The sequence below is a fragment of the Pseudomonas sp. 11/12A genome, from assembly GCF_000800055.1.
Lineage (GTDB): Bacteria > Pseudomonadota > Gammaproteobacteria > Pseudomonadales > Pseudomonadaceae > Aquipseudomonas > Aquipseudomonas mohnii.
This window is the reverse complement of sequence record NZ_JUGV01000001.1, coordinates 1,818,898-1,934,240: the sequence shown is the minus strand read 5'-3', so window position 1 is coordinate 1,934,240 and position 115,343 is coordinate 1,818,898. Positions and strand designations below refer to the sequence as shown.

Annotated in this window: 91 protein-coding genes, 1 tRNA gene and 1 pseudogene (1 of these 93 running past the window's edge); 33 read left to right on the top strand and 60 right to left on the bottom strand. The window is 60.9% G+C overall.

Features of this window, described 5'->3' with window-relative positions; translation table 11 throughout:
- Positions 1 to 227: 227 nt before the first annotated feature.
- The 11 genes from dmpG to GQ39_RS08930 all read right to left on the bottom strand — a co-directional run bounded on the left by dmpG (position 228) and on the right by GQ39_RS08930 (position 12,988).
- Complete coding sequence (dmpG, locus tag GQ39_RS08980) at positions 228 to 1,238, bottom strand: 4-hydroxy-2-oxovalerate aldolase (RefSeq protein ID WP_047528997.1); 1,011 nt, start codon at positions 1,236 to 1,238, stop codon at positions 228 to 230.
- A 10-nt stretch (positions 1,239 to 1,248) separates the two neighbouring features.
- Positions 1,249 to 2,187, bottom strand: a complete 939-nt coding sequence (locus GQ39_RS08975; protein WP_047528995.1) for an acetaldehyde dehydrogenase (acetylating) — start codon at positions 2,185 to 2,187, stop codon at positions 1,249 to 1,251.
- A gap of 13 nt (positions 2,188 to 2,200) precedes the next feature.
- Positions 2,201 to 2,989 carry a 2-oxopent-4-enoate hydratase gene (gene dmpE, locus GQ39_RS08970; protein ID WP_047528994.1) on the bottom strand — a complete coding sequence of 263 codons (789 nt, stop codon included), beginning with the start codon at positions 2,987 to 2,989 and terminating at the stop codon, positions 2,201 to 2,203.
- Positions 2,990 to 3,015: 26 nt separating this feature from the next.
- The gene (locus GQ39_RS08965; RefSeq protein WP_052193521.1) at positions 3,016 to 3,471 is read right to left on the bottom strand and encodes a GlcG/HbpS family heme-binding protein; all 456 of its coding nucleotides are present in this window, start codon (positions 3,469 to 3,471) and stop codon (positions 3,016 to 3,018) included.
- On the bottom strand, positions 3,468 to 5,888 hold the full coding sequence (locus tag GQ39_RS08960) for an efflux RND transporter permease subunit (protein ID WP_047528992.1): 2,421 nt from the start codon (positions 5,886 to 5,888) through the stop codon (positions 3,468 to 3,470). The genes GQ39_RS08965 and GQ39_RS08960 overlap by 4 nt, the downstream gene beginning before the upstream one ends.
- A gap of 30 nt (positions 5,889 to 5,918) precedes the next feature.
- Positions 5,919 to 6,983 (bottom strand): WD40/YVTN/BNR-like repeat-containing protein, encoded by a 1,065-nt coding sequence (locus GQ39_RS08955; protein ID WP_047528990.1) that lies wholly within the window; start codon positions 6,981 to 6,983, stop codon positions 5,919 to 5,921.
- 58 nt (positions 6,984 to 7,041) lie between these two features.
- Positions 7,042 to 8,409: a DUF1329 domain-containing protein gene (locus GQ39_RS08950; RefSeq protein WP_047528989.1), complete on the bottom strand. Its 1,368-nt coding sequence runs from the start codon at positions 8,407 to 8,409 to the stop codon at positions 7,042 to 7,044.
- Between the two features lie 10 nt (positions 8,410 to 8,419).
- Positions 8,420 to 10,096: a DUF1302 domain-containing protein gene (locus GQ39_RS08945; protein ID WP_047528987.1), complete on the bottom strand. Its 1,677-nt coding sequence runs from the start codon at positions 10,094 to 10,096 to the stop codon at positions 8,420 to 8,422.
- A gap of 108 nt (positions 10,097 to 10,204) precedes the next feature.
- Positions 10,205 to 11,425 (bottom strand): acyl-CoA dehydrogenase family protein, encoded by a 1,221-nt coding sequence (locus tag GQ39_RS08940; protein ID WP_047528985.1) that lies wholly within the window; start codon positions 11,423 to 11,425, stop codon positions 10,205 to 10,207.
- A gap of 54 nt (positions 11,426 to 11,479) precedes the next feature.
- Complete coding sequence (locus GQ39_RS08935) at positions 11,480 to 12,016, bottom strand: flavin reductase family protein (RefSeq protein WP_047538648.1); 537 nt, start codon at positions 12,014 to 12,016, stop codon at positions 11,480 to 11,482.
- Positions 12,017 to 12,097: 81 nt separating this feature from the next.
- Positions 12,098 to 12,988, bottom strand: a complete 891-nt coding sequence (locus GQ39_RS08930; protein WP_047528983.1) for a VOC family protein — start codon at positions 12,986 to 12,988, stop codon at positions 12,098 to 12,100.
- A gap of 395 nt (positions 12,989 to 13,383) precedes the next feature.
- On the opposite strand from GQ39_RS08930, the gene GQ39_RS08925 reads away from it, so the two are divergent.
- Positions 13,384 to 15,240, top strand: coding sequence for a sigma-54-dependent Fis family transcriptional regulator (locus GQ39_RS08925; RefSeq protein ID WP_052193520.1), 1,857 nt, complete (start codon positions 13,384 to 13,386; stop codon positions 15,238 to 15,240).
- An 89-nt stretch (positions 15,241 to 15,329) separates the two neighbouring features.
- Here GQ39_RS08925 and GQ39_RS08920 read toward each other — a convergent pair whose 3' ends face one another.
- From GQ39_RS08920 to GQ39_RS08910, 3 genes are read right to left on the bottom strand one after another with little or no spacing between them, the layout of a single operon-like run.
- Entirely contained in the window at positions 15,330 to 15,905 is a 576-nt protein-coding gene (locus GQ39_RS08920) for a cysteine hydrolase family protein (RefSeq protein ID WP_047528981.1), read from the bottom strand.
- Between the two features lie 22 nt (positions 15,906 to 15,927).
- On the bottom strand, positions 15,928 to 16,659 hold the full coding sequence (locus GQ39_RS08915; protein WP_047528979.1) for an SDR family NAD(P)-dependent oxidoreductase: 732 nt from the start codon (positions 16,657 to 16,659) through the stop codon (positions 15,928 to 15,930).
- Positions 16,656 to 18,110, bottom strand: a complete 1,455-nt coding sequence (locus GQ39_RS08910; RefSeq protein ID WP_047528977.1) for an FAD-dependent oxidoreductase — start codon at positions 18,108 to 18,110, stop codon at positions 16,656 to 16,658. Before GQ39_RS08910 ends, GQ39_RS08915 begins: the two co-directional genes overlap by 4 nt.
- A gap of 97 nt (positions 18,111 to 18,207) precedes the next feature.
- Between GQ39_RS08910 and GQ39_RS08905 the strand changes: the two genes are divergently transcribed.
- Positions 18,208 to 19,158: a LysR family transcriptional regulator gene (locus GQ39_RS08905; protein ID WP_047528975.1), complete on the top strand. Its 951-nt coding sequence runs from the start codon at positions 18,208 to 18,210 to the stop codon at positions 19,156 to 19,158.
- Positions 19,159 to 19,233: 75 nt separating this feature from the next.
- Here the strand turns inward: GQ39_RS08905 and GQ39_RS08900 are convergent, their stop codons facing one another.
- From GQ39_RS08900 to GQ39_RS08880, 5 genes are all read right to left on the bottom strand, one after another.
- Complete coding sequence (locus tag GQ39_RS08900) at positions 19,234 to 20,208, bottom strand: electron transfer flavoprotein subunit alpha/FixB family protein (RefSeq protein WP_047528973.1); 975 nt, start codon at positions 20,206 to 20,208, stop codon at positions 19,234 to 19,236.
- Positions 20,205 to 20,993, bottom strand: a complete 789-nt coding sequence (locus tag GQ39_RS08895; RefSeq protein ID WP_047528971.1) for an electron transfer flavoprotein subunit beta/FixA family protein — start codon at positions 20,991 to 20,993, stop codon at positions 20,205 to 20,207. The genes GQ39_RS08900 and GQ39_RS08895 overlap by 4 nt, the downstream gene beginning before the upstream one ends.
- Positions 20,994 to 20,995: 2 nt before the next feature.
- The gene (locus GQ39_RS08890) at positions 20,996 to 22,375 is read right to left on the bottom strand and encodes an FAD-dependent oxidoreductase (RefSeq protein ID WP_047528969.1); all 1,380 of its coding nucleotides are present in this window, start codon (positions 22,373 to 22,375) and stop codon (positions 20,996 to 20,998) included.
- Complete coding sequence (locus tag GQ39_RS08885; protein ID WP_052193518.1) at positions 22,372 to 23,196, bottom strand: aspartate/glutamate racemase family protein; 825 nt, start codon at positions 23,194 to 23,196, stop codon at positions 22,372 to 22,374. Before GQ39_RS08885 ends, GQ39_RS08890 begins: the two co-directional genes overlap by 4 nt.
- Before the next feature lie 201 nt (positions 23,197 to 23,397).
- Positions 23,398 to 24,336, bottom strand: coding sequence for a LysR family transcriptional regulator (locus GQ39_RS08880; protein ID WP_047528967.1), 939 nt, complete (start codon positions 24,334 to 24,336; stop codon positions 23,398 to 23,400).
- A gap of 119 nt (positions 24,337 to 24,455) precedes the next feature.
- Between GQ39_RS08880 and GQ39_RS08875 the strand changes: the two genes are divergently transcribed.
- A complete protein-coding gene (locus GQ39_RS08875; protein ID WP_047528965.1) occupies positions 24,456 to 24,683 on the top strand; it encodes a DUF2790 domain-containing protein in 228 nt (75 codons plus the stop codon).
- A 21-nt stretch (positions 24,684 to 24,704) separates the two neighbouring features.
- Here GQ39_RS08875 and GQ39_RS33760 read toward each other — a convergent pair.
- The 4 genes and pseudogenes from GQ39_RS33760 to GQ39_RS08855 form a co-directional block, all read right to left on the bottom strand.
- Positions 24,705 to 25,106 (bottom strand): annotated as a pseudogene (locus tag GQ39_RS33760) (methyl-accepting chemotaxis protein); the annotation flags it as partial.
- Positions 25,107 to 25,591: 485 nt separating this feature from the next.
- A complete protein-coding gene (locus GQ39_RS08865) occupies positions 25,592 to 26,860 on the bottom strand; it encodes an OprD family porin (RefSeq protein WP_047528963.1) in 1,269 nt (422 codons plus the stop codon).
- Between the two features lie 50 nt (positions 26,861 to 26,910).
- A complete protein-coding gene (locus GQ39_RS08860; RefSeq protein ID WP_047528961.1) occupies positions 26,911 to 28,119 on the bottom strand; it encodes a benzoate/H(+) symporter BenE family transporter in 1,209 nt (402 codons plus the stop codon).
- A gap of 19 nt (positions 28,120 to 28,138) precedes the next feature.
- Entirely contained in the window at positions 28,139 to 29,482 is a 1,344-nt protein-coding gene (locus GQ39_RS08855; RefSeq protein ID WP_047528959.1) for an aromatic acid/H+ symport family MFS transporter, read from the bottom strand.
- A 477-nt stretch (positions 29,483 to 29,959) separates the two neighbouring features.
- Here GQ39_RS08855 and GQ39_RS08850 point away from each other — a divergent pair, with 477 nt between their 5' ends.
- Positions 29,960 to 30,385: a potassium channel family protein gene (locus GQ39_RS08850; protein WP_047528958.1), complete on the top strand. Its 426-nt coding sequence runs from the start codon at positions 29,960 to 29,962 to the stop codon at positions 30,383 to 30,385.
- A 52-nt stretch (positions 30,386 to 30,437) separates the two neighbouring features.
- On the opposite strand, the gene GQ39_RS08845 is transcribed toward GQ39_RS08850, so the two are convergent.
- Positions 30,438 to 32,813, bottom strand: coding sequence for a phosphoketolase family protein (locus GQ39_RS08845; RefSeq protein ID WP_047528956.1), 2,376 nt, complete (start codon positions 32,811 to 32,813; stop codon positions 30,438 to 30,440).
- 424 nt (positions 32,814 to 33,237) lie between these two features.
- Between GQ39_RS08845 and fnr the strand changes: the two genes are divergently transcribed.
- Both fnr and GQ39_RS08835 read left to right on the top strand, forming a co-directional pair.
- Positions 33,238 to 33,981 carry a fumarate/nitrate reduction transcriptional regulator Fnr gene (gene fnr / locus GQ39_RS08840; RefSeq protein WP_047528954.1) on the top strand — a complete coding sequence of 248 codons (744 nt, stop codon included), beginning with the start codon at positions 33,238 to 33,240 and terminating at the stop codon, positions 33,979 to 33,981.
- Positions 33,982 to 34,005: 24 nt separating this feature from the next.
- The gene (locus GQ39_RS08835) at positions 34,006 to 34,989 is read left to right on the top strand and encodes a zinc-dependent alcohol dehydrogenase family protein (RefSeq protein WP_047528953.1); all 984 of its coding nucleotides are present in this window, start codon (positions 34,006 to 34,008) and stop codon (positions 34,987 to 34,989) included.
- Here GQ39_RS08835 and GQ39_RS08830 read toward each other — a convergent pair.
- The gene (locus GQ39_RS08830) at positions 34,979 to 35,890 is read right to left on the bottom strand and encodes a universal stress protein (protein ID WP_047528951.1); all 912 of its coding nucleotides are present in this window, start codon (positions 35,888 to 35,890) and stop codon (positions 34,979 to 34,981) included. The genes GQ39_RS08835 and GQ39_RS08830 overlap by 11 nt on opposite strands.
- 224 nt (positions 35,891 to 36,114) lie before the next feature.
- Between GQ39_RS08830 and GQ39_RS08825 the strand changes: the two genes are divergently transcribed.
- Positions 36,115 to 36,678, top strand: coding sequence for a GNAT family N-acetyltransferase (locus GQ39_RS08825; protein WP_047528949.1), 564 nt, complete (start codon positions 36,115 to 36,117; stop codon positions 36,676 to 36,678).
- A 115-nt stretch (positions 36,679 to 36,793) separates the two neighbouring features.
- Here the strand turns inward: GQ39_RS08825 and GQ39_RS08820 are convergent, their stop codons facing one another.
- Positions 36,794 to 37,036 carry a hypothetical protein gene (locus tag GQ39_RS08820; protein WP_047528947.1) on the bottom strand — a complete coding sequence of 81 codons (243 nt, stop codon included), beginning with the start codon at positions 37,034 to 37,036 and terminating at the stop codon, positions 36,794 to 36,796.
- A 431-nt stretch (positions 37,037 to 37,467) separates the two neighbouring features.
- Here GQ39_RS08820 and GQ39_RS08810 point away from each other — a divergent pair, with 431 nt between their 5' ends.
- The 4 genes from GQ39_RS08810 (at position 37,468) to GQ39_RS08795 (ending at position 42,615) form a co-directional block, all read left to right on the top strand.
- Positions 37,468 to 38,397, top strand: a complete 930-nt coding sequence (locus GQ39_RS08810; RefSeq protein ID WP_047528942.1) for a universal stress protein — start codon at positions 37,468 to 37,470, stop codon at positions 38,395 to 38,397.
- Positions 38,398 to 38,728: 331 nt separating this feature from the next.
- Positions 38,729 to 40,075 carry a putrescine-ornithine antiporter gene (potE, locus tag GQ39_RS08805; RefSeq protein ID WP_047528941.1) on the top strand — a complete coding sequence of 449 codons (1,347 nt, stop codon included), beginning with the start codon at positions 38,729 to 38,731 and terminating at the stop codon, positions 40,073 to 40,075.
- Between the two features lie 41 nt (positions 40,076 to 40,116).
- A complete protein-coding gene (locus GQ39_RS08800; RefSeq protein ID WP_047528939.1) occupies positions 40,117 to 41,022 on the top strand; it encodes an amino acid ABC transporter substrate-binding protein in 906 nt (301 codons plus the stop codon).
- Positions 41,023 to 41,442: 420 nt separating this feature from the next.
- Complete coding sequence (locus tag GQ39_RS08795; protein ID WP_047538637.1) at positions 41,443 to 42,615, top strand: DUF2252 domain-containing protein; 1,173 nt, start codon at positions 41,443 to 41,445, stop codon at positions 42,613 to 42,615.
- 55 nt (positions 42,616 to 42,670) lie between these two features.
- On the opposite strand, the gene GQ39_RS08790 is transcribed toward GQ39_RS08795, so the two are convergent.
- The 5 genes from GQ39_RS08790 to GQ39_RS08770 form a co-directional block, all read right to left on the bottom strand.
- A complete protein-coding gene (locus GQ39_RS08790) occupies positions 42,671 to 43,015 on the bottom strand; it encodes a cupin domain-containing protein (protein WP_047538635.1) in 345 nt (114 codons plus the stop codon).
- 136 nt (positions 43,016 to 43,151) lie between these two features.
- A complete protein-coding gene (locus tag GQ39_RS08785) occupies positions 43,152 to 43,538 on the bottom strand; it encodes a VOC family protein (RefSeq protein WP_047528937.1) in 387 nt (128 codons plus the stop codon).
- Positions 43,539 to 43,584: 46 nt separating this feature from the next.
- Positions 43,585 to 44,709 (bottom strand): S-(hydroxymethyl)glutathione dehydrogenase/class III alcohol dehydrogenase, encoded by a 1,125-nt coding sequence (locus GQ39_RS08780; protein ID WP_047528935.1) that lies wholly within the window; start codon positions 44,707 to 44,709, stop codon positions 43,585 to 43,587.
- A 112-nt stretch (positions 44,710 to 44,821) separates the two neighbouring features.
- Positions 44,822 to 45,790 (bottom strand): glycine betaine ABC transporter substrate-binding protein, encoded by a 969-nt coding sequence (locus GQ39_RS08775; RefSeq protein ID WP_047528933.1) that lies wholly within the window; start codon positions 45,788 to 45,790, stop codon positions 44,822 to 44,824.
- 153 nt (positions 45,791 to 45,943) lie between these two features.
- Positions 45,944 to 46,783 (bottom strand): HalD/BesD family halogenase, encoded by an 840-nt coding sequence (locus GQ39_RS08770; RefSeq protein ID WP_047538634.1) that lies wholly within the window; start codon positions 46,781 to 46,783, stop codon positions 45,944 to 45,946.
- Between the two features lie 139 nt (positions 46,784 to 46,922).
- Between GQ39_RS08770 and GQ39_RS08765 the strand changes: the two genes are divergently transcribed.
- The 5 genes from GQ39_RS08765 (at position 46,923) to GQ39_RS08745 (ending at position 54,452) form a co-directional block, all read left to right on the top strand.
- A complete protein-coding gene (locus tag GQ39_RS08765; RefSeq protein ID WP_236693088.1) occupies positions 46,923 to 47,807 on the top strand; it encodes a LysR family transcriptional regulator in 885 nt (294 codons plus the stop codon).
- Positions 47,808 to 47,956: 149 nt separating this feature from the next.
- Positions 47,957 to 48,397 carry a tryptophan-rich sensory protein TspO gene (gene tspO / locus GQ39_RS08760; protein ID WP_047528929.1) on the top strand — a complete coding sequence of 147 codons (441 nt, stop codon included), beginning with the start codon at positions 47,957 to 47,959 and terminating at the stop codon, positions 48,395 to 48,397.
- Between the two features lie 205 nt (positions 48,398 to 48,602).
- Positions 48,603 to 49,808, top strand: coding sequence for an efflux RND transporter periplasmic adaptor subunit (locus GQ39_RS08755; RefSeq protein WP_236693087.1), 1,206 nt, complete (start codon positions 48,603 to 48,605; stop codon positions 49,806 to 49,808).
- On the top strand, positions 49,805 to 53,014 hold the full coding sequence (locus GQ39_RS08750; RefSeq protein ID WP_047528927.1) for an efflux RND transporter permease subunit: 3,210 nt from the start codon (positions 49,805 to 49,807) through the stop codon (positions 53,012 to 53,014). Before GQ39_RS08755 ends, GQ39_RS08750 begins: the two co-directional genes overlap by 4 nt.
- A 1-nt stretch (position 53,015) precedes the next feature.
- Positions 53,016 to 54,452: an efflux transporter outer membrane subunit gene (locus tag GQ39_RS08745; protein WP_047528925.1), complete on the top strand. Its 1,437-nt coding sequence runs from the start codon at positions 53,016 to 53,018 to the stop codon at positions 54,450 to 54,452.
- Between the two features lie 39 nt (positions 54,453 to 54,491).
- Here the strand turns inward: GQ39_RS08745 and GQ39_RS08740 are convergent, their stop codons facing one another.
- From GQ39_RS08740 to GQ39_RS08730, 3 genes are all read right to left on the bottom strand, one after another.
- Positions 54,492 to 56,276, bottom strand: coding sequence for a SulP family inorganic anion transporter (locus GQ39_RS08740; protein WP_047528923.1), 1,785 nt, complete (start codon positions 56,274 to 56,276; stop codon positions 54,492 to 54,494).
- Between the two features lie 48 nt (positions 56,277 to 56,324).
- Positions 56,325 to 57,146 carry a polyphosphate kinase 2 gene (gene ppk2 / locus GQ39_RS08735; protein ID WP_047528921.1) on the bottom strand — a complete coding sequence of 274 codons (822 nt, stop codon included), beginning with the start codon at positions 57,144 to 57,146 and terminating at the stop codon, positions 56,325 to 56,327.
- Between the two features lie 88 nt (positions 57,147 to 57,234).
- Positions 57,235 to 57,897, bottom strand: a complete 663-nt coding sequence (locus GQ39_RS08730) for a hypothetical protein (RefSeq protein WP_047528920.1) — start codon at positions 57,895 to 57,897, stop codon at positions 57,235 to 57,237.
- Positions 57,898 to 58,216: 319 nt separating this feature from the next.
- Between GQ39_RS08730 and GQ39_RS08725 the strand changes: the two genes are divergently transcribed.
- Positions 58,217 to 59,929 carry a cation:proton antiporter gene (locus GQ39_RS08725; protein ID WP_047528919.1) on the top strand — a complete coding sequence of 571 codons (1,713 nt, stop codon included), beginning with the start codon at positions 58,217 to 58,219 and terminating at the stop codon, positions 59,927 to 59,929.
- 7 nt (positions 59,930 to 59,936) lie between these two features.
- Here the strand turns inward: GQ39_RS08725 and arcD (GQ39_RS08720) are convergent, their stop codons facing one another.
- Positions 59,937 to 61,364 (bottom strand): arginine-ornithine antiporter, encoded by a 1,428-nt coding sequence (arcD, locus tag GQ39_RS08720; protein ID WP_047528918.1) that lies wholly within the window; start codon positions 61,362 to 61,364, stop codon positions 59,937 to 59,939.
- A gap of 464 nt (positions 61,365 to 61,828) precedes the next feature.
- On the opposite strand from arcD (GQ39_RS08720), the gene arcD (GQ39_RS08715) reads away from it, so the two are divergent.
- The 5 genes from arcD (GQ39_RS08715) to GQ39_RS08695 all read left to right on the top strand — a co-directional run bounded on the left by arcD (GQ39_RS08715) (position 61,829) and on the right by GQ39_RS08695 (position 67,217).
- The gene (arcD, locus tag GQ39_RS08715; protein ID WP_047528916.1) at positions 61,829 to 63,256 is read left to right on the top strand and encodes an arginine-ornithine antiporter; all 1,428 of its coding nucleotides are present in this window, start codon (positions 61,829 to 61,831) and stop codon (positions 63,254 to 63,256) included.
- A gap of 34 nt (positions 63,257 to 63,290) precedes the next feature.
- Positions 63,291 to 64,547 (top strand): arginine deiminase, encoded by a 1,257-nt coding sequence (arcA, locus tag GQ39_RS08710; protein WP_047528914.1) that lies wholly within the window; start codon positions 63,291 to 63,293, stop codon positions 64,545 to 64,547.
- 175 nt (positions 64,548 to 64,722) lie between these two features.
- Entirely contained in the window at positions 64,723 to 65,733 is a 1,011-nt protein-coding gene (locus tag GQ39_RS08705; RefSeq protein WP_047528912.1) for an ornithine carbamoyltransferase, read from the top strand.
- Positions 65,734 to 65,859: 126 nt separating this feature from the next.
- Complete coding sequence (gene arcC, locus GQ39_RS08700) at positions 65,860 to 66,789, top strand: carbamate kinase (RefSeq protein WP_047528910.1); 930 nt, start codon at positions 65,860 to 65,862, stop codon at positions 66,787 to 66,789.
- 65 nt (positions 66,790 to 66,854) lie between these two features.
- On the top strand, positions 66,855 to 67,217 hold the full coding sequence (locus tag GQ39_RS08695; protein ID WP_047528908.1) for a DUF5064 family protein: 363 nt from the start codon (positions 66,855 to 66,857) through the stop codon (positions 67,215 to 67,217).
- 140 nt (positions 67,218 to 67,357) lie between these two features.
- Here GQ39_RS08695 and GQ39_RS08690 read toward each other — a convergent pair whose 3' ends face one another.
- The 7 genes from GQ39_RS08690 to GQ39_RS08660 all read right to left on the bottom strand — a co-directional run bounded on the left by GQ39_RS08690 (position 67,358) and on the right by GQ39_RS08660 (position 78,660).
- Positions 67,358 to 68,995 carry a fatty acid--CoA ligase gene (locus GQ39_RS08690; protein ID WP_047538630.1) on the bottom strand — a complete coding sequence of 546 codons (1,638 nt, stop codon included), beginning with the start codon at positions 68,993 to 68,995 and terminating at the stop codon, positions 67,358 to 67,360.
- A 51-nt stretch (positions 68,996 to 69,046) separates the two neighbouring features.
- Entirely contained in the window at positions 69,047 to 70,825 is a 1,779-nt protein-coding gene (locus tag GQ39_RS08685) for an acyl-CoA dehydrogenase C-terminal domain-containing protein (protein ID WP_047528906.1), read from the bottom strand.
- 63 nt (positions 70,826 to 70,888) lie between these two features.
- The gene (locus tag GQ39_RS08680) at positions 70,889 to 73,378 is read right to left on the bottom strand and encodes an efflux RND transporter permease subunit (RefSeq protein WP_047528904.1); all 2,490 of its coding nucleotides are present in this window, start codon (positions 73,376 to 73,378) and stop codon (positions 70,889 to 70,891) included.
- A 31-nt stretch (positions 73,379 to 73,409) separates the two neighbouring features.
- A complete protein-coding gene (locus GQ39_RS08675) occupies positions 73,410 to 74,483 on the bottom strand; it encodes a WD40/YVTN/BNR-like repeat-containing protein (RefSeq protein WP_047528902.1) in 1,074 nt (357 codons plus the stop codon).
- A gap of 65 nt (positions 74,484 to 74,548) precedes the next feature.
- Entirely contained in the window at positions 74,549 to 75,907 is a 1,359-nt protein-coding gene (locus tag GQ39_RS08670) for a DUF1329 domain-containing protein (RefSeq protein WP_047528900.1), read from the bottom strand.
- Positions 75,908 to 75,946: 39 nt separating this feature from the next.
- Positions 75,947 to 77,962 (bottom strand): DUF1302 domain-containing protein, encoded by a 2,016-nt coding sequence (locus GQ39_RS08665; protein ID WP_047528899.1) that lies wholly within the window; start codon positions 77,960 to 77,962, stop codon positions 75,947 to 75,949.
- 131 nt (positions 77,963 to 78,093) lie between these two features.
- The gene (locus GQ39_RS08660) at positions 78,094 to 78,660 is read right to left on the bottom strand and encodes an RBBP9/YdeN family alpha/beta hydrolase (protein WP_047528898.1); all 567 of its coding nucleotides are present in this window, start codon (positions 78,658 to 78,660) and stop codon (positions 78,094 to 78,096) included.
- Between the two features lie 257 nt (positions 78,661 to 78,917).
- Here GQ39_RS08660 and GQ39_RS08655 point away from each other — a divergent pair, with 257 nt between their 5' ends.
- Positions 78,918 to 79,970: an AraC family transcriptional regulator gene (locus tag GQ39_RS08655; protein WP_047528896.1), complete on the top strand. Its 1,053-nt coding sequence runs from the start codon at positions 78,918 to 78,920 to the stop codon at positions 79,968 to 79,970.
- 166 nt (positions 79,971 to 80,136) lie between these two features.
- Here the strand turns inward: GQ39_RS08655 and GQ39_RS08650 are convergent, their stop codons facing one another.
- The 7 genes from GQ39_RS08650 to GQ39_RS08620 form a co-directional block, all read right to left on the bottom strand.
- Positions 80,137 to 81,147 carry a YeiH family protein gene (locus GQ39_RS08650; protein ID WP_047528894.1) on the bottom strand — a complete coding sequence of 337 codons (1,011 nt, stop codon included), beginning with the start codon at positions 81,145 to 81,147 and terminating at the stop codon, positions 80,137 to 80,139.
- A complete protein-coding gene (locus GQ39_RS08645; RefSeq protein ID WP_047528893.1) occupies positions 81,144 to 81,467 on the bottom strand; it encodes a Rieske (2Fe-2S) protein in 324 nt (107 codons plus the stop codon). The genes GQ39_RS08650 and GQ39_RS08645 overlap by 4 nt, the downstream gene beginning before the upstream one ends.
- Positions 81,464 to 82,126 carry a DsbA family oxidoreductase gene (locus tag GQ39_RS08640; RefSeq protein ID WP_047528891.1) on the bottom strand — a complete coding sequence of 221 codons (663 nt, stop codon included), beginning with the start codon at positions 82,124 to 82,126 and terminating at the stop codon, positions 81,464 to 81,466. The genes GQ39_RS08645 and GQ39_RS08640 overlap by 4 nt, the downstream gene beginning before the upstream one ends.
- Positions 82,123 to 83,445, bottom strand: coding sequence for an MFS transporter (locus tag GQ39_RS08635; protein ID WP_047528890.1), 1,323 nt, complete (start codon positions 83,443 to 83,445; stop codon positions 82,123 to 82,125). The genes GQ39_RS08640 and GQ39_RS08635 overlap by 4 nt, the downstream gene beginning before the upstream one ends.
- A 91-nt stretch (positions 83,446 to 83,536) precedes the next feature.
- Positions 83,537 to 84,589, bottom strand: a complete 1,053-nt coding sequence (locus GQ39_RS08630) for a 3-keto-5-aminohexanoate cleavage protein (protein ID WP_047528888.1) — start codon at positions 84,587 to 84,589, stop codon at positions 83,537 to 83,539.
- A gap of 87 nt (positions 84,590 to 84,676) precedes the next feature.
- Positions 84,677 to 85,525 carry a TauD/TfdA dioxygenase family protein gene (locus GQ39_RS08625; protein ID WP_047528886.1) on the bottom strand — a complete coding sequence of 283 codons (849 nt, stop codon included), beginning with the start codon at positions 85,523 to 85,525 and terminating at the stop codon, positions 84,677 to 84,679.
- A gap of 14 nt (positions 85,526 to 85,539) precedes the next feature.
- Positions 85,540 to 86,520, bottom strand: a complete 981-nt coding sequence (locus tag GQ39_RS08620) for a quinone oxidoreductase family protein (RefSeq protein WP_047528884.1) — start codon at positions 86,518 to 86,520, stop codon at positions 85,540 to 85,542.
- A gap of 247 nt (positions 86,521 to 86,767) precedes the next feature.
- Between GQ39_RS08620 and pdxR the strand changes: the two genes are divergently transcribed.
- From pdxR to GQ39_RS08605, 3 genes are all read left to right on the top strand, one after another.
- Positions 86,768 to 88,276, top strand: coding sequence for a MocR-like pyridoxine biosynthesis transcription factor PdxR (pdxR, locus tag GQ39_RS08615; protein WP_047528882.1), 1,509 nt, complete (start codon positions 86,768 to 86,770; stop codon positions 88,274 to 88,276).
- Positions 88,277 to 88,388: 112 nt separating this feature from the next.
- Positions 88,389 to 89,459: a sugar phosphate isomerase/epimerase family protein gene (locus tag GQ39_RS08610; protein ID WP_047528881.1), complete on the top strand. Its 1,071-nt coding sequence runs from the start codon at positions 88,389 to 88,391 to the stop codon at positions 89,457 to 89,459.
- A 39-nt stretch (positions 89,460 to 89,498) separates the two neighbouring features.
- Positions 89,499 to 90,764 carry an MFS transporter gene (locus tag GQ39_RS08605; protein WP_047528880.1) on the top strand — a complete coding sequence of 422 codons (1,266 nt, stop codon included), beginning with the start codon at positions 89,499 to 89,501 and terminating at the stop codon, positions 90,762 to 90,764.
- A 73-nt stretch (positions 90,765 to 90,837) separates the two neighbouring features.
- On the opposite strand, the gene GQ39_RS08600 is transcribed toward GQ39_RS08605, so the two are convergent.
- The 4 genes from GQ39_RS08600 to GQ39_RS08585 form a co-directional block, all read right to left on the bottom strand.
- Entirely contained in the window at positions 90,838 to 92,448 is a 1,611-nt protein-coding gene (locus tag GQ39_RS08600) for a mechanosensitive ion channel family protein (RefSeq protein ID WP_047528879.1), read from the bottom strand.
- Positions 92,449 to 92,471: 23 nt separating this feature from the next.
- Positions 92,472 to 93,566, bottom strand: a complete 1,095-nt coding sequence (locus GQ39_RS08595) for an AI-2E family transporter (RefSeq protein ID WP_047528877.1) — start codon at positions 93,564 to 93,566, stop codon at positions 92,472 to 92,474.
- A gap of 78 nt (positions 93,567 to 93,644) precedes the next feature.
- Positions 93,645 to 94,271, bottom strand: a complete 627-nt coding sequence (locus GQ39_RS08590) for a response regulator transcription factor (RefSeq protein WP_047528875.1) — start codon at positions 94,269 to 94,271, stop codon at positions 93,645 to 93,647.
- A 4-nt stretch (positions 94,272 to 94,275) separates the two neighbouring features.
- Entirely contained in the window at positions 94,276 to 96,552 is a 2,277-nt protein-coding gene (locus GQ39_RS08585) for a PAS domain-containing sensor histidine kinase (protein WP_047528873.1), read from the bottom strand.
- A 229-nt stretch (positions 96,553 to 96,781) separates the two neighbouring features.
- Here GQ39_RS08585 and GQ39_RS08580 point away from each other — a divergent pair, with 229 nt between their 5' ends.
- From GQ39_RS08580 to GQ39_RS08555, 6 genes are all read left to right on the top strand, one after another.
- Entirely contained in the window at positions 96,782 to 98,404 is a 1,623-nt protein-coding gene (locus GQ39_RS08580; RefSeq protein WP_047528872.1) for an acyl-CoA synthetase, read from the top strand.
- A 125-nt stretch (positions 98,405 to 98,529) separates the two neighbouring features.
- On the top strand, positions 98,530 to 98,856 hold the full coding sequence (locus GQ39_RS08575; RefSeq protein WP_052193517.1) for a DUF485 domain-containing protein: 327 nt from the start codon (positions 98,530 to 98,532) through the stop codon (positions 98,854 to 98,856).
- A complete protein-coding gene (locus GQ39_RS08570; RefSeq protein ID WP_047528870.1) occupies positions 98,856 to 100,526 on the top strand; it encodes a cation acetate symporter in 1,671 nt (556 codons plus the stop codon). The genes GQ39_RS08575 and GQ39_RS08570 overlap by 1 nt, the downstream gene beginning before the upstream one ends.
- Before the next feature lie 68 nt (positions 100,527 to 100,594).
- Positions 100,595 to 102,367, top strand: coding sequence for an acyl-CoA dehydrogenase C-terminal domain-containing protein (locus GQ39_RS08565; protein WP_047528868.1), 1,773 nt, complete (start codon positions 100,595 to 100,597; stop codon positions 102,365 to 102,367).
- Positions 102,368 to 102,495: 128 nt separating this feature from the next.
- A complete protein-coding gene (locus tag GQ39_RS08560; protein WP_047528866.1) occupies positions 102,496 to 103,764 on the top strand; it encodes an OprD family porin in 1,269 nt (422 codons plus the stop codon).
- 193 nt (positions 103,765 to 103,957) lie between these two features.
- Positions 103,958 to 105,235, top strand: coding sequence for an OprD family porin (locus GQ39_RS08555; protein WP_236693141.1), 1,278 nt, complete (start codon positions 103,958 to 103,960; stop codon positions 105,233 to 105,235).
- Positions 105,236 to 105,243: 8 nt separating this feature from the next.
- Here GQ39_RS08555 and GQ39_RS08550 read toward each other — a convergent pair.
- The 7 genes from GQ39_RS08550 to fdnG all read right to left on the bottom strand — a co-directional run bounded on the left by GQ39_RS08550 (position 105,244) and on the right by fdnG (position 114,307).
- Positions 105,244 to 105,339 (bottom strand) — tRNA-Sec (locus tag GQ39_RS08550).
- A gap of 11 nt (positions 105,340 to 105,350) precedes the next feature.
- Positions 105,351 to 107,252: a selenocysteine-specific translation elongation factor gene (gene selB / locus GQ39_RS08545; protein ID WP_047528864.1), complete on the bottom strand. Its 1,902-nt coding sequence runs from the start codon at positions 107,250 to 107,252 to the stop codon at positions 105,351 to 105,353.
- Complete coding sequence (selA, locus tag GQ39_RS08540) at positions 107,249 to 108,679, bottom strand: L-seryl-tRNA(Sec) selenium transferase (protein WP_047528862.1); 1,431 nt, start codon at positions 108,677 to 108,679, stop codon at positions 107,249 to 107,251. Before selA ends, selB begins: the two co-directional genes overlap by 4 nt.
- A gap of 45 nt (positions 108,680 to 108,724) precedes the next feature.
- Entirely contained in the window at positions 108,725 to 109,651 is a 927-nt protein-coding gene (fdhE, locus tag GQ39_RS08535) for a formate dehydrogenase accessory protein FdhE (protein WP_047528860.1), read from the bottom strand.
- Between the two features lie 4 nt (positions 109,652 to 109,655).
- Positions 109,656 to 110,309 (bottom strand): formate dehydrogenase subunit gamma, encoded by a 654-nt coding sequence (locus GQ39_RS08530; protein ID WP_047528858.1) that lies wholly within the window; start codon positions 110,307 to 110,309, stop codon positions 109,656 to 109,658.
- Positions 110,306 to 111,241, bottom strand: coding sequence for a formate dehydrogenase subunit beta (gene fdxH, locus GQ39_RS08525; RefSeq protein WP_047528856.1), 936 nt, complete (start codon positions 111,239 to 111,241; stop codon positions 110,306 to 110,308). Before fdxH ends, GQ39_RS08530 begins: the two co-directional genes overlap by 4 nt.
- A complete protein-coding gene (gene fdnG, locus GQ39_RS08520; RefSeq protein WP_152613981.1) occupies positions 111,242 to 114,307 on the bottom strand; it encodes a formate dehydrogenase-N subunit alpha in 3,066 nt (1,021 codons plus the stop codon).
- A gap of 301 nt (positions 114,308 to 114,608) precedes the next feature.
- Between fdnG and GQ39_RS08510 the strand changes: the two genes are divergently transcribed.
- A protein-coding gene (locus GQ39_RS08510; RefSeq protein WP_047528849.1) for a MalY/PatB family protein crosses the window boundary here: on the top strand, positions 114,609 to 115,343 show its 5' portion. 420 nt of this gene lie beyond the right edge of the window; only the first 735 of its 1,155 coding nucleotides appear in the window; the start codon lies at positions 114,609 to 114,611; its stop codon lies beyond the right edge, outside the window.

The window sequence follows — 115,343 nt, the reverse complement described above, 5'->3', positions numbered from 1 at the left end:
TAAAGCACTGTCCGGTGGGTTCGCCTCGCGAACGCATTCAGAAGTTTTTGAAGGTTCATGAAAATCGACATGAAAAACATGAATCCGCCGAACTCGCTGTTGTGATCTCAATCAGGAGTGAACCCTGTGGGAGCGAGCCTGCTCGCGATGGCTATGGCTCAGTCAACGAGGAGGTTGAAGGTCATGGCCCTATCGCGAGCAGGCTCGCTCCTAAAGTTTTTGAGGTGCTAACGCTTGAGCAGATCCAGCGCCACGTCGACGATCATGTCCTCCTGGCCACCGACCATCCGGCGCTTGCCCAGCTCGACGAGGATGTCGAGGGTCTTGAGGCCGTACTTCGCCGCAGCGATTTCGGCGTGGCGCAGGAAGCTCGAATAGACCCCGGCATAACCCAGGGCCAGGGTTTCGCGGTCGACCCGCACCGGCCGATCCTGCAACGGGCGCACGATGTCGTCCGCCGCGTCCATCAGCGTGTACAGGTCGGTGCCGTGGTTCCAGCCCAGGCGCTCGGCGGCGGCGATGAACACTTCCAGCGGCGCATTGCCGGCACCCGCCCCCATGCCGGCAAGACTGGCGTCGATGCGGTCGCAACCTTCCTCGACGGCCGTGATCGAGTTGGCCACGCCGAGCGACAGGTTGTGGTGCGCGTGCATGCCGGTTTCGGTTTCCGGTTTGAGCACGGCTTTAAAGGCACGGAAGCGATCACGGATGTCCTGCATGTTCATCGCGCCACCGGAGTCGGCCATGTACACGCAGGTCGCGCCGTAGCTTTCCATCAACTTGGCCTGGGCGGCGAGCTGCTCGGCCGGGATCATGTGGCTCATCATCAGGAAACCGACGGTGTCCATGCCCAGCTCGCGGGCGTATTCGATGTGCTGTTTCGACACGTCGGCTTCGGTGCAATGGGTGGCGATGCGCACCACTCGGGCTCCAGCGTTGTAGGCCGCCTTCAGGTCATGCACCGTGCCGATGCCAGGCAGCAGCAACGTCGTGATTTTCGCGTGACTGATCACATCGGCCGCCGCTTCGATCCATTCCAGATCGGTGTGCGCGGCGAAGCCATAGTTGAAGCTCGACCCTTGCAGGCCATCGCCGTGGGCGACTTCGATCGAGTCGACTTTCGCCTTGTCCAGGGCGCGCGCAATGTCCTGCACGTTTTGCAGGGAATACTGATGACGCACCGCATGGCTGCCGTCGCGCAGGGTCACGTCGGAGATGTAGATTTTCTTACCGTTCATGTCGCTCTCCTCAGGCCTGTTGCATCGACTGCGCCATACGCTCGGCGGTGGCCAAGGCAGCGGAGGTCATGATGTCGAGATTACCGGCGTAGGCCGGCAGGTAATGGGCGGCGCCTTCGACTTCGAGGAACACCGAGGTCTTCAGGCCGGAGAATGTTCCGAGGCCGGGGATGTTCAACGGTGCGTCGTCGGGAATCACGTCGAACTGCACTTTTTGCTTGAGGCGATAACCCGGCACGTAGGCCTGCACGGCGGCCGCCATTTCGACGATGGACGCTTCGACCAGTGCCTGATCCGCTGCTTCGGACAACACGAACACCGTGTCGCGCATGATCAGCGGCGGCTCGGCCGGGTTCATCACGATGATCGCCTTGCCCTTGGCCGCGCCGCCGATGACTTCGATGGCCTTGGAGGTGGTCTCGGTGAATTCGTCGATGTTGGCGCGGGTGCCGGGACCGGCGGATTTGCTGGCGATCGAGGCGACGATTTCGGCGTAATGCACCTTGGCCACCCGCGACACCGCCGCGACCATCGGGATGGTCGCCTGGCCGCCACAGGTGACCATGTTGACGTTGAGCTGATCCAGATTCTGCTCCAGATTGACCACCGGCACGCAGTACGGGCCGATGGCGGCGGGCGTCAGGTCAATCAGGCGAATGCCGGGGTTGATCGAGCGCAGGAAGGCGTCGTTCTTCACGTGGGCACCGGCCGACGTGGCATCGAAGACGAAGTCGATGTCCTTGAACACGTCCATGCGGGTCAGGCCTTCGACGCCTTCGTGGGTGGTGGCCACGCCCATGCGCTGGGCGCGGGCCAAACCGTCGGAGGCCGGGTCGATGCCGACCATCACCGCCATTTCCAGGTGCTTGGCGTTACGCAGGATCTTGATCATCAGGTCGGTGCCGATGTTGCCGGAGCCGATGATGGCGACTTTGAGTTTCTTGTTCATGATCGTGTAAACCTCAATCAAAACGTACTGAACAGCTGCCAATTCCCGCGATGCTGACCCGCAGGTTGTCTCCCGCCACCACCGGCACCATCGCCGACAAGGCACCCGAAAGAATCACTTCACCGGCCTTGAGGCTCATCCCTAAACGGCCCAGCGTATTGGCGAGCCAGGCCACGGCGATCGCCGGTGAACCCATGGTCGCGGCGCCTGCCCCAGTGCCGACAATCCGGCCGTTTTTCTCCAGCACCATGCCCGTGGTGTAAAGGTCCAGATCCCGTGGGCTGACCAGCCGATCGCTGAGCACAAACACACCGCACGAGGCGTTGTCCGCCACGGTGTCCTGGATCTTGATTTTCCAGTCGCGAATGCGCGAATCGACAATTTCGAAACACGCCATCACGCCTTCAGTGGCGCGCAATACGTCGGCCACCGTGATGCCCGGTCCGGTCAAGTCGTGCTTGAGCACAAAGGCGATTTCGCCTTCGGCTTTGGGCTGGATCAGCCCGGCCATGGCCACGCTAGCGCCCGGATTGACAACCATGGCGTCGGTCAATTGACCGAAATCCGGCTGACGCACGCCGAGCATGTCCATCACCGCTTGACTGGTCACACCGATTTTCTTGCCAACGATTCGCTCACCGCCGGCCAGGCGGCGGCTAATGAGGTGTTGCTGGATCTGATACGCCTGCTCGAGGGTCAACTCAGGATGGCTTTCGGTCAAAGGCGCGATGGCCTGTGCCTCGATCAAAGCGTTGAACAACTGGTCACCCAGGTGCTGCGGATTGAGTGTTGATGGGTTCATGGAACGACTCCTGACAGTAGGCAAAATTATCGGCGCAGGTGTTGGGTAATGGCGTCGTAGCCGGCCATCGCACATTCGCAATCCTGGTCTTCACTGGCGCCGGAGACACCGATTGCACCGACCAGGCGGTCGCCCAGTTGCAGCGGCAAGGCTCCGCCCATGGGCACCAGCCGCGGCCGCAGAATCAAACATTGGCGGACATGCTCGGGGGCATCACGCAAGCGCTTGCCGACATCGGCCGTGGGCAAGGCGAAAGAAACCGCGGTCAGGGCCTTGTCCTGGGCCAGATCGATGGTGTGCAACGGCGCCCCGGCGCTTCGACCGAACGCAAGCAGGTGCCCGCCAGCGTCCAGTACCGCAACGCTGACTCGCCAGCCATGTTTGCCGGCATACAGCAGGGCCGTATCCAGCGCCAACCGGGCAGCCGCCATGCTTAACGGGTCGGCCAACTGGGTATCGGCAAACGAAGTGTCCAGACTCATACGCAGATTTCCTTGAGAGAGGTTGCCGGCTGCGCGATCGGTTTCGCCGGATGGAGCAGGTAGCACGCCAACGCCGGTACCAGGACCAGTGCCACCAGCATGTTGCACAGGAACATGAAGGTCAGCAGCACACCCATGTCCGCCTGGAACTTGATCGGTGAGAAGACCCAGGTGACGACCCCCAGGGACAGCGTCAGACCGGTGAAGACCACCACCCGCCCGGTGAACATCAGCGCCTGCCGATAAGCCATCGCCAGGCTCTCGCCACGGCGTAACCAGAAGAGCGTGACGCTAAGGATGTACAACGCGTAGTCCACGCCGATCCCTACGCCCAATGCCACCACCGGCAAGGTCGCGACCTTCAGCCCCATGTCCAGCTGGACCATCAGCGCCTCGGCCAGCAATGACGTGAGGATCAACGGGAGCACCGCGCAGAGCACCGCGCGCCATGAGCGGAAGGCAATGAAGCACAACAGCGTCACCGCCAGATACACCCCCAGCAGCATTCGCGTGTTGGCGCTTTTCACCACAATGTTGGTCGCGCTTTCGATCCCGGCATTGCCGGCGGCCATCAGAAACGTGGTCTGCTCGTCGTTGTATTTTTCAGCGAAGGCGGCGCTGGCCTTGACCACGGAGTCGAGGGTGTCGGCCTTGTGATCCTTGAGGTAGGCATAGATCGACAGCAAGCTGCAGGTGCCATTGAACAGCTCGCGCGGTGAACGCATGGCGGCGGCGTTGATCATCGATTGGTTGGGCGGCAACTCATCCCATTTGAAGTTGCCTTCGTTCATCCCGACGTTGATCTTGCGCGACAACCCGGCGATGGATTTGGTGGTTTCAACGCCGGGCAGTTCGCGCAGGCGCCATTCCAGCTCTTCGACCTTGCGCAAGGTCGAGTAGTCGACGCATCGGCCGGCCGGGGTTTCGACCATGATGACGAACACGTCACTGCTGGCCTGGTAATGCTCAATGATGAACCGGTTATCAAGGTTGTAGCGCGAATCGGCGCGCAGCTCTGGCGCCCCCGGATCGAGGTCGCCAACCTTCAAATCCTTGCCCATCCACAATGCGCCGAGCCCGACGGCTACCGCCACAGCGATCGCCACGCCTGCCGAACGCCGATGGGTGAAATGCCCGAACAGACGCACCAGGAGTTGCGGCGCCTGTCCTGCGACCGGGGTCTCATGCTTGAGACTGCGGGCGGCCGCGCGCGGTGAGACACCGGTGAACGAGAGCATGATCGGCAACAAGGCGAGGTTGGTGAACACCAGGATGCCTACACCCAGACTGGCGATCAGCGCCAACTCCTTGATCACCGGCACATCGACGATGGACAGCACCGCAAACCCCACAACGTCGGCCAGCAGCGCGGTCATCCCTGCGGCAAACAAACGGCGGAAGGTGTAGCGTGCCGCGATCAGCTTATGAGTGCCGCGCCCGACATCCTGCATGATGCCATTCATCTTCTGCGCACCATGGCTCACGCCAATGGCGTAGACCAGAAATGGCACCAGAATCGAGTACGGATTCAGTTCATAACCCAGCAGCGGCAACAGACCGATCAGCCAGATCACACCGATTAGCGTGCAGCTCTGCACCACCAGGGTACTGCGCACGCAACGGGTGAATTGATAGAGGATCGCGCTGGTGATCAACACCGCCGTGGCAAAGAACGCCAGCACCGCATACAGGCCATCGATCAGGTCGCCCATGACTTTTGCGAAACCGATGATGTGGATGTCCACACCCCGTTGTTGATAGGTGTCGCGCAACGTTTCCAGGCTGTCGGAAAGTTGCTTGTAGTCCAGCGCCTGACCGGTTTTCGGGTCTATTTCCAACAGTGGCAAGTAGATGATGCTCGAACGCAGGTCGCCCGCCACCAGTTGGCCGATTTCTCCGGAGCGCTCGACGTTGGCGCGCAACTCCTCCAGGCTTCGGTCGTCGCCGTCAAAGCCGTCGGGAACCACAGGCCCACCGTCGAACCCTTCTTCGGTCACCCCTTGCCAGCGGGTCGCCGGGGTCCAGAGCGAACGCATGAAGGCTCGGTCGACACCGTTGAGCAGGTACAACTCGTCGTTGAGCTGGCGCAGGGTTTCCATGTAACGGGCATTGAAAATATCGCCCTCATCACGCATCGCCACTGCCACCCGTAACGCATTGCCGGTGCCTTTGAGGTCGCGGGCATGCTCCAGATAGTTGAGCGTAAAGGGATGGTGCGCGGGGATGGTTTTCAAGTAGCTGGCATTGAGCCTGACCTGGCTGGCGGCAACGGCCAGCAACACCGTGACCATCAGGCAGAAGCCGACCACCAGGAACCGGTGATTGAACAGCACGCGTTCCAGGCGATTGCCTGAATACTTGTCGAAGTCCGACAGGGAGGCGATAGCGGTAAAGCCATCTGAATTGCTGATAGCCATTGTCAGTTTCCTTTTTCTATACCGCCCGACTCAGCGCAACGCGCTCGGCGGGAAACGAGTGATGCCCTGGGTACCGACAGCCAGGCTGCCGCCATCGGGCAAGGCCAACAGCGCGATCAGCGGGAAGCGTTGCTCAGGCGCCACCGGCCGAAAGCTGCGACCGTCGTCATGACTGAGCCAGCCTTGCCCCGACTCATCCGCCAACAGCAGCGAGCCGTCGCGCAATTGAGTCGCCGCCGTCAGGCTCTTGCTCGATGCCACGGCCACCGACTGCCAACTGGCGCCCTGATCGCTGGAGCGGAACACATGCCCGCGCAGACCAAACGCAAGCAGGCTGTTGTTACGCGTGGCCAATAGGCCAAAAAAGCTGCCGTCATAAGGGCTGGCGAAACGCTTGAATCCTTGCAGGTCATGGTCGACGCGCATCAGAGCGCCCTGCTCCCCGGCCAGATAAATCCGCCCACCCAAAGCTTGCACCGCGTTGAGGTGTTGTGACTCGCTGCCGTTGAGTAACGCCAGCGCAGGCTGCCAGCTCTGACCAGCGTTTTGTGTGCTGAAGGCCAAGCCGTAAGCCCCCAGGGCCAACACGCGTCCATCGCCCTGGCACTGCACGGCCAGAAACGGTTTGTCGGCGCCTTCGACCACCAGGCGGCGCGCTTCATCAATCTGCCCGGGGTCCTGGCGCACCTGCAAAATCGCTTGGGCGGCTTGCTCACCCTGCAGTTGCCGCGCCCAGTGAGCGCCACCATCGCGGGTGGCGAGGATCACCCCGCGATGGCCGACAGCCCAACCATTGAGGGCATCGGTAAAGCAAAGCCCGGTCAGGCTGACCGAGACCGGAACACTGGCTTGCTGCCAGTGCTGGCCTTGATCATCGGAGTAAAGAATGGCGCCCCGCATGCCGGCGACGACCAGTCGCTCGCCGGCCATCGCCGCGGCATTGAGTGAGGAATGGCTGGCCAGCGTTGAGAGTGGCGCGTTCTGTTCCAGCGTGTCGGCCACCTTCCGGCTACCGGTGCTGTTGGCAGCTGATGCCAGCTCACCAATCACGCCCAGGAGTAGCAGGCACGCCAACGCATATTTGTGTGTATTCACCGCATACCTCCGGTCAGACAGGCGAGCCCCGCCGAGAAGCCAGGGCTCGCTAAGAACATCAGCGTGCGCTCATCTTGGTCAGCGACTCGGGCGAGAAGAAGCTTTCACGACGACGGTCGGTGATCGCGTATTGCTCGTTACCCGCATCCCCCAGCGCGCAGTTGTACATCCAGGCCTTGGTACGATGGTCATGGAAGAAACCGGTGCAGTAGTTCACAGTCGCCGGGATGTCCGGAGCCACGAACGGCGTCGTCATGGACGTACGCCACAACGTGCCTTCGGCGTCCCAGCCGTCGATGATCGCGTTACCCCAGTTGTCTTCGTCGTAGTAGAACTTGCGCTTGGGCACCGCATGACGTTTGCCCGCCTTGAGGGTCGCCTCGACCACCCAGACCCGGTGCAATTCCCAGCGCATGTAGTCCGGGTTGACATGACGCTGTGCCATGACTTTCTCATCGGCGTTGGCCAACAGTTGGTTGCTGTTGTACGGAATGAGCATTTCCTTCTTGCCGATCAGCTTCCAGTCATACCGCTCAGGCGAGCCGGACCCGCCAAAGTTTTCATCGACGAAGTTGACGCCGGAGGCCACGGGGTTAGGCGTGTCGAAGTTGATGCTCGGGGCGCGACGTACCCGGCGTTGACCCGACAGGTACTGCCACAACGTTCGACCCTGCACGTAGTCCGTCACGTTGTGAACCATCAACGCCTCACCCGCACGGAAGGCCGGAGCGTATGTCAGCTGGATGGCCATCATGTAGTTGATGCCCGAAGACTCCGCCGAACCCTCCTTGAAGTAGTAGGGATACTGGGCTTCGTCTTCGGCTGCCGTGGCCAACACTCGCTGGCCGTCGGCAGTGGTGGTCCAGACCTTGTACTTGCTGTGGGTCGACTCGCCACGCCACAGCAGTTGGTGGTTCCACTGCACTTCTATACCGGACTTGGGGATCGGGAACGGCACACCGCCGTAAGCCCCGTGAACCACCAGACCGTCACTGTCGAGCGTGGCGTTGGTCGCGTTTTTCAGGGTGTTGTCGTACACCCACTGCGGAGCCGATGCGGTGCGACGTGTCGGGAACACGTCGATACGGAAAGTCTGCGGATTGTCCTTGAACAGCTGGATCACGCCGTCGCTGAGCTTGTCCTGATACTTGGCCAGGTTGGCGGCGGTGATGGTGTACAACGGCTTGTCCTGAGCGAACGGGTCGAATGTTCGATGGCCCTGTTGAAAGCCCGCCGGCACCGTAGAGTAGCCACCGGTCCAGGCTGGAATGCTGCCATCCGCATTGCCGGCACGCTCGGCGCCCATCGGCGTCAGTGTGCTTTTCAGTGCCTGGGCGTCCACCGCGCTGACAGCTGCACAGGCAGTCATGGCAGACAGGGAGAGCGTGAAACAGGTCAACAACTGAGCGATTTTATTGTTATGCATTGTTCAATCCTCAGAACGTGTGGGAGACGCTGAAGGACACGAAATCCCGATCAGCATTCGTCTGTTTGTAGGTTTTGATGCCGTTGATGTTGATAGGCGCTGAAGCACCGTAATAGCCGTTGTAAGCCAGGGTGAAGGTGACCGACTTCAGGTAGTCCGCCGTCAGGCCGATGTTGTAATCGCCGCCTTTGGCCTGGCTGAAACCGCCGACCGCTGATGAGCGCCCGTCTATGCCGTAGCTAAAACCCATTGGCACGGAGAGGTCGACGCCGTTCATGACCTGGAAGTAGGTCGGGGTAAAAGCGACACGAATAGCCGTGGCATCGCGCGTGGCATTGGGGTCAAGGTTGTCGAGATTCTTCTGGACACTCAGGGTGCGGTTCCAGGCCAATTCTCCCAGCAGGCTGGCGGTATCCCAGAACGCACTGGTCGGCATGATGTAAATCATGTTGACCTGGGCGTGGGCGGTGCGGCCCACGGCATAGAGCGGGTTGCCGTCGTTATCGCCGTTGCCCGCCAGGTCGGTCATGGTCAGGCTGACCAGCGGTGCGTTATCGCGCACCGAGGTTTCAAACCCGATGTTGACGTCACCAAAGCCGCGATTGGCGCTGAAGCCATAGGCGCGGATGTCCTCGGGAAACACCAGCATGTATTCACCGATCTGGTCCGGGCGCCCGCCCGCACCGATACCCGGACGCAGTTGGGTCTGGAAGCTCTTGTCGTGGTAGTTGATGGCGTACAGGCCGAAATCGGTGTCCAGGGCCTCGGAGCGGTAGCGCAACTGCACGCCCCACTGACCGCTGTCACGCGCTTCGATGTCTTTACCACGATAGAAGGAAGCCGCTGGTACGCCGTCCGGCAGACGCCCCACGACGATCCTTTCACCGCCTTCGTCGAGCAGGTCGGCCGGGCTGAAATAGCTGCCGGCCCCCGGAATGCGGGTACGTTCCCACTCGAACTGGTAGTAACCGCCGACCGAGATCGTTGGAGTGATCTGCAATTGGGTGGAAAACTGTTTGACCGGTAGCGCAAGCTCCTTGAACTGAGAGTTGGGAACAGTCAGCGCACGCACCGCATCGATCGGTTGCTGGCCTGCGGCGATGCCGTTGTTTCCGTAAAACAGGCTTTCGCCATAGATCAACGAGTGCTGACCAAGGCGCGACACGCCCCACATTTCATCGCCGATGTCATAGTTGGCGTAGACAAACGCATCGCGAAACTCCGCGTCTCGCCCGTGCAGGTCGCGGGTATCCTTGGTGAACTGGTCGTAACGCACGCTGTAGGAGTTGACTGTACCCGGTGAGGCGTTGTCGTTGCCCTTGTTGTACACATCGTCATACCAGGCCGCGCCGGTGACGCGCGCGCCGACCTTCTGGTAAGAGACGTCAAACTCCGAGAACAGGTCCAGGCGATTGGAGATAAGGCCTTTGTTGAAATTTCGGTCGCCATCATCCAGGTTCGCATCCGCGACCAATTTGTCTTGCCGGTCCTTGACGCGCCAGGCGCTGGAGTATTTGACGTTGGTATCCAGGCGAACCTTCAGGTCGGGACTGCCGGTGTCAAACTCCATCGCGTAGGCGCTGGATAACACTGAACAGCCGAGCAAGGTCGCCGTCAGGCGAGTAAGCCGTAGGCGCTGCTCAACCGCCCGCTGGGTGCCGGGCACTTGTTTTTGATGTTTAGACATGCAAAGACCTCTGCGACAGTAAGCCGTTTTTTGTTTTTATGAGTGACCGCCGAATGAGCGGAAGTCGGGTCCCGCCGGGAGGAGCACGCCCCCTCCCGGTCCAGCGACTCAATCGTTGAGCGATACGGGCTCCAGACCGAACAGCATCGGTGGCAACTGTTGCCCCAACAGATAAGCCCCGAGCATGCCCGCCGTGTCATCCGCGTTCTGGGTTATGTGGTTGGCCGCGGCGATGACGTCGCGCAGGATTCGCTGGAGTGGATTGCTCAGGTAAATGCCACGGGCCGATGTGGCCTTGAACAGCAGCATCACCGCCTCTTCGCAATCGCGACCGACACGGGCGATGTCGAGCATGTAATGCACGCGGTCAGAGACCGGCACCAGTTCGCGCCGCTCGACATAGGCGCTGCTCTCGGCAAGCATTTGCAGCAGCCGCGCACGGGCAGAACGCACCCGAACCACCGCGTTACCCAGGCGATCCTTCACATACGGGCTCAGTGCCGCGCCCGCGCCGTCGGTGGTGTTGGTGCGCACACTCATCTGGCGCACATACTCATCGATCCCACCCTGGGCGATGCCCACGATCAGCGCCGAAACGGCACCGAAGAAGATCTGGTTGAACGGATACAGGTAGTTCGCCGGACGCTCGCTGTAGGTGTACTGAATCAGGCTGTGGGCGCGGTGATGGGGAACGAACGCATGCTTGATCACCAGGCTCTTGCTGCCGGTGCCCGCCAGGCCGAAGGTGTGCCAGTCGTCTTCGATCACCCATGCGGAGCTGGGCACCAGCATCGACAGGCGATCAATCACCTGACCGCTGGCATCACGCCGCAGGCCTCCGAGGAACGCCCATTGGCCGTGATCGCAACCGCTGGAGGTTTTCCAGGTGCCGCTGATATTGAAGCCGCCTTCGACTTCCTCAACCTTGCCGAACGGCGGGTAAGACGAGGCAGTGATCACCGCGTTGTCTTCGCCCCAGGCATCCAGGCAAGCCTGTTCTGGCAAGGAGCCGTATTCCCACTGGTGGATGCCCAGGATCATCATGTTCCAGGCACTGCTGCCGCAGCCACGACCCAACTCCATCAGGACTTTGTAGAACACCGCGGGATTCATCTCCCAGCCGCCATATTGGCTGGGTTGGAGGATCTTGAAGAAACCGGCGTCAACGAACGCCGCGATGGTCTCTTTGGACACCATGCGGTTCTGTTCCACCGAATCGGCTTTTTCCATCAGCATCGGGATCAACCCGCGCGCGCGCTCCAGCAATTGCGCTTCGCTCGGAATCGCTTGGGTATCCACAGGCTCGGTTGGCGTGACGAAGTTGTTCATAGGTCTGTGATCTCTTGTTTATTGTTGTATTTGCGTGTCGCAAGTGGTCAGGTTTCACTTGAGCGCAGCGAACCTGCTGTTGAAGTACACCAAGGGGCCGTCCTGCTCCTGTTGCCCCCGGACGCCGACCACTTCTCCGATGAACATGTCGTGAGTACTGGCCGGAATCACTTGTTCCAGCCGGCACTCGAAACTCACCAGTGCGTCTTCGAGCAACGGCACGCCGGTGACCCCCGACTCCCAGCAGCCTTCGGCAAAACGCGCTTCGCCGCTGACGCCCTCGACCATCCCGGCAAAGCGCTTGGCGATGAACTCCTGGTCATGGGCCAGCACATTGATGCTGAACGCGCCGGACCGTTGAATCACTTCATGGGCGCGAACATTGCGGTTCACGCAGATCAGCAGGCGCGGCGGGTCGGCAGTGATCGAACACACCGCCGTGGCGGTCAGCCCGGCTCTTTCGCTGTCACTGCCGCTGGCGATCACGACGCAGGCACCCGCCAGATGGCGCATGCCTTTACAGAAGTCAGCGGTAGCGACTGTGGGCGCAATCACCGATGGCGTACCGCTCGATTGAATGGCGTTTAACATCTGGAAAACCTCGCTGTTGCGCAGGCACGGATGGCCTTGAATGCTGTTCACTGCACGGTCAGGCCGGCAGCTCGCTGCTGGTCAGAGAACGATGTTGCGTTTGTGACCCCAGTCGCTCATCTTGCTGAACGCCTTGACTTCCCAATGCCGGTCGTCGATGACCACCCCGCCCCAACCCATTTCGAAGTTGAAACCCGAAGGGGTCTGGGCATAGAAAGAAAAGGTCTTGTCGTTCGGGTGATGACCCAACTCAAGAATGATCGGGACACCCGCCTTGACGCAGCGGTCGTAGGCCATGCCAACGTCGTCCATGTTCTGGACCTGCACCATGAAATGGTTCAGCACCTTCGGCGCGGGGGCCTGAGCGGTGGCAATGGAGTGATGGCGGCCTGTGGCGGTGTGAAAGAAGGTGGCGTCGACCACCATGCCAGGCTGTACTTCCTCGCGGATGTAATCGCTGACTCGCAGCTTCAGCACATCGGTGTAGAACTTCACCGTCTGCGGGCCGTTCTTGGCAAACGGCAGGATGTGGCCAATGCCCAGTTCGCCGGTGACGAAACCACCTTTGAGCACTGTCGAATGGAACACATCATTGAGGCCCGCTTCGGCGTGACCGAAGAAAAACTCGTGGGTGAAGCCGTTCGGGTCCTGGCAGCTGTAAGCCTTTTCGACCCGACGACGTTGCAACAGCTCCCTGGAGAGCGGCTCAATCTGGACGCCTTTGTCGCGCAATTCGGCGACATAGCTTTCCAGCTCCTGTTCCGAGCGCAGTTGCCAGCCAGCCACCAGAATGTCGTCAATCGGATTCTTTTCCAGGAAGAATCGCTGGGCGTATTCGTCCATGCGCAGGGTCAGACCCTGCTCATCGCGGCTGGCGACTTGCATGCCGATAATGTCTGTGGCGAGCCACTGCCATTTATCGAGATCGCTTACACCAAATCCTGCATAGGCCAACGAGTGAATTTCTGCCACTTGCCTGTACCTCTTGTTGTTTTTGTCGTGCTGCCCTGGCGGGGAGTTCCCGTTGATGAGCAGTGGTGACAGGACAAGAGCAAGCGCTGTGCCAGACGTTGAAATTCATTCAAACCAATTAAATACTCCTTTATATTCAATGCATTAAAGATGGCTCTCCGAGTTTCAAGCTCATCAAGTGCTGTGCGAGCGAACCCTTCGGGCAATACGAAAATTCAGAATGTTATGAATTTCATGTAAGGATTTTCGTGATTTGCCCTGGTTCAAAGAAAAACCTTGCGAGAACCCCAGTAAGCGATACCGTAGCAACCATCTCTAGCATCAGCGCCGGCGGCTATTGGCGAGCGCCTGGCATCGAGTTTGCCTTCAATAAATAAAAAACATGGGCTCATCAGATGACAACTTCCCCGATCGATGACACCGAGGCGCCACGCCAATCACGCAGCCGACACGGCATCAACATCATCACTGACCTGCGCTTTCCGGACATGCAGGACCTGGTTGATCGACTCTATTTCAACCCCAAGGAAGGTTTGATCTGGCTGGGCGATAAACGCATGATGCTGATGCACGTCGAATCCTTTGGGGCGTTGCGTCAGGAACTGCTGGAAAGCAACGGCGTGGAATTTACCCGTGGTCTTTTGACTCGGGTCGGTTACCTGACAGGCCAACGTGATGCTGACCTGGCGATCCAGGCCCGTGGCACGGGCAATGAACTGGATATCTGCGCCGCAGGCGGCCAGTTGCATGCCCTGTCGGGGATCGTCGAAGTCGAACCGGTGTGCATCGAGTTCGATCAGGCCAAGGGCTACAAGTACGGTGAATTCACCTGGAAACGCTCAGTCGAGAGTGATGTGCATATCGCCGCCAACGGCGTCAGCACTGACCCCATTTGCTGGATGGAAGTCGGCTACAGCTCGGGCTTCATGAGCCGCCTGATGGGGCGCCACTTGCTGGCCCGGGAAATGGAGTGTCAAGGCTGTGGGCATAGCCGCTGCAGGGTTATCGTCAAGCCGGTCGAGGACTGGGATAACACTGAAGACGATCTCAAGTATTTTCAGCCAAGGGTCACCGATCATCGCCGAGCGCAGCCGACCAGACCGGTCAAGGCCACCACCCTGCCCACCCCCTCGCCCTTCGGCCTGGAGGACAGCGGGACCGCGCAAACCGATTTCGACCGCCCGGTGGGCAGTTCCTCCGCCTACCACATCGCCATGCACAAGATCCTGCGGGTGGCAGGCACCAACGCGACGGTATTGTTGCTGGGCGAGAGTGGCGTGGGTAAAACCATGTTCGCCCACGAGCTGCACCGCAACAGCCTGCGCGCCAACACACCATTCGTTGAAATCAACTGCGCGGCGATCCCCGAGCAGTTGATCGAGTCAGAGTTGTTTGGTGTGCAGCGTGGCGCTTATTCAGGGGCGACCGATCCCCGCCCCGGGCGTTTTGAAATTGCCGATGGCGGTACGATTTTCCTCGATGAAGTCGCCACCTTGAGCATGACGGCCCAAGGCAAACTGCTGCGCGTACTGCAAAGCGGTCACCTGGAGCGCCTGGGCAGTAACAAAACGATCAAGGTCGATGTCCGGGTGATCGCGGCCACCAACGAAGATTTGGCCAGCGCGGTCAAGGCCGGGCGCTTTCGCAGCGACCTGTTCTATCGCCTGAATGTGTTCCCGATCACCATCGCCCCGCTGCGCGAGCGCAAGGATGACCTGCCGCTGCTGCTCGACAGCGTCATGCGTCGGCTGAGTACCCGGCATGGTCGGCAACTGGCCGGTGTGACGCCACGTGCCCTGCAAGTGATTCTGGACTATCACTGGCCAGGCAATATTCGTGAATTCGAAAACGTCATCGAACGCGCAATCATCCTCGCCGATGACGGCGACTTGCTGGATATCCGCCATCTTTCGGGGCTGGACGCCCTGGGTGGGCAGCTCGAGCGCATCGGCACAGTGAGTTGGGATACCGGTCCGGCCATCGGCATTCGCATGCCTGACGTCGTCCCTCCCAGCGTAGGAGCAGCCCAGCAGGGCAATGCCAGTCACGATCAGTTGCTGGCCCTGGTAAAGCGCACGCTACAGCGAGGCCCTGTGCGCCTGAGCGAAATCGAAGAGGTGTACATCGAAGTGGCTATGCAACTGAGTGACAAAAACATCTCTCGTGCAGCCACCCTGTTGGGATTGAGCCGGGCGCAGCTCGACTATCGACTGAAGAAGATGTCGCTGGACGAGTCCAGTGTTTCCCCGTGAATGACCAGCACCGGGATGATCGCCCGGTGTCGGGATGTTCACTCGACAAAACGCCCCGGCCGAGGCCAGGGCGTGATCAATCGGAAAACTCAGTTGAATGCATTGGCGGAATCAATGCTGGTACAAAAGCGGGCGATGCTGGCCATGGAGTTTTCATGCTCCTGCGCTGATGGCGAAGCGCAGCAATCTTCCAGCACCACCACATCAAAGTCACGGTCATGAGCATCGCGCACCGTGGCCTGAACCACGGCCTGGGTACTCACGCCGCTGCAGTAAATGCGCTCGATGCCTTGACCGCGCAACAGTACTTCAAGGCTTGTGGCGTAGAACGGCGAAACCCGGTGTTTGACGATGTCCCATTCGCCAGCCAACGGCGCCAGGTCATCATGCACCGCACCGCCCCAGGCATCCTTTTTCAGAATGCCGTTTTTAGCGATCGCGCCGAATACCTGCGAGTTGGGGTTGGCTTCGCGATGATCATCGGAAAACGCCACCCGCACATAGGCTACGGCAATGCCTTTGGCTCGCGCCTTGGCGATCGCCGCCGCCGTGCGGGCTATCACTTCGCGGCTACGCACCTGCTCGCCCAGCGGGCCTTTGCCACTGGCACCGTCGGGGTGAACCAGATCGTTTTGCATGTCCAACACCAGATAAATGCTTTTCATTTTTTGTTTCCCTTGGCTTGAATCAGTCGCACCACAGTGCACCGTTGATGTCGAGGATTTCCCCGCTGATAAATCCGGCTTTGTCCGACAGCATGAAGCTGACGGCCGCCGCCACTTCGTCGGCGCGGCCCATGCGCCCCAGGGGGATCAGGGCCCGCAAATTCTCGGGAAAGGCAGTGGTCATTTCCGTGGCGATGGGGCCGGGCGCCACCGCGTTGACCCGCACGCCGGCACTCGCCAGCTCCTTGGCCAGGAACAGGGTCATGCTGTGCACCGCCGCTTTCGACATGCCGTAGGCAACGCCGCCGGCTCGCGTCTGTTCGCTGGAATCCAGCCATGGACGGGCATTGCCTCCGTTCTTGCCGACCACCGAGCCGATGTTGACGATGCTGCCCCGCTTGCGCTCAGCCATGAGCTGGCCAATCAACTGACAAGGAATTAACGTGCCCTGTACGTTGACCCGCATCACTCGTTCAAACTCGCTGACTTTGAGTTCCAGCGCACTGCCGGTGGACAAGACGCCCGCGACATTGACCAGTGCGGTGATGGGGCCCATGTGATCCTCGATGTCCTCGACCACATCGCGCACGGCGATGCGCGAGGCCACGTCGCAGGAATAGAAGCGCATGTTCGGGCCGAGCATCCGCGGCTCAGCCAGGTCCAGCGCCGCTACCCGCCAGCCTTCACTTTCCAGCAGCTTGCACACGGCACTGCCAATGGCGCCACCGGCGCCAGTCACCACCGCGACGTTCATTGCACACCCCGCTGCTGCGCTGCGGCCTGACCGGCAAGACGGCCGAACACCAGCCCCTTGAGTACGGAAGTGCCGCCCGCGTAGTTGCCAAAGTACAAGCCCACGGTTTCACCGGCTGCGTAAAGGTTGCCGATCGGCTGGCCCTCCGCGTTGATCACCTGCGCTCGCTCGTCGACCTTGAGGCCACCGAAGGTGAAGACGTTGGCAGAGATGATCGGGTAGGCAAAATACGGTCCCGCATCCAATGGCAGGGCCCAGTTGCTTTTGGGTGGCTCAAGACCGACCGTGGCCACGCCATCGAGCTGCAAGGGTTGGTAATCGCCGGGACGGCAGGCGTCGTTGTAGCGGTTCACGGTGTCTTGCAAAGTGTTCGCGCAGATACCCAGCTTAGCGGCCAACTCGACCAGGCTTGCGCCTTCTATCGCGGCCTGATCAGTGCGGATTGCCAGGCGGTAATTAGGTACGTCCTTGACCTTCTGATCGAGAATCACCCAGGCAATGCCTTCATCCTGCTGGTAAATCTGCCGCGTCACGCGCTCGTACCAGGCATCGACCGTTCCCGGTGCTTCGTCCGTGAAGCGTCGCCCCTGCTTGTTGACCAGCACGCCATAAGGGAAGACAAAGATCGACGGCTCGGAAATGCCCGAGCGCGGGTCCACCGGCTCTGCGTGATAACTGCCGTATTCACCGCTAGGCGCCGCCCCCATGTCCAGCGCCATCTGGATGCCTTCGCCGCGGTTGTAATAGGCCCCCTTGCACACCGGGCGCAGATACACCGATCGTGGCCCGAGGTAGCGGCCAAGCATTTCGGTGTTTCCTTCAAAACCACCACTGGCCAATACCACCGCACCGTGGAAAACCAGATCGCCGTGCTGGCGTGACAGCGCCCGGATGCCAGTGACCGTGGCGAAGCCTTCAGTCAACAACTGGCGCCCGGAAGTTTCATAGAAAAACTCCGCCCCCAGGGCCTCGGCCTTGGTCGCCAGGGCTTCGACAATGGCTTCACCACCCCCCACCGGCAACAGGCGCGGCTGGGTGCTGGTTAAAAACTGAGTGGGCAGGAAGTCAAACTTCACCCCATTGCCCTTCAACCACTCGATGGTGCCCGGTACTTGTTCGGCAAAGGTACTGATCACCGAGGCATCGACCGAGCCCAACGCGCGAGTCTGTGCCGACCAGTCGGCACGATCGGCGAGAGTTTCAGCGACAAAATCAGGGTCCTGGTAATACCCGGAATGCTCGGCCAGGAATGTATCGAAATCATCGGTCACCTGCGTATGGCTCTTCATTCGCAGGTAAGCTTCGGTAAAGCGACTCTGCCCGCCGCGTTCTTCCCGGCTGGCCCGTTCCAGAACCGCCACGCGCAAGCCACGTTCGGCCCCCGCCACCGCTGCCGACAAACCGGCGACACCGCAGCCCAGCACAATCAGATCGAAATTCAACTCAGCCATAGGTAGTTCCTCACTTGGTGGCTGGTACTATAGAAATCGCTGCCCCAGGGTTCGAGCGTGACGCGGCTAATGGGCTATTAGAAAAAGGTGAAAACCGATGGACAGACTCTGGGCAATGCAGGTGTTCGTGCGGGTAGTGGAATGCGGCAGTTTCAGCCGCGCCGCCGAATCGCTGGATATCGCCAATGCCACCGTGACCTCCAGTGTGCGTAACCTGGAGAACTACCTGGGGGTGACGTTGTTGTCGCGCAATACCCGCTCGTTGCGCCTGACCGATGACGGCGAAGGTTACTTCGAGCAGTGCAATCAGGTACTGCAGCAAATTGCCGACATGGAAGCCCAGGTCAGGCAAAAGAAAGGCGAGATCAGCGGACAGTTGTGCATCGAGTCACCGGCTGCCTTCGCCCGCGCCCTGCTATGCCCGGCATTGCCGGCCTTTACTGCGCAACACCCCGGATTGTCCGTGGCGCTGCGCCAGACCGACCACGCCGAGGACCTGATCGCCACCGGCACCGACGTGGCCATTCGCATCGATTCTGTCAATGACGCCGACCTGGTCGCCCGCCCCCTGTATCAGGCGCACTACGTGGCCTGCGCCGCACCCGGCCTGCTCAAGCGCATCGGCACGCCACAGCAACCGCAGGCGCTGTTGCCACAGCATTGCCTGGGCATTTTTGGCGCCGGTCGCTATATCGTGTCGGACTGGACGTTTGCCCGCGAGGGCGAGCATCACCAACTGACCCCGCGGGGCGAACTGCACTTCAACAGTACCGACGCACTAATCCAGGCCGCCCTGGCCGAGCAAGGCGTCATTTACGTGCTGGACGTGTTCGTCAACGGGCTGATCCGCAGCGGAGAGCTGGTGGAGTTATTCCCCGACTGGAGCACCGGCAGCCGCAACTTCTACACCGTAACCCCCAAGTCGCGCTTTGTTGCGCCGCGTACACGCGCCTTCATCGAGTTCATTCTGGCTACGCTGGACGCTCAACGCCGTCCCCCTTCCGGTGCCAGCATTGCCGTTCGCCAGGGGCGTCGCGGGTTGATCTGAGACACGGGCGACGACGAAAAAAAAATGCCAGCCCACTGGGTGGCTGGCATTTTTGTTCAACGCTTGCAGCGGGCTCTATCCGGGCAGCGACTGACCCAGACCGTCAAGCAACGCCGGCAGCAACGTCTCCCAAGGGGCGACGATGCCCAGGCTGGCGACCTTGAAAATGTCCGCCTCCGGGTCCTGGTTGACTGCCACGATGCAGCTGTCGAGGCTGACCCCGGCCAGATGCTGCAACGTGCCGGAGATGCCCACCGCCACATAGATCTGCGGGCTGACAAACTTGCCTGAAACACCCACTTGCCGCAGCACCGGCACCATGCCCGCATCCACGGCCGGCAAACTGCCGCCCAGGGTGCCGCCCAGGCTTAACGCCAACGCCTCGAGCAAGGCAAAGCCTTGTTCATTCACCCCGCGTCCACCAGACACCACCAGCCTGGCGCCCTCCAGGGGCGGCAGGCGCTGTCCGCTTTCGCGTTTGTCCAGACTCAATGCCTTTGGCAGGCTGCCATGCAGTTCGAGGTTGAACAGTTCCGCCGAGGACTCGGCCTCGAGCTTCGGCCGGCCAGCGCGCAGACAGGCGAACGCCGGTCCGCTGGCCGCCCGAAGCGCCAGGCGCATGCGCCCGCCCCAGGCCGCGCGCTCGGCCAGCACCGCGTCATCCTCAAGCCGCAGTGCGACACAACGGCCCAGCGCCTGCCCATCCAGATAGTCTGCCAACAATGCCGCCAGCTCCTCACCCTGAGGACCGGGCGGCAGCAACACCAGAGGCACTTCACTGCCCAGACGGGGAATCGCCCGCAGCGCTTCGGCCACCGCGGCCACCAGGACCTGAGGCTCGTCACATTCGCCCAATGCCGCGTGCACGGCCTGATAAACCAATTGAGCACCTGCCCTTGTCGCCAATTGCGCGTGCTCGGCACTCGGCTGGCTACTGACCAGCACCACCGCAAAAGCCTCTCCGGCACCGACCTGCTGCGCCGCACCGAGTGCAGCTTCCAGTGCCTCCGCCCCCCAGGCTTGAGGAATAACCGCTAGCAGTCTGCTCATGAATTGACCCCTTGTTCTTTTAGCCAACCGATCAGCGCCGCGGCCTGCTCGGTTACGTCGCCGCTCAATAGCCGGCACTGCCCGCCTCGCGCAATCAGCGGCGCAGTCTCCAGCTGCGACAACGACAGCCCCGCACGCGTCGGCGCCGATGCCGTGACCTGGGTGAACGTCATCCGCTTGGCCTGCATGACATTTTTCAACAACGGGTGGCGCAGCTTGTTGCGTCGATCATTGGTCACACTCGCCAACAAGGGCTGATCGACCTTCAGCCATTCTTCGCAGGTACCACGTTCGCGCATCAGCCACAGCTGCGCGTCCTGCCATTGGCCAAACTGAGCCATTGCCAGTTGCGGTCGACCCAGCCGACGCGCCAGCAGTACGGCAATACTGCCTTCGTCCAGGTCGCCCAACTCACGCCCCAGCAGCACCAAATCATGCGCAAGATAATCGCGCTTGATCAGCCCGGCGATCTGCGTCGCTGTCTGTCGGGCATCCCATGGCTGGCAGGGTTCAAGCTGCAGGCATCGCAATGAATCAGGGCAGAACGCCGCGACACTGCGCAACAGGTTTTCACTGTTGCAGCCGTCGAGCAGCAACACGTCTATCTGTGTGTCAGGCCGGGCATCGCGCAGTTTGAGCGCCACCTCCAAAGCAGCCTCGTCGAACGGGCCGAGCAGGCGTCGGGGGGATCCTTGCTCCTGGATCAACGACTCGCTATTCAAACTGACGGGATGTAACGGGAAACGGATATCTGCCACACCCGCCAGCAGGACCAGAATTTTCATATTCAGCCCTCACTCGCATTGCCCAGACTGGCACCGGCCAGGCGCCCGAATACCGCCGCCTTGCCCAGGGCCGAACCGGTCATGTAGGCAGCGCCGTGGAAGCCGCCGATCATCTCGCCCGCCGCCAGCAGCCCGGTGATCGGTTCGCCGAAAACATCGAGCACGTGCAAATCCCTGTCGACGATCACACCGCAGTAGGTGCCGAAAACCGCCGCCGTTGATGGGTAGGCATAAAAGGGGGGACGCTCAATGGTGCGCAGTTGACCGTGATGATGCACCAGGTGTTGACGACCGAACGCCGGTGTTTGCCCCTGGCGCACGGCATCGTTGTAGGCAGCGACTTCGGCGAGTAACACGTCCTCGGGCACTTCGATCAGACGCGCCAGTTGTTGCAATGTCTGCGCCTCGACGAACAGCCCCTCTTCCAGGCGCCGGGTGAAGTCCAGGATTCGCACCTGATTGTCACCGCTGAGCAGGATGTCCTGATCCAGGATCTGATAGCCCACACCATAGCTCTGTTGCATCACGGCATCGCCGAGCAACTTGTAGGACTGTGATTCGTCGACAAATCGCCGACCTTCCTGGTTCACCGCGATGGCGCCCTTGTAAACCGCCAGGCAAGCGTGGTGGTTGTGCTCATCCATGGGGTGCTTGCCGAAGGTGCCCTTGATGTACGGCAGGTCACGCACGTCCGCGCCCAAGGCCCAGGCCATGCGCAGGCCGTCGCCTTCATTGCCTTCGCCACCGATGAACACCGCATTGTCGTACTGCGGGACAAAGCGGTGAATCAACGCCCGGTCCTGAACAAATCCGCCGCTGGCCAGCAGCACCGCTCTACGAGCCATGACGTCGACCACTTCGCCGTTACGCTCGACACTCGCCCCCCACACCCGGCCACCGTCCCCACGCAACAAACGGCGGGCACGGCTGTGCAGCCAGACCTCGACCTGTTGCGTTGCCAGCGCCGCCTGTTGCAGTTGCCGCACCATGTCGGCCGGGTCCACATTGTGCACCCGTGGTACCGACTGCCCGGAGGCGGCCTCGATGACATCGGTGAACACCACGCCGTTGTCCTTGAGCCACTGGTAGGTCTGCAGTTGGTGATCGGTGTACAGCTTGACCAGTGCCTCGTCGCATTCGCCCTTGCCCACCTCGACGAGGTCGTCGAACAGCAATTGCGACGAATCTTCAATACCGTGCGCACGCTGCAGGTCGGTGCCGGCGAACGCCAGGCAACCACCACTCATGGCCGATGAACCACCGGTTTGGGCGGTCTTTTCCAGCACGATCACCTGCAAGCCCGCCTGGGCTGCAGCCAGGGCCGCGCTGAAACCCGCCAGCCCGCCGCCGATCACCAGCAAATCACATTCATAACGATTCATGCCTGATCTCCTGCTTGAATAAACGAGCCCAAGCCATAGAAGTCGAAGATTTCCCGAACCCGCTCAGGCTCGGGTTGGGCTGAGAAATATCCACGATTGCAAGTGCGCGTGCCGTTGGCGCGCCGCAAGTCCACCATGCTTTCCGCCTGTTTGACCCAGGCACCGAGCGAATCGAGCACTGGCACACCGTCCACCTCGTTAATGCCGTGGGTGGCCAGCAGTACGTTCAGCGGGGCTTCGCCGGGAATGATCACTTCAGCGCCACTGGCGATCAGGCCGCGCGCCGCGCTGCGAAAACGTTCGATCAGTTCAGCGGGATCGGTGAAGCCTGCCAGCACATCGGCAAAGCGAAAGCCGACATGCCGCACCTCCGTCAACCGCCCGGCGAGACCATGGCGCGCAGCGTTTTCAGTGACCTGCTCAGCCAACTCGTCAATGAACACCAGAACCCCGAACGTTCGCCCGAGCATGCACGCGGTCAGCATCGCCGATTCGCCATAGCCCACCACTGGAATATCCAGCAGGCTGCGCGTTTCCTTGAGTGCCGGTTCCGGCAAGGTGCTGATGGCGTAGGCGTCGAAACCCTGATGCTGGGCATTGATGCCCGCCGCCATGAACTGCAGGCCATGCAGGTACTGCAGGGCCGAATACTTGATGTCATCTCCCGGATAGTGGTTGCGGTAGGTACCCGGGCGCATCCCATGCATATGGATCTCGGTGTCCGGCCGGGCCACCCTGCGAAAATGCGCACGCAAGGCCTCGTCGTAAGCGCCCAGGTCGCTCAGTACGGTGAAACTTTGATGCCAGATACGAATGCTCATGTAAGTCCTCATTCAAAAGCCCGTCACTGAGTGCGCCAACCTTGCGGCCAGCGCACCATGCAACCCAGGCGAATATGCAATGAGGGATTATCGGCAGAGTGTCGCCGCGTAGAGTAGGTGCTGACGTTGAAGGGGCTTTTTAGAAAAGCTGCATGATCGGCGAACGGCCAGGTACCCAAGCAGCGCGGTTGATCTTTTTAGCTAGCTCATTCCCCAGTGCCGAACATCGTTCGCGATGACCTCATGTCCGGAAAAAAGCCCAGGCAACTCGGCCTTGAGAAAGTCCACCCAGGTCCTGACCTTGGCATCCAGAAAACGCTTGGAAGGATAGAGTGCATAGACGTTGCGCTCCCTGAGCCGGTGGTCGCCCAGCAGGCGCAGCAAGGTGCCCTCGCGCAGTGACCGGGTGGCGGTGTAGAACGGCAACAGGCTGATGCCCATCCCGGCCTCCGACGCATTGACCATCGCTTCGGGAACGTTGCTCTGGAAGGTCTTGCCGGGCACCACGCAATGCTCACCCTGCTCGTCACGGAACACCCACTCATCGCCGTACAACGGGTCGATCATGCGCAGGCAGCAATGTTCATTCAGCTGTTCGGGGTGGGTGGGCAGGCCCCGACGCGCGATGTACGCAGGCGATGCGCAAGGCATGCTGAAAATGCACCCTACGGCTTGGGCCACGAATTGTGAGTCCGCCAATTCATGGGCAATGGAGATGACCACGTCGTGGCCGTCTTCAAGGGGGTCGGGGTTGCGTTGCGACAAGGTCAACTCGACCACCACGTCCGGATAGAGCTCGCAGTAGCGGGCAATCAGCGGCGTCATCAGCACACCCAGCCCGGTCAAACAGTGCAGACGCAACCGGCCATTGGGCTCCAGGTGAGCGCCACGGGCTTCTGCGGTGGCCTCGGCCATGTCATCCAGTATTTGCCGCGCCCGCAACAGGAAGCGTTCGCCGGCTTCGGTCAGGCTCAAACGGCGGGTGGTGCGTTGCAGCAGACGCGCCTGCACGTGCTGTTCAAGTTCCGCCACCAGCCGAGACACTTGCGCCGTGGAAAAGTCCAGCGCCTGTGCGGCGGTGGTAAAGCTGCCTGCATCGGCTACACGTACAAATACGCGCAGGCTGTTAAGCAAGTCCATGGACCCTCCGGCGACAACGACTGTTGCATCTGATGTAACGCTGCATCAAGTACGGCCCTCTTTATCCCTATCTGTAGAAGAATAGAATTGACTCATCGAAACACCACGGAGAAGAAACCATGAAGACTTTGTTAAGCGTCCTGTTGGCCCTGACCACGACCGCCGTCATGGCCGGTGAAGGCAACCCGGCCACAACACCTCCATCCCTGGATATCGCAAAGGTCATCTCGGTGACCGATACCTCGACTGCCTGCGACGTCGTACCGGCGACCATGGTCTACATCGACCATCAGGGTGAAACCCACCAGTTGACCTACAACGTGATGGGCAGTTGCTCGGGCGTGTGAGAGACCGCAAAGGCACCTCGTTCACGCTGCTATCCGGGTGGCCTGCAGGGCCAACTCGTGCAAATTGGCCAACCGCTGCATGACGCGTTCGACCACCTCCAGCCTGGCCACCGCGCCACTGCGTAACTCCCCCATCGACTGCAACGCGACCTCGGCCTTGTCCAGGCCCAAACGCGTCGAATCGGTCAGTTGTTCAAGGCCCTGACGGGCATCCTGCGCCGACTTTTCCAGACCTGTCGCGATCTGCCGGATCTGCGCACTGGAGTCCGCTGCCTGGCGCGACAGATTGCGCACCTCGTCCGCCACCACGGCAAAGCCCCGACCATGATCACCGGCCCGCGCGGCTTCGATCGCGGCGTTGAGCGCCAACAGGTTGGTCTGCCGGGCGATGTCCTGGATGCTGCCGACAATCGCACCGATGCGTACCGACTGGCTGCCCAGCTCATCGAACACCTGATCCAGGCGCTGCAGGTACTGATCAAGATCCCCCAGCACGGCAGCCGAAGACTGCATGCTCACGGCGCTTGCCTGTACCCGCTCGCCCGCGCCACGCGCCAGCTGGTTGGCAAAGCGCATGTCTTCTTCAGTCTGCTGCACCACTTGAGTCAAGTGTTCGAGTGCCACCTTTACCTCGGCGCCCGGCCAGGCGGGCTCGACCACCGGCAAGGACGGTATCGGGACCGGTGCACTGGACACCACGGGATCCGGCTCCCGCTCCACGAGTACTTCGACCACGCGCATTGGCTGACGCTGATAAAGCACCGCCGCCGCCAGCAGTAACAGGTCGATGACGCCGGCATACATCAGGTGCATGCCGTTGCCAACAGCGAGCAGCACCACTGCGCCGCCGGCTGTAATCAGGGCCAGTCGTGCCCAGGTTTTATTGCTCATACTCGCCCCCAGTTCGCTCACAGCAACGTCCAGGTGTAGCTCAGGATCAGTCGGTTCTCGTCGATATCGGTGCGGTAATTGGAGCGCGCCATGGCATTGCGCACCCGGATCCCAAGCCCCGCGAAGGTGCCGCTCTGCACGACGTAACCGAGGTCCAGGTCGCGTTCGCGGTCCTTGCCTTCAAAGCCCTTGCCGGTGTTGACGTTGTTGCCGGTGATGTAGCGCACGGTGCTGGTCAGGCCCGGCACGCCGAGGGCGGCAAAGTCGTAGTCGTAGCGCGCCTGCCAGGAACGCTCGTCGGTGGAGGCGAATTCATAGGTCGGCACTTCGTTACCCAGCGGCGAGATGTTGGCAAATACCCGAGGGAACGCGCTTTCACCAAACATGCCCTGGTAGCCGACGTAGAAGGTATGGCCGCCGTACTTGGCCGACAGCAGGGAGAAGAACGCCTGGTTGTCGATATTGCCCAACAGCTTCTTGCCATCCTCCCTGGCATCGAAATAGCCCAGGTTCGCGCCCAGGGTCCAACTGCCCAAGGGTTGGCTGTGTTTCAGGCCCAGGAAGCCTTGATGGTAGATGTCTTCCAGTTGCCCGTACCAGGCACTGACGCTGGTGTGTTTGTCGTTGAAGGCGTAATCGCCGCCACCATAGTTGAACGCGTCACTGCTGGCCTGGCGCTGAGGCACGTAGCTGAGCATCGCTTGCATCTTCTCGTCGCCGGCCTCGTTGCGCAGGTGAGTGGACGTCAGATGACCGCCTTGCAACGTCAGGCCGTTGATCTCGCCGGACGTGATGCTCGCCCCCTGGTAGCTTGGCGGCAGCAGGCGGATGTCACTGAACACCAGCACCGGCAAGTTCGGTTGCAGTTCGCCAACGCGCAGTTCGGTTTTCGAGTAACGCAGCTTCAACGTGCCTTCCACGCGGCTGTAGTCATCGGCCGCGCGACCATCGCTTTGCACCGGTAACAGGCCGGTGTTGACCCGGTCCGGGCTGCTGTCGAGCTTGAGCCCGAGCAGGCCGATGACATCGACGCCAACGCCGATCGTCCCTTGGGTGTAACCGGACTTGGCGTTGAAGATAAAGCCCTGGGCCCACTCCTCGGCCTTCGACTGCTTGTTAGCGCCGACAATGTCCGAGTAGTCCCGGCTGAAGTAGTAATTGCGTGCCTGCAAGGTGGCGGTGGCGTCCTCGATAAAACCGCCCTCGGCGGCCATCAACTGGCTGGAACAACCCAAGGCGACAGCCGTGGACAAAAGCGTACGAGTTGCATGAATGGTTGACTTCATCGATGTGCTCTTATTGTTGTTATGAATAGGTAAGGCGTGGCGGATACAGGTCAGCGCGCCACCTCCCGGGCGCTGCTGGAGGTGGCATGGGGCGGCCGCCGCGCACCCGACAGCAGGTGCGCGGCCATGCCGAAAATCAGCCCCCAGAACGCGGCGGACAAGCCGAACAGCGACATGCCCGAGGCGGTGGTGAGGAACGTCACCAGCGCCGCTTCGCGGTCATGGGGTACGGCCATGGCATTGGCCAGGGCGCCGGCAATGGCAGCGAACAGGGCCAGGCCCGCCAGGGCGGCGATCAGTTCTTTGGGGAAAGCGGCAAACAACGACACCAGGGTCGCACCAAAGATGCCCAGTACCAGGTAACAGAGACCGCCGACCACACCGGCGACATAGCGTTTGCCAGGGTCTTCGTGGGCCTCGCGGCCAGTGCAGATGGCGGCAGTGATCGCCGCCAGGTTGAGGCCATGGCAACCAAACGGCGCCAACAGCGCCGTGCCCAGCGCGCTGCAGGCGATGATCGGGCTGGCCGGCGTGGCGTAACCCGAGGCGCGCAACACTGCCATGCCCGGCACAAACTGCCCGGTCAGCGCCACCATCACCAGTGGCAAGGCGACGTTCAAGGTTGCACTCAGGCTGAACTGCGGGGTGACCCAAACCGGCGTCGCCAGGCCGATCACCAGGGCTTCGCGGTGCAATTGGCCGGTGAGTATGGCGATGGCACAGCCCACCACCAGTACCGCCATCACCGCGTAACGCGGCAGCAGCCGTTTGCACACCAGGTAGGTGACGAACATGGCCAGCACCAACCCGGGCTGACCTTGCAATGACACGAACAGGCCAGTGCCGAAACGCAACAGAATCCCCGCCAGCATGGCCGCTGCGATGGCGCCGGGCAGCTTGCTGATAACGCGGTCGAAGGCGCCCGAGATGCCGACCAGAAAGATAATCAGACTGCTCAGCAGATAGGCACCGACGGCCTCGTTCATCGAGATGCCCGGCAGCAACGCCACCAGCAGGGCCGAGCCGGGTGCCGACCAGGCAATGATGATTGGCACGCGGTAGCGCAGGCTCAGGCCGATGCCCAGCAGCGCACTGCCAATGGAGATCGCCCAGACCCAGGACGACAACAGCTCGCGAGACAGATGCGCGGCGTCCGCCGCCTGGAAAATGATCACCAGTGGGCCCGCATACGAGATCACCGTGGCAATAAAGCCCGCCACCGCAGCGGACAGCGAAAAGTCACGCATCAAGCCTTTCATCAAACAGCTCCTTGCGCACTCAAGCCTTGGCCGTGGACAGTGGCGCGGTCACCCTGGAGGCGTTTCGCTCGCTGCTGATGGCATACAGGGTCATGGCGAGGGCGGCCACCGCACCCGGCAGGGCGAACGCCATGAAGTTGAGTTGCAGCGGCAAACTGATTCCCAGCAACGCACCGCCTAACAAAGGGCCGACAATGGCGCCGTTACGGCCGATTCCCGACGCCCAGCCAAGCCCCGTGGAACGAATGGCCATGGAATAGAACTGCGCGGCACAGGCATACAGCAGGATTTGCGAACCGATGGTGGTGGCGCCGGCGATCGCGATCAGCAGGTACAACACGGGGGTCGGACTTTTGAATCCGAGCAAGGTGATCGACACCGCGGCAATGGCGAAGAACACCGCCAGCACCCTTGGAAGGTTGAGCTTGTCGCCCAATACGCCACCGCCCACCGCACCGAAAATCGCGCCGAAGTTCAACACCAGCAGGAAGGACAAGCTTGAGCCCAGGCTGTAACCGGCGTTGGCCATGAGTTTCGGCAGCCAGGAACTCAGGGCGTAGACCATCAACAGGCAGCAGAAAAACGCCAGCCAGAGCATCAGCGTGCGCATGGCGCGGCCTTCGCGGAACAGCTGCAGTACTGGCGTGCCGGTGCCCTTCACTTCCGCCATGTGCAGGGTATCGCTGGCCTGGGCAACATAGGCCGGGTCAACGCGTTGCAAGACAGCACGCGCTTGCTCGTTGCGGCCTTGACGCAACATGAACCCCACCGACTCAGGCAGGAAGTACATGATCAGCGGCAACAGCAGCAAAGGCAGCCCCGCCACATAGAACACCGCCTGCCAACCGAAGCTTGGAATCAGCACGATCCCCAGGCCCGCCGAGAGCATGCCGCCCACCGAATAACCGCTGAACATGATGGCGACCAGGGTGCTGCGAATTTTCTTCGGCGCGTACTCGTTCATCAGCGCCACCACGTTGGGCATGACGCCGCCGATGCCAAGGCCGGCAATGAACCGGCAGATGCCAAAGGTCGTGGGACTCGTGGCAAAGCCATTGAGCACGGTGAAGCCGCTGAAGAGCATCACGCAAAGGGTGATGGTTTTCTTGCGCCCGATCTTGTCGGACAGCGGGCCGAAAAACAGCGCACCGAACATCATGCCAAACAGCGCATAACTGCCCAGCGCTCCGGCCTCCAACGGGCTCAGCCCCCACTCTTTCATCAGCGTCGGCAAGACCACCCCGTAGATCACCAGGTCGTAGCCGTCGAAGATGATGATCAGGGCGCACCAGAACAACACCATCCAGTGAAAGCGGTTGAAGCGTGCGTTGTCGATAACCTCGTGTACATCGATTTTTCGCATGGCATGGGTCTCTTGTTGTTATTTTTTATTGTTCGTTTGGGCGTTTCAGCGTGCTGCCGTGAGCGGTGCAGGCAAGGGTCCACCAATGGCGGCCGCATTGTTACGCGCCATGCACAGCACTGTTACGCGAGATGCAAATGGAGGGTATTGAGACCGGCAGAGTGGCAATATCCGCTTTGCGCATATCGCTATCCGTTTTGTGCAGAGGGGTGATATCGGCGCGTTGCCATGACCCACGAGCGATTTGTCAGGGGCTCACTCAGGCCTCGTTGATTTAGCTCAATGTCTTCGCCCTGCTCAGGCGTAAAAAAGAACCGGGTTCTGGCGACCTGTAATGGGGTACGGGCAGTGCCGAAACAGTCCAGGTCCAGCAGGAAAAAGGCACCGGCTCAGTGGATGACATCGTCCTGAGAAACCTGCCTTGTCGACCCCCCTTGGTGCGGACCTCCACGCATCCGTCATCACCGGAGAATCGCCATGCTGGCAGTCACCTTGATCAACACGCTGGTGGTCATCGTCGTCGTGGTGATCCACTACGAATGCCTGTTACGCCTGAATGACTGGCTTCCGCGACTCAAGCTCTGGAGCCGCTTCAGGATTGTCGTCGGGGTGTTCGGCGCACTGGTGGCTCACGCGCTGGAAGTCTGGTGCTTTGCGCTGGTCTATTACCTGATGGTGCGCTCCGGCGACTGGGGCGGTCTGACGGGCAACTTCGATGGTTCGCTGCTGGATTGTGTTTATTTTTCCTTCACGACCTACACGACGATCGGTTTCGGCGATATCTCACCCGTGGGCAATCTCAAGTACCTGACCGGCCTGCAAGCGTTGACCGGCCTGGTGCTCATCACCTGGACGGCCTCGTTTCTTTTTCTCGAAATGCAGAAATACTGGAAGAGCAAATAGCGAAGGGGCGGACGTTGCCCCTCGCTATCACAGCCCTGCCCCCCTCTGGACCTCAACCAACGGCCACAGGCGTCCACTGCCAATTCAGCACCTCGGGCATGTCTTGCCCGTGTTCGATCAGGTAGAGCTTGTGTTTTTCCATCGTCGACCAGTACCGCGACCGCGCGTTTTGCAGTTGATCATGCAAGCGGGGTACTCGCTCGATGACGTCCAGTGCCAGTTGATAACGATCCAGGTTATTGATCACGGCCATGTCGAACGGCGTCGTGGTCGCGCCCTCCTCCTTAAAGCCGCGGACGTGAAAATTGTCATGATTGGTGCGTTTGTACAGCAGGCGGTGGATCAACGCGGGATAGCCGTGGAAGGCGAAAATCACCGGTTTATCGACAGTGAACAGCTCATCGAACGCCGTGTCAGGCAAACCATGGGGGTGCTGGAAGGACGGCTGCAGCACCATCAAGTCGACCACATTAATGACCCTGACGCGCAAATCAGGCACGTACTCGCGCAACAAAGTGACCGCCGCCAGGGTTTCCAGGGTCGGCACATCACCGGCGCAGGCCATCACCACGTCCGGGTCCTGATCATCCCGGCATGCCCAGTCCCAACGACCGATGCCCGTCAGGCAATGTCGGATCGCTGCATCAATATCCAGCCACTGCCACTCCGGTTGTTTGCCGGCGACGATGACGTTGATGTAGTTGCGACTTTTCAGGCAGTGGTCCGTCACCGACAACAGGCAATTGGCATCGGGCGGCAAGTAGATCCGCACCACGTCTGACTTTTTATTCGCCACCAGATCGATGAACCCCGGATCCTGATGGGAAAAGCCATTATGGTCCTGACGCCAGACATGGGACGTCAGCAGAAAATTGAGCGAAGCAACCGGCTTGCGCCACGGCACCTCGGCGGCGGTTTTCAGCCATTTGGCGTGCTGATTGACCATTGAATCGACGATATGGATGAACGCCTCGTAACAGGACAGCAGGCCATGGCGCCCCGTCAGCAAATAGCCTTCGAGCCAACCCTCGCACACCTGTTCGCTGAGGATCTCCATCACCCGGCCATCGACTGACAGGTTCACATCGTCGGGCTCCAGCGGCTCCATCCATGCCTTGGCGCTGACCTCGTAGACCGCATCCAGCCGGTTCGAGGCTGTTTCGTCCGGACCGAACAGACGGAAGTTATTCGAGGCCAGATTGTTTTTCATCACGTCGCGCAAAAACGTACCCAGTACCCGCGTGGCCTCGGCGCGCAGGCTGCCGGGGACCTCGAGCTTCACTGCATAGTTGCTGAACGACGGCAGGTCCAGGGCGCGCAACAGCCCGCCACCGTTGGCGTGGGGATTGGCACTCATGCGCCGATGCCCGGTCGGTGCCAGCGCGGCGATTTCGGGCAGCAAGGCGCCATTGGCATCAAACAGCTCGCCGGGACGGTAGCTGTTGAGCCACTCCTCCAGCTGCTGTAGATGAACGGGCTGCTGAAAATCGGCCAGGGGCACCTGATGGGCGCGCCAGGTCCCTTCGACACGATGGCCATCGACGAATGTCGGGCCGGTCCAGCCTTTAGGGGTGCGCAACACCAACATGGGCCAAAGCGGCCGCTCCAACCCGCCGGACTGTCGGGACTGGCGCGCGTCGCGTTGAATCTCGCGGATTTTCAGCACCATCGTATCCAGCGTCCGGGCCAGGGCCTGATGCACCTGTGCCGGATCATCGCCTTCAACGAAATAGGGATCGTAGCCATAGCCATACATCAGGGCCGACAACTCATCCTCACTGATTCTGGAGAGCACCGTCGGGTTGGCGATCTTGTAGCCATTGAGGTGCAGGATGGGCAACACCGCGCCGTCACGCCTCGGGTTGAGGAACTTGTTGGAATGCCAACTGGCCGCCAGCGTACCCGTTTCGGCCTCGCCGTCACCGATCACGCAGGCGACGATCAGGTCCGGGTTATCAAACGCGGCACCATAGGCATGCGCCAGGCTATAGCCGAGTTCGCCGCCTTCATGGATCGAGCCCGGAATCTGCGCCGACACATGGCTGGAGATCCCGTATGGCCAGGAAAACTGTCGAAAAAGGCGCAGCAGGCCGTTGGCATTGCGCTCAACCGAGGGGTAACGCTCGGTGTAGGTGCCTTCGAGGTAGGTCTGCGCCACCACCGCTGGCCCGCCATGGCCGGGGCCGGCGACAAAGAGCACCGTGAGGTCATACTGATTGATCAGCCGGTTGAGGTGCGTGTAGATCAGGTTGAGTCCCGGCGTCGTGCCCCAATGGCCCAGCAAACGCGGTTTGATGTGTGCCTGTGTCAGGGGCACGTTCAGCAAAGGGTTGTCCTTGAGGTAGATCTGCCCCACAGCCAGATAATTGGAGGCCCGCCAATAGGCATCCAGCCCTTGCAGTTGCTCATCACTCAGAAAATCGCTCATGAAGTTCTCCGCCAGCGTCCGGCCTGCTGAAGTTGTTGGTCGATTCTGGGAGCCTGAAACGTTCAAGACTTGATTTACATCAAATGTCAAAGCCGACGTTCAAGCTCAATGCCGTTGGAATCCATCGATATCGACCCAGCGGTACGCGCGTTTTCCCCGTTCGTCACTTATCCCGCCAAATGACCGAATGAGGGACGCATCCCGATGACCAACACCTATGCTTAGTACACCTCCCAATAAGGCTAATGCCGATCAGTGAAGTGATTGAACGAGCGAAGAGTCAAGTGTGGCAAGGGAGTTTGCTGCTGCCGGGCAGCGAAGCAGCCCCAAAAACACGGACGGTTCGGCATTCCGACAAACTCCCTTGCAACAGATTGAAGGGCTGCTTAACTGACTGGCGTTCCCTAACAAGGCGTCATGCCCCATGCCTGAAATCCACCCACTTCACGTTCATTATATGAAGGCTGCCTGTTCCAACTGCAGCGTGCTGGAATTGTGCCTGCCGATTGGCATGAGCAGCCTGGAGGTCGAACGGCTGGATACGCTGATCGTGCAACGCTTCAAGGTCAAAAAGGGCGCTGCGTTGTACCGTACGGGAGATCCCCTGCGTTCGCTTTACGCGGTCCGTATCGGTTCCTTCAAGACCAGCGTGCTGTCTGTCGATGGGCGTGAACAGGTCACAGGCTTTCACATACCCGGCGAGATGCTCGGGCTGGACGCCATCAGCGCCGATCAGCACGCCTGCAATGCATTTGCCCTGGAAGACAGCGAAGTCTGCCCCATCCCTTTTGCGCAACTGGAGAAGCTCGCGCAAAACCTGCCATCGCTGCAACACAACCTCAACAGGCTCCTGAGCCGTGAAATCGTGCGTGATCACAGCATGTTGATGCTGATGGGCAACATGAACTCCGATGAGCGGCTGGCCGCTTTTCTGCTGAACCTGTCGCAACGTTTCAGCATCCGTGGCTATTCCGCCAAGGACTTCGTGCTGAAAATGCGTCGCGAAGAAATCGGCTCCTACCTGGGGCTGCGGCTGGAAACCATCTGCCGGGGGATCGCGCACCTGCGGGACCAAGGATTGGTGGAGGTCGCAGGCCGAGACGTCAAGATCCAGAACCTGGAAGGGCTCAAGCAACTGGTCGCCGGATGCAATCGCTCTGTGCGCTAACCCTTGCACATCTGGAGAATCGTCATGCGCGCCATGGTGCTACGTACTTACGGCGAACCGCTGCAACTGGAAGAACGCCCCGTCCCCACACCCGGCCCGCACCAACTGTTAATCAAAGTCCTGGCCTGTGGCGTCTGTCGCACCGACCTGCACCTGGTGGACGGCGAATTGGCGCAAGCGCAACTGCCACGGGTCCCAGGCCACGAGATCGTCGGTGAAGTCACGGCGGTGGGCGCCGACGTCGCAGCGGACTGGATCGGCCAGCGGGTCGGGGTTCCGTGGCTGGGGTGGACCTGCGGCCAGTGCGAATTCTGTCTGTCGGGCCGGGAGAATCTTTGCGACAAGGCGCAGTTCACCGGTTGCCATCTGGACGGCGGTTACGCCGAATACACCGTTGCCGACGAGCGTTTCTGTTTCCCGATCCCCCAGGTGCTCTCGGACATTCAAGCGGCTCCGCTGCTGTGTGCCGGGCTGATCGGCTTTCGCGCGTTGCAGATGGCCAGGGGCGCGCGCCACCTGGGCCTCTACGGGTTCGGCGCGGCGGCGCATCTGGCGATTCAGGTGGCGCGGGGCCGCGGGCAAAAAGTGTATGCCTTTACCCGACCGGATGACCATGACGGTCAGGCTTATGCCCGATCCCTGGGGGCCGAATGGGCGGGAGCATCGGATCAACCGCCACCGCACTTGCTCGACGCCAGCCTGATTTTCGCGCCCGTCGGTGCTTTGGTGCCGATGGCACTGACGGCGACGGTCAAGGGCGGCTGTGTGATCTGCGCCGGCATTCACATGAGCGACATTCCCGCGTTTCCTTATCGGCTGCTCTGGGGCGAACGCAGCGTTCGTTCAGTGGCCAACCTGACCCGCGAGGATGGCAGCGCGTTTTTTCAAGAGCTCAAACACACGCCCGTGCATTGCGACGTCACTCTTTTTGCCCTGGACGACGCCAATCAGGCACTCGCCTGCTTGAGAGCCGGGCAGTTCAATGGCGCGATCGTGCTCACCCCGTGACGCCCGTCCTGACCGCCAGAATGCTGCCCGGCACCGAGTACAGCGCTCGTTCAGTGTTACTGCCGATCAAGCGATCGATTCCCACTCGGTGCACGGTCCCCATCACCACCACATCCGCCAGGTATTGTTCGACAAACTCACTGATCACCGGCACGGGCAAACCCATGACGAAATGCCGCCGCTCAGGCGGCACCCCATGACGATCCGCGAGGGTCACAAAAGCCTGGTGCAGGGACTGACGCAGTTCCTCGATGAAGTCCACCCCCCAACCACCGCCCACCAGCGGCGAATCGGCATTGAAGGCCGGCGACAAATCGTAGGCATACAGCAGGTGCAACGGCGCATCGCATTGCAAGGCCAGGGCATTGGCGGTTTGAATGATGGTGTCGTTCAGGCCGTTGATTTGCGTGGAAGGATCGAACGGATCGACGGCAGCCACGACCCGGTGCGGCAAGCTGTAGCGGGCCTGGTTGACCAGATGCACGGGAACCGGGCATTCGCGCAGCAGGTGGCAATCGAGCGGCGTGATGAACACTCGCTTGAGTACAGGCTCCAGGGTGACATCCTTGATCAACAGGTCGGGTTTGAGTTCTTCGACCGTTTTCAAGATGTCCAGCAGTGGATGGGTCGTGAAAACCACTTCCACCGAGACATCCAGCCCTTGTCCGCCAAGTTGTTCGACCTCGTCTGCAACCCAGCGACGATAGCGGCGCATGTAACGCTGATACCCGGCGTCGTCCGTTTTCTCTTCCCACAAATGCACGACCGGCACCGGTTCGACAAAGGCTCTTACATCCAGCACCGCCCCGCTCACCTTGGCCAGCGCAACGGCTCGCAGCAGGGCAGGAGATTGTTGCAGGGTTTGGTCGGCAATCAGCAATAAACGTTGATATTGACCCATCACGCACCTCCGCTCGGTTCCGGCCCTTTAGCGCCGTCAGGTTCCAGACTGCGCTCGTTACCCCCTGCCCCACGTTGATTTACATCAAACACGTGCAAATCTGCGCCGTCGGCAAGAGTCTATGATCCAGATCAGATTCAAGCGCCGCCGACGGCGTAGAAAGGAATGAACCGTACGGTTCGTCACCGTGCGCCTGCCTTTCAAATCGGATGGAGGATTACCCCATGCTCACCGTCAAAGACCACAACGATCGGGCCGCAGCGGCCTACTCCACAGTCACCGGACAACACTGGATCGAAGCGCTCAAGGACGGCCGCCATGTATTGATCCGGCCGCTGACGGAGAAAGACCGCGAGCGTGAATACGCCTTCATCAAGCGGCTGTCGCCCGAGTCCCGGCACATGCGCTTTCTCTCGCAGATCAGTGAGCCCGGCACCGAGATGCTCGACCAGCTGATGGATACCGACAATAAGCAGCGCACCGCCTACGTCGCGCTGGTCCACGAAAACGGCCAATTGATTGAGATTGGTGTCGCCCGCTATGCCGCCACCTCCGAGCATGAATGTGAATGCGCCGTGACCGTCGCCGATGAATGGACACATCTGGGCCTGGGCACATTGCTGATGGAGCACTTGATCAAGACCGCACGCAAAAACGACTTTCACCAGATGTATTCGGTGGACGCCTCAAGTAATGCACCGATGCGGGACCTGGCCAAATCCCTGGGTTTCGAGACACGCAATGATCCCGATGACACTCGCCAGGTCATTCATCGGCTGCACCTGTAATACATCGCCCCGCGATGTACCGGCCAACGGTTCATCGCGGGGCGATTGAGTACTCAAGATTGCAAGTCCCTCCCCCGTTCAATCGCCTGTTTCGGTCTCAGCGTGATTCTGTCAGTCAGTCCACAAGGTCGGCGCTCATCTTTGCGCCCCGGTTATAACCGGATTGCCCCCCGGGGAATGGACGTGTGAAAGAAGTCCGGCCGGTGCGGACAGGCCAGACATGCGGCGCATCGATTCGCGCCTTGAGTTGGTCGACAAACGCCTGGGCGCCTTCCAGGCTGTTGAAGTCCACCGCCAGGTTGTCCATGCACACCATCCAGACATCGGTTGCCTGCCTCTGCGTGATCTCAATAATCATCGAAAACCTCCCGAAAATGCCCCCGCACCCAACGGTGCAGTACGCCAATCACTTGAATGGGCGCCAAGGCGGGATAACCCCAAGGCCCTCGATCAGGGCCAAGACTGGCTCGGCGACGTTGCCGTGCTTGAAATTGACAGCGTGAATCGCACCCAACTGCCGGACGCTTTCGTTCCAGGTGCGCAAGCGATAAGCACGAACTCCAGATTGCGCCAGGGTGACTGAGCAAAAGTTGATCACGGTCAACAATTTCAATGACTGAACGCGCCACGCATGACCGGACGTCGGGCGGCATCGTCGTAACTCCCCGGGTTTGACAAAGATCAAGCCCGCGTCCCCGGATAGACGCAGGATGAATGCAAGGTTTCACGCCCCGATTGCACCGCAGCCGTTGGACCCAATACTTGCAAAATGACTAGAGGAGACAGGTCATGTCGGATCAATCACGTTTCATGTTGGTCGTCTCGCCCTTGATGGAAAACAGCCCCGCCTTCGATCGGGCTGCCGCACTGGCCCACGCATCGAACGCGGCACTGCACATCGTGGCGTTCGACTATCTCGAAGGGCTGGCGACCGCCGGCATGGTCAACGAGCAAGCGCTGGAACAGATGCGGCTCGGGTACGTGGAACGCCATCGCCAATGGCTGGAGGATCAGGCTCGGCCGTTGCGCAAAATCGGGGTGCACGTGACCACGGAAGTGGTCTGGGTGGAAAAACCCTTGCAGGAAATCCTGATCCATCTCAAAGAGCAGCCCATGGCTGTACTGATCAAGGCCCTGGCACACGAATCGCGTCTGTCGCGCCTGTTGTTTACGCCGCTGGACATTCATCTGCTGCGCGAATGCCCGGTGCCCTTGCATTTTGTCAGCCACATGCACCACGCCTTGCCGCGCAAGATAGTCGCCGCCATCGACCCCTTCCATCGCGAGGGGCAATACCAGGACTTCAATGACCGGATTCTGCAAGAGGCTTCAAAACTGGCGATTACTTGTCATGCCGAACTGGACGTTGTCTATGCCCATGACCTCTCTTCCATCAGCGCAGACGAATTCGGCTTCGAGAATGCCTCGACGTTTTTCTCTTCCAGCAAAGCCAAAACCCTGTTCGATGCACAGGCTGATGCCTTCCGCGAACTGTCGGAGCGCAACGGCATCCCGCCGGAGCACCAGCGCATGATCATGGGCAATCCGGCGAAGGTGCTTGCCAGCTACGCAACCACCTATGACATCGACATGATCGTGATGGGCCGGGCCGGGCATCGTGTCATGGACCGGTTGGTCGGCAGTACGGTGGAACATCTGCTGTACAAGATGCCGTGCAGCGTCTGGGTGGTTTCGCCACAGGAATTGAATGAGGAATAAAGGAAGTAACGTGGGCGCCGTCCTTTGTCGGTCGAACCGTGTCGCCGGCAATGGACAGGATGGTTTTGCGCGACCGCACGTAGAGAAGCCTGGCCAGCCTCTACTCGCGAGTCTCGCCAATTCTTCCCGTTTTGCGGTGCAACACTGGCGTGCGTGAATCCATGTTCTAAGGTTATCCGCAGGCAACCCCTCGCAAACGAAGAACATGATCTTGCGATAACTGACCCTGCGCAAAAGCGATTCACGTGGTTAGCGGTAACGACTGAAAAGTGGTGGGTTAACGAAGGCCTCAGTGCTCGGGCAAAGGCGTTGCGCATATCAAGGAGTTCCGATGGCCGACTCAAGCAAGAAGATGAGCCTCATGGGGCTTACCACGCTGGTGACCGTGAACATGATGGGCTCGGGCATCATCCTGCTGCCGACGAGCATGGCGCAACTCGGCGCCATTTCATTGCTCTCATGGCTCGTCACCGCCGTCGGCTCCATGGCCATCGCGTATTGCTTTTCCCAGTGCGGCATCTACTGTCCGCGCTCGGGCGGGCTGTCCGCCTACACCGAAGAGGCTCATGCCAAATCGGGCTTCTTCCTCTGCTCGTATCTGTATTTTCTCTCCCTGGGTATCGCCAATGTGGCCGTCGCCATTTCTGCGGTGGGTTACATGACAGCGTTCGTGCCCTGGCTCGGCAGTGGCGCCATTCCCCTGTTCATCGGTACGGTCGGCCTGCTCTGGCTCACCACCGTGGCCAACTTCGGCGGCCCGAGCATCACGGGCAGAATCGGTACGATTACCGTGTGGGGTGTCATCATCCCGGTGGCCGGCTTGAGCATCATCGGTTGGTACTGGTTCAGGGCCGATGTGCTGATAGCCGCCTGGAACCCCAACAACCTGCCGATCTCCGAAGCCATCAGCAAGGCGATTCCCCTGACCCTGTGGGCTTTTCTGGGCATGGAGTCGGCGGCGCAGGCGTCTGATGCGGTGGAAGATCCCAAGCGCAACGTGCCGCTGGCCTGCCTCTTCGGCACATTGGGCGCGGCGGTGGTCTACATACTGTCGACGACGGTGATCCAGGGGATGATTCCCAATGCCGAACTGGCCAACTCGTCCGCGCCCTTCGCCCTCGTCTATGCCCACATGTTCAATCCCACGGTCGGCCACATCGTCATGGCGCTGGCCGTGATGGCTTGTGTCGGGTCGCTGCTGGGCTGGCAATTCACCCTGGCGCAAACCGCCAAGATGACCGCGGACCAAGGGATGTTCCCGAAATTTTTCAGCAGGGTCAGTACCCGGGATGCCCCGATTATCGGCATGCTGGTCTGCGGCGTGCTGCAGACCTTGATGGCGCTGTCGACCATTTCACCCAATGCCAGCGAGCAGTTCGGCAAACTCGTCAGCCTGGCGGCCGTGACCAACCTGATCCCCTACGTGACAGCCGCCACGGGCCTGCTGGTCATGATGTACAAAGCCAGAGTCAGCAAAGGGATCTACACCCGCAACACCTCGCTATTACTGATCGCCGTGGCCTATTCGTTGTACGCCCTTTATGCCTGTGGCAAGGATGCCGTATTCGGTGGCCTCATCGTCCTGGCATTTGGCTACCTGCTCTATGGCTTCGTCTCCATACGTTTCGTCGATACGCCTCCCGCCGCTCAGACCAGTGCCGGCAGTCCTCAGCTGTAATTTTCAGGCAACACAGACATTCGAATGCGGGGCGCCAGGATATGAACGTACAACGGATCAAAGCCACCCACTTGCTACTGGTCGGCCTGCTCGCCATGGTGCCGGCACTGGCCGATGCCAATACCCTTGATCGCGTGCGTACGAGCAACACCTTCACGCTCGGCTACCTGCCGGATCTGGCCCCATTCAGTGTCCAGGCAGGCGACAAGGCCAGCGGTTATGCGATCGAGCTTTGCCAGAAAATCGCTGACAAAGTCAAACTCGAGCTGGGCTTGCCCGACCTACAGGTACGTTACCAACCGGTCTCCCTCGACGACGCGATGACGGCCGTGAGCACGGGCAAGATCGACATCCTCTGTACGCCCAGCCCACCTACCCTGGCGCGTCGCAAGCAGGTGAGCTACTCGGTGCCGATCTACACCGCGGGCCTTTCGGTGGTGGTGCGCCAGGAAGCCCCCGAGGCGCTGCTCAATGTCCTCAACGGCAAAGTCGCCCGTACCGGGCCGACCTGGCGGGCGACGGTCAATCATGGGCTGTCCGATCAAACCTATGCCACCACCGCTGGCGGGATCACCGAGACATGGATCCGCCAGCAAATGCGTTTGCTCGGCGTGGTGGCCAACCTGGTCACGGTCAAGAACACTGAAGCGGGCGTCAACCTGGTCGCCGAAGGCAAGGCCGATGCCTTCTTCGCCGAACGCATCATGCTGAGCAATCTCCTCGCCACGCACCCATCCGCGGCAAAGCTGGTCTTGCTGGATCGGGTATTCGAGTATTCACCGACCGCGATGGCCCTTGATCGAGACGACGAAAATTTCCGCTTGCTGGTGGATACCGCTCTCAGCGAAATGTACAGATCGGGCGAAATCGAACAGGCCTGCAATACCTACCTGGGAGGCATCAGCGACATGGCGAAAAAACTGTTCAAGGTCTACGCGATTCCCTAAAAGAGCGCCGCAATGATCGGTGCACCATGATCCGTCGCGGGAGCTGCTACGCTTGGAACAATGTACTTCGGCGCTTTCAGGAAACCGGCACACGCACTTTCTGTGGGCTGATGGAGCAGTCGCATTCCCGGATCCCGTGCCCAAGCGAGTCTGACTTCGTTGAGCAAAGGAGTGGACATGCCTCCCCGCAAAAATAGCCCCGCCCATGGCAAGACAGCGCAATCGGAAGACCACGGGGACGAGTGGGTCTTTCACTCGCGCAAGGAGCGTCTGTACCAAGGTGAACAAATACGCGAGCGCGTGCCCCATGCGGATCACGCCGTATGGAAACCACCGCGCAAACACCGTGACCCTATCGAACTCCTCGAAACCTCCAACCGCTATCGACTGCCCAATCTGGTACCGGTGCGCTACGGCCGCATGTCGCGCAGTCCATTCACTTTTCTGCGTGGTTCTGCGGGCTTGATGGCGCATGACCTGGCCACGACCCCGACCACCGGCATTCAGGTGCAGGCCTGCGGCGATTGTCACCTGCTGAACTTCGGGTTATTCGCCACACCTGAGCGCAATCTGATTTTCGACATCAACGATTTCGACGAAACGCTTCCAGCCCCCTGGGAGTGGGATGTCAAACGCCTGGCGATCAGTTTTGCCGTGGCCGCAAGGGATAACCGCCTCAGCGATAAAGAGGCACGGGGCATCGCCGTCGAAAGCGTTCGTGCCTATCGCGAGCGCCTGCGCAAATTTTCGAAAATGAGCCCACTGGATGCCTGGTATGACCGACTGGATGCCCAATCGATCATCGACATGGCGCCCAACGCCGAAATCAAGAAATTCCGCGAGCAAGTGGTCGCAAAGGCCAGGATGCGCGTCGGCGATTACCTCTACCCCAAGATCAGCAGTGAAGTCGGCGGACGGCGGCGCCTGATCGATCAACCCCCGATACTGTTTCATGTGTATGAAAAAGGCTTCATGAAAAACGTTCGCCTGACGCTGCAAGACTATCGATTGTCGCTGCCCCATGAACGGCGGGTGCTCTTCGATCGCTATCGCCTCGAAGACATTGCGGTCAAGGCCGTCGGTATCGGTAGCGTCGGCACCTATTGTTTCGTCGGCCTGTTCTTTTCCGCGGAAAATCACCCGTTGCTCCTGCAATTCAAGGAAGCCTGTCCCTCGGTGCTGGCGCCCTATGCGGGCAAGAGCGAATACGAAAACCAGGGCCAACGCGTCGTCACCGGGCAGCGCCTGATGCAGTCGTCCAGCGACATCTTCCTGGGCTGGACACGCAGTCAGAACGGTCGCTACTTCTTTGTCCGTCAGCTACGCGACATGAAGATGTCAGCGCCCATCGAGGGTATTTCCGCCGCGAGGATGAAGATGTATGCCGAGTGGTGTGGCCTGACCCTGGCCCGTGCCCACGCCAAATCAGGGGATGCCGCACTCATCAGCGGCTACCTGGGCAAGACGGATTCCTTCGACCAGGCCATCGGCAAATTTGCCATCGCCTATGCCGATCAGACTGCAAAAGACCATGCCATGTTGCTGGCCGCAGAAAAATCGGGACGGATCAATGTGTTGAGGGAAGAAGAGTAATGAGCGCGCAGCGGACTTTAGCCGGTCCGCTGCCAATGCGGATGTCCCGTTGAGCTTACCCCTGCCTGACGATGTCGACCGAGATCTCACACGCCGCGACCGTTCCCCTGTTTTCAAGCCAGTGGGTGGTGTTCCGGTCTTCAGGCCAGCCCACTCCCGGCCCGTAGTCGGTGGCCGTTCCATTTCGGTGATCGGTGATCGTTCCTTGCAATATGTAGACGATGCCCGGCCTGTCGACATGGTTGTGCACCGGCCCGAACACGCCTCCAGGCTCGATGGTCACCAAACGCATCCTGAGTTGGCGCCCGGCCATGCCCTCGATCTCGGGACCCAGGTCGATCGTTGCGAGTAACTGCACCGCAACACCTTTCGTTTCGGGTGCCATTTGTTCGTTGCTCATCATGCGCTCCTCTTTGTATCTGCAGGCCCTGATGAGCAGTAGACACCTTAAAAGGCCTGAGCAGTCGAGAGGCGACCAAGGGTCGATTTGGTGGCGTCGTGAAAGGCGAGACTTGAATCAAGCCTCGCCCTGACACTTACCAGACGGGCTTGAAGCAATACGCCGCCAGCTTGTTGCCATCAAGGTCGCGGGCATAAGCCGCATAGGCATTAGGCGCCCAGCCACGAGGACCCGGTGCGCCTTCGTCGGTGCCGCCATTGGCCAGCGCGGCGGCGTGGAAGGCATCGATCGCGGCGCGATCCGGCGCTTCAAAGCTGACCGTGACACCGTTGCCCACGCTCGCCGGGGCGCCGTTGGCCGGTTTCAGCACGAAGAAGGACGGGGCGTCCTGGCCCCAGATCGAGCCATTGTCATCCAGGTCGGCGAGGCGCTTCTGGCCCAGTGCGCCGAGGACTTTGTCGTAAAAGTCGCGGGCTTTTTGCAGATCGTTGGTGCCGACGGTGACATGGGTAAAGATGCTCATTGTGATGTTCTCTCGGGTAAAAACACGGTGGGTGGTAGTGGTTGAATCAGCGATCGAAATGAATGACGGTGCGAATGCTGCGGCCTTCATGCATCAGGTCGAAGGCCCGGTTGATGTCTTCCAGGCCCATGGTGTGGGTGATGAAGGTCTCCAGCGGGATTTCGCCCGTGCGGGACTTCTCGACATAGCTGGGCAGTTCGCTGCGCCCTTTCACGCCGCCAAACGCCGAACCGCGCCAGACGCGACCGGTCACCAACTGGAACGGACGGGTACTGATTTCCTGCCCGGCACCGGCGACGCCGATAATCACCGACTCGCCCCAGCCCTTGTGGCAGCACTCAAGTGCGGCACGCATCAGCTGGACGTTGCCGATGCACTCGAAGGAGTAATCGACGCCGCCCTCAGTCATTTCGACGATCACTTCCTGGATCGGCCTGGCGTAATCCCTGGGGTTGATGAAGTCGGTGGCGCCCAGTTGCCTGGCGATCTCGAATTTGGCCGGGTTGATATCGATGGCGATGATGCGGCCAGCCTTGGCCATGGTCGCACCGATGATCGCCGCCAGGCCGATACCGCCCAGGCCGAAGATGGCCACGCTGGCGCCCTCTTCCACCTTGGCGGTGTTAAGCACCGCACCGATGCCGGTGGTCACGCCGCAACCGAGCAGGCAGACCTTGTCCAGTGGTGCATCCTTGGGGATCTTGGCCAGGGAGATTTCCGGCAGCACGGTGTATTCGGAAAAGGTCGAGGTGCCCATGTAGTGGAAGATGGGCTGCCCCTGATAAGAAAAGCGGCTGGTACCATCCGGCATCAGGCCCTGGCCTTGGGTGGCACGGATCTTCTGGCAGAGGTTGGTCTTGCCGGACCGGCAGAATTTGCACTCGCCGCATTCCGGGGTGTACAGCGGGATCACATGATCGCCCACCGCGAGGGAGGTCACCCCCTCACCCACGGCTTCGACGATACCGCCGCCTTCGTGGCCGAGAATCACCGGAAAGATACCTTCCGGATCGGCACCGGACAGGGTGAAGGCATCGGTATGGCAAACACCGGTTGCCACGATCCGGACCCGTACTTCCCCGGCTTGCGGGGGTGCCACGTCGACTTCGACAATTTGCAGGGGCTGGTTGGCCGCGAACGCCACAGCCGCTCGTGATTTGATCTTGTTCATAAAATTCCGCACGCAAAAAAGGCTGCCTCTGGATAGAAGCAAGAAAGTCAGTCGTGAATTCGGTGTTGCGAAAGGCGTTATGGCTGGCGGGCGTCCTTGCCCTCATTACCGATTAAAGCGCCGCCTGGATTTTGCTGGCGACCGCGTCATCCACCCAGGCATGCCACACTTCGGGGTGTTCCTTGAGGAAGATTCTGGCCAGTTTGGGCGACTCGATGCGCTCCCTGGTCATCCTCGCCAGGTTCTGATTCAACAGTTCGATGGGAATATTGACCTTCTCCAGCACCGCCACCAGTTCGGGCGCCTGCTCATGGAAGGCTTTGGAAATGCCGACTTTGGTCACCACGTTTTTGTCGACACCCGGCTTCTCTTCCAGCCGTATCGCATCGATCTGTCCCATCAGTGGCGTCGGCGACCAGTAGTAGAACAGCACCGGTTCCCCGCGCTTATAGCTGGACAGTACCGCGGCATCCAGGGCTGCACCGGTTCCCGGACGGAAGTTGACGAAGGTGTTTTCAAGACCGTATTCCTTCAACATCTCCGTGTTTTCCTGTTCGCAGATCCAACCTGCCGGACAGTTGTAGAATCGCCCTTTGGATGGTTCTTCCGCGTCGCGAAAAACCTCGGGGTATTTGCTCAGGTCAGCGACCGTCTTCAGGTCTGGCGCCCGCGCCGGCTTGTTGCGTTTTGCGTCCCCTTCGACCACATAACGCGGCACGTACCAGCCCTGAACGGCGCCGATGATCGGCGAGCCGATCGCCACGACCTTGCCGGCCGCCGCCGCTTTTTTCCAGACTTCACTACGCTCCATCCACTCTTCGCCGAATACCTGGATGTCGTTGCTGGCCAGAGCGGTCTCGAGAATGATGGTATTGCCGACCAACTCGTCGGTTGCACAGCCGTACCCTTCCTTGAGCACAATCTTCATGATGTCGGTGAGCAGCATCCCGCTCTCCCAGTTCAGACCGGCAAACTTCACCGACTTGCCCGAGTCGCACCACCCTGATGCCTGGCTTGAAGCACTGGTAACCAGTACGCCAAGGGTCAGTAACGAGGCCAGCAAGTTCTTCCTGTATTTCATGATCAGACGCTCCGAAATTATTATTGGGGGCAGCGAGCTGTTGCGTGCTGCACCTGCAAAACGAGACCCACCGATCAAAGGTGGACAAGTGCCTGTGCAAACACGTGAAGCGAAGAAGTGAATCGACTGTTTTTATTGTGAGTGCTGCTGAACTTAAACCAATGGCTCTACCGACGTGCGTCCGTAGAACAATTTACGCGCATAGTCGCTGAACTCGACATTGGGCTGATCCACGTAGGCAAATACCGCGTTGAGCCTGAGCCTGTCCCCCACCACCGGCGTCACACGGTGCAGTGAATAACGGCCACGGAACAACGTCAGCGTTCCGGGCACCTGCGGCAGCACTTCTATCTTCTGTGTCGCGGGGTTGTCGAGGAATTGCCCGACCGCGTCATAGCAATCGTCGTTCTCGTTACGCAGCATGCGCACATACTCAAAATCGCCACCGGCAGTTGCCGCCTGAAGCGACAGCGTCACGCTGAAGTCTGAACGATCAAAGTGCCAGCCCAACTGTTGCCCCGCCGAGAAACCTTGCAGATTAAGCGCCGCCAATGGATCTGCATGGCGATAGAGCACGTCCAGATTCAGTACATCCCGAATGAACGAAAGTACGTCGTCCGATTGGTAGATCTGCCGGATCAGATGGTCTGTCGGGATATCGGCGTAGGCGACCGTATCTTTTTCGGTGCTCATCAATCGCCGCAGCGGGTGCGTCGGTTCAACGCTATCGTCCTGCGGCTTGAAATACACCGTGTGGTTTTCCCGGAAAGGGAACATGCGCGGGTGCAGCGCAAGGGTTTGATCCGCCATCGAGGCGACCACTTCATCGCGGACGAACCCCGGAAAGATCGCAACGCCTTCTTCGCCCAGCAACGATTGGCTGCGGGCGACCAGTTGCTGATACGCCGGATGGCTTCGATTGGTGATGGGATAACGCTCAAGGTCGACGATATCGCCCAGAGTGACTGCAGGGGTGAAATCAAGCTTTGACATGTTGTTGTTCTCCGGTGGGCTGTTGCTGAAACCAGATTGCACCGGAGCAAAAAACAAGTCACGCTCATATTTTTACGCAAATTTGTGAATTATTTTCAGGTCGCACCTACCTATGAGACTCACTCTGGATCACCTCGTCATGCTGCAAACCCTGTCGGAAGTCGATTCAGTGACGGCCGTTGCCGAGCGCCTATGGCTGACGCCCTCCGCCGTCAGTCACCGCATACGCGAGGCGGAACGGCGACTGGGTGTGAGCCTGACAGAACGATCCGGAGGAAAACTAAGGCTCAGCCCTGCCGGCGTGCGCCTTGAACGAGCCGCCAAGGACATCATCGCGATACTGAATGAAGCCGAGTCCGAAGCCCGGTCCATGGCTGGAGGCGTTACAGCGTTTGTTCGTATGGGGGTCACCTCCTACGGACCGTTTCGCTGGATACCCAAATTCATCAAGCATTATTCAAACCTGCGCCCGGACATCGAAATCACACTGGTAACGGTGCCGCGCAACGACGTTTATGCGAGCTTGATGCAAGGTCGGCTTGACGTGTCCATTATCGATGACGGCATGGTGCCCAGCGGCGTCGCAAAGTTGCCGCTGTTCCGCGACGATTTGATTGCGATCATGGCCACCGACCATCCCCTTGCGGGAAGGAAAAATATCTACGCCGAAGACTTCAAGACCTACAACCTGGTGACCTACTCAACCGATCGCGCCAGTGGCTGGGAATATGATCGGTTCTTCGCCCCCGCCAGCATCTTGCCGCGGCGCATGATCACCGTGGAGTTGATCGAAGCCATCGTCGAACTGGTTCGTTCAGGGTACGGAATCAGCATATTGCAACGGGATTTGGTGACCCCCAGCCTGGAGCGTGGGGAGCTGGCATGGGCGGCCCTGAATGACGGCCTCGACATCGCCTGGAACGCCATCGTTCGCCCCTCCGAGCGGGAAGACAGCGAGGTCAACAAAATGGTTACGGAACTGAGCACCTGGATTAAAGATACTGGAAATCCTGAACTACGCTAATTTAGGCCGGGGCGCATGCACCGGGAAAGCAGCGATCAGTGAAATGTCATCCCTCGACCCAAACTTTTCGCTTCGCCGAGCGTCTTTTCTTTAAGAATGCCGACATGGCTTTGTAACCCCGGACAACTGACCTCAATCAAGGACTGGTGATGACCTTTTTCATTTTTCTTCTCGCCTGCGCTGCTGCCGCCACCACCGGCCTGCTGTTCAAACCGGGCCCGTGGTACGAGTCTCTCGTCAAACCCGGCTTCACACCGCCCAATTGGGTGTTTCCCGTCGCCTGGTCGTCTATCTATCTGCTGCTCGCCTGGGCCGGATACCGGTTGAGCCTGATCCCTGGAAGTCAGGCGGTGCTGGCTTTATGGGCGGCGCAGATCGCACTCAATACACTCTGGACACCGGTTTTCTTCGGCGCTCATCGCCTCTTCGCCGCCATGCTGATCCTGACACTGCTCTGGCTGGTCGTCGCGGCAATGGTGTTGATGGCATTGCGGCTTGACGTCATCACCGGCCTGATCCTCTTTCCTTACCTTGCATGGCTGTGTGTAGCGGCTGCGTTGAATTTTTCCATCTGGCGCAATAACCGCTGACGGTGAATTGCGAACGTCCGGGGGACCAGATCCTCTCGTTCTAATGCGCGTAAAGCCGGTGGCGTCAATCTCACCGGCTCGTCAAGAAGCGCAGCTCAGTAGAACATCGTAATCACGGCTTATTTTGAGCCAAAAACGCCCCTCGCCACTGGTATCCAAAGCAATGCTAGCTACGCTTGCTTCATCGACCTGAGGGAGCATTGGTATGGGTGGCGTGAAATTTTCCAGCCGTTTGGGCCTGCCAGTTGCCAGTCTGCTGGGGATTTGCGTCCTGTTGGCCGGCTGCGGAAAGGAACCGGTTTCCCCGGCGCGCAAGCCGCCTGAAGTAACGGTGATGACGGTCACCGCCCGCGACACGCCAGTGACCTTCGAATTCGTCGCCCAGACCCAGAGCTCCCGCGAGGTGGAAATCCGTGCTCGCGTGGCCGGATTTCTGGAGAAGCGGCTGTACACCGAAGGCGATGTGGTGAAAGCCGGGCAGACACTGTTCCAGATGGACCGTAAACCCTTTGAGGCCGCGCTGCTGTCGGCCCAGGGTCAACTGGCCCAGCAACAGGCCCGCTGGGAAGTGGCCAAGGCTACGCTGGCCCGGGTCAAGCCACTGGCGGCGCAGAATGCAGTCAGCAAGATGGACCTGGACAATGCCGTGGGCAACGAGCGTGAAACCCGTGCTGCCGTGCTGGCCGCAGAGGGTACTGTGCGTACCGAACAGTTGAACCTCAGTTACACCACCATCACCTCGCCCCTCACCGGGCTTTCGAGCTATGCCAAGAAGCAGGAAGGCAGTTATGTGACGCCAGGCGAGTCGGGGTTGCTGACGTCGGTGTCACAGATGGACCCGATGTACGTCAATTTCAGCCTCTCGGAAAACGAAACCCTGAAGTACCGCGACGAAATCGCCAACGGTCATCTCATGTTCCCGCCGCGCAGTGAATTTATCGTTGAGGTAGTCCTGGCGGACGGCACCGTGTTCCCCAACAAGGGCAAGTTGAACTTTCTGGCGCCTTCCTACAGCCAGGGCACCGGCACCTTCCTGGTTCGCGCCGTGCTCGCCAACCCCGATGGCCTGCTCCGCCCCGGTCAGTTTGTGCGGGCCCTGGCCAAAGGCGCGTCCCGGCCCAACGCCATTCTCGTACCGCAAAAGGCCGTGCTCGAAGGTGCCAAAAGTCATTTCGTATGGGTCCTCAATGCCGAAGGCAAACCCGAGCAACGGGTGGTTGAAGTGGGTGACTGGCAGGGTGACAACTGGTTCATCAACAAGGGCCTGCGGGCCGGCGAGCGCATCGTGGTCGATGGCGCGATCAGGGTCACGCCGGGCGGGCCGTTGAATATTGTCGATGCGCCTGGCGCCGCCTCCACAGGCGCCGCCGACGGGCAACCGGCAAAAGCCAATGGCGGGAAAAGCCAATGAGCATTTCTCACTATTGCATCGATCGGCCCATCTTCGCCTCGGTGATTTCCATCATCATCACCCTGGCCGGTGCAGTGGCCATGCTCAAGCTGCCCGTCGCGCAGTACCCGGACATCACGCCGCCGCAGATTACGGTGGCCGCGACATACCCCGGGGCCGATGCACAGGTCGTGGCCAATAACGTGGCAGCGCCCATCGAGCAGCAGGTCAACGGCGCCGACAACATGATCTACATGAACTCGTCGAGCTCCGCGACGGGCAACATGACCCTCAACGTTTTCTTCGAAATCGGCACCGACCCGTCCCTGGCCCAGGTCGACGTGCAGAACCGGGTCAACCTGGCCTTGCCGCAACTGCCCTCTGCCGTGCAGAGCCAGGGCATCCAGGTACAGAAAAAATCCTCGGCTTTCATGATGGTGCTTGCGGTGTATTCCGCCGGCGACCGCTACGACAGCACCTACGTCGCCAACTATGCCAACCTCTATATCCTCGATGCGATCAAGCGGATACCGGGGGCGAACCAGGCCAGTATCTTCGGCACCCCGGACTACGCCATGCGGATCTGGCTCAAGCCTGACCGCATGGCCCAGTTGGGCATCACCGCTGCCGATGTGCAGAAAGCCGTCGCCAATCAGAACCAGCAGTTCGCCGTCGGCCGGGTCGGCCAGTCGCCCACGGGGCAACCGGTCGAGCAGTCGTTTGCGGTGACCACCAAGGGGCGCCTGACCGAGCCTTCGGAGTTCGAGAACATCATCCTGCGCGCCAGCAACAACGGCGCGGCCATCGTTCGACTCAAGGACGTCGGCCGCGCCGAACTCGGGCAAAAAGACTATTCCCTGCGCAGCACCTATCAGGGCCGGCCGGCGACGCTGATTGCCGTGTATCAGCAACCCGGCGCCAACGCCCTCGACGTTTCCGCGGCGGTGACCAAGACCCTGTCGGACATGAAGGCCACGTTTCCCGAGGGCATCGAATACAAGATCGTGATGGACACCACGGACTTTACCCGCGCTTCGATTACCGAGGTGATTCGCACCTTCTTCGAAGCCCTGGTGCTGGTGGTCATCGTGGTCTACGTCTTCCTGCAGAGCCTGCGGGCCACGCTGATTCCAGTGCTGGCGGTGCCGGTGTCGATCGTCGGCACGTTCATCGGCATGTCCGCCCTCGGGTTTTCGGTGAACATGCTGACGCTGTTCGGCATGGTGCTGGCCATCGGTATCGTGGTCGACGACGCGATCGTGGTGATCGAAAACGTCGAACGCAACATGCATGTACACAAGATGACGCCCAAGGACGCGGCGAAACGGGCGATGGATGAAGTAGCAGGCCCCGTGGTCGCCATCGTGCTGGTGCTGTGCGCGGTGTTCATTCCGGTGGCCTTCATGGGCGGTATCACCGGTCAGCTCTACAAACAGTTCGCGATCACCATCGCCATTTCCGTGGTGATTTCCGGCCTGGTCGCCCTGACCCTGTCCCCCGCCCTCGCCGCCCTGCTGCTCAAGCCGCAGCACGGCGACAAGAACGCCTTTTTCCGCTGGTTCGAACGCAACTTCGAGCGCATGACCGAGGGCTATTCACGCTCGGTGGCCTTCATGATCAAGCGCTTCGTCCTGGCGCTGCTGCTCTTTGCCGGGATGATCGTGCTGATTTTGTTGATGGCAGAGCGCATCCCCAGTGCATTCCTGCCACCTGAAGACCAGGGCTACTTGCTTGGGGCGGTGATCATGCCCGACGCCGCCAGCCTGGATCGCACCGCTGAAGTGGGCAAAGTGGCCAGTGACTTCTTCATGAACGAGGAGGCGGTCGAAGGCGTTGCCATCGTTAACGGCTACAGCCTGCTGGATGGCCAGAACAAGAACAATGCCGGTGTGCTTTTTGTTGGCTTCAAGAATTTCGAGGAGCGTTACAAGAACACGGAAACCATCAAGGCCCAAAGCGCCCCGGCGGTGATCCAGAAGGCCGCGCGGGCGTTTTCCACGGTTCAGGGCGGGATCATCCTGCCGGTCAACCCACCGTCCATTCCCGGGCTGGGCACCACCGGCGGCATGGAGGTCTGGGTTCAAAGCAAGGGCGACGGTAACGCCGATCAACTGGCGGAAATGGTGGGCAGTCTTCTGGCGAAGGCCAAGGAACGTCCGGAGCTCGGCGTCATCACCTCCACCTTCAACGTGTTTTCCCGCCAGTTGATGGTTGATGTCGACCGGGAAAAAGCGGAATCCCTCGGGGTGCCGGTGGAGGATGTCTACAGCGCCATGCAGACCATGTTCGGCTCGCTGTACGTGTCCCAGTTCAACAAGTTCAGTCGCCTGTGGCAGGTGATTTTGCAGGCCGAACCGGCCTATCGCTTGAAAGCCGAGGACCTGCAGGAGATCTTCGTGCGCAGCAAAAACCTGGACATGGTGCCGCTCAAGGCCCTGCTGACCACCCGCTACGTCACCGGCCCCGACCTGCTGACCCGTTTCAACAACTTCCCGGCGGTCAAACTCACGGCGAACCCCGCACCCGGTTATAGCTCTGGCCAGGCGCTCAAGGCCCTGGAAGAAATCAGCGCCGAAATCATGACCAACGACTACGCGCTGGCCTTGAGCGGCGAGGCGTTCGAAGAGAAAAAGAGCGGCGGCGCCTCTTCCCAGGTGTTCATCTTTGGCCTGGTGATGGTGTTTCTGATCCTCGCCGCGCAGTACGAAAAATGGTCGCTGCCGATCGGTGTACTGCTGGCGGTGCCTTTTGCCTTGTTCGGCGCTCTGCTCGCCATCCTCCTTCGAGGCTTGAGCAACGACGTGTACTTCCAGATCGGACTGACCATGCTGGTGGCGCTGGCCGCCAAGAACGCGATCCTTATTTTCGAGTTTGCGGTACTCAACCGGGAGAGTGGCATGTCGGCCTATGACGCCGCCATGACCGCCGCAAGAGAGCGTTTGCGCCCTATCGTGATGACGTCCCTGGCGTTCATCCTCGGCTGCGTTCCGCTGGCCATTGCCGTCGGTGCGTCCGAAAACAGTCGCCACTCCATCGGCACGGGGGTGATCGGCGGCATGCTGGCGGCGACGGTGATCGCGATCTTCTTCATCCCCCTCTTCTATTACCTGGTGGAGCGAATGTTCGGGGAAAAGGACGCCGTGCAAAAACCTGCCAAACCGGCTGCACTGACACAGGCTCCGCAGCTTCCCGACGGCGCGGCGCAGAACAGACATGAGGGGGATTGAGATGCGTAAGCCCCCTTTCCCACTGTTGTTGTGCCTGGGCCTGGCGGGTTGCATGGTGGGACCTGACTACCAGCACCCGACCATTGAAACCCCGGCGGCCTACCGTTACGCGGACAAGGAAGCGAAGAATCTGTCGAACACGCTGTGGTGGGAGCAGTTCCAGGACCCGGTCCTGAATGATCTGATCCGCACCGCGTTGCTCGAAAACAAAGACATCAAGATTGCCGCCGCGCGAGTCGAGGAATTCCAGGGGCGTTACGGTCAGACCCGCTCCCTGCTGTTTCCACAAGTCGGGCTGGGCGCCCAGGGTCAGCGGTCCCGCTCGCAGCGAGACAACGGGCCGGTGCCGCTCGATCCGTCGGTGGACCCGGAGTTCAACAACTACCAGGCGATTCTCAGCGTGAACTGGGAACTGGATATCTGGGGCCGTTTGCGCCGCCTCGACGAATCCGCCCGTGCCGATCTGCTGGCGTCGGAAGAAGGCCGTCGAAGCGTCATATTGAGCCTGGTGGCGTCAGTCGCGTCGAGTTACGTGACGCTGCGTGATCTCGACCGGGAGCTGGAAATCGCCCGCACGACCGCCAAGGCGCGCGGTGAATCCTACGAAATATTCAAATTGCGCTACGGTGCCGGCACCATTTCCGAAATGGAATTGGCGCAGAACCAGTCCGAATACGAGCGCACCCGGGCGTCGGTTGCGCAATTCGAACCCCTGGTCGCACAACAGGAAAACGCCCTGGCCGTTCTGCTCGGGCGCAACCCGGGGCCGATCATCCGCGGGCGTGACCTGGCCCAACTGAATCTGCCAACGGTGCCTGCCGGCTTACCGTCGGATTTGCTCGAACGGCGACCTGATTTGCGTCAGGCCGAACTGAACCTGATCTCGGCCAATGCCCAGATCGGCGCAGCCAAGGCCCAGTACTTCCCGACCATTTCCCTGACCGGGCTGCTGGGCTCTGCCAGCAACCAGCTGTCGAACCTGTTCACCGGGCCCGCGTCCACCTGGTCCTATGGTGTTGCGGCGAGCATGCCGATTTTCACCGCCGGCGGTATCGCCGGGCAGGTGCAACAAGCCGAAGCCTTCCAACAACAAGCGCTGCTGATCTACCAACAGTCGATTCAATCGGCGTTCAGGGACGTGGAAAATGCCTTGGTCGCGTCGAGCAAATCCAGAGAACAGATGGCCTACCAGGCCAGGCAGGTCGAGGCACTGAGCACTTACGCCCACTTCGCACGGTTGCGCTACGACAACGGCTACACCAGCTACATCGAAGTGCTGGACGCCGAGCGCAGCCTGTTCGACGCCGAGTTGAACTACACCCGCACCCGTGGCTCGGTGTTCACCAGCATGATTGATCTGTACAAGGCAACCGGCGGCGGCTGGGTGAATCAGGCAGACAAACTGACCGCAACCGATGTGCCGAAAGCGCAGCCATGATCAAACCGCCAGGGCCCGCCCTGTCGCCATTGTGGTGGCTTACTCGAGATCCAGGTCATTTCCCTCCCGATGCTCTACGGGATAGCGTTGGAGGTAGTGGCTGACGGCGGAGCCCACTGTCGGGAAGAACGCCGACTCGCCAAACTTCTCGAGAAGCCCGAATCGCTTCAGCTTGTCCTTGACCGGGTCCTTCATTTCCGCCACGCACAATTCGATGCCGGCTTCGTGCAAGGTCTGGTGCAGCTCGGCGAGCATGTCGGCGGAGGTCACATCGACACTGGTCACCGGCTCTGCCGCCACCACCAGCCAACGCACAGGCGTCGGGGATGCGGCCACGGCGTCCAGCACGCGGTCACTGAACAGCTCGGCGTTGGCGAAAAACAACGGTGCGTCCCAGCGAAACAACACCAGTCCGGGCAGCATACGCGCGCCGGGATAACGCTTGATGTCGTGAAAGCCTTGCACGCCTTCGGCGCGTCCCAGAATGGCAGAGTACGGGCGCCAGGCGTCCCACAGGAACTCGATGACCGCAATGACGATCGCCAGGCCGATGCCCTCGATCGCGCCAAACACGGCCACCCCGACCGTACAGACTATCGAGAGCCAGAATTCCCATTGCTGAATACGATAGATTCGTCGCAGGTCGGTGACCTCGATCAAGCCAATCGCCGAGGCAATCACCACCGCCGCCAGCGCACTGGTCGGCAGGTTGTGCAGCAGGTCCGGCGCCACCATCAGCAACACGGCGACCGCCAGCGCACCGACGACGCCGGCCAGTTGGGTTCTGGCCCCCGCCGCTTCGGCCACGGGGGTGCGCGATGAACTGCTGCTGATCGGGAAACCTTGAAACAGCCCACCCGCCAGATTGGCGACGCCGAGCCCCACCATTTCCTGGTTCGGGTCGACATAGGAACGGGTGCGCGCCGCATACACGCGGGAAAGCACACTGGTGTCGGCGAACGACACGAGGGCGACGGCGCAACCGCCGATGAGCACCGGGACGATATCGTCAATGGTGATCCACGGGATGGCGAATGCCGGCAAGCCTTGCGGCAGTGAGCCGAGGATCGCGACGTTGTGCGTCGCCAGGTCCAGCAAACCAACGGCAACGGTGGCGCCCGCCACCGCAATCAGGATGCCCGGCACACGCTTTTTGTCTTTGAGCAGCAGGATCACCGCCAGGGTGGCGGCGCCAATCGCAAACGTGACCCAATTGGTCTTTCCATTCATCACGGCGGTTGCGATGGCCCAGAGGTTTCGCAGGGGGCCGTCCGACTCGATCGAAAAACCGAAAAACTTCGGTAGCTGACTGATCAATACCGTCAACGCGATCCCGTTCATGTACCCATAGCGAATGGGTTTGGACAACAGCTCCGTGACGAAACCCAGGCGCGCCACACCGGCCAGGATGCACACCGTCCCCGAGACGATCGCCATCATACCCGCCAGGGCGATCGCGCGCTGCGGGTCGCCGCCGGACAATGGCAGGACCACGGCGAGGATCACTGCCGCCAGCGAGGAATCGGGCCCCAGTACCAGAATCCGGCTGGGCCCGAACAGCGCATAGGCGAGTAGCGGCACGATGGTCGCGTAGAGGCCATAGATACCGGGGACCCCTGATGCCACCGCATAAGCGATACCGACCGGCACCAGCATGGTCGTGAGCACCAGGCCGGCGACGATATCGTGCTGCAGCCAGGCAGCCTTGTAGCTGCGCAGCACTCGCAGGCCCGGCAGCCAGCGGCTCCAGCCAGGTTGGTCCGCGCCTGTTTCCTTGCGCGCAATCCGCCCCGGCTCGGGTGGCGTCGTATCCGATTGATTCATGGGACATCAGCCCTCTGGCGATGGCGCAGGTTCGCGCGGACGTACCGGTCAGAATTTTTGCGGGATTTTCCTGTAGGGATAATCCGGTTCGCGATAGCCATCAGGCTTCTGCCGCTTAGGCAACTTCACCTTCTCGCGCGGAACACTCTGGTAGGGGATGCGGCTGAGCAGGTCGGTGATGATATTGAGGCGCGCCCGGCGCTTGTCGTTCGAGTTCGCAACAAGCCACGGCGCAAACTCGGTGTCGGTTGCCTTGAACATCTCGTCACGGGCGCGCGAGTAGTCGTACCAGCGACTGTAGGACTTGAGATCCATCGGGGAAAGCTTCCAGATTTTACGTCCGTCCTGGATGCGCGCCTCGAGTCGACGGGTCTGCTCTTGCTCGCTGACCTCCAGCCAGTACTTGAGCAGGATAACTCCGGAATTGACGATGGCGTGTTCGACCATGGGGGCCGTTTTCAGGAAGGCTTCCACCTGCTCTTCGCTGCAGAACCCCATCACCCGCTCCACGCCCGCACGGTTGTACCAACTGCGATCGAAGATCACCACTTCACCGGCCGCGGGCAGGTGCGGCAGGTAGCGCTGCACGTACATCTGACTTTTTTCGCGGTCGGTCGGTGCCGGCAAGGCCACCACCCGAAAGACCCTGGGGCTGACGCGCTCGGTCAGCGCCTTGATCGTCCCGCCCTTGCCGGCACCGTCGCGCCCCTCGAAGACGATACAGACCTTGACGCCCTTTTTCTGAACCCACTCCTGCAGCTTGACCAGTTCGACATGCAACAGGCGCAATTGCGCCAGATACGCTTTGTTTGTCAGTTTCGGGCTTTCAGCGGAAGCGCCCTTGGAGCTGCCTTTTTTGTCCTTTGCCATGTTCAAGACCTCACGAAGAAGAGTCACTGACTTACAAAAAATCACCCCGACAGGAGCGCCTGTCGGGACCTGAAAAATGCCTGGCCGCTTACCCGCCGAGTGCAATGATTGCGCAGATCAGCAAGGCACCGGTGATTGTCAGTGCAATCGCGCCCTGCCATGGCCTGGCGCCTGCGTAACGCGCCAGAACCCAGCCCGCCGCAAAGAGCACCACCAGTCCAACCAGGTTGGACACCCGCACCGCCAGCCGCGTCTGTTCGAGCAACAGAAACGGGATCACCAGTGGAAACGTCGAGAGCACAACCAGCAGGAACACTCCTAGAGCGCCCTTGAAGTCATTCAGCCCAAGTCGCGGCGGTGCAGGCATGGCGGGAGTCTCGGCCAGGCGTCGGCGCAACAATTCCAGGCCGTCGGCACCGGCCGCAGTCGCCAGGCGTGGCGGTAGTGCGTCGGCGATGAGCGCCTGCCCGGTGGCCGCATCCGCGTCGCTGCACAGCTTTTTCAATAGCGTGCGACTGCGGGTATGTTCAATCAGCGTTCGCAGCAGATACATCACAGCATCCGCGAGTCCCCAGGCGAGGTTACAGCCGAGCGCGGCAATCATCATCACGCGTTCCGCCTCCTGGTCTGCCGCGACCACGCTGATCGTTCCCGTGAAGGTCATGGCCATGAGCAGACCGAAGATCACTTCCGTAACTCGCTCGACAGGATCGAGCACACGTGAGGACTTATGTTCTGCGGCGCTTTGCATGCTTCCAGCCTTGGCAGATTTCTCGCCTTTGGATGCCCTGCGATTCAGGTTCGCGGGTCTGTGCGGGCGCCGGCCTTGTAACAGTCCGTTTCCAGCCCCCTGTGAGTGTAGTTTGAATCGATATTGCTGCCGCACTGGTGCGAGCAAACCCCGTCGGCTTTTTTGCGCGGGCTACACTCCCTGCGTAAAGACACGCTGGCCAGGCGTTATCCGCCATGGCCGATTCAAAGAATCAGGACCGAACCTGACATCAACCATTCGCCTTGAGCCTCACTGGCGCGGCATTCGTGGCCGCACCTTGCACCATCACGGAGTCTCTATGTTCGTCAGTCTGATCATCATCCTCACCTCCTCGCTGGTCGTCATTTCCCTGTTCTATCGCCTGCGATTGCCACCGGTGCTGGGTTATCTCTTTGTGGGCCTGATCGTCGGCCCCAAGGCGTTCGGCTGGGTGGATGACAGTGAAGCGCTACCGCTGCTCGCCGAACTGGGCGTGGTGTTTTTGCTGTTCTCGCTCGGGCTGGAGTTTTCCCTGTCGAAAATGATCGCGCTGCGCCAGGTTGTCTTTGGCCTGGGCAGCCTTCAAGTGCTGGTGTCCGGGGCGGTGCTGGGCGCATTGCTGATGCTCGCCGGCGTGCCGACCACGCCTGCACTGTTACTCGGCGGCGGCCTGGCGCTGTCGTCCACGGCCATTGTCAGCAAGGAGCTGACCAGCCTCGGCGAGATTTTCAGCAGCCACGGCCAGAATGCCATCGGCGTTTTGCTGTTCCAGGACGTGGTCGCGGTGTTGTTGCTGACCCTGGTACCCGTGTTCGCCGGCACCAGTGATCAAGCCTGGTATTGGGCGCTGCCCCTGACCCTGGGCAAAACCGTGGTGTTGTTCTTCGGGCTGTCCCTGGCCAGTCGCTGGGTATTGCCGCGCCTGTTCCATGAGGTCGCGGCGGCTCGCTCGGCGGAACTGTTCGTCTTGCTGGCCCTGGTGATCGTCCTGCTGACCGCCGGGCTGACGCACCTGATCGGTCTCTCCCCTGCCCTGGGCGCATTTCTCGCCGGCATGTTGCTGGGGGAAAGCCACTACCGGCACCAGATCGAGGCCGATCTGCGGCCGTTTCGCGACATACTGCTCGGCGTGTTTTTCATCAGCATCGGCATGCTGATCGACTTGCGCCTGTTCGCCAGTCATGGCCTGCTGATCCTCGGGCTGACCCTGGCATTGTTGCTGATCAAGGGCAGCGTGGTCGCGCTGTTGGTCAAATTACGTGGCAGCGACCGGGAGACCGCCTGGCGCAGCGGCCTGGCCTTGGCTCAGGGGGGGGAATTCTGCTTTGCATTGATGGCACAGATGCAGCAAAACGACCTGATGCCCGCCGGGCTCGGCAGCTTGCTGCTGGCGGCGACGTTTTGCTCGATGGTGGTCACTCCGTCGCTGCTGCGCGCTGCGCCCTGGATTGCCGCACGTCTGCACCGCAAGCCCAACGAAGAGGCGAAGCTGGAGGAAATCAGCGCGCTCAACGCCGGGGTGCAGGGCCATGTGGTGATTTGTGGTTACGGTCGCGTCGGGCAATCCATCGGGCGCATCCTGCACAAGGCCCGGCAGCCCTACATCGCCCTCGATAATGACCCGGTCCGGGTTCGGGAAGCCGCCGTCGCCGAAAGCGCGGTGCATTACGGCGACTCTCATCGTGGCGAGCTACTCGTCGCCGTGGGCCTGGAGCGTGCCAGCCTGGTGGTCATAGCCGTCGACAAATCCGAGGTTGCCCTGCAGGTGGTGAAGGAGGCGCGCCGCATCAATCCGCACGTGCCGATCCTGGTGCGTACGCGGGACGACAGCCAGAGTCCCGAGTTGAAAGCGGCCGGTGCCAGCGAAGTGGTGCCCGAGTTACTCGAGTCCAGCCTGATGCTCGCCTCTCATGCCCTGATCATGCTGGGCTTCCCTGAGCGTCAGGTCCTCGACCGCATCGCTCAGGTACGGCATGACCGCTATCGCCTGCTGCATGGGTTCTATCCCGGCGCCGAAGACGAGGAGGTTTGAACACGCCTCATAACGACAGAAAACCGCTGTACAACCCATATCCCGCCAGGCCGGCACCGGTGATGACGCAGGTAAAAATGCCCTTCTCGAAATGGGTAAACAAGGGTTCGCCCTGCTCATGCTTGGCCTTGGCGAACAAGATCACCCCCGGTGCATACAGCAACGCCGAGAGCAGCAGGTATTTCACACCCCCGGCATACAGCAGCCACACCGCATAACTCAACGCGATGCCGCCGATCAACAGATCCTTGGTCCGCTCCGCCGAGGCATGTTCATAGGTTTCCCCGCGCCCGCTCAACAGCACCGCATAGGCCGCCGACCACAGGTAAGGCACCAGAATCATCGAAGACGCGAGGTAGATCAGGCTGGTGTAGGTCCCTGCGGAAAACAGCGTGATCAGCAAAAAAATCTGGATCATTGAATTGGTCAGCCACAAGGCGTTGACCGGTACATGGTTGGCGTTTTCCCGGGTCAGGAACACCGGCATGGTCTTGTCTTTGGCGGTGGCAAAGAGGATCTCCGCGCACAGCAATGCCCAGGACAACAAGGCCCCAAGCAATGAGATCGCCAGGCCGACGCTGATCAGTACCGCCCCCCAATGCCCCACTACGTGCTCCAGAACAGCCGCCAGCGACGGGTTCTGCAACGTCGCCAGTTCAGGCTGGCTCATGATTCCGAGGGACAACACGTTCACCAATACCAGCAGCGCCAGGACACCGAGGAAGCCGATCACCGTCGCCCGCCCGACATCCGCACGTTTCTCTGCCCTGGCCGAATAGATGCTGGCGCCTTCAATGCCGATGAACACGAACACCGTCACCAGCATCATGTTGCGCACCTGGTCCATCACGCCGCCGAAGTCCGGATTGCTCTTGCCCCAAATGTCGCGAGTAAAGACTTCGGCCTTGAACGCCACGGCGGCAATCACTATGAACATGATCAGTGGGACGATCTTGGCCACGGTGGTCAACTGGTTGATGAACGCCGCTTCCTTGATCCCTCGCATCACCAGAAAGTGCACCGCCCACAGCAGCACCGAGGCGCAGCCGATGGCGATCGGTGTATTGCCCTGGCCAAATACCGGAAAAAAATAACCGAGGGTGCTGAACAGCAACACGAAATAGCCAACGTTGCCCAGCCAGGCACTGATCCAGTATCCCCAAGCGGACGAGAAACCCATGTAGTCGCCAAAACCGGCCTTGGCGTAGGCATACACCCCGGAGTTCAGCTCCGGCTTGCGATTGGCCAGGGTCTGGAATACGAAGGCCAGGGTCAACATGCCCACGGCGGTAATTGCCCAGCCAATCAGGACCGCACCGGCATGGGCGCGTTCTGCCATGTTCTGAGGCAAAGAGAAAATACCGCCACCAATCATCGAGCCCACCACCAGGGCGATCAATGCACTGAGTCGAAGCTTTTGCGTCGGTTGCGACATTCCTGGGTCTCCATGTATTTCCCGATGCGGCCGGGTGCTGGCACAGCCATCAAACCGTCACTTGGTTGGCATTAACTAAATGGTCAAAGCGTAATTACGTTTATTAAATAACGCCAAATCCGGGATCCGTTTATTTATAGCCGATCAGAATATAGGCGCCTTGCTAAGAACACTTGGGTTGAACGAAACCGTTAATCCACAAGCGCTACTGGAATCGGATGTCAAAAATTTGCGAAAACCAAAAAACGAACTAGCTTAAAAACTCAAAGCAATACCGGGTATTGCCGCTTGTTCTGTCAAAGCCCTCTGGATAAGGCCTTTCCGGAGAAATCACTATGCCAATGAAATGCGCATAAGTCCTTCAAATTACGATGGAATGTACCCATGTACTGATCTAAGTCAGATGATTGAATTGCTAACAGAACTAATCTGTTGTCTCTCTTCTCCTGCATTGGAGTCATGCAATGTCTGAATCCCCCGGAAAACTGAAACTTGGCGCACTGGTTGCCTTGGTCGTCGGCTCGATGATTGGCGGCGGCATTTTCTCTTTGCCACAAAACATGGCCGTGAGTGCTGACGTCGGCGCCATTCTAATTGGTTGGGCAATTACCGCCGTGGGCATGTTGACCCTGGCCTTCGTGTTCCAGACCCTGGCCAACCGAAAGCCTGATCTGGACGCCGGGGTTTACGCATATGCCAAGGCCGGTTTTGGCGACTACATGGGTTTCTCGTCCGCCTGGGGATACTGGATCAGTGCCTGGCTGGGCAACGTCGGTTACTTCGTTCTGTTGTTCAGCACGCTGGGGTATTTCTTCCCGATCTTCGGCGAAGGCAACACCGTGGCCGCCGTCATCGGCGCGTCAGTGCTGCTGTGGGCCGTGCATTTCCTCGTGTTGCAGGGGATCAAGGAAGCGGCGTTCATCAACCTGGTGACCACTGTCGCCAAGGTCGTGCCGCTGATGCTGTTCATGTTGATTACCTTGTTTGCCTTCAAACTGGACATCTTTACCGCTGACATCTGGGGCCTGAAAAACCCTGACCTGGGCAGTGTGATGAACCAGGTGCGCAACATGATGCTGGTCACCGTGTGGGTGTTCATCGGCATCGAAGGCGCGAGCATTTTCTCGGCGCGGGCGGAAAAACGCACCGATGTGGGTAAAGCCACCGTGATCGGTTTCATCACCGTGCTGCTGTTCCTGGTGCTGGTGAACGTACTGTCGCTGGGCGTCATGACCCAACCGGAACTGGCCAAGCTGCAGAACCCGTCGATGGCCGCCGTGCTGGAACACGTGGTGGGCCATTGGGGCGCGGTGCTGATCAGCGTCGGTCTGGTCATTTCGCTGCTCGGTGCGTTGCTGTCATGGGTGCTGCTGTGCGCGGAAATCATGTTTGCCGCGGCCAAGGACCACACCATGCCGGCGTTCCTGCGCAAGGAAAACGCCAAGAATGTACCGGTCAACGCCCTGTGGCTGACCAATGCCATGGTGCAACTGTTCCTGATCATCACCCTGTTCTCGGCCAGTACTTACCTGTCACTGATCTACCTGGCGACCTCGATGATCCTGGTGCCGTACCTGTGGTCGGCGGCCTATGCGTTGCTGTTGGCGGTACGCGGGGAGACTTATGAAAACGCGGCGGCCGAGCGCCGCAAAGACCTGATCATCGGTGCTGTCGCCCTGATTTACGCGATCTGGCTGATCTACGCCGGCGGCGTCAAATACCTGCTGCTGTCCGCCCTGCTCTATGCCCCCGGCGTGATTCTGTTCGCCAAGGCCAAGATGGAACTCAACAAACCGGTTTTCACCAACGTCGAGAAGCTGATTTTCGCAGCCGTCGTCGTGGGCGCCCTGGTGGCTGCCTATGGGCTGTATGACGGCTTCCTGACCATGTAATAGCTGAATAATTGTCATCTGGAGGATCACGGTAATGACCACGGAAAAAGTTAAGTACGGCGTCCATTCCGAAGCCGGCAAGCTGCGCAAAGTCATGGTTTGCTCCCCCGGCCTGGCCCATCAGCGGCTGACCCCGAACAACTGTGACGAACTGCTTTTCGATGATGTGTTGTGGGTGGCACAAGCCAAGCGCGACCATTTTGACTTCGTCACCAAAATGCGAGAACGCAACGTTGATGTGCTGGAAATGCACAACCTGTTGACCGACATCGTTGCCATTCCCGAAGCCCTGGACTGGATTCTGGAGCGCAAGATCACCGCCAATTCGGTCGGCCTGGGTCTGGTCAATGAAACGGGTTCGTGGCTACGCAGCCTGGAACCGCGCAAAATCGCCGAGTACCTGATCGGCGGCGTGTCGGCCGATGACCTGCCGGACAGCTTCGGTGGCAAGACCATCCAGATGTTCCGCGACTTCCTCGGCCACTCCAGCTTCATTCTGCCGCCGCTGCCCAACACCCAGTTCACCCGGGATACCACCTGCTGGATCTACGGCGGCGTGACGCTCAACCCGATGTACTGGCCGGCGCGCCGCCAGGAAACGCTGCTGGCGACCGCCATCTACAAATTCCACCCGGAGTTCACCAACGCCGACTTCCAGATCTGGTACGGCGATCCTGACCAGGAACACGGCAGCTCCACCCTTGAAGGCGGCGACGTCATGCCAATCGGCAACGGCGTGGTCTTGATCGGCATGGGTGAGCGCTCCTCCCGTCAGGCCATTGGCCAACTGGCGCTCAATCTGTTCAAGAACAAAGCCGTCGAGAAAGTGATCGTCGCCGGCCTGCCAAAATCCCGTGCAGCGATGCACCTGGACACGGTGTTCAGCTTCTGCGACCGCGACCTGGTGACCATCTTCCCGGAAGTGGTGAACCAGATCGTTGCCTTCACCCTGCGTCCGGACGAAAGCAAGCAAGGCGGCATCGACATTCGTCGCGAAGAAGCCAACTTCCTCGACACCGTGGCCAAGGCCCTCAACCTGAAAGCGTTGCGCGTCGTCGAAACCGGCGGCAACAGCTTCGCCGCCGAACGCGAACAGTGGGACGACGGTAACAACGTGGTCGCCATGGAACCCGGCGTGGTCATCGGCTATGACCGCAACACCTACACCAACACCCTGTTGCGCAAGGCCGGGGTCGAGGTCATCACCATCAGCGCCGGCGAACTCGGCCGCGGCCGTGGCGGTGGCCACTGCATGACCTGCCCGATCATTCGCGACCCGATCGATTATTAATTTTTTTGACTAATGACGACCCGACGCTGTGAAAGCGTAGCGAGCGCAGGAAAGACAAGGCAAAAACAGGCGAGGAAGCGGAGTCTACTGCTTGTAAATGAGCATTCCGAGCCTGTTTTTAACGCAGTATTTCCAAGCGCAGTAGCTTTCACAGTGTCGGGCAAGGAGATCCATCATGGCTTTCAATATGCGCAACCGCAGCCTGCTCTCGCTGATGCACCACACGACGCGCGAGCTCAATTACCTGCTGGACCTTTCCCGTGACCTCAAGCGCGCCAAGTACACCGGCACCGAGCGTGCGCACCTGAAAGGCAAAAACATCGCGCTGATCTTCGAAAAAACCTCGACCCGCACCCGTTGCGCCTTCGAAGTGGCGGCCCACGACCAAGGCGCCCACGTCACCTACATCGACCCGGTGTCGTCGCAGATCGGCCACAAGGAAAGCATGAAAGACACCGCCCGCGTGCTGGGGCGGATGTTCGATGCCATTGAGTACCGTGGCTTCGAACAGGAAATCGTCGAAGAGCTGGCCAAGTTCGCCGGCGTGCCGGTGTTCAACGGCCTGACCGCTGAATTCCACCCGACGCAGATGATCGCCGACACCCTGACCATGCGTGAACACAGTGACAAGCCGCTGCATGACATCAGCTATGCCTACCTGGGCGACGCACGCTACAACATGGGTAATTCACTGCTGATGATCGGCGCAAAACTGGGCATGGACGTGCGCATCGCCGCACCGAAAGCCTTGTGGCCACACGCTGATTTCATTGCCCAGTGCAAAGCCTTCGCCGAAGAAAGCGGTGCACGTATCACCATCACCGAAGACCCGAAAGCCGCGGTCAAGGGCGTGGACTTCATCCACACCGACATCTGGGTGTCGATGGGTGAGCCCGTCGAAGCGTGGGACGAGCGCATCGAGCAACTGCTGCCGTACCAGGTCAATGCCGACATGATGAAGGCCTCGGGCAACCCGCGCGTGAAGTTCATGCACTGCCTGCCGGCCTTCCACAACAGCGAAACCAAAGTCGGCAAAGACATTGCCGCGCGGTATCCGCACCTGGCCAACGGCGTGGAGGTAACTGAAGAAGTCTTCGAATCGCCGGCCAACATCGCCTTCGAGCAAGCGGAAAACCGCATGCACACCATCAAGGCGATCCTGGTGTCGGCGTTGGCGGATATCTAACGGCTCGCCCGGCTCTCACTGCTGGAACAAAGCCCCTGTGGGAGCTGGCTTGCCAGCTCCCACGCTGATCGAGTTCCAATAGGAGACCGAGTCATTCGCAACGTCTCTGTTTAGAAGGATTGCATTATGCGTATCGTCGTTGCTCTGGGCGGTAACGCCCTGCTCCGCCGGGGTGAACCGATGACCGCTGACAACCAGCGCGCCAACATCCGGATCGCCACCGAACAGATCGCCAAGATCCATCCCGGCAACGAACTGGTCATCGCCCACGGCAATGGCCCTCAAGTCGGCCTGCTGTCGCTGCAAGCGGCGGCCTACACCTCAGTGTCGCCTTACCCGCTGGACGTGCTGGGTGCCGAAACCGAAGGCATGATCGGCTACATCATCGAACAGGAACTGGGCAACCTGCTGGACTTCGAAGTGCCCTTCGCCACGCTGTTGACCCAGGTCGAAGTGGACGCCAATGACCCGGCGTTCCAGAAGCCCAGCAAACCCATCGGACCGGTGTACACCAAGGCCGAGGCGGAAAAACTCGCCGCCGAAAAGGGCTGGGCCATCGCTCCGGACGGCGACAAATTCCGCCGCGTGGTCGCCAGCCCCAGACCGAAGCGCATCTTCGAAATCCGCCCGATCAAGTGGCTGCTGGAAAAAGGCAGCATCGTGATCTGTGCCGGCGGTGGCGGTATTCCGACCCTGTACACGGCGCCCGGAAAACTCGAAGGCGTCGAAGCGGTGATCGACAAAGACCTTTGCTCGGCGCTGCTGGCCGAACAACTGGAAAGCGATCTGCTGGTGATCGCCACCGACGTCAATGCGGCGTACATCGACTTCGGCAAGCCTGGCCAGAAAGCCATCGCCCAGGCGCACCCGGATGAACTGGAGCGTCAGGGTTTTGCCGCCGGGTCAATGGGGCCAAAGGTGCAGGCAGCCTGCGAATTTGCCCGTCATACTGGAAAGGTCGCGGTGATTGGCTCACTCTCGGACATCGAAGCGATCGTCCAGGGCAAGGCCGGCACTCGCGTCAGTATGGCGACACCCGGTATCAGCTATCGATAAACGTTAAGTCGCGGGCCGGCAGCAGGCCTGCCCGCCTTCAAGGCCTGTTTGCAGGAGAGATGACAATGGCTAAGTTCGAGCCCGGTCACTTACACATCGAGCGTCACGCGCTGACCAGCGACGACGTCAGCTACAACGTGTACATCGACTATGAAGTCACTCAACATCCCGATGAAGGCAAAGGGATGCAGTTCAAGATGCACGGCACCATTCAAGGCAGGGAGTTCGAAGAGACGTTCTATCTGCCCAAGGACCAGGCCTACAACTTCGCCAGCAACGTCACGAAAATTGCGGAGAAGTACGGCATTCCCAAGACCCACAGCCAGATCGGCTCGATCCACAAGCATTACGACCTCATGTTCGAGGATGTACGGGTGCAACTGAACATGCAGTCGGGCGACCCGGTCAAACCCGAACACCTGGGATGACCCACCGCCCTTGTAGGAGCGAGCCGGCTCCGGGCGGCGTTCCGACGATGAACTCGAAGACGCCACGGGGTGTCAGGTTCCCCGCGTTTTCGTTGACCACCATCGCGAGCAGGCTCGCTCCTACAAAGGCACATCGTCGGCTATTGGCTTAATTCCTGTTCACGAATCAGCCGCTTGTTGATCTTCCCGACACTGGTCTTGGGTATGTCGGCCACCAGCCTGATCTGCCGGGGAATCGCCCATTTGTTGATGCGACCACTCTCTACATACTGATGCAGATGAGCCACCAGCATTTCGGCCGTGATGCCTTCTGACACCACCAGGGCCACCGGTCGCTCACCCCACTGCGGGTCCGGAACACCCACGACCGCGACCGAACTGACGGCGGGATGCTCGCTGATCAGGCTCTCCAGTTCCAGCGAGCTGATCCACTCCCCGCCCGTCTTGATCACGTCTTTGATCCGGTCCCTGATCTCCACGACGCCCATGGGGTCGATGGAGCCGATGTCACCGGTATGCATCCAGCCGTTTTCCCACAGTTGCGCGCCTTGCTCGGGTGCATTCAGGTAGCCCTGGGTCAACCACGGCGCACGTACGACGATCTCGCCGAGTGCCTCGCCGTCCTGTACCACTTTATGGCCACTGGCATCGATGATGCGCAAGTCGACCATCGGCACCGCTACCCCGGTCTTGATCCGCGCCGCCACCTGGTCTGGCGCCGGTTGTTCCAGCTCGGCCTCACTCAGGTGCGTCAGGCACAGCAGTGGACAAGTCTCGGACATCCCGTACCCGCTGTGCACCCGCATGCCCCGTGCGGTCGCCTGGGCGGCCAGGCCATGGGTCAAGGCGCTGCCGCCCAGGAGCATTTTCCAGCCGCTGAAGTCAGTCGCGGCGGCTTCGTCGCAACCCAGGATCATTTGCAGGATCGTCGGCACGCAATGGGAAAAACTGACCTTCTCTTCGCGATACAACCTGACCAGGCTATTGGGCTCATAGCGCCCCGGGTAAACCTGCTTGATCCCCATCAATGTCGCGACATAGGGCACGCCCCAGGCATGCACATGGAACATCGGCGTGATCGGCATGTAGACGTCGTCGGAGCGCAACAATGGCAAACCCTGATAGACGCCGAGGGTGCCGACGGCATTGAGCGTGTGCAAGACCAACTGGCGATGGGAGAAGTAGACGCCCTTGGGGTCGCCCGTCGTGCCGGTGGTGTAGAACAGCGTGGCCACCGATTGTTCATCGAAATCAGGAAAATCAAAGTGCGGTGCAGCCTGCGCCAATAGACTTTCGTATTCCCCCAACACCGGTAATGCAGTCGACGGCGCTCCATGATCGGTGAGCTGAATGTAGCCTTTGACCGTTGTCAGCTGATCGTGGACCTGCTCCATCAGCGGCAGAAAATCGTCATGCACCAGCACCAGGTCGTCTTCGGCGTGGTTCATGGTGTAGAGAACCTGGTCCGCAGACAGACGGATATTCACCGTGTGCAACACCGCGCCCAGCATTGGCACGGCGAAAAAACACTCCAGATACCGATGGCTGTCCCAATCCAGCAGGGCCACGGTATCGCCGGCCTTGACGCCCGCTTGCGTGAGCGCGTTGGCCAATCGCTGGATGCGCTCATTCAGCGTCCGGTAGCTGTAGCGCAGCTTGTCCGCATAGACAATTTCCTGATCGGGCGCATAGCGTGCGCCCGAGAGCAACAGGCTCTTGATCAACAAGGGGTAGCTATAAGCGCCTGGCGCGGGGGCGAGTATTTTTGTTTTCACCACGGTGAAGTCTTCCTGATGCGGTTGATTGGAGATCATCTCCGGTTCACGGGGTCAGAACTGATCGGCGTCGAGCAAGTACAGTGAATCGCTACCGGCCCTGACCGACGCGGCCAGCGACTGAACGCGCGGCAGCAGGCGGGCGAAGTAGAACCGCGCCGTGCCCAGCTTGCTGGCGTAGAAGTCGTCCTGCGCTTCCCTGCTCACCGAAGCCTTGGCCATCAGCGCCCACATGTAGGCGTAGGCGGTGTAGCCGAAGGCGTGCAGGTACTCGACCGACGCCGCGCCGATTTCGTTGGGGTTGTTTTTCGAACGGTCGAGCAGCCATGCCGTGAGTTCGTCGAGGTTGTCCAGGGCGCTGTTCAACGGTCTGGTGAACTCCGCGAGGTCGGCGCAAGCGGTGGCGGTGAAATGGCGAATCTCGTCAGCGAACAGTTTGTACAGCTCACCGCCAGTGCCCACCACTTTGCGTCCAACCAGGTCCAGCGCCTGAATGCCATTGGTGCCTTCGTAGATCTGGGTGATGCGCACGTCGCGCACCAGTTGCTCCTGACCCCATTCGCGGATGTAACCGTGGCCGCCGAAGATCTGCTGGCCATGAATCGTGGTCTCCAGCCCCATGTCGGTGAGGAACGCCTTGGCCACCGGGGTCAGCAACGCCACCAGACCTTCCGCGCGCTGGCGGGTTGCGGTGTCTTCGCTGAACCTGGCGGTGTCCAGTTGCATGGCCACGTACGTCGAGAAGGCACGGCCGCCTTCATTTGCGGCTTTCATGGTCAACAGCATGCGCCGCACGTCCGGGTGGACGATGATCGGGTCGGCCACGGTGTCTTTGCTCTGCGCGCCGCTCGGCGAACGACTTTGCAGACGATCACGGGCGTATTCAACGGCGTTCTGATACGAACGCTCACCCGTGGCCAGGCCTTGAATGCCGACCCCCAGACGCTCGTAGTTCATCATGGTGAACATCGCCGCCAGGCCCCTGTTCGGCGCATCGATGATCCAGCCGGTGGCGCCGTCAAAATTCATCACGCAGGTGGCGGACGCCTTGATCCCCATCTTGTGTTCGATCGAGCCACAGGACAGCGCGTTTCGCGACCCCAGGCTGCCATCGGCATTGACCATGAACTTCGGCACCAGGAACAGCGAAATGCCCTTCGGCCCCGCCGGGGCATCCGGCAGTTTGGCCAGTACCAGGTGAATGATGTTTTCGGTCAGGTCTTGCTCGCCGCCGGTGATGAAGATCTTGGTCCCGCTGACCTTGTAGGAACCGTCGGCCTGAGGTTCAGCCTTGGTGCGGATGATGCCCAGGTCGGTGCCCGCGTGCGGTTCGGTCAGGCACATCGATCCGGCCCAGATGCCGGCGTACAGGTTCGGCAGGAAGGCGGACTTCAGTTCTTCGCTAGCATGGGCCTTGATCGCCAGACAGGCCCCAGCGGTGAGCATCGGATACAGGCCGAAAGACAGATTGGCGCCGTTGACCATTTCCTCGACCTGCGCACCGATCACCTTGGGCATGCCCATGCCGCCGTAGGCCGGGTCACCACCGACACCGCCCCAGCCGCCTTCGGCAAAGGCGCGATAGGCCTGCGCAAAACCGTCAGGGGTGGACACTTCGCCATTGTTCCAGGCGCAACCCTGCTCGTCGCCACTGCGACTGAGCGGTGCGATCAGTTCTGCACTGATCTTGCCGGCTTCTTCAAGGATCGCATTGGCGGTTTCTTCGTCCACCACCTCGGCCAGCGCCGGCATCGCCGCCCACAGGCGGGAGACTTTGAAAACTTCGTTGAGTACGAACCGGATATCACGCAGGGGCGCTTTGTAGTCAGCCATATTTGAAATACTCAGGCAATGTCAGGGCATTCAACATGCCCTGGTCAATGGAAGTGCGAAGGGTTAATGGTTTGCGCCCACAAGCTCCGCAGTGCGTTCGGTGGTGCTTGCGGGTACGGGGGTGATGTTGCGCAGCAAGAAACAGGACAGCGCCGGGATCAGGATCAATGCGCCGAGCATGTTCCAGATGAACATGAAGGTCAGCAGGATGCCCATGTCGGCCTGGAACTTGATCGGCGACCAGGCCCAGCACACCACACCCGCCGCCAGGGTGATGCCGACCAGCCCCACCACCCGGCCAGTGAAGGACACGGCATTACGGTAGGCCTGTGCCAACGGCATGCCCTGGCGCTGGTAGTGCAACTGCACGCTGAGCAAATACAGCGCGTAGTCGACACCGATCCCGACCCCCAGCGCGATCACCGGCAGCGTCGCGACCTTGACGCCGATCCCCATGATGACCATCAACGCTTCGCAGAGAATCGACGTCAGCACCAGCGGCAACAGCGCCACCAGCGTGGCACGCCAGCTGCGGAAGGTGATCAGGCAGAACAGTGTCACTGCTGCGTACACGTACAGCAGCATCGTGTGGTTGGCCTCGCGCACGACGATATTGGTCGCCGCTTCGATACCGGCGGTGCCGGCAGCCAGCAGGAACTGGCGATCCGGGGTGCTGTTTTCCCGGGCGAACTTGTCGGCGATGGCGACCACCGCGTCCAGCGTCTCGGCCTTGTGGTCCTTGAGGAAGGCGATTACCGGCATCACCGAACAGTCGGTGTTGAACAGTTCCGGGGCATTGACCGAGGCCTGCTGCGCCGCGTAGTTCAGCACGTTCTGGTTGCGCTGGATGCTGTTGAGCTTGGGATTGCCCTCGAACGATCCGGCGGTGATCTGCCGGACCGCGTTGACCAGCGAAGACGTCGCCTGCACGCCCGGGTATTGCTGCAGCTCCCAGGCCAGGCGGTCAGCCAGAATCAGCGTCTGATAATTGAGGCAACCTTCGGGTGCGGTCTTGATCATCACCGCGAACAGATCACTGGACAGCGCATAGTGGCCGGTGATGTAGGCGTTATCGCGGTTATAGCGCGAGTCGGCGCGCAGCTCCGGGGCGCCGCTGTCGAGGTCGCCGATCTGCAGGTGCTGACTGACCATGAAGCCCGCGATGCCCAGCGCCACGGCGCCGAGCACGATGCCGGTGGCCCACTTGCGCGTGGTGAAACGATCGAGAAAATCCCACAGCTTGCCGAAGCCGCGGCTCTCGTCGGCGCGGGTGTCGATCTTCAGCGCACGCTCGGCGGCCTTGCGCCCGACACCGATGTAGGACAGCGCCACCGGCATCAGTAGCAGCGAGGTGAAGATCAACACGGCCACGCCGATGCTGGCGGTGATGGCCAGGTCCTGGATCACCGGAATGTCGATCAGCATCAGCACCGCGAAACCCACCGCGTCGGCCAGCAACGCGGTGACCCCGGCAATGAACAAACGGCGAAAGGTGTAGCGCGCCGCGATCAGTTTATGGGTGCCACGGGCGATGTCCTGCATGATGCCGTTCATCTTCTGCGCCGCGTGGGAGACACCGATGGCGAAGATCAGGAACGGCACCAGCACCGAGTACGGATCGATGGCATAGCCCAGCCAGGCGACAATGCCCAATTGCCAGACCACCGCCGTCAGCGAACAGAAGATCACCAGCAGCGTGCTGCGCAGGCAGCGGGTGTAGAGGTAAATGATCACGAACGAGGTGACCACGGCCAGGCCGAAGAACATCATCACCTGGATCAGGCCGTCGATCAGGTCGCCGATCAACTTGGCAAAACCGATCACCCGCACCTTGTACTTGCCCTTGCCCTCCTCCCCGGCCTTGCGTGCCTTGCTGTCGCCGGCAAACTCAATCTTGTCACGCAGCTGTTGTTCGAGGAGTTGCGCAAACGGGTAGTAATTGATGCCGTGGCCGGTCGCCGAGGCTTTGTCCAGCAGCGGCACGATCAGCATGGTCGATTTGAAATCACTGGCCACCAGGCTGCCGACGATGCCGGCGCGGTTGATGTTCTGGCGCAGCTGTTCGATGTCTGCGGGCGAGCCCTGGTACGCGTCGGGCATCACCGGGCCGCCCTGGAAGCCTTCCTCGGTGACTTCATTCCAGCGTACCGCCGGGCTCCACAAGGACTTCATCCAGGCGCGGTCGACGCCTTCGGTGAGGAACAGGTCATCGTTGACCTGCTTGAGCACCGCCAGGTATTCGGGGTCGAAAATATCGCCCTGGGTGTTTTCCACCACCACCCGCACCGAGCTGCCCAGGCCGCGCAACGATTTGCGGTTTTCGAGGAAGTTCTGAATGTAGGGCTGGCTCTGGGGAATCATTTTTTCGAAGCTGGGGCGCAGCTCCAGGCGAGTGGCCGCCATGTAGCCCAGCACCAGGGTGATCAAGGCCATGACCAGCATGAACAGCGGACGGTAGTTGAAGACCCAGCGCTCCAGGCGATTGCCGGAGTTACGATCGAAGTCACGCATGTGGCGGATCACCGGCATGGTGTCTTGCTTGAGGTTGCCCATGTCAGGGTTCTCGCTCTAGTGAATCCAGTTCTTATTTGACGTCGAGTGCGCGCACGCCACGGCTGCCGACCAATACCAGCCCGCCGTTGGGAGCTGTGATCGCGCCGGCGGCCGGCGAGATGTCTTTTCGGGGCTGCGGCTGGAGGTGCGCGCCATCGTCGGTGCTAACCAATAGCTGTCCTGCCTGGCTCAACAGTCGGTAGTGTCCTTCGGCATCCAGAGTGGCCGCCGTGAGGCTGACTTGCAGGCCGGTACTGAGCGCCGTCCAGCTGGCGCCACCGTCGACGCTGCGGAACACGTGCCCGCGCAGGCCATACACCAGCACTTCGCCGGGCTTGCCGATCACACCGAAAAAGCTGCCCTGGTAGGGCGAATCCAGCGCCACGAAACGCTGCTTGGGTTCATCCCATTTGAGCAGCAGCCCCTGTTCGCCAACGATGAACAGCCCATCCCCCGTGGAGGCGATGGCGTTGAGGTGCAGACTTTGCGGGTTATCGGTGCGGTCTTGAAACGGTGTCCAGTGCTGACCGCCATCCTCGGTACGCAGAATCAGATTGAACACGCCCACCACATAGCCGACTTTTTCATTGGCGAACCAGACGTCGAGCAGTGGCTTGTCGGCGCCCTCCTCGACCAGTCGCTGACCATCCGCGGCCAGCTGCGCCCATTGTTCGTTGGCCGGTTCGGCACTGGCCAGCGCACTGTAATGCTTGACCAGCAAGGCACCGATCTGGCGGCCGTCCAGTTGCTTGTTCCAGGTCGCGCCGGCATCGCTGCTGTGCAGGATCACGCCGTCGTTACCGACCGCCCAGCCCTGGGTGGGCGAAGGGAAGCTCACGGCGTTGAGGTCGGCGCTGACCGGCACGGCGGCCTGCTGCCAGGCGTTGCCGCTGTCATCGGAGTAGAGAATGTGGCCTCGCTGCCCGACCGCGACCAGTCGCTCACCCGCGCGGGCCGCGCCGAGCAACGGGCTGTGCGCGGCCAGGGCGCTGGGCCGGGCTGGCAGGTCCAGCACGTCGACGTAACCGGCCGCCTGGGTGAAGCCCTGGAGCACAGCCAGTGTGGCGCCCAGCGCCAACTGCAGGTACTTCTTGTACGAACACATACTGCGTCCTCTTGGAAAGACCGCGCCGGGCGCACCTCATGTGCACCCGGCGTCCAACACGGCGCTTAGCGAATGCCGGCGCCTGCCAGGGACTCCGGCGACCACTGCGCCTTGGACAGCGAGTCGATGTAGCGGATACCGCCGTAAGGCCCGACCACACCGTTGATGTTGTAGGAACCACCGACCAGGTCGTAGATCATGAAGGGCGTGGAGTCCGGCACTTGCTTGTCATAGCTCTGGCTGAGGAACGCGAAGGAACCACGGTAGAGCTGACCCCGTGCGTCGTATTGGTCGGAGGCCAGAGCGGCCCAGCTGTCTTCATCCAGGTAGAAGCGACGCTTCTGGTAGACATGGCGTGCGCCGGCCTTGAGGTTGCCCTCGACCACCCACACGCGGTGTTTCTCCCAGCGCACGAAATCGGGGGCAAGGTGGTTCGGCGTGGTCAGGCTTTTCGGGTCCTGGGCGTAGGTCAGCTTGTAGGTGTTGTACGGCACGATCATTTCCTGCTTGCCGACCAGCTTCCAATCGTAGCGATCCAGCGCACCGTTGAAGACGAACACGTCGTCGTAAGTACCGGCACCGGCGGTACCCGGGTTAGGCGTGTCGTAGGCCAGGTTCGGTGCCAGCTTGACGCGACGCTGACCCGGCAGGTACTGCCATGCGCGGCGCGGCTGCTGCAGCGGGTTGGCGGCGTCCTTGAGCATGATCGACTCACCGGCGCGGCGCGCCGGCCCGGTGTAATACAGCTTCATCTGGTAGTACACGTCGGCACTGCTGATGGTCTGCGCCAGGTTTTCGTAGATCGGGTAAGTGATGAACGCCTGCCCGGTGGTCGCCAGGCTCGGTACACCGGCCGAGTCGACGTTCCAGGAGTCGTACTTGGAGTTGATGTTGACGCCCTGATAACGCAGCAGGAAGTTCCACATCGCCTCGCTGCCCGATTGCGGGATCGGGAACGGCACGCCCGGCAAGACGTTGTCGATGGCCAGGCCGCCTTCAAGGGACTTGGCGCCGCTGGCGTTCTTCACGCTGTTGTCCAGCACCGCCTGGGGCAATGCAACGGTGCGGTGGGTCGGGTAGACATCGACACGGAAGGTCGGGAAGCGCTTGGCCAGCTCCACGGTGGTGGCAGTGAGCATGCCTTTGTACTGATCAACGTTTTTACCGTCGATGACCAATACCGGCTTTTCACTGGCGAAGGGGTCCGGGCGCATGCTGTCGCCTGCCTTGAAGCTGGCCGGGGCCGTGGTCAGCCCGCCGGCATAGGCGGGAATGGCACCATCGGCGCTGGCGGCCTTTTCGGCCCCCACCAGGGTCAGGCTGCTGCCCAGTTTGGCGGCCTCCTGAGTCGAAACGGCGGCCTGCGCCTGGGCGCCAATGGCCATGACCAGGGAAGCGGCCAGCAAGGTTTGCACGAATTTCATGGGGTCATACTCCTGCTTAGTGACTAAGCATTGGGTGAATCAAAAGGTGGTTTTCAGCGTCAGGTACAGGGCACCACGGTCTTCGGTGGTCGCACCGCCACCCGAGAAGGCTGAATAGCCACCGGCGTAGCACGCATAGTTTTCGTTACCGCTGAAGGCGTTCGGCGTGGAGCCGTCGCCGCTTCCGGCATTGGCAGCACCGGTGCTGTTGCCGCTGACATTGCACTTGTCGGTCTTGCCGAAGGAGTCCACGTACTTGAGGTCGACGAAGTACTTGTTGTACACCGCGGCACCGACGCCGAACGCGTAGTTGCCGGTGTCCTTGGCGCCGCCGCCGGAGACCGGGGACACGCCAGCGAGGCCGACGTTGACCGACATCGGCAGGCTCATGTCGACGCCCGGAAACACCTGATACCAGGTCGGGGTGAAGTTGACGGCGATGCCCCAGTTGTCGCGGGTCGGCGCATCGATACCGCGATAGGTGCTCTTGCCTTTGTAGAGCGCCTCGTTCTTGCTATCGAGCTTGAGCAGGTTGCTGTAATACAGCTCGGCGAGCAGGGTCGCCGAATCGTATACCGGCGTTTTCGGCAGGCTCATCAGACCGTTGAGTGTCCAGTGCAGCGTGTCACCGGTGGCGCTCATGCTGTCGCCATCGTGCGGGGTGTCATAGATCACGCCGCTGGCCGCCGAACGCGCTGGCAACAGGCCAAGACCGTGCCCCAGTCCGAGCGGGCTGCTGGTGCTGACGATCGCCGGAATACTGGCCAGGGGCATGTTGTGCCGGATGTTCAGGTCACTGCCGACGCTGATGCCGCCGATGTCCTTGGACAGGCTCAAGCCGAAGATGTCGATCTTGTCGGAATAAGCCAGTTGATAGGTGGCGGTGCTCAGGGAGTTCAGGGTATTGACCACCGCCGGCACCTGGCCCGCTGGCCGCGTACCGTTCGGGTTGACCGAGCTCACGCCTCGGGCGTCGAGCCAGGCTTGCGGCAAGATGTCCGACGTCTGGCGGTAGTAGAAGCCCAGCGTACCGTCCAGCCAGGCGGGCGACCATTTGGCCATGACGCCCCAATCGCCTGAATTGCGCGGTGTCAGGTCATCGCCGCGGCGCACGTTGGTCAGGCCGTTGCAAGGCGCGATGCCACAACCGAGCGGGCTGCCCGGCGTCACGGAGTTGGTATTGCCCAGCAGGAACGACTGCGCGCCGAAGCCCACCAGGTCGGAACCGCCATAGTAGGTCCCGGCCTCGGGCAGGCGCGCCGCATCCCAATCGAGGAAATACTGGGCGCCCACCGTCAATTCGGGATTGAGGGTGAAGGTCATCGAAATCTGATTGCGAGGAACGAACAGTTCCTTGGCTTCGGTCCCCGGCGATGCGGCCAGCTTGGCCAGGTCCAGGCCGGACTGGCCGTAGCTGATCGAATGCACCGGGTTAAGGATGGTTTCACCCCAGAACACGTTGTGTTGCCCGGCCTTGATGCTGAACATCGACTCATCGCCCACTTCGGTGCTGTAGAACACGAAGGCGTCGAGGATTTCCCCGGAAGGTCCGTTGTAATAACGCTGGGCATAGTTGCTCAGGTGCGGGCTGCCGAAGCCGACGTTGTCGTTGGTAACCGCCGCCAGGCGCGGGTCATTGGCGACCAGGCCGGAAGTGCCGCCATTGCCGTTGACGAACGGGTTGGAATTGGAACCGGTGTTTTCATACGCCTTGTCGTACCAGCTCGCGGCACTGACCCGAAAGCCCATGCTTTGCTGGTAGACCACATCCATTTCGGTCAACAGATCGACGCGGTTGGTGATGTTGGTCCCGGCCTTGCGAAAGTTGTAATCACCGTCGTTATTGTTGGGGGTCGCCAACATGCGCTTGTCGGCGCCTTCGGTGCGCACGCCGTAGTTGTACTTCACGGTGTTATCGAAACGTACCGACCAGTCAGGGTTGCCGGTATCCACCTCGACGGCGTGAGCGACCTGCATGGACGCCGCCAGAATGGCCAGGGCCAACAGACTGTGTCGCGAAGGAAGTGTGTGGCTGTGACTCTTATTGTTATGCATTACGTTGTCTCCGCCATGTTGTACTTGTTTTTTAAGCGCAGCTTTCCATGCACAGGCCCTGCTGAGAGGCCTGCGTTTTTTTCACGCGTTAGAGCAATTGCCGGACGGATCACGCCCGGCCAGGTGCCTGATTAGCGATCCAGTTCCAGAATCAGGGCTTCGGCTTGCGGCCAGTGGCCGAAGCCCGAAGCAGGATTGAGATGGCCGACCTCGCCGAGGTTGACCAGTTCGCTGCCCCAGTCGCGGGCCATGCGGGTGACGGCCTCGAGACTGGCCAGGTGATCGTTGGTGCTGCCCGCCACGAGACTGCGAAACGGCAGCGCACCGGCAGGCAGAGGGGCCCAGCCGTTGGCTTTGAGGGTTTCAGGGGACGGGTAGTTTGCCGGCCAGGTGGCATTGAGGTCCGGCGGCGCGGCCAACAGAGCGCCCTTGATCGAGCCGCTGTGGCGGGCGGCCCAGTGGGCGACCATCAGCACGCCGGCGCTATGGGCGACGAGAATCACCGGGCCGTCGATTTGTTCCAGTTCATGCTGGATCGCCCGGACCCGGGCAGCGCAGTCGAGCTTGTCGGTTTCAAGCGGCGGGACGCTGCGTACGTTGTTCAACCGGGCCTCAAGCAGCGTTTGCCAATGCTCGGCAACGTGGTCGCGCAGACCCGGTACAATCAGAACGGTAGCGGCGGTTTGCAGTTTGTTCACTTGAACACCTCACCTTCTCGGTAGCTCGCCTGGCTGTTTCGCCAGAATCTTTTTGTAGTACCGACATTAAAGAGCGCCCACCCGCTACGCTTTTCATTTGACGACACCGACTTTTCTTTTGATGACAGGACAAGAGCGCCTGATTGGTGGTCGTGTGGACGCGCAAAACATGGCTTCAAAAACTTTTCATTTCATGATGTGCTGGATATAGTCCGCCCCGCTCAACTCCATCGAGACGCTCCAGGGATGACCTCTTCATGACCAAGCTCGTTCGCGCCGCTGTCTTGACCAACTACCTGGATGTAGCCCATTACCTGGGGTTCAATCCGCATGATGTGCTGGCGCAGGTCGGCCTGAGCAAGGCCCGCCTGCTGGCCCCCGAACAACGCATTCCAATCGATTCCGCGGTGCGTCTGCTGGAGCTTTCAGCGACCGCCAGCGGTTGTCAGACCTTCGGCCTGAGCATGGCCGAGTCGCGTCAACTCTCGGACTTTGGCGTGGTCAGCCTGCTGCTCACGCATCAGCGGACGCTGCGTGATGCGTTGCAGGTGCTGGTGCATTACCGCCATCTCATGAACGACTCGTTGGCGATCTTCGTCGAGGAAGCGGGCAAGATGGTGATCATCCGTGAAGAGGTGGTCACCGAGTCTCCGATGTCCTGCCGGCAGGCCAATGAGCTGGCCATCGGCGTGATGTTCCGTCTGTGCGCGGCCCTGCTGGGAACGCATTGGCATCCGTACAGCGTCAACTTCACCCATCAGGCCCCGGAAAACCTGCACCTGCATCGCCGCCTGTTTGGTTGCAACCTGGAGTTCGGCAGTGAGTTCAATGGCATTGTCTGCCCAGACGCCAGCCTCGACATGACCAATCCCCATGCCGACCCGGCCATGGCCCGTTACGCCCAAAGCTACCTGGATTCGCTACAGAGCCACGAAGGGCCGTCGATGCTGTTTGAGGTGCGCAAGGCCATTTACCTGCTGCTGCCGATGGGGCGCGCCACGATCGAGCAGATTGCCCAGACCCAGGGCATGAACGTACGGACCCTGCAACGTCGCCTCAAAGAGGATGGTTGCGCGTTCAACGACCTGATCAACGATGTGCGTCGCGACCTGGTGCTGCGCTATCTGGACAACCCCAATTACTCGCTGAGCCGAATCGCCGACATGCTCGGCTACTCCATGGCGAGCTCGTTCACGCGCTGGTTCATCAGCCAGTTCGACATGCCGCCAGCCGTTTGGCGCACCACTCATAAGCCTGGCAGTGCCAAGGCGGCAGACAGCAGCGTCCTTTCCGATCCAGAGAAACCCTGAACACGCGCAGATCTTCCTGTAGGCAGCCTCCAAATAAAAAAAACGACGACTGCTGGTACAGTCGCCGTAAAGGAACCGGTGCTTATGACGCCGGTCGAGTGCCGCACTGCGTCGGAGTGAACACAATGTGGCGCCGCTTGTTGAATGCGGTCGCGAGCAGCCGGGTTTACATCCCCCAGTGCAGCAACAGCAGCACAAGAACCACCAGGAACACGGTTTCCCCCACCATCAGCAGGATCGGCTTGATACCCACGGCCGCCAGTTCCTTGAGCTGGGTTTTCATGCCCAGGGCGCTGATGGACACCACCAGGCACCAGCGCGACAGTTCATTGACCGCGCCCTGCACCGCCGGGACCACCCAGCCGGTGCTGTTGATGCAGGCCAGTATCAGAAAACCGACCGCGAACCACGGCAGTAGCGGCGGCCGTTTGCCGGTGGGATCGGCGCCTTGCATGCGGGTAATCATCGCGGCGCTGACGATCACCGGTAGCAGCATGGCGACGCGCATCAGCTTGACCACGGTGGCGGTGTCGCCGGTCTCGGTCGACATGCTGTAACCGGCCCCGACGACCTGGGCGACATCGTGTATGGTGGCGCCGAGAAACACACCGGCCACTTGCGGCGACAAGGCCAGCCAATTGGCGATCATCGGATAGACGATCATCGCCAGGGTCGACAGCGCCGAAACCCCGATGACCGTGAACAAGGTAGCCCGCTCTTTCTGCGGATGGTTGGGCAACGCCGCCGCCAGGGCCAGCGCTGCCGATGCGCCGCAGATCGCCGTGGCCCCGCCGGTGAGCATGCCGAACAGGCGCTGGAACCCCATGGCCTTGGCCGCGATCACCGAGACACTAATGGTCACGAACACCAGAATCACCACCAGGGCCACCGGTTTCCAGCCCAGCGCGGCCATTTGTTCCAGGGTGATGCGCATGCCCAACAGCGCGACGCCAATGCGCAACACGCTGCGAGCGGTGAACTCGATGCCGGCCTTGCAGGCGCCGTCACCCGCCAGAAAGTTGAGCGCCATGCCCAGCAGCAACGCGAACAGCATCACCGGGGCACCGTAATGCTCGGACAAAAACGACGCGGCGGCGGCCACGATCAGACTGACAACGAACCCCGGTGCCAATTCGCGGGTGCGGCTATGGATACGGGTAAGAGCAATGGCGCTCATGGCGCGGACTCCTGGGAAATGATGATGAACGCCTGGTCGTCGATGATCTCGACCGGGTAGTGGGTGACCTTGACCTGGGTGGAATTGAGCAGGTAGCCGCTGAGCAGGTCGAAGCGCAGGCCGTGGGCGCGGCACTGGATCACCCGGCCCTCCAGGCGCCCGCCACAGAGCGACGCGCCTTGGTGCGGGCAGCTGTCGTCGATGGCGAACAACTGCCCGTCGACGTTGAACAGCGCCAGGCTTTTGTCCTCGAACTCGAACAGCGCGCGACCACCGGCCTGCGGGTGTTTGCCGGCCGGTACGGGGATACGTCTGGTCATGCCGGTTGCCGCTCGCGCTCACTTTCCTTGAGCGCTTCGCTCATGGCCCCGAGCAGCGCCTGCGCGGGTTGTGCCCCGATCACGGTCATGCGCCGGTCAAACTGAAAGCTCGGCACGCCACTGGTCGCACCGGGGGATCCGGCAAAGGGCGTCGCATCGCCCTTCAGGCAATCGAGCACACTGTCCGCATCGACGCCGCAAGAGCGGGCTATGGCGAGCAAGGTCTCTCGGCAACCCAGGTTTTCGCCTTTGCGGAAATAAGCGGCGAACATTCGTTCGAGCAACATTTCACGCTGGGTGGCATTGCCCAGCACGCTCGCACGCTCGAACAAGCGATGGGCATCAGCGGTGTTGGGCATCGTCGCAATGCGGCTGAGGTCGATGGCCAGCCCAACCGCCGAGGCAGCCTGCTGTACCTGGGCCTGACGCATGGTCATGGCCTCGGCATTGCCCAGACGCTTGCGATAGAAATCGGCGAAGGGCTCACCTTCCACGGGCAACTGAGGCAGCAACTGCACCCCATGCCACACCGTGGTGATCTGCACGTCCGGATAGCGACTGCGAAACTGCACTTGCGCATGCTCCAATTGGCGTTTGCCGATCAGGCACCAAGGGCAGATGAAATCGAAAAACACATCAATGGATAAGCGACGACTCACAACTTCACCTCTAACCCGGCTGCATTGACAGGATCAGGCACACGCTGACCCTGAAGGCGGGCAATATCTCTGTGGTAATGACACTTGGCATAAAAGAACACCGCTGCTGCCCCAAGGCTGACCAGAGGCACCCACTGGAAGGCCGCATGCAGGCCGATCAAGTCGGACACCCTGCCGGTGATGAACGGCCCCGGCGCCAGGCCCAGCATGTTGTTGGCCAGGGTCAACGTGGCGAACGCTGTACCGTGCAATGAATACGGGGTCAGGTTGGCGACCATCGCCCCGGCGGGACCGGTGGTGCCAGCGGCAATCAACATGCCCAGGCAGATCAGCGCCAGTTGCCCGGGCCCCGCCGGCAGGGCGAACGCCGCCGACAACAGCAGGCAACTGCCCAGGCAATAGGCAATGGCCAGGGCCACCTTGCGCTCAGGCGATTGCCGGCACAGGCGATCACTGAGCATGCCGCACAGAATCATCCCGGCGCCGCTGCACAGCACGATGATGGCGGCCATGCCTCCGGCCTTGTCCGTGCCCATTTCGTAGTAGCGGTTCAGGTAACTGGGCATCCACACGATCACGGTGCCGCCGACGAACAGCTGCAAGCCGCTGCCGACGTAGGTCGCGATCACCGAACGGCTGGAAAACAGCGTACGCAACGGTTGCCTGGCCTTGGCGGCAGCCAGGTTGACCATGCGCTTCGGTGCGATACGGGCTTCCTTGACGATGATCGGGTACAGCACCGCCAGCAGCAGGCCAAACAGCGCCATGCCGGCAAACGACCAGCGCCAGCCCAGTTTGGCCGCGATGGCTCCGCCCAACGCCATGCCCAACACGGAACCGAACATGCCGCCGGCCATGAAGGCGCTGGCCAGGGTGGCCCGCATGTGTTTGGGAAACACGGAAATCACCACCGCGATACCGACACTGCCGTAAGCCGCTTCACCGACCCCGACCATGAACCGGGCAATGAACATCTGCTGGTAATCCTGGGCCAGGGCACAACCCAGAGTGGCCACACTCCACAACAGCGCCATCAGGGCGAGGCTCTTGACCCGACCGAAGCGGTCCGCCAGCAACGACAGGGGAAACGTCAGCAAGCCGACCATCAGGGCGACAACGCCACTGAGCAAGCCGAGCTGACCATCGCTCAAGGACCACTCGCCCTTGAGCATCGGGAACACCGCGTTCAGCACCTGACGCGACATATAGTCGGAAATCAACAGGCCGAACGTCAGTGCAAAGACGATCCAGGCATATTTGCGCGCAACGCCGACGCCACTGCAGTCGTCATCGTCCGCAGCGATTGGATGAAAGGCCATGCAGCCTCCTCAAAGCTTCGTTTTATTGTTGTTATCAAGCGTGTTGCATGCAGTGAGCGAGAGGCCATCGGCCTCTCGCCGCCACTGCCGGTCAGCCGCGCTGCGGCACACCTTTTTGCCCGGCCTTGCGGTTGGGGGCCATGCCGTTGGCCAACAGGGTTTCTTCGATGCTCTGGTATTGCACACCGATGCGATAGATCTCACGGGCTTCTTTGCCGGTGGCGATCTCGCGACCCAGTTCATGGGCGATGCGCACGGTCTGCTCGATCTGTGCGACCGAGCCGAAACGTTCGCCCTTGTGATCAATGATAGTGTCTTCGTTGCCCACACGCGGGTGCATGCCCATGGCCATCGACATGGTGTTGAACGGCAGCACGTTCTTGAGCAGCGATTCGGAGGTCAGGGTGCAGCCGTTCGGAACACGGTGGATGAAGTTGAAGAAGTTGAACGGATTCGGACCGTCGAAACCGCCACCGATGCCGATCCAGGTCAGGTTCAGCGGGCCCATGTACACGCCTCTGCGCACCAGGCGCTCGAGAGTTTCCAGGGCATGCATGCCGGTCAACTGGAAGTGTGGCTGGATGCCGTTGTCCATCAGGCGCTTGAGGTGTTCGGCCACCCAGGCCGGACCGGCCGGCACGGTCATTTCGCTGTAGGCGGCCTGGAACAACGGATTGGCCAGGGAGGTGCCTTCCAGGTATTGCGGATACAGCAGCTCCATGATGTTCATCTGGGTGGTGTTGATCGCCACCGTGACCTGATCCGGTTTTGGCGTCAGCTCGGCCAGCATGTGGCGAGTGTCGTCGGACAGCCACTTGGCCGCTTCGCCATCGCTTTCAGGGGCGAAGGAAATCGAGCCGCCGACCTGGATGATCATGTCCGGCACGGCTTCGCGCACACCGGCGATCAGCTCGTTGAACTTGGACAGGCGCTTGGACCCCTTGCCATCGAGTTCGCGCACGTGCAGGTGCAGGACCGTGGCACCGGCCTCGTAGCACTCGACCGCTTTCTGCACCTGCTCGTCCATGGTCAGCGGTATGTCTTCAGGAAAGTCTTCCGGCATCCATTCCGGGCCGTAGGGGGCCACGGTGATGACGACCTTTTCCATGTTTTCGGGGTGCAGGGAATCGTCGAAGAATTGCATGGTTTACTCCTGTTTTTATGATTGTCCCGTCCACCCGGGATCGTGCCGGGCAGACGTGTTTACGAGTGCGTATGCAGAAGGGGTCGATCAGTAAGTCTTGTCGCCGATGATCCCGGCGCGCTCCATCTTGCGATGGCACGGCGGGTAATCCATGACGGCGTAATGCTGGGTACTGCGGTTGTCCCAGATGGCAACGCTGTTGGGCTTCCAGCGCCAGCGCACTTGATACTCGGGGATGTACGCCTGGCTGATCAGGTAGCGCAGCAGCTCGCTCGCGCCAGGGTTAGCGTCCTGGCCGAAACGCACCCGCTCGGGGGTGTGGTAGTTGCTGAAATGGGTGGTGAAGGCGTTGACGAACAGCACCTTCTCCCCGGTTTCCGGGTGGGTGCGCACCACCGGGTGCTCGGCGTCCGGATACAGGGCCTTCAGCGCCAGGCGTTTTTCGATCGGCATGGCCGCGCCGAAGCTCGCTTCGATGCTGTGGCGGGCGCGCAGGTCGGCAATCTTCACCTTCACGTCATCGGGCAGGTTGGCGTAGGCCTCGACCATGTTCGCCCACATGGTGTCGCCACCGACCGGCGGGCACTCCACGCAGCGCAGCACGCAACCCATGGGCGGTGCTTCGCGCCAGGTGGCGTCGGTGTGCCAGGCGTTTTCGTAGCGGTCCATCGGCTGGTCCGGCTTTTTGTAGATCTGCACCAGGCCGGGGTGATCCGGATCACTGCCGGCCACCGGATGATCTTCCAGCTCGCCAAAGCGCCGGGCGAACGCCACGTGCTCGGCGCGACTGATGTTCTGGTCGCGCAGGAACACCACTCGATGGGTGAGCAACTGGGCGCGAATCTCGGCAAAAAGACCCTCGTCATGGATCGCGTCGGCAAGATTGACGCCGATCAGTTCCGCACCGATGTTGCAGGTCAATTGTTCGACTTTCATGGCAGCGGACTCCCTTAAATGACGAAAATCGACGAGCCAGTGGTCTTGCGCGATTCCAGGTCCCGGTGGGCCTGTACGGCATCCTGCAAGGCGTAGTGCTGGTTGATCTCGATCTTGATCCGGCCATTGCCGACGTGGTCGAACAATTCACCGGCCAGGGCCGCTTTTTCCGCAGGGTCGGCGATGTAATCGGCCAGCGCCGGGCGAGTCAGGAACAGCGAGCCTTTCATCGCCAGCATCACCGGGTCGAACGCCGGGATCGGGCCGGAAGCCGTACCGACGCAGACCATCAGGCCGCGGCGCTTGAGCGAATCCAGCGAACCCATGAAAGTGTTCTTGCCGACGCTGTCGAATACCACGTTGACGCCGACACCGTCCGTCAGTTCGCGAACGCGCTGGGCGACATCTTCATGGCTGTAATTGATCACATGGTCGCAGCCATGGGCCCGGGCGATTTCGCCCTTGACCTCGGTGGATACGGTGCCGATCACGGTCAGGCCCAGCAGCTTGGCCCACTGCGAAACGATCAGGCCGACCCCGCCGGCGGCAGCGTGCAGCAAAATGCTGTCGCCGACCTTGAAATCGTAGATGCGGCGCATCAGGTACGACGACGTCAGGCCGCGCATGGTCATGGCGGCGGCGGTCTCGAAACTGATGGTTTCCGGAAGTTTGATCAGCGGTGCCGCCGGGATCAGACGCTCGGTGCTGTAGGCCCCCAGCGTATTGAGAAACCCGGTATAGGTGACGCGATCACCCACTTGGACATTGGTCACCCCTTCGCCCACGGCCTGGACCACGCCGGACGCTTCGACCCCCATACCGTTCGGCAGCGGGATCGGGTAAGTGCCGTTGCGAAAGTAGGTGTCGGCATAGTTCAGGCCGACCGCCACGTGACGAAGACGAACCTGGCCCGGGCCCGGATCCCCCACTTCGACCTCTTCGTAACGAAGCACCTCGGGACCACCGGTTTCGTAAAAGCGAACGGCTTTGGCCATTTTTTCTTATTCTCCAATCTGCGTTTTGGCGAGTGCGTCGAATTGCGCTGATTGGACTGTAGGTCTGCGGCTCAGTCATCGCTTCTCATCAGACGACAACGGCTTTTCATTTCATGACAACCAGCCTGTTGTGCCAACGTTCACGATGCCCGCTGCGGGTGACTTATCGACTGCCGCTCGATAACCTTGCGCACCGCGAGTGCCTGACGCTGATTCAGGTCAAATCCCCCATCCAGACGAGCGACCCATGAAATCCCCCGCCGGTTTGCTGCTGTCGGGCATTGAGCTGGACCGTGCCAGCGCCATGCCCCTGTACCGCCAACTGTATTTGCAGATTCGCAAACAGATTCTCAGTGGGCGACTGCAAGGGGGCGTGCGCCTGCCATCGACCCGCACCTTGAGCAAAGAGCTGGACCTGTCGCGGATCACCATCCTCAATGCATTCGATCAACTGATTGCCGAAGGCTTTCTGGCGTCGCGGACCGGCGCCGGCACCTATGTCGGCAATGAGTGGGAAGACCGAGGCCTGACCGATGATCAGCCGCCACCCCAACCGCCGCGCCTGTCCGATCTGAGCCGCTCGATGCTGTCCATGCGCAGCCGTCATTTCCAGGGGGTGTCCTATGCCGGCTGGGCCGCCGGGACCCCGACCTCCTTCCTGCCGAGCCACAGTGCCTACGACGCGTTCCCACAAGCGGTCTGGAAACGTTTGATGAACCGCCATCTGCATAAGCCCACCAAGGCAATGCTTGGCTATGGCGAGCTGCAGGGTTTAACGGACCTGCGCAAGGCGATTGCCGACTACGTGTTTGATGCCCGTGGCATTGATTGCACTGCCGAGCAGGTGGTGATCGTTTCCGGCGCCCAGCAAGCCTTCAACCTGTTGGGCATGCTGCTGCTCAACCCGCAGGACAGTGTGTGGATGGAAGATCCGGGGCATATCGCGGCGCGCATTGCACTGCAGGCCCAGGGTGGCTTGTTGGTCCCCTTGCCTGTCGATGAACAGGGCATCGATGTCCAGCAAGGCCTGGCCCGCTGTCCTGATGCCCGCCTGGTATTCACCACACCGTCGCGCCAACACCCGCTGGGGGTCACCATGAGTTATGGGCGACGCCAGGAACTCATCGACTGGGCCGCGGCCCATCAAAGCTGGATCATCGAAGACGACTGCGACAGTGAGTTTCGCTACAGCGGCCGCCCGTTGCCTGCGCTCTATGCCATGGATCAGTGGGCCCGGGTCATCTATGTCGGCACCTTCAGCAAGGTGCTCTTCCCATCGCTGCGCCTGGGCTACGTGATCCTGCCGCAGGCCCTGGTCGAACCCTTCTGCACCTTGCGCGCGGTCATGGATCGCAGCCCGCCCACCCTGCTGCAGGCGGTGACGGCTGACTTCATGGGCGAAGGCCACTTCATCGGACATATTCGCCGCATGCGCGCGCTGTACCAGGCTCGGCAACAGGCACTGGTCGAGCAATTGCAGCGGCAATTGGGCGGATTTTTCCGGATCACGCTGGTGGAAGCCGGCATGCATCTGATCGCCTGGCTGCCACCCCAACTGAATGACGATGAGATCGCCAAGGAACTGGCCCGGCACAACATTCATACCTATGCCCTGAGCGACTACTGCCTTGAGCATGTGTTACCCCCTGCCCTGTTGATCGGCTTTGCCGGAACCCCCGAGGACCAGGCGCAAGCGCGCGTCGAAGCGCTGTTTCAGGCCTTGAGCAAAATGGGCTGCCTGCAACAGGCCCCTTGAAGCGCGGCAAGTGGTCTTATCAATTAACGGATAATGGATCTATCGAGAGTTCCTGACTGGCGCGATAAAGACGGCGCCGGTAGACCCGGCGTCTGAACCAGGAACGACTCGAATGAACAATAAGATCCAAGAGCGATTCAATGCCTTGCTCAGCCACAAGGTTGACGAGGCCGCAACCCCGCCCGCACTGACCGAGACACTGGCCCGCCAGTTGCTCGATCGACTGGCCCGACTGCGTCTGTTTGCGCATGCCTACCCCCTGCTGACCAATCTCACCCACGGCCGGGTCAAACCCGCCGACCTGCTGGACTTCGCCTATCGGCACGAGTTGCAGGGGCTCAGCCTGCACCTGCTCGATGGCGAGGAAAACAGCCTCAGCCAAATGACGCCCGCGCAATTGCAGGCATTCGCTGACAAGGCCAAGTCGCTGGCGCTCGATGTTCACCTGGAAATCAGCAGCACGCGCAAACAAGACGTCGATCAGGTCATCGCCATCGCCAAGGCCCTGGGCACCCGCAACATCCGCGTGTACTCACGTTATGAAGGGGCACTGTCCCGGGTCATGGACGTGATCGAGTCGGACTTGCATTACCTCGCGCAACAGGCGGACGCCCATGACCTGTTCTTTGATTTCGAGCAGCACGAAGAACTCAAGAGCGCCGAGATCGCGCAACTGCTGAACCGACTCGACCACCCTCGCCTGCATGCCTTGTTCGACTTCGGCAACATGATCAATGCCTGCGAACAACCCCTGCAGGCGCTGCGCACCCTCGGGCCGCACATCCGCCAGGTCCATCTCAAGGGGGTGCGCATCGTGCCCGAGCACAACGGCTTCGGCCATTACGGCGTGCTGCAGGGCTGCGACGAGGACGATCTGCCCAACGCCCGCATGTTGTTCGAACTGCTGATGCTGGGCGACTCAACCCCACAAGTGATCGCGTTCATCCTGGAGCAGGAAAACCATTACGTGGCGCCGGCGTTCCGCCAGACCGATGAAGCCGCCGATCCGTTTATCGCCTACCGGGAAATGAGTGAAACAGCGCTGCCTGCGGGCTACTCGCTGGAGCGAATGCTGGCCGACGAACACCGCTGGGCGAACAACCAGGTCGCCTACGTACGGGGTTTGCTGGCCGAGTTTCGAACCTTGGCCGAATTGACCCTGGCCCACGGCACCCAAGCCTGAACCTGACACTGCGTCCCTGATTTCGCCTGGAGAACAAAAATGACAACTCGTGACAAGGCCAAATGGCTCAGATTCCTGATTCTCATCCTCGGTGGCGGCACCATCTACAAGCTGGCCAGCCTCAAGGATGCCTTCTATGTGCCCATGCAAGAGTTCATGGGCTTGAGCCACACTGAAATCGGCTTGTTGTTGAGCGCCAATGCCATCATTGCCACGGCGCTGTTTGTCGTGGGCGGCATGCTTGCCGACCGATTCGACACACGCAAGTTGATTCCCCTGGGGCTGCTGGGCACCGGCAGCCTTGGTCTGTACCTGGCCACCTTTCCTCCGTTCAATAACCTGCTGATCGTGTTCTGTCTGCTGGCGGTCTGCGCCGATTGCATCTTCTGGCCATCGCTGCTCAAGGCGATCCGCAACCTTGGCGACGACAACGAACAGGGACGGCTATTCGGCCTTCTGGAAGGCGGGCGTGGCGTGATTGATACCGTGGTCGCCTTCTCCGCGCTGGGCGTGTTTGTCGCGATGGGCTCCGGTGAGGCCGGCCTGAAGTCGGCCATCCTCTTCTATTCGGTCATCGACATGATTGCCGGAACCCTGACCTGGTTCCTGCTCAAGGGCGGCACCCCACAGGCAGCCGCCAAGGCGAAGAACGGTTGGTCGAACCTGCTTGAAGCGGTCAAGGTACCGGGCATCTGGCTGGTCAGCCTCAACGTGTTCATGGTCTATATCGTCTACTGCGGGCTGACCTATTTCATTCCCTACCTCAAGGAGATGTATGGACTGCCGGTGGCACTGGTGGGCGCCTACGGCATCATGAATCAGTACTTCCTCAAGATCCTTGGCGGACCTGCCGGTGGCTTCATCGCGGACAAGCAGTTCAAGAGCACCAGTCGTTACTTGAAATGGGCATTCCTGGCCTTGTTGCCGCTGATGGGCGTGATCCTGCTGATCCCGAAAAGCCCGAGCTTCATCTACGCGGGCATGGCTGCCACGCTGTCTTTCGCGCTGATTGTGTTTTCCATGCGCGGCGTGTTCTGGGCGCCCATGGGTGAAGTCGGCATCCCTCAGCACATCACGGGCTCGGCCTTCGGCATCGGTTGTCTGATCGGTTATGCGCCAGGCATGTTCGCTTATGTGATCTACGGCACCCTGCTTGATCATTTCCCTGGTCAGCAGGGCTACAACTATGTCTTCAGCCTGATGAGCGTGTTGGCCATTGTTGGCTTCATGGTGTCCACCCTGCTGTACCGAACCGTGCAGAAAAAATCACCCGCTTGCGCGGGCGTGGCGGTACCTCAAGGGTAAACCTTCGCGGTACGCCGGAAGTGACCTGGACAGGGTCGCTTCCGGCAGCGCGCTGCCAGGTGATACGGCGCGATCAACGTTCCTTCGGCTCCTGGGCAGGCGCCGAATACCATTTCTCCCTCGGCACCCACTTCTCTTGTCGCGGGTCGCCAAGGTAGTGCGGCGACATGATTTGCACGCCGTACTCGTTGAACACATCCTGGATATTGGCGTGCAGCATGCTGAGCAACTCGGCACGCGGGCGCGGCTGGCTGGGGATGGCCTGGGCCACGAGGCGATACTCCGGGTAGAAATCCGACAAAGCGGTCTGAAACACTTGGGGCGTCGGCACTGCGAGAATCCCGGCGGTGCGTCTGGCGGCCTCCAGCAGCATGGCTTCGACCTGCCGCCACGGCGTGTCGTAGCCGATGGTCACCACTGTATCGACCACATAACCGGCGCCCTGCACGATCCGCGAATAGTTCTTGGTCACCGAGTTGGTGATCATCGAGTTGGGCAAGGTCAGCACCTCACCCAGGCCGGTACGGATGCGCGTGGTGAACATGCCCAGTTCGGTTACCGTGCCTTCGTATTCGCCGATGCGCACGAACTCCCCCGGTCGCAGGGTGCGTGTGTAGGTCAGAATCAGCCCCGACGCCGCCTGGCCAACCACACTGGTGGCGCCCAGGGAAATCATCAGGCCGAGCAGCACCGACAAACCCTTGAATGCATCGGTGCCCGCCCCCGGCAAGTACGGATAGGCCATGGCCAACGCAAACAACCAGATCGCCAGGGACATCAGCCGGGTGGTCGGCTGCAGGGTTTCCTCATTCAGCCAATTCAAGATGCCGGGGCCGGCCATGCGCCGCAACACTCGCTTGCTGAATGCGCTGACGCCCCGGGCGATGAAGAAAATCATCAGGGCCACGCCCAGCCCGGGAATCGCGCTGATAATGCTTTGGAACAGGTAGGTCGCGACCTCCAGCAGGTAGTTATTTAGGCTTTCGCCCCACGGCCGGGTATAGGGAAACCGCGACAGGACAAATCCCAGCCACTCGTAGGTCAACAGCAACACCACCAGCCAGCGCAGAAACCACAACACACGGCTGACCAGCGGGTAGAGGAAATTGGCATCGATGAGCTGCACGCGCCCCACGCTCAACGCCTTGGTGTGCCGATGCATCAACTCCGGGAGTTTTTTCAACAATTTGAGCCGCAGGTAAACCATGCCCCACAGCAGCGCGAAATAAAGGGTGGTGGCCAGCGTGACGGCGATCAACGCCCTGAGAATCAGTCGCAGGCTGCGCGCTTCCTGGGTTTCAGCGACTACCTGACGCAGGTTCTGCGCCGCTTGCTCGGCGGTCTCCAGGACTGACGCGGTGCCCAGGCTGTCGACGTCTTTGGGAGAGACAATGAACGCGCGCCGGTTGCCCAACAGCACCAGGTAACTGTTCTGGATCGGATCGATGCGGACGTTGAGATCGTCGGCTTCATCCAGCGCCTCGCGGATCACTGCGCCAGCACGCTTGACCCGCGATTGCGGCGGTTCTCCGAGTACCGTGGCACGGAACACCATGACACTGCGGTTGGCCACTTTGAGTTCGGCGGACGCGTCCGGGGCCTTGGGTGCGTCCTCGGCCCACAGATGCACCGGGCTCAATAAACAGAAAATGGCGATGACGACGGTGAGTCCCCTGATGCGCATGCTGAGTTCCTTCCCGCACAGGTTCAGAGTAATGGCTGATTTTCATCCTGGGGCCGATCTTCCACCCACTGCCAGAACAACTGATAGCCGACCGCAAGCACCACCGGGCCGATGAACAAGCCGAGGATGCCGCTGGTGACCATGCCGCCCAGGGCACCTATCAGTATCACCGGCATCGGCACGTCCACACCGCGCCCCAGCATCAAGGGTTTGAGTACGTTGTCCACCAGCCCCGCAACGAACACATAAATGGCGAACACGATGGTGCCGGTATTGGGGCCTTCAGTGGCGAACACATAAACGATGACCGGGATGGTGATCAGTGTCGCCGGCAGCTGCATGATGCCCAGTAACAACACACCCAATGCCAGCAACCCGGCAGCGGGCACGCCCTTGAAGACAAACCCCAAGCCCACCAGCAACATCTGGATGAAGGCGATGCCGACCACCCCGAGCGCCACGGCACGGATCGTTGCGGTGCACAGCGCCGCGATACTCGGGCCCCGGTCCGGGCCGCTGACGCGCGAGGCGATCTGGACCGCGCTACGGCTGCCGGCTTCGCCGTAGGCCATGAAGATGCCGGCGATGATCAGCGCAAAGATGAAAATGAGAAAGCCCATGCCGATTCCGGCCAGTTTACTCAGCAGCCCCAGGCTGATGCCTTTGATTTGCGGAATGTACTTCACGGTCAGGCTTGGCAGGTCAGTGGCTGCCTGCATCCAGATGACCGATATGGGTTTACCCACCAGTGGCCAGGTGGCGACGGAATCCGTCGGTGGGGGAATATGAAAGCCTTCGGTCTTGACCAGGATAATGGTGCTCTGGACCGAGTCGGCAACCGAGGCGCCCAACAGATAGACCGGCACCATGAGAATCAAAATGGCCACCAGCACGATCAGGGTCGCAATGAATCCATCTTTGTGCCCCAGCGGCCCCCTGAGCCGCGTTTGCAACGGGTAAAGCGTGATCGCCAGGATCAACGACCACAACATCAAGTCGCGAAACGGTCGGAAAATCTCGAAGCAAAACAGCACCATGACGACAATCAGTCCGGCACGGATCATTACGTCAAGCAGGCCGCGGGACAAGGTTTTCACTGTGATCGATGTGGGCACCATGGCTGTCTCCTCACGGTTCGCCGTGTAGTGGGCGAATCTGTTAGCCCAGCATAGACGCACATTGCACGGCGCGAAGGATCAACGCAGCTTCAGTGGATCGACCATGTTCGCCGCTATGGCCATGCCCACCAGGTCCGGTAACGTATTGGCCTGCATGCGTTTCATGACGCGCGAGCGATACAGATCGACGGTCTTTGCACTCACGCCCAGTTGCTCGGCGATTTCGCGGGTGGTGTAGCCCTGCACCAGAGGCAACATGACGTCGCGTTCCCGTGGAGTCAGCGTCAGCAAGCGTGCCTGCAAGGCCTGATTGCCGGACCGCTGCGTGGCGCAACTGCTCAGCGCCTGCTGCACGCTGTCGAGCAGCAACTGCTCGTTGTAGGGCTTTTCGATGAAGTCATGGGCGCCCGCCTTGAAGGCACGGACCACGATTGGCACATCGGCGTGGCCGCTGACGAAAATGATCGGCAGGTTCAACTCACGCACGCGCATTTCTTCCTGTACGTTCAACCCCCCCATGCCGGGCATGCGTACGTCGAGAATCACGCAGGCATCGAGACTGGCGTCGCAGGCATCGAGGAACTCGACACCACTGGTAAACGGCAAGGCCTTGAGACCGACCGACTCCAATAACCACACGGTTGATTCGAGCATGCCCTGGTCATCGTCGACCACATACACCACGTGCTCCGTCGCACCTGCCATTACGTCATTCCTGTTGTTGTTTTGTTGGACCGGCAAGCGGCAGGCGGCAACACATCAGCAACCCGACAGGCTGGCGCCGGGCCTGCAGTTCGCCACCGAAACCCTCGATGATGCTGCGGCTCATGGACAAGCCGAGCCCCAGGCCATCGGCCTTGCTGGTGTAGAACGGGGTAAAAATCTGCTCCAGTTCGGGCTCGCCGACCCCCGGCCCCTGGTCTCGCACACTGATTTCCAGGGTGCCACCACTGCCCTGCTCCACCGCCATCACGATCAGCGAAGGCTGGCCAGGATGTTGCTCGCGATTAGCGTCGATGGCATTGCGCAGCAAATTGAGCAACACCTGCTCAAGCAACACGCGGTCGGCATAAACGGGCGGCAGATTATCCGGCAGTCGATCCTCGATTGTCACTTGGCAATTGCTCGCCTCCCAGGCACACAAACGCACCGATTCACGGGCGACTTCGGTCAGGTTCAGCGCCTGCATGCGACGCTGCCCCTTGCGCAGAAACGCGCGCAGACGCCGGATCACTTCAGACGCATGGGTGGCGTGATGGGTAATGCGCTCCAGGCCTTGCGCCACCCTGGCGGCCGCCTGGGGATTGCTGCCCAGGGTCTGCAAATAGCGTTGGCTCGCATTGGCGTAATTCACCACGGCAGCCAGTGGCTGGTTGATTTCATGGGCAATCCCCGAGGCCAGTTCGCCCAGCGTCACCAACCGCGCGGTGTGCGCCAGCTCATCCTGATGGCGACGTTGTTGCACTTCGCGCAGCTCCCTCTCGGTCATGTCCCGTGCCACCAGCGAGTAATAGCGCTCGCCGCCGGCGGAACGGTGCGCCAGCAACACCAGCGACACGGGCACCGATGTGCCGCCGCCAGGCGGCTGCAAGCGCGCATCGGTGCTCCAGACGCCATCGCGTTCGGCGCTGCTCCAGCCGTCACGTTGCAGGCGCCCCAGGTCGCTACTGGCGAACAACTCGGCCAGGGCTGGCATCGCTTGCTGCTCATCGATGCCGAGGATGCGCCGCGCCGCCGGGTTGAGGTAAGTGACTTGGCCCTTGGGGTCGATGAACAGCACCGGATCGGTGTTGGCCTCCACCACCTCGGCCAGTCGTCGCTTGTTTTCCTCGGCCTGCACCCGCGCCGTGATGTCCCTGGAGACGCTGACCACTTCGACCACCGCTCCGGTGTAGGTCTCGCGTATCGCGCGGCAGGCGGTTTCGAACCACAGGTAATGCCCGTCGCGATGACGGATGCGATAGGTCATCGTGTGATATCCATCCTGCTCCAGCGCATCGCGCGCGCGCTGAACCAGGTTGGCGAGGTCCTGCCCATGGAACAGGCCTTGGGCCATTTGTCCGCGCAATTCCTCGGGCCAGTAGCCGAGCAAGGTCCAGGACGCGGGCGAGGCATCGAGAAAGCGCCCGTCCGGCGTGTGCCGGGAAATCAGGTCAGTGGTGTTTTCGATGATCAGCCGGTACAGCCGGCGAGCGGTGGCCGCTTCCCGCTCCGCCAGCACCTGGGTCGTGGCGTGCCGGCAACGGGCGAGCACGCGGTTATCCTGGGGATCGGGGATGAAGGTCCAGATCAGTATTTGCTCTTCGAACTGTGCCTCGACGCCTTCGATGGCACGTTGCTGATCCAGGCTCGCGCGCACCAACACCCGATGATTGACCGGTAAAAAGCCCAACACATCGGTCAACGGCTTTTCGCCAAGCAAGGCCAATAGCGCCGCGTTGAACTCCAGCGGCCGGCCCTGTGCATCGAGCAACAGGCTCGGTTGCGGATCATGGCCCAGCAACGGCGAACCGCGCAGCATGCCATTGACGCTGGTCAGCAATGTCGTCAACAAATCCTGCACCCAGCCCAGCCAGTCGAGACTCACACCCTCGCGCACTTCCACCAGCAACAACCCGGCCTGCCCCGGCTGCAAGGCCAGATCGAACACCTGTCCATGGCTGATGGCCGCTCGACGCAATCGGCCCGACAACCAGCAGTCAAGTTGACGGACTTGAGCCAGATCCAGGCGCCCGGCTTCGACCAGATGCTCAAACAGCAACTGATCGCTGGCCAGCGCCGGGTCGCCCAGGCCCGGTGGAAAGTGCTGGGCCGAGCCCTCGTGACCGTAGATCCGCGCACCGGGCTGCCAACTGAGATAAACCGCACGCTGCACTTCCGGGCAATCCTGAAGGGCACGACACAACGCATCGGCGCGGGCCGACAACGCCACGCCTTCGCGCTGCAGGCGCAACCAGCTGTGCAATCGAACGGGGGTCAGGGTCATCGCGGGTCCACTTTGTCAGGAAAACCAAGCATATACCGGCTTTGGAGATGCCGCGGCATTGATTTGGATCGGAAAGAATGAAATATAGTAGAACTACTATACGCCCTAGGTTGTACTTCCATACGTATAGCTGGATGTTATATAACGTACTCCGGACATCAAGGTGCCCTCAGCGACTGCCTCGCGAGATCACCCATAGAGCTAACAATAAGCCACCGAGTACCCGAAAATGTCGATCTATGAGCAAGGGTTAGACCCTTCGGCTGTCAATCACATTGCCCTGTCTCCGCTCAGCTTCATCGAGCGCACTGCCAACGTTTATCCCCACTACCCCGCCGTCATCCACGGCTCGATCCGCCGTACCTGGGCGCAGACCTACGCCCGCTGCCGGCGACTGGCCTCTGCCCTGGCCGGTCGCGGCATCGGCAAGGACGACACGGTGGCAGTGATGCTGCCCAACATTCCCGAGATGCTTGAGGTGCATTTCGGCGTGCCGATGATCGGTGCCGTACTCAACCCGCTCAACGTTCGTCTGGATGCCGAGGCCATCGCCTTCATGCTCCAGCATGGCGAAGCCAAGGTGTTGATTACCGACCGTGAGTTCCACAACGTGATCCGCGCAGCGATCGGCATGCTCGATCACCCGCCGCTGGTAATCGACGTCAACGACCCGGAATACGGCGAAGGCCAGGCCGTCAGCGATCTGGACTACGAAGCGCTGTTGGCCGAAGGCGATCCGGATTTTGCCTGGAAATGGCCAACCGACGAGTGGCAAGCCATCTCCCTGAACTACACCTCCGGCACCACCGGTAATCCCAAGGGCGTGGTTTACCACCATCGCGGTGCCTATCTGAACTCATTGGGCAACCAGATGACCTGGGCCATGGGCAACCACCCTGTGTACCTCTGGACGTTGCCGATGTTCCATTGCAACGGCTGGTGCTACCCCTGGACCATCACCGCAATGGCCGGTGTGCATGTGTTCCTGCGCCGGGTCGACCCGCAGAAAATCCTGACGCTGATTCGCGAACATCAGATCACTCACCTGTGTGGTGCACCGATCGTGCTCAACGCCCTGGTGAACATGCCGGAATCGGCGAAAGCGGCCATCGATCATCCGGTCAACGCCATGGTTGCCGGCGCCGCGCCGCCCGCCAAAGTGATCGGCGCCGTCGAAGCGATGGGCATCAAGGTCACTCACGTGTATGGCCTGACCGAAACCTACGGCCCGGTGACGATTTGCGCCTGGCATGCCGAATGGGACGAGTTGCCCCTGGATGAGCGGGCGCAGATCAAGTCTCGTCAAGGCGTGCGCTACCCCACCCTGGAAGGCGTGATGGTCGCTGATTCGGCGACCCTGGAGCCGACCCCGCGCGATGGCCTGACCATCGGTGAGATCTTCATGCGCGGCAATACCGTGATGAAGGGCTACCTGAAGAACCCGTCCGCCACTGCCGAAGCATTCGAAGGGGGCTGGTTCCACACCGGCGACCTGGCGGTGTGTCATCCCGACGGCTACGTCGAGATCAAGGATCGCCTCAAGGACATCATCATTTCCGGCGGCGAGAACATTTCCACCATCGAACTCGAAGGTGTGCTCTACCGCCATCCGGGTGTGCTGGAAGCCGCGGTGGTTGCCCGTCCCGATGAAAAATGGGGCGAAACGCCCTGCGCCTTCATCACACTCAAGACCGATCACCAGGACGTTTGCGAGGCAGACATCATCACTTTCTGTCGCGAACACCTGGCCGGCTTCAAAGTGCCGCGCACCGTGATCTTTACCCTGTTGCCGAAGACATCCACCGGCAAGATCCAGAAGTACGTGTTGCGCGACCGGGCCGCCGCGCTCTAACCCGAAACAACGATGTACCCCACGGGCGGCAGGTGTTCAACCTGCCGCCTCGGGTTCGTGCACGCCGAATTCGGCGCTGCCGGGCCCACCACGGACCGATAACAAAAACAAAAGTGGAGCTACTGATGATCGACATCCATTCAACCGATACCCAACGTTGCGAACGCATTCGCAACAATCCCAAATTCCTTGAGCTGGTGAGCAGTCGTTCGCGCCTGGCCTGGTCGTTGAGTGCCGCCGTGCTGGGCACTTACTACCTGTTCATGCTGATTGTGGCGTTTGCCCCGCAGTGGCTGCACGCGCCGCTCGGCGAGCATCGGATGTTGACGCTCGGCATGCCGGTAGGCGCGGCAATCATCGTGTTTTCCTGGCTGCTGACCGGCTGGTATGTCTACAGCGCCAATACGCGCTTCGATGTCCTGGGCGCCGCCATTCTCGAGGAGAGCAAATGATGACCCTGTTCAACAAGCTCATCCTCGGCACTCTCGGCCTGTTGCCGGCCTCTGTCGTACTCGCCGCACCGGCCCTGGGGGCGGTGGAAAAACAGCCGCTCAACCTGAATGCGATCGGCATGTTCTTCGTCTTCGTCCTGGGCACGCTGGCCATTACCTGGTGGGCGGCGCGTCAAACCCAATCCACTTCGGACTTCTACACGGCCGGCGGCGGTATCAGCGGCTTTCAGAATGGCCTGGCGATTGCCGGTGACTACATGTCGGCAGCCACCCTGCTGGGGCTATCCAGCCTGGTGTTCGCCAAGGGCTACGACGGTTTCATTTATACCATCGGCTTCTTCGTCGGCTGGCCGATCATCACCTTCCTGATGGCCGAGCGTCTGCGCAATCTGGGGCGCTATACCTTCGCCGACATCGTTTCCTATCGGCTGGACCAGAACAAGGTGCGGATCTTCGCGGCCTTCGGTTCATTGACGGTGGTGTGCTGCTACCTGATCGTGCAGATGGTCGGTGCGGGTCAGTTGATCAAGCTGCTGTTCGGTCTCGACTACCCGGTGGCGGTGGTGATCGTCGGTGCGCTGATGCTGGTGTATGTGATCTTCGGCGGCATGATCGCCACCACCTGGGTGCAGATCATCAAGGCCGTGCTGTTGCTGGCCGGTGGCACCACCCTCGCGGTGATGGCGATGTCGCAGTTCGGTTTCAGCTACGAGACCCTGGCCGACAAAGCCGTACAGGCCCACGCCAGCGGCTGGAACATCATGGGCCCAGGCTCGATGCTCGCCGATCCGATCAACACCGCGTCGATGTCCCTGGGCCTGGTGTTCGGCATCGCCGGCCTGCCGCACATTCTCATGCGCTTCTTCACCGTGCCTAACGCCAAAGAGGCGCGTAAATCGGTGTTCTACGCCACCGGTTTCATCGGTTTCTTCTTCCTGGTGGTGTGCACCCTGGGCTTTGCCGCGATGGTGATCATCGGCACCGATCCGCAGTACTACGTCAACGGTGAAGTCGGCGGCGCCCTGATTGGCGGCGGCAACATGGTGGCCATGCACCTGGCCAAAGCGGTCGGCGGCAACCTGTTCTTCGGCTTCCTCGCGGCGGTCGCCTTCGCCACCATCCTGGCGGTGGTGTCCGGGCTGGCACTGGCCGGTGCTTCGGCGATCTCCCATGACCTCTACGCCACCGTGTTCAAGAAGGGCAAGGCCAGCGAGAAACAGGAAATGCGCGTCACACGCATGGCCACGGTAGGCCTGGGCATCATCGCGATTCTGCTGGGCATTCTGTTCGAGAAGATGAATGTCGCGTTCCTCGTGGGCCTGACCTTCGGCATCGCCGCGTCGACCAACTTTCCGGTGCTGATCATGGCCATGTACTGGAAAGGCCTGACCACCAAAGGCGCGATCATCGGCGGTTTTGCCGGCCTGGTTTGCGCGCTGGTGCTGGTGATCCTCTCGCCAGCGGTCTGGGTCACTGTGCTCGGTCATGCTCACGCGATCTTCCCGTATGACCACCCGGCGCTGTTTTCCATGCCGCTGGCGTTCCTGGTGATCGTCGTGGTGTCCAGGCTCGACCGCAGCGTGCGCGCCGACAAGGAGCGTGATGCCTTCGCTGACCAGTTCGTCCGCGCCCAGACCGGTCTCGGTGCCGCCGCCGCTTCCAGTCACTGATCGAAAAGGCACGGCCCGCCCATGCGGCGCCGTGCCCGTTGCACAACCGTCCCAACGAGGTTCACGTTATGCCCCAATTCAATGCCCCACTGCGCGACATGCGCTTTGTGCTGCATGAAGTATTCGACGCACCGGCCCTGTGGGCGCGCCTGCCGGCCCTGGCCGACACCGTCGACGCCGATACGGCCGACGCCATTCTTGAAGAAGCGGCGAAAGTCACCTCGCACTTGATTGCACCGCTCAATCGCAGCGGTGATGAAGAAGGCGCGCAGTGGCATGAAGGCCAAGTCACCACGCCCATCGGCTTCAAGCAGGCTTACACCACCTACATCGAAGGCGGCTGGGTGGGTTTGTCCGGTAATGCCGAGTTCGGCGGCATGGGCATGCCGAAGATGCTCGCGGTGCAGTTCGAAGAGATGCTCTACGGCGCCAACTCGAGCTTTGCGCTGTATTCGGCCTTGAGTTCCGGTGCCTGCCTGGCGCTGGATGCCCATGCCAGCGAGACCCTGAAAAACCTCTATCTGCCGCCGATGTATGAAGGTCGCTGGGCCGGTTCCATGTGCCTGACCGAAGCCCACGCCGGCACCGACCTGGGGCTCATCCGCACCCGCGCCGAGCCTCATGCCGATGGCAGCTACGCCATCACCGGCAGCAAGATTTTCATCACCGGTGGCGATCAGGACCTGACTGAAAACATCGTGCACCTGGTGCTGGCCAAGCTGCCGGATGCGCCGGCTGGCCCGAAAGGCATCTCGCTGTTTCTGGTGCCGAAAGTGCTGGTCAATGCCGACGGCTCCCTGGGCGCCGGCAATGCCGTGAGTTGTGGTTCGATCGAACACAAGATGGGCATCAAGGCGTCGGCCACCTGCGTGATGAACTTCGATGGCGCCAGCGGCTGGTTGATCGGTGAGGCGAACAAAGGCCTGGCGGCGATGTTCACCATGATGAACTACGAACGCCTGTCCATCGGCATTCAGGGCATCGGTTGTGCCGAGGCGTCCTACCAAAGCGCCGTGGCATATGCCCGCGAACGCATTCAGAGCCGCTCGCCGACCGGTGCCATGGCCCCGGGCAAAGCAGCCGACCCGATCATCGTTCACCCTGACGTGCGCCGCATGTTGCTGAGCATGAAAGCCATGACTGAAGGCGGCCGCGCGTTCGCCAGTTATGTCGGGCAGCAACTGGACCTGGCGAAGTTTTCCGACGATGCCTGGGAACGCGAAAGCGCACAGGACCTGGTCGCGTTGCTGACACCGGTGGCCAAGGCGTTTTTTACCGACACCGGGCTGGAAAGCTGTGTCAACGGCCAGCAAGTGTTCGGTGGCCATGGCTACATCCGCGAATGGGGCCAGGAGCAGTTGGTGCGTGACGTGCGCATCGCGCAGATTTATGAAGGCACCAACGGCATCCAGGCGCTGGACCTGCTCGGCCGCAAGGTGCTGGCCGACAAGGGGCTGGCGCTGCGCCAATTCACCGGGGAGATTCGCCGCTTTGCCACCCAGCCGAACGCCCCCTATGCCGCTCAACTGCTCGACGCAGTGCGGTGCCTGGAGGACCTGAGCGACTGGCTGCAGGATCGCGCGGCGACCAATCGCAACGAAGTCGGTGCCGCTTCGGTGGAATACCTGCACCTCTTCGGTTACGTCGCCTACGCCTGGCTCTGGGCGCGGATGGCTCAGGTCGCCCTGCAAAAACGCAGTGAAGACGAAGGTTTTTATGGCGCGAAAATCGCCACCGCCGACTTCTACATCCACCGCCTGCTGCCACGCATCTTGAGCCTGGAGCAATCCATTCGCGCTGGCAGTGGTCCTTTGTACGGCTTGAGCGCCGAACAGTTCTGACGTTTTCACCAACGCGGCGTCAGCTCCTCTCATTTTGGCGCCGCGTTTTTTATTCATAAGCCCTTGCCGCCATGGCGAGGGCCGCTGTGCCCGTCCTTTCAACAATAAAAAAACAAAGGGGCTTCATCATGGACCGCAATACCTGCACTCTCTCGACCCGACTGCTGCTTGCCGGCGGTATCATCAGTCTCTCGGCTCCCGCCTCTGCTGACTTCGTCAAGGACAGCAAGGCCAGCCTCGAGCTGCGTAACTTCTACTTCAACCGGGATTACCGCCAGGACAACGCTGCGCAATCCAAACAAGAGGAATGGGCGCAAGGTTTCCTGCTGCGCTATGAGTCCGGTTTTACCGAAGGGTTGATCGGTGTCGGTTTCGATGCCATCGGCCTGCTGGGCGTCAAGCTCGATTCCAGCCCTGATCGCGCCGGCTCCGGCCTGCTCAAACGGCATAGCGACACGAGCAAAGGCGCTCAGGACGAATACGGCGAAATGGGTGTGACGGCAAAGCTGCGTGCATCCAAAAGCACGCTGAAACTCGGCACGTTGCTGCCCAAGGTGCCAACGGTATTGGCCAACGACTCACGGTTGTTGCCACAAACGTTCGAAGGCGGTCAGTTGACCTCGATGGAAATCGAAGGCCTGACCATCGATGGCGGACGGCTGACACAGGTCAATCAGCGCGACTCTTCGAACTATGAAGACATGGGCATTACCCGAACCGGCGCCAAGGGCATCACCAGTCGCCATTTGACGAGCGACAGCTTCGACTTCGCCAGCCTGAGCTACAAGTGGACCAGCAATCTGACCACCGGCTATGCCTACGGCCACCTCGATAACTTCTATGACCAGCACATGGTCAACCTGACTTACCTGCTGCCAGTGACCGCTGGCCAGTCATTGAAGACGGACCTGCGCTTTGCCCGTTCGACCGACGATGGCGGCAGCAATATCGACAACAATGCGTTCGGCGCCATGTTCACCTATAGCCTGGGCGGCCATGCCTTCGGCCTGGGCTATCAGGGCATGAGCGGTGACACCGGGTTTGCCTATATCAACGGAGCCGATGCATTCCTGGTGAACTTCGTCCAGATCGGCGACTTCGCCAGCAAGGACGAACAGTCCTGGCAGGCGCGCTACGACTACAACTTCGCAGCCGTCGGCGTGCCCGGCCTGACCTTCATGACCCGCTACATCAACGGTTCCAACATTGACCTGGGCAGCAATCGGCCCGAAGGCAAGGAATGGGAGCGCGATACCGACATTGGCTACGTGGTCCAGAGCGGCCCGTTGAAGAATGTCGGGGTGAAATGGCGCAACGCGACCGTGCGTTCGAGCCACTTTGGCAGCGACCTCGATGAAAACCGCTTGATCCTCAGCTACACCTTACCGATCTGGTAAACCCCGAAATGTCGTTCCCACGCTTGCGTGGGAACGACAAACACAGCCCCCTCGAAAAACATGTCTGACACAGCACACCGATTCAATATTCCCGGCTGAATCTACGCAATCATGCACGCCTCGTTTCCCGTAAGCCCGCAAGGAAACTGCATTGCAAGATCAACGAATCGGACCGTGCTTCTGGTTTTCGCTACTGGCCACCGGCATCACCGGGACCGCCCTGGCAGACGAACCGACATCAGGCTTTCTCGACGGTGCGTCGCTGGAAGTGCTCAGTCGCAACTTCTACCTCAACAGCGACTACCGCTCGCCTTCGCCGACGGGCAAAAGCTATAAAGCCGAGTGGGCTCAAGGTTTTATCAGCGCCTTTGAATCCGGATTCACGCCGGGGACCGTGGGTTTGGGCCTCGACGCCCATGCCTTCCTGGGCTTGAAGCTGGACAGCGGAAAGGGCCGTTCCGGGACCGGCCTGTTGCCAGTCGACAGCGACGGCCGCAGTGCCAGCAACTACTCCAGCGGTGGCGGTGCAATCAAACTCAAGACCTCAAACACCACGCTGTCCTTTGGTGAAATGATGGTGGAAACCCCCGTGTTCGACACGGCGGACAAGCGCCTGCAACCGGAATACGCCACGGGTTTTCTGCTCAACAGCCGCGAGCTCGACGGAATGAACCTTACTGCCGGCCACTTCACCGCCTTCAAGAACCAGGACAGCTCTTCAAGCAAGGGCAATTTTTCCGGTTACGGGGCCAATACCGACGCGGGCGGGATCTCGTTCGCCGGCGCCGACCTGTTCACACAGAGCCCTGTCGGCGGCGCACTGTACGCTTCAGAGCTGACGGACACCTGGTACCAGTACTACGGCAACCTGCACCTGAAACAGTCGGGGATTTTCCTCGACGGGAACATCTACCACACCCGGCAAACCGGTCAGGCGCTGGCCGGCGCCATCGACAACACCGCCTACAGCCTGTCGGGCAAATATACGGTCGGCGCCCACGGTTTCACCCTGGCGTACCAAAAAGTCCAGGGCGACACACCGTTCGATTTCGTCGGTGGCGATTCGATCTACCTCGCCAACTCGATCAAGTACGCCGACTTCAACGGCGCGGGTGAACGCTCGTGGCAGGCACGTTACGACCTCGACTTGAGCACCTTTGGCGTGCCCGGCCTGAACTTCATGACGCGCTACGTCAAAGGCACCGGCATCGATGGCACCCATGCGCCCCAGGGCGGCGCTTACAATCCGTTCGACCCGTCGCTGGGGGAGTACGTGCCGCAACAGGGGGATGGCGGACGCCACTGGGAACGCGACATCGACCTGCGCTATATCGTGCAGTCCGGTGCCGCCAAGGGGTTGAGCCTGCAGGTGTCCCAAGTGTCGCACCGCGCCAACGCTGCCCAGGGCGGCGATGACATCGACAGGCTTTACGTGGTCATCCAGTACCCGCTGAATTTCGGGCCCTTCTGAGTGGAAAATGGCGGAAGGTAGCCGGAGTCGAACCTGCCCGGGAACGGATGCCGTCCCCCACCGGGTTTGAAGCCCGGCCGCGCCACCGGGCGCGATTACCTTCCTTGAAACCTGGCTATGGGCGCCGGGCCAACACGTTGTCGGGACGAATCTGGCGGCGATCGCCAACCCGTCGGGTCAGCCCCAGGCGGTCGAAGTATTCGAGAATCTGGATACTGCGCTTGCGCCCCAGGCCCACCGCGTCGCGAAACGCCGACACCTGGATCACCGGGTTGTCGTCGGCCAGTTGCAACAGCATAGCCGCCAATCGGCGGATCATCGCATCGGTGTAGAAGAGGTCGCGGACCACCTGGTGCAGCAACCCCAACCGGGCCATTTTGCGCAGGAGCAACCGCACGGTGGCTTCGTCATGCGGCAAGTCGCGCACCCACGGCGGCTCGAAACCGGCCGTTTCGAACACTGGCTGCAACACTTGCCACAGGGCTTCGTCCGCTTCGCTCAAACGTACTTGATGGCCAGGCAGATGCAGCCACGGCCCGCTGCTGGCGATGGCGCCACTGACCAGCAATTCGTCGAGCAGGCAGATGAACGTCGGGCGATCGAGCACCGTGGCACTGAATCGACGCAGCCGATCACGGTCCGGACCCATCTGGTCCGGTTCCAGTTCGTGAAAGCGCGCCAGTTGTTCCAGCAAGCGTGTTTTCGCCCCTTCCCAGCGCGCCACGCTGAACAGCAAAGATCCTTGGCGGGTGTCGATCAGGCGCACGTCCGCAGGTAAAACCCAGGTGTCGCGGGGGCGATTGAATTGACGCTCCAGCCGCACCGAGTCGAGCCCGGTTTCGCCGTGGGCCAGTAATGCCGGCAGGCAGTGTTCCAACTCGTCGTGCGTAGCCAGGGCGTGTAACTGCGCCAGACGTTCGGGGCTGCGTCGTTGTCGGGTTGGCGCGAACGGATCGAGCACCCGGCCACCGCCGAGGGTGCGTTGCGCGCTCGGGTCACGCAGGATCAGTGGATCGCCCTTGACCGCCTGCACCGGCGCATTCAGCAGCAGTTGCGCGAACATCCGTGCGCCCGGCGCCAGGCTGGCGCCCTCCAGCAACGCCACGCGCCCGGTTACGTCCTGGGTGCCGAGATGAACGTGCACCGGTTGGAAGTGCTCGAAAGCGCGCGGTTCGCCGGGCAACAGACACAGGTCGATATCGATTCGTTGGGTCGGGGCAGACAGCCATTCGGCGCACAGCCACTGACCTCGGTGAATCTGCTCCAGCGCCAGGCGTTCGGCACTGATGTTCAAGGCAACACGCTGGCCGGCCATGGCGACCTCGGCGACTTGATTCTGCGCATGCAGGCCGCGCACCCGCACCGACTTGCCGAGGGGGCCGAGCATCAACGTATCGCCCACCGCCACCTGCCCGGACAGCGCCGTGCCGGTGACCACGATACCCGCGCCCGCCACGCTGAACGCCCGATCGATCCACAGGCGAAAACCGCCTTTCTGGCGGCGTTGAACGACCTCGCGTTGCGCCTTGATCAAGGCCTGACGCAGGGTGTCGATGCCCTGCCCGGTCACGCTCGACAGCACAATCTGCGGCGCATCGGCATAAGGGCCGGGCGCCAGCAAGGCGTTGACCTGCTCGCAAACGGCCTGTAGCCGAGCCGTATCGACCCGGTCGCATTTGCTGATCGCCACCAGTGCCTTGGGGATGCCCAGCAGTTCGACGATGGCCAGGTGCTCGCGGGTTTGCGGCATCACCCCGTCGTCGGCAGCCACTACCAGCAGCACCAGATCGATGCCCTGTGCCCCGGCCAGCATGTTGTGGGTGAAGCGCTCATGACCGGGTACGTCGATAAAACCGGTGAGGCCGGCGCCCGGCTCCAGCGCGGCGTAGAGGTAACCGAGGTCGATGGTCATGCCGCGCTCACGCTCTTCCCGGCGGCGGTCACCGGCCTGTCCGGTCAGGGCCTGGAGCAATGCAGTCTTGCCGTGATCGATGTGCCCTGCAGTACTGACGATCACTCTGCTGCGTCCCCTGCCTGCAACTGACCGAGTTGCGCCAGCCACGCCGGCTCGTCGTCCAGTTGCCGCAAGTCCAGCCACACGGCGTCGTCGTCGATGCGCCCGAGCACCGGAACCGGCAGGCTCCGCAGTTTCTCTTCCAGGCCGTGCAGCCAACGACCGCGCAGACGTTTGGAGCAGGCCGGCCGCAGGCACAACGCCGCACTCGGCAAGCGCGCCACAGGCTGGCTGCCGCTGCCGATCATGCCCAGCGCCAGCTCTGCACTGACGTTCCAGGCAGCGCCGAGCGCCTGCGCCATTGACGGCAACAGGCGTTGGGCCTGGGCGAAGATGTCCGCCTGGGGTCGGGTCAGCAGCCGCAGGCTCGGCAGCCGCTCGGCCAGGCGATCCGGGTTGCGGTACAGGCCGAGCACCGCTTCGAGGGCGGCGAGGGTCAGTTTGTCGACGCGCAGCGCACGTTTCAGCGGGTTCTTCTTGATCCGTGCGATCAGTTCCTTGCGGCCGACGATCAAACCGGCCTGGGGGCCGCCGAGCAGTTTGTCGCCGCTGAAGGTGACGATGTCTGCACCGTCGAGCAGCGCCTGTCGCACCGTCGGCTCGGCGGGCAGGCCCCAGCGCGTGAGGTCCAGCAAACTGCCGCTGCCGAGGTCCTCCAGCAGCGGCAAGCCATGCCGGTGTGCCAGTTGCGCCAGCTCTGCGGTCGGCACGCGGGTGGTGAAGCCCTGGATGTTGTAGTTGCTCGCATGCACGCGCATCACCAGACCACTGCGCGGGCCGATGGCGGCTTCGTAGTCACGGGCGTGGGTGCGGTTGGTGGTGCCGACTTCATGCAGTTTGACCCCGGCGCGGGCCATGATGTCCGGGATGCGAAAGGCGCCGCCGATTTCGATCAACTCGCCCCGGGAAATGATACCTTCCTTGCGCGCACCCAGGCTGTTGAGGGTGAGCAACACGGCGGCGGCATTGTTGTTGACCACGGTCACCGCTTCCGCGCCGGTCAGCTCGCGGATCAGGCCTTCGATCAGATCGTCGCGGTCGCCGCGCTTGCCGCTGTGCAGGTCAAACTCCAGATTCAGCGGATAACGCGCGGCCATTTGCACTGCGTCTATGGCTTCTTCGGGCAGCAAGGCGCGCCCCAGGTTGGTGTGCAGCACCGTGCCGGTGAGGTTGAACACTCGGCGTACATGGCTTCGATGCTGGCTGGCCAGTCGCTCACCCGCCCTGCCCGCCAGCACGGGCGGAGTCAGTTCAACGGCGTCGAGTTGTCCGGCCAGCACCGGCTCGCGCAAGTCGTCGAGCAACTGCCGCAGGCTGGCGAGCAAGGCATCGCGCCCATAGCGTTCGGCCAAAGGCTGACACGCCGGGTCGCGTAACAAGCTGTCGATGGAGGGCAGGCGCAAGGCTGGGCTGGCGGATCTGGCAGACATCAGGCGCTCCGGCAAAGGTGGACCGCCTGAGTGTAGACGCTCGCGTCAGTCGCCTCCGGGGGCCAGCAGCAGATTGGGCGCCGGACGCTGAAAGCCTTCCTGCTCCAGGCGCATGTCGAGCATCAGGCTGCTCAGGTCGGCGGACAGCGCTTCGCCTTCGGCGTCACACTCCAGATAGATTTGCTTGAGGTAGCTCTGGCAGCCGGGGCAGGTTTCGGCGCGCAACGGCGCTTTGTCGGCGGCATGCCGGTCGCTGTCGAAGCTGACGTATTGCAGGCCCTTGCTTTGCTCGCAATACACGCACTTGACCCGCACCACATGCCATTCGCAGGCGCACAGCGAACACACCAGGTAGCGCAGGCCGTTGTATTTGCCACGATGGCGAATCACCCCGGCCATGGCCGGTGATCCACAGGCCGGGCACTGGTTGAGGCTGGTGCCGGGTTTGAGGGCGAGGTCCGGTGTCGTCAGCAACCAATGACTCCACGCGACCTGCAATGCCGCACCGAGAAACGGCACCAGGGCCGCCGGCAACAAGCTGAACTGGCCGCTGACCAAAGCCAGCGCCCAGGTCTTGAGCTGCCCGGCGCTGGCGTTGCGCAATGTCGTCACGGCCTGCTCCACCGGTGATTGCGCTGCGGGTTGATAGCCTTGCAACAAACCGTTCAGCCAGGGCAACCAGGTGTCTTCGCGCACCAGGCTGTCGGCGGCGAACGGTGGCAAACCGTGCTCCAGGCAGCGCTGGATACGTTGCGGGTCGGGCACGGCCGCATCCGGTGGATCATCCATCAGTCGCTGTTGTTGCTGACACAACCCGGCGATGAGACGAAGGTAATCGGCCAATGGATGCCCTTCGGCCAGGCGCTCCAGGCGCAGCGCGCGCAAGGTGAACAGGTTGGACGGTGGCAGGTGCAGAAACGGCGGTGCCGTGGCCGCCGCTTCGATCTCTCCTGGCTCCAGAATGGTGGCCAAATCGTTATCCTTTTTTGCTCAAGGGCGGGTCGGGACGCTCGTCACGCGTCACCTCGCGATACCACAGTTCATGGTGTTTCTTCGCCCAGGCGCGGCTGACCCAGCCATGCAGCATGGCGCTGATCGAGCCCTTGATCCAGATCCCGGCATAGATGTGCACGATGATGCTCAGGATCAGCACGAACCCCGCCAGTGCATGCAGCAACATCGCCCAACGGATCAGGGTGATGCCGAAGTAGTCGCTGAAATACGCGCGCCAGATCACCAGACCGGTCAACAGCAGCCCGAGCATGCACAGCAGTAAAGTCCAGAACAGCAGCTTCTGCCCGGGGTTGTACTTGCCGACGGGCGGCACGCCCTCCTCTTCGTTTTTTATCACCCGGTCAATGCGCTTGAGCCACAAGCGGTCATTGGCAATGAAGTAATTGGCGCGCCAGAAGCGCACCACCAACCCGAGGAACAACAGGAACATCAACACGCCCATGAACGGGTGCAGGATGCGTGTCCACGGGCCGCCGCCGAACAGGTTGCTGAGCCAGAACAGCGCCGGGTGAAACAACGCCAGCCCGGACAGCCCGGCCATGAAAAACAGGATCGCCACCAGCCAGTGGTTGGTGCGCTGGTTGGCGGTATAGCGAAGGATCTCTTTGCGGATCATGGCCTGTTCTCCCGCTTCGGATCATAGGTGTGCACCGACGGATCGACCTCATGCACCGCCGGGTCAGTGTGTGGCGGCAATTCATCTTCTTCCACGATCTGCGGGCCGACGCGCACGTAATGGAAGAAACCGGCCAGCACCGCCGCGCCCATCGCCAGCAGCGCCAGGGGTTTGCTCACGCCCTTCCACAGGCCCACCAACGGGCTGATCGCCGGGTCGGCGGGCAAGCCGGCGTAGAGCTTCGGCGTGTCGGCATGGTGCAGCACGTACATCACATGGGTGCCGCCGACGCCTGCGGGGTCGTACAGACCGGCCTGGTCAAAACCGCGACTCTTGAGGTCGACGATGCGCTCGGCGGCGTGCTCCTTCATGTCTTCCTTGGTGCCGAAGACGATGGCCCCGGTCGGACAGGTTTTCACGCAGGCCGGCTCCAGCCCTACGGCCACCCGGTCCGAACACAAGGTGCATTTGTAGGCCTTGTGATCCTTTTGCGAGATGCGCGGAATGTTGAACGGGCAACCGGTGATGCAATAGCCGCAACCAATGCAGTGGTCCTGGTTGAAATCGACGATGCCGTTGGCGTGCTTGATGATCGCACCGGGGCTGGGGCACGCCGCCAGGCAACCCGGCTCGGCGCAGTGCATGCAGCCGTCCTTGCGGATCAGCCATTCGAGGTTGCCGGCGTCGGTTTCGTGCTCGGTGAAGCGCATCAGGGTCCAGGTTTCGGCGCTCAGATCCTGCGGGTTGTCATAGGTGCCGTGGTTGTGGCCGACCTCGTCGCGCAGCTCGTTCCATTCAGAACAGGCGACCTGGCAGGCCTTGCAACCGATGCACTTGGTGGTGTCGATCAGCTTGGCGACTTCCTCCTGATTGCGCACCGAGGACGGCACGGTGGTGGTGGCCGAGCGGGCAATGATGTCTTGGCTGGCCATTTAGATTTTCTCCACATTGACCAGGAATGACTTGGATTCCGGGGTCTGGGTGTTGCCATCGCCGAGGAACGGCACCAGGGTGTTGGTCAGGTAACCGTGGCGCGTCAGGCCGGTGAACCCCCAGTGCAGCGGGATACCGATCTGGTGCACCACTTGATTGTTGACCTGCAACGGCCGAATCCGCTTGGTCACCACCGCCACCGCCTCGATATGCCCGCGCTTGCAACTGACGCGCACACGGTCGCCGGCGACGATGCCTTTCTCCCTGGCCAACACTTCGCCGATCTCGACGAACTGCTCGGGCTGGGCAATCGCGTTGAGCTTGCAGTGCTTGCTCCAGAAGTGGAAATGCTCGGTCAGCCGGTAGCTGGTGGCGGCGTACGGATAATCCTTGGCCACACCGAGCGAATCCCACACCGAATCAAAGATCCGCGCCGCCGGGTTGCTGGTGGCTTTCTTGTTGTCCGGGTGCATCGGGTTGATGCCGATGGGCGTTTCGAACGGTTCATAGTGTTCGGGGAACGGCCCCTCGTTCATCTTGTCGACGGCGAAGAACCGCGCCACGCCTTCGGGGTTCATGATGAACGGGTTCATCCCGGCTTCCGGCGGTACATCGGCCTTGTAGTCAGGCACGTCGGTGCCGCCCCAGGCTTTGCCGTTCCACCACACCAGGCGTTTTTTCGGATCCCAGGGTTTGCCTTGCACGTCAGCCGAGGCACGGTTGTAGAGAATCCGCCGGTTGGCCGGCCAGGCCCAGGCCCAGCCCTGATGTTGATGCATGCCATACGGATCGCTGTTATCGCGGCGGGCCATCTGGTTGCCCGCCTCGGTCCAGCTGCCGCAGAAAATCCAGCAACCGGACGCCGTGCTGCCATCGTCCTTGAGCTGACTGAACGCCGCCAGTTGGGTATTGGCCTTGACCGCCGCGCCAGTGGCGTCGGTGAAGTCTGCGGTGGCGCAGCCGTTGATTTCCTTCGCCAGTTCCTCCGGCGAAGGCTCGTCGGCGATCTTGTAGGGCCAGGACAGTTTGAGGATCGGGTCGGGGTACTTGCCGCCTTCGCTCTGATAGCGTTGGCGCAAGCGCAGGAACAGCTCGCTCATGATCCGGATGTCGGTTTGCGCTTCACCGGGGCCGTCGGCACCTTTCCAGTGCCATTGCAGCCAGCGGCTGCTGTTGACCAGCGAACCGTCTTCTTCGGCGAAACAGGTGGTGGGCAGGCGAATCACTTCGGTCTGGATGTCGGCGCTCTTCACATCGTTGAACGGCCCGACGTTGCGCCAGAACTCCGAGGTTTCGGTGGCCAGCGGGTCCATCACCACCAGCCACTTGAGTCTGGCCAGCGCCGCCATCACCCGGTTCTTGTCGGGCAACGCGGCGATCGGGTTGAAGCCCTGGCACATGTAGCCGTTGACCTTGCCCTGGCCCATCAGGTCGAACACCTTGAGGATGTCGTAGTTGGGAATGTCCAGTTTCGGCAGGTACTCGTAGCACCAGTTGTTATCGGCCGTGGCGTTGGCGCCGTACCAGGCTTTCATCAGGCTGACGTGGAACTTGCCGTAGTTCTGCCAATAGGACAACTGCCCCGGCCGCAGCGGTTTCTGCGTGCGTTTGACGATGTAGGCGTTGTAATCCTGCTCGGCGTCGCCCGGCAGCGTCAGGTAACCGGGCAACGAGTTGGACAACAGCCCCAGGTCGGTCAGCCCCTGGATGTTGGAGTGGCCGCGCAGGGCATTCACGCCCCCGCCCGGCATGCCGACGTTGCCCAGCAGCAATTGCACCATGGCGGCGCTGCGGATGATCTGCGACCCGATGGAGTGCTGGGTCCAGCCCAGGGCATAGAGAATCGTCATGGTCTTGCCCGGTTGCGAGCACGTGGCGATTTCTTCCCATATTTTCTGCATGGCCTCGACCGGCATGCCGCACACCTGGCTCGCCAGGTCGATGTTGTAGCGGCTGTAGTGCTGCTTCATCAGCTGATACACGCAATGCGGGTCTTGCAGGGTCGGGTCGGTTTTGACGAAGCCATCCTCTCCGAGCTCGTACCCCCAGCCGGACTTGTCGGTATAAGCGCGTTTGGCGACGTCGTAGCCGCTGAAAATCCCGTCTTCGAAGCCGTAGCCGGCTTTGACGATGAACGACACGTCGGTGTAATTGCGCACGTATTCGTGCTGGATCTTGTCCTCGCTCAGCAGGTAGTTGATCAGCCCGCCCATGAAGGCGATGTCGGTGCCGGTGCGGATCGGCGCGTAATAGTCGGCCACCGAGGCGGTCCGGGTGAATCGCGGATCGACCACGATCAGCCGCGCCTTGTTGTGCGCCTTGGCTTCCGTCACCCATTTGAAACCACAAGGGTGAGCTTCTGCTGCGTTGCCGCCCATCACCAGAACCAGATTCGCGTTGGCGATATCGGTCCAGGTATTGGTCATGGCACCACGGCCGTACGTCGGGGCAAGACTTGCCACCGTCGGGCCGTGTCAGACACGCGCCTGGTTATCAAACCCCAGCATGCCGAGACTGCGAATGACCTTGTGGGTGATGTAGCCCGCTTCGTTGGACGCCGCCGAGGCCGCGAGGAAACCGGTGGTCAGCCAGCGGTTCACCGTTTGCCCCTGGGCGTTTTTCTCGATGAAATTGGCGTCGCGGTCGGCCTTCATCAGGTCGGCGATGCGATTGAGTGCGTCATCCCACGAAACCCGCGTCCATTCGTCGCTGCCGGGCTTGCGAACCTGCGGGTACTGCAGGCGGCCGGGGCTGTGAATGAAGTCCAGCAGGCCTGCGCCTTTGGGGCACAGGGTGCCGCGGTTGACCGGGTGGTCGGCGTCACCTTCGATGTGGATGATGCTTTGCGCGACATTCTTCGCCGCATCGCCCTGGCTGTACATGATCACCCCACAGCCGACCGAGCAGTACGGGCAGGTGTTGCGGGTTTCATGGGTGTGGGCGAGCTTGAAGTGGCGCACCTGTTCGGCAAAGGCAGGCGTCGGGGCCATGCCCAGCGCGCCCAGGCTAGAGCCTGCAAGGCCGATACCGGCGACCTTGAAGAACTGACGACGGCTGAGGTCCATCGTGCACTCCTGATCAGGTGAAGACCCGGTACTTTTCCCGGATTTTCATGGACAAACACACTTGCGGCAGACGGGCTGCCGACACTTAAACTCTAGTCAAGGCTGTCGAAACCGCGATGGAACCCGACCGTCGGGCATTCCCGGGCGCGAGACGGTCACCTGTAGGAGCGAGCCTGCTCGCGATGGCGTGTCAGTCGCAACTTGCTCAGCTGACACAGCGCTTTCGCGAGCAAGCTCGCTCCTACAGGGGCTTGGCGCTTATCATGGCGCCATATCCAACCCCGCCTTCACGAGACCCCGCATGACTTTCGATTTTGATCAGGTGTTCGACCGCCACAACACCGGCAGTACCAAATGGAGCCGCTACCCGGCCGACGTGTTGCCGATGTGGGTCGCCGACATGGATTTCGCCGCGCCGCCGGTGATCATCCAGGCCCTGCAAAAACGCCTGGAACACCCGATGGTCGGCTATAGCGTGGCCTCGGACGACTTGCGCGAAGCCATTGTTGCCGATCTGTGGAACAAGTACGCCTGGCGCGTGGAGCCGCAGGAACTGATTTTTCTGCCGGGCGTCGAGTCGGGCTTCAACATGGCGCTGAAGGCGCTGGTACAACCGCAACAGAATGTCGTGGTGCAGGTGCCGAACTACCCGCCGCTGCGCCATGCCCCGGGCCACTGGGGGCTGAACAAGGTCGAACTGGGCTTCGAGGCGCAGCCTGACGGCACCTACACCACGCCGCTGGCGACCTTGAACCAGTCGCTGCAAGGTGGCGGCGCGCTGCTGTTGAGCAACCCCCACAACCCGCTGGGCAAGGCCTTCCCGCGTGCCGAGCTGCAGGCCATTGCCGATATCTGCCTGGAGCACGACGCCTGGATCATCTCCGACGAAATCCATGCCGAGCTGTGTTTCGACGGTCGCCAGCACATTCCGATGGCGACATTGAGCCCGCAAGTCGCCCAGCGCACCATCACCCTGATGTCGGCCAGCAAGGCTTACAACATCGCCGGGCTGAAAACCTCGTTCATGATCATTCAG

Excerpts from the sequence above, each read along its gene's own strand:
- GQ39_RS08675 (WP_047528902.1), bottom strand. The coding sequence starts at position 74,483 with ATGTGTTCGTACAAGAAGTACCTGCAGTTGGCGCTGGGCGCCACACTG.
- arcD (WP_047528916.1), top strand. The coding sequence starts at position 61,829 with ATGTCTGAATCCCCCGGAAAACTGAAACTTGGCGCACTGGTTGCCTTG.
- GQ39_RS08860 (WP_047528961.1), bottom strand. The coding sequence starts at position 28,119 with ATGAAAGGCTTGATGCGTGACTTTTCGCTGTCCGCTGCGGTGGCGGGC.
- GQ39_RS08645 (WP_047528893.1), bottom strand. The coding sequence starts at position 81,467 with ATGACCAGACGTATCCCCGTACCGGCCGGCAAACACCCGCAGGCCGGT.
- GQ39_RS08845 (WP_047528956.1), bottom strand. The coding sequence starts at position 32,813 with ATGAGCGATTTTCTGAGTGATGAGCAACTGCAAGGGCTGGATGCCTAT.
- GQ39_RS08880 (WP_047528967.1), bottom strand. The coding sequence starts at position 24,336 with ATGGACTTGCTTAACAGCCTGCGCGTATTTGTACGTGTAGCCGATGCA.
- GQ39_RS08765 (WP_236693088.1), top strand. The coding sequence starts at position 46,923 with ATGCTGCAAACCCTGTCGGAAGTCGATTCAGTGACGGCCGTTGCCGAG.
- GQ39_RS08905 (WP_047528975.1), top strand. The coding sequence starts at position 18,208 with ATGGACAGACTCTGGGCAATGCAGGTGTTCGTGCGGGTAGTGGAATGC.
- selA (WP_047528862.1), bottom strand. The coding sequence starts at position 108,679 with ATGTCTGCCAGATCCGCCAGCCCAGCCTTGCGCCTGCCCTCCATCGAC.
- GQ39_RS08570 (WP_047528870.1), top strand. The coding sequence starts at position 98,856 with ATGACCCTGTTCAACAAGCTCATCCTCGGCACTCTCGGCCTGTTGCCG.
- GQ39_RS08580 (WP_047528872.1), top strand. The coding sequence starts at position 96,782 with ATGTCGATCTATGAGCAAGGGTTAGACCCTTCGGCTGTCAATCACATT.
- GQ39_RS08780 (WP_047528935.1), bottom strand. The coding sequence starts at position 44,709 with ATGAACAAGATCAAATCACGAGCGGCTGTGGCGTTCGCGGCCAACCAG.
- GQ39_RS08935 (WP_047538648.1), bottom strand. The coding sequence starts at position 12,016 with ATGTTAAACGCCATTCAATCGAGCGGTACGCCATCGGTGATTGCGCCC.
- arcD (WP_047528918.1), bottom strand. The coding sequence starts at position 61,364 with ATGTCGCAACCGACGCAAAAGCTTCGACTCAGTGCATTGATCGCCCTG.
- GQ39_RS08610 (WP_047528881.1), top strand. The coding sequence starts at position 88,389 with ATGAACAATAAGATCCAAGAGCGATTCAATGCCTTGCTCAGCCACAAG.
- GQ39_RS08585 (WP_047528873.1), bottom strand. The coding sequence starts at position 96,552 with ATGACCCTGACCCCCGTTCGATTGCACAGCTGGTTGCGCCTGCAGCGC.
- tspO (WP_047528929.1), top strand. The coding sequence starts at position 47,957 with ATGACCTTTTTCATTTTTCTTCTCGCCTGCGCTGCTGCCGCCACCACC.
- GQ39_RS08855 (WP_047528959.1), bottom strand. The coding sequence starts at position 29,482 with ATGCGAAAAATCGATGTACACGAGGTTATCGACAACGCACGCTTCAAC.
- dmpE (WP_047528994.1), bottom strand. The coding sequence starts at position 2,989 with ATGAACCCATCAACACTCAATCCGCAGCACCTGGGTGACCAGTTGTTC.
- GQ39_RS08820 (WP_047528947.1), bottom strand. The coding sequence starts at position 37,036 with ATGATTATTGAGATCACGCAGAGGCAGGCAACCGATGTCTGGATGGTG.
- GQ39_RS08795 (WP_047538637.1), top strand. The coding sequence starts at position 41,443 with ATGTCGCGCAGTCCATTCACTTTTCTGCGTGGTTCTGCGGGCTTGATG.
- GQ39_RS08830 (WP_047528951.1), bottom strand. The coding sequence starts at position 35,890 with ATGGGTCAATATCAACGTTTATTGCTGATTGCCGACCAAACCCTGCAA.
- GQ39_RS08635 (WP_047528890.1), bottom strand. The coding sequence starts at position 83,445 with ATGGCCTTTCATCCAATCGCTGCGGACGATGACGACTGCAGTGGCGTC.
- arcC (WP_047528910.1), top strand. The coding sequence starts at position 65,860 with ATGCGTATCGTCGTTGCTCTGGGCGGTAACGCCCTGCTCCGCCGGGGT.
- GQ39_RS08885 (WP_052193518.1), bottom strand. The coding sequence starts at position 23,196 with ATGAGCATTCGTATCTGGCATCAAAGTTTCACCGTACTGAGCGACCTG.
- GQ39_RS08655 (WP_047528896.1), top strand. The coding sequence starts at position 78,918 with ATGACCAAGCTCGTTCGCGCCGCTGTCTTGACCAACTACCTGGATGTA.
- GQ39_RS08560 (WP_047528866.1), top strand. The coding sequence starts at position 102,496 with ATGGACCGCAATACCTGCACTCTCTCGACCCGACTGCTGCTTGCCGGC.
- GQ39_RS08925 (WP_052193520.1), top strand. The coding sequence starts at position 13,384 with ATGACAACTTCCCCGATCGATGACACCGAGGCGCCACGCCAATCACGC.
- GQ39_RS08670 (WP_047528900.1), bottom strand. The coding sequence starts at position 75,907 with ATGAAATTCGTGCAAACCTTGCTGGCCGCTTCCCTGGTCATGGCCATT.
- GQ39_RS08950 (WP_047528989.1), bottom strand. The coding sequence starts at position 8,409 with ATGCATAACAATAAAATCGCTCAGTTGTTGACCTGTTTCACGCTCTCC.
- GQ39_RS08665 (WP_047528899.1), bottom strand. The coding sequence starts at position 77,962 with ATGCATAACAATAAGAGTCACAGCCACACACTTCCTTCGCGACACAGT.
- GQ39_RS08945 (WP_047528987.1), bottom strand. The coding sequence starts at position 10,096 with ATGTCTAAACATCAAAAACAAGTGCCCGGCACCCAGCGGGCGGTTGAG.
- pdxR (WP_047528882.1), top strand. The coding sequence starts at position 86,768 with ATGAAATCCCCCGCCGGTTTGCTGCTGTCGGGCATTGAGCTGGACCGT.
- GQ39_RS08630 (WP_047528888.1), bottom strand. The coding sequence starts at position 84,589 with ATGCAATTCTTCGACGATTCCCTGCACCCCGAAAACATGGAAAAGGTC.
- GQ39_RS08895 (WP_047528971.1), bottom strand. The coding sequence starts at position 20,993 with ATGAAAATTCTGGTCCTGCTGGCGGGTGTGGCAGATATCCGTTTCCCG.
- GQ39_RS08745 (WP_047528925.1), top strand. The coding sequence starts at position 53,016 with ATGCGTAAGCCCCCTTTCCCACTGTTGTTGTGCCTGGGCCTGGCGGGT.
- GQ39_RS08790 (WP_047538635.1), bottom strand. The coding sequence starts at position 43,015 with ATGAGCAACGAACAAATGGCACCCGAAACGAAAGGTGTTGCGGTGCAG.
- GQ39_RS08770 (WP_047538634.1), bottom strand. The coding sequence starts at position 46,783 with ATGTCAAAGCTTGATTTCACCCCTGCAGTCACTCTGGGCGATATCGTC.
- GQ39_RS08590 (WP_047528875.1), bottom strand. The coding sequence starts at position 94,271 with ATGGCAGGTGCGACGGAGCACGTGGTGTATGTGGTCGACGATGACCAG.
- GQ39_RS08705 (WP_047528912.1), top strand. The coding sequence starts at position 64,723 with ATGGCTTTCAATATGCGCAACCGCAGCCTGCTCTCGCTGATGCACCAC.
- GQ39_RS08695 (WP_047528908.1), top strand. The coding sequence starts at position 66,855 with ATGGCTAAGTTCGAGCCCGGTCACTTACACATCGAGCGTCACGCGCTG.
- GQ39_RS08875 (WP_047528965.1), top strand. The coding sequence starts at position 24,456 with ATGAAGACTTTGTTAAGCGTCCTGTTGGCCCTGACCACGACCGCCGTC.
- GQ39_RS08920 (WP_047528981.1), bottom strand. The coding sequence starts at position 15,905 with ATGAAAAGCATTTATCTGGTGTTGGACATGCAAAACGATCTGGTTCAC.
- GQ39_RS08965 (WP_052193521.1), bottom strand. The coding sequence starts at position 3,471 with ATGAGTCTGGACACTTCGTTTGCCGATACCCAGTTGGCCGACCCGTTA.
- arcA (WP_047528914.1), top strand. The coding sequence starts at position 63,291 with ATGACCACGGAAAAAGTTAAGTACGGCGTCCATTCCGAAGCCGGCAAG.
- GQ39_RS08750 (WP_047528927.1), top strand. The coding sequence starts at position 49,805 with ATGAGCATTTCTCACTATTGCATCGATCGGCCCATCTTCGCCTCGGTG.
- GQ39_RS08565 (WP_047528868.1), top strand. The coding sequence starts at position 100,595 with ATGCCCCAATTCAATGCCCCACTGCGCGACATGCGCTTTGTGCTGCAT.
- GQ39_RS08900 (WP_047528973.1), bottom strand. The coding sequence starts at position 20,208 with ATGAGCAGACTGCTAGCGGTTATTCCTCAAGCCTGGGGGGCGGAGGCA.
- GQ39_RS08740 (WP_047528923.1), bottom strand. The coding sequence starts at position 56,276 with ATGAATCAATCGGATACGACGCCACCCGAGCCGGGGCGGATTGCGCGC.
- GQ39_RS08650 (WP_047528894.1), bottom strand. The coding sequence starts at position 81,147 with ATGAGCGCCATTGCTCTTACCCGTATCCATAGCCGCACCCGCGAATTG.
- GQ39_RS08865 (WP_047528963.1), bottom strand. The coding sequence starts at position 26,860 with ATGAAGTCAACCATTCATGCAACTCGTACGCTTTTGTCCACGGCTGTC.
- GQ39_RS08595 (WP_047528877.1), bottom strand. The coding sequence starts at position 93,566 with ATGGTGCCCACATCGATCACAGTGAAAACCTTGTCCCGCGGCCTGCTT.
- GQ39_RS08910 (WP_047528977.1), bottom strand. The coding sequence starts at position 18,110 with ATGGCTGAGTTGAATTTCGATCTGATTGTGCTGGGCTGCGGTGTCGCC.
- fdxH (WP_047528856.1), bottom strand. The coding sequence starts at position 111,241 with ATGGCCAGCCAAGACATCATTGCCCGCTCGGCCACCACCACCGTGCCG.
- GQ39_RS08850 (WP_047528958.1), top strand. The coding sequence starts at position 29,960 with ATGCTGGCAGTCACCTTGATCAACACGCTGGTGGTCATCGTCGTCGTG.
- GQ39_RS08605 (WP_047528880.1), top strand. The coding sequence starts at position 89,499 with ATGACAACTCGTGACAAGGCCAAATGGCTCAGATTCCTGATTCTCATC.
- GQ39_RS08575 (WP_052193517.1), top strand. The coding sequence starts at position 98,530 with ATGATCGACATCCATTCAACCGATACCCAACGTTGCGAACGCATTCGC.
- GQ39_RS08800 (WP_047528939.1), top strand. The coding sequence starts at position 40,117 with ATGAACGTACAACGGATCAAAGCCACCCACTTGCTACTGGTCGGCCTG.
- GQ39_RS08680 (WP_047528904.1), bottom strand. The coding sequence starts at position 73,378 with ATGGGCAACCTCAAGCAAGACACCATGCCGGTGATCCGCCACATGCGT.
- GQ39_RS08730 (WP_047528920.1), bottom strand. The coding sequence starts at position 57,897 with ATGCAAAGCGCCGCAGAACATAAGTCCTCACGTGTGCTCGATCCTGTC.
- potE (WP_047528941.1), top strand. The coding sequence starts at position 38,729 with ATGGCCGACTCAAGCAAGAAGATGAGCCTCATGGGGCTTACCACGCTG.
- GQ39_RS08530 (WP_047528858.1), bottom strand. The coding sequence starts at position 110,309 with ATGATCCGCAAAGAGATCCTTCGCTATACCGCCAACCAGCGCACCAAC.
- GQ39_RS08915 (WP_047528979.1), bottom strand. The coding sequence starts at position 16,659 with ATGAACGTCGCGGTGGTGACTGGCGCCGGTGGCGCCATTGGCAGTGCC.
- GQ39_RS08625 (WP_047528886.1), bottom strand. The coding sequence starts at position 85,525 with ATGAAAGTCGAACAATTGACCTGCAACATCGGTGCGGAACTGATCGGC.
- GQ39_RS08755 (WP_236693087.1), top strand. The coding sequence starts at position 48,603 with ATGGGTGGCGTGAAATTTTCCAGCCGTTTGGGCCTGCCAGTTGCCAGT.
- GQ39_RS08600 (WP_047528879.1), bottom strand. The coding sequence starts at position 92,448 with ATGCGCATCAGGGGACTCACCGTCGTCATCGCCATTTTCTGTTTATTG.
- GQ39_RS08960 (WP_047528992.1), bottom strand. The coding sequence starts at position 5,888 with ATGGCTATCAGCAATTCAGATGGCTTTACCGCTATCGCCTCCCTGTCG.
- GQ39_RS08890 (WP_047528969.1), bottom strand. The coding sequence starts at position 22,375 with ATGAATCGTTATGAATGTGATTTGCTGGTGATCGGCGGCGGGCTGGCG.
- GQ39_RS08810 (WP_047528942.1), top strand. The coding sequence starts at position 37,468 with ATGTCGGATCAATCACGTTTCATGTTGGTCGTCTCGCCCTTGATGGAA.
- GQ39_RS08785 (WP_047528937.1), bottom strand. The coding sequence starts at position 43,538 with ATGAGCATCTTTACCCATGTCACCGTCGGCACCAACGATCTGCAAAAA.
- GQ39_RS08775 (WP_047528933.1), bottom strand. The coding sequence starts at position 45,790 with ATGAAATACAGGAAGAACTTGCTGGCCTCGTTACTGACCCTTGGCGTA.
- GQ39_RS08725 (WP_047528919.1), top strand. The coding sequence starts at position 58,217 with ATGTTCGTCAGTCTGATCATCATCCTCACCTCCTCGCTGGTCGTCATT.
- GQ39_RS08685 (WP_047528906.1), bottom strand. The coding sequence starts at position 70,825 with ATGGCTGACTACAAAGCGCCCCTGCGTGATATCCGGTTCGTACTCAAC.
- GQ39_RS08620 (WP_047528884.1), bottom strand. The coding sequence starts at position 86,520 with ATGGCCAAAGCCGTTCGCTTTTACGAAACCGGTGGTCCCGAGGTGCTT.
- GQ39_RS08975 (WP_047528995.1), bottom strand. The coding sequence starts at position 2,187 with ATGAACAAGAAACTCAAAGTCGCCATCATCGGCTCCGGCAACATCGGC.
- dmpG (WP_047528997.1), bottom strand. The coding sequence starts at position 1,238 with ATGAACGGTAAGAAAATCTACATCTCCGACGTGACCCTGCGCGACGGC.
- ppk2 (WP_047528921.1), bottom strand. The coding sequence starts at position 57,146 with ATGGCAAAGGACAAAAAAGGCAGCTCCAAGGGCGCTTCCGCTGAAAGC.
- GQ39_RS08940 (WP_047528985.1), bottom strand. The coding sequence starts at position 11,425 with ATGAACAACTTCGTCACGCCAACCGAGCCTGTGGATACCCAAGCGATT.
- GQ39_RS08835 (WP_047528953.1), top strand. The coding sequence starts at position 34,006 with ATGCGCGCCATGGTGCTACGTACTTACGGCGAACCGCTGCAACTGGAA.
- GQ39_RS08825 (WP_047528949.1), top strand. The coding sequence starts at position 36,115 with ATGCTCACCGTCAAAGACCACAACGATCGGGCCGCAGCGGCCTACTCC.
- fnr (WP_047528954.1), top strand. The coding sequence starts at position 33,238 with ATGCCTGAAATCCACCCACTTCACGTTCATTATATGAAGGCTGCCTGT.